The following is a 115343-nucleotide window of genomic DNA, read 5'->3' as shown; positions in this document are numbered from 1 at the left end:
TGCCCTGTCGGTGATTCATTATGCTGATGTTGAGTTTGGTCTGCCTTCACGACTGACTGCTTCGGTGTATCAAGGTGGCGGTGATATTTTGGATATTGAGCGCAGTGTAGAACTTGGTGGCTCTTTGCATGCCAAGGGTGTGTTGCTGATGTCATCTTTCCTGAAAGCACATTTCGGCCGTGAACAGACCCTGCACTTCTCTGCTGCGCTGGCCTTTGAACAAAGTTATGGTCAGGTCGATGGTGACAGTGCCACGGTAGCGGAACTTTCTGCCTTACTTTCTGCCATCAGCCAGTTACCGATTGATCAATCCTGGGCCATTACCGGTTCCATGAACCAGCTGGGACAAGTACAGCCGGTAGGTGGTGTGAATGCCAAAATTGAAGGTTTCTTTGATGCTTGCAAGTTACAAGGTCTGACCGGAAAACAAGGTGTGATTATTCCGCGTCAAAATATGCAACATCTGATGCTGCGTAAAGATGTCACCCTTGCCGTGGAAGAGGGTCAGTTCCATATTCACGCGATTGATACTATTGATCAGGCACTGGAAATCCTGATGGCGCGTCCTGTCGGTACCTTGGATAAAAAAGGTCGCTATAGCAAAAATTCAATCTATGCCGCAGTGATGGCACAGCTGGATTATTGGCAAGCGATTGAAGATGGTGCCGAACTGGTCGAAGTACCGAAGAAAAAGAAAAAAAAGAAGAAGAAAGACAAGAAGCAAATCGTCGAGCCACAAACTGAAGTTGAAACTGATGTTTCGACAGTTGAACAGCCGGATGCAGCGACAGAGGATTAACTCTGACCTTGACCTAAGCAAAAATAGAGACAAAAAAAGCGCTTCTCAATGAAGCGCTTTTTCACATCTGGACTTAATTTAATACAAAATTAAGCATCAACTGCCGGGCTGTACTGTTCAACTAAAGGCTTTAATTCACCTTTTTGGAACATGTCGAGCATGATATCACTACCGCCGATCAACTCACCATTGATCCAAAGCTGTGGAAATGTCGGCCAGTTGGCGATTTGTGGTAACATCGCGCGAATGTCCTGGTTTTCCAGAATGTTTACATAAGCAAACGGACGACCAATTTGACTGAGTGCTTCTACTGCACGTGCAGAAAAACCACATTGTGGAAATTGCGGTGTGCCTTTCATGTAAAGAAGTACTGCGTGTTTTGCAATTTGGTCACGAATTAACGCTTCGGTATCGCGTGCTTGTTCAGTCATTGATAAATCCTCAACTCATCTGTCTCGCATTATACCCAAATCCAGGCAAAACAGTATGTCTAAAGCAATAATTCCAATTTTATTTACAATTACCCTTTAAATCTGAGCGGGTTTTTGCTTATATAAGTTTTTCTTTCCACCTAACAGTTAAGAGTTAGTCATGAATAATATTACCCTCGCACCGGTACAAACTGATCAACCGTCTCATTTGATGCCTGTTTTTGGCCGTCAACCGATCAGCTTTGTCCGAGGACGAGGTGCATATCTTTATACCGAAGATGGTACAGAGTATTTAGATGCATTAACCGGCATTGCCGTATGTGGTTTGGGACACGCGCATCCAGTTATTGCCGAAGCGATTGCTGAACAGGCAGCGACCCTGATTCATACCAGCAACCTGTTTGAAGTGCCTTGGCAAACCGCTGCCGCACAGAAACTGGCTGAAGTTGCAGGCATGGAAGAAGTATTCTTCTCAAACAGTGGTGCAGAATCCAATGAAGGTGCAATCAAAATTGCACGTAAATTCGGTCATATGCAAGGCATTGCTTCACCAAAAATTATTGTTGCTGACCAGTCTTTCCATGGTCGTACCATGGCCACCCTGTCTGCTACAGGCAATAAAAAAGTGCAAGAAGGTTTTGGCCCGCTGGTTGAAGGTTTTATTCGTGTACCTTTTGGTGATATCGAAGCAATTGAAGAAGCTGCAATCAATCATCCGGATATCGTAGCGATTTTGATTGAGCCTATTCAGGGTGAAGGCGGTGTGAATACCGCACCTCAAGGTTTCAGCTATTTAGAAGAAATCCGTCAAATCTGTAACCAGCACAACTGGCTGATGATGCTGGACGAAGTACAAACTGGTAATGGCCGTACCGGTAAATATTTTGCTTACCAGCACACCAATATTATTCCGGATGTACTGACCACAGCCAAAGGCTTAGGAAACGGTTTCCCGATTGGTGCAGTGATGACTCAAGGTCGTGGTGTCGGCGTATTAACTGCTGGAAATCACGGTTCTACCTATAGCGGTACAGCACTGGGTTCGCGTGTGGTCTATACTATTCTCGATATTATGCAAAAAGAAAATATCGTCGCGAATGCTGCTGAAAAAGGTGCTTATATCGTTGACCAGCTACGCAACAAACTGGCAGATCAAAATGTCATCGTACGTGGTTTTGGTCTGATGATCGGGATTGAATTACCAAAAGAATGCGGTGATCTGGTTGCGATTGCACGCGATGAATACAAGATGATTATCAATGTCACCGCAGGCAATGTCGTTCGTCTGTTGCCTACCCTGAATATTACCCAGGAGCAGGCAGACCAGTTGATCGAACGTCTGGTGAAAATGATCAAAGCTTATTTGGCCTAAAGCCCTAGCCTAAAAATTAAAAAAGCCGCTCTAAAGCGGCTTTTTTATTATTCTGCATTCTATGATGCGTTTTGTAACATACGTCCGCCAGAGATCTGGCTAAAATATTGTTTCAAGGTATCAAGACAACGAAGAATTTTTGTCGGTTGTTGTTCACGTTTCGGAATAACCGCATACAGTGTAATCGGTGGTAGTCTCCATTCAGGCAGAACTTCAACTAAGGTACCGTTAAGCAAATCTTTTTTAGCATCAAGATATAAAACCTTGGCAATCCCATTACCCTGCAAGCACATCGATTTTGCAACCAAACCGTTATTGGTACTGAAACGGGATTTCAGTTCAAACTCGGCTTTTTCTGCAGTATTCACATGTTGAAAATGATAATACTGATGGTTTTTAAGATGCGTTAAAGGCAAGACCTCATGATTTTTAAGATCATCAGGTCTCGAAATAATGGGGCTTTGATTAATATAACTCGGTGTCGCCACCAGAATTTGCTCAATCTGCATCAATGGCACAACCTGAAGATTATGCTCATCATTTTTCTGTTCAAATCTTAGGGCGATATCAACCCGCCCATCCAACAAATCAACCTCATGATTGTTTGTTTCTAAATGTACTGCCAAGCCGCGATGTGCAGCCATCCAATGAGAAAGTGCAGGAATCACATGATTCGCGCATAATTCTGGCAAAGAAACGATACGCAGCTCGCCCACGAGATCATCACGTAATTCATTGATCCGGACTTTACCGCGTTCAGCAGCAGATAACATTTCTTGGCAGCTATGGAAAAAAGCTTGTCCCGCTTCGGTCAGACTTAATTTTCTCGTCGAACGATTTAGAAGTACGACTTCCATATCGTGTTCTAACGAGCGAATTTGTTGACTGACGGCGCTGGTCGTAATCCCTAATTCACGGGCAGCACCGCTAAACGAGTTTTTCTCCACAACGCAAGCAAAGACACCCATTGCTCGAAGTTGATCTAACATAAATTTCCCTCTAAACTTATGAGGTGCTTCATCATTTGATAAAAGCAACTTATTGTATTATACGGCGAAATTTACACTTTGCATTATTTATTTAATTGTTTGGTAAAACTGCAGTAGGATTAATAGGTTTGCCGTCTAAGCGCACCTGAAACTCCAGCATGGTACGGTTTGTACCAGTCGATCCCATTTCTGCAATTTTTTGACCAGCCGTTACATTTTGGCCACTTTTCACATTCAATTTACTGTTATGTGCATAAGCGGTGATATAGCCATTGATATGCTTCACCAACACCAGATTGCCATATTCTTTCAGGCCATCAGCGGCATACACCACCTGCCCGTCTGCTGCTGCAAATACCGGATCACCGACATTGCCACTATAGCGGGTGCCCTTGATATTAGAAGCTAAATTGTATTGCTGAAGAATCGCACCATTCGATGGTTTTACCCAACGTAAACCTGCAGCCGTAGATACTGGCGTAACCGGTGCAGATGTATTGACGCGTGGTGTGGTTTGTACTGTGGTTGCTGGCGTAACCGGTGCCGGTGTAGGCACTGCAATTGTTTGACGCTGGATTGGCGCTGCCTGAGTCATAGCCTGAGTACTGGTGCTACGGCGCGCAGTATTGCTTTTCAGGCGGATTGATTGTCCGACATAAATCCGGTAAGGCGCACTGATATCATTCATCTCGGCAACACTGATATAGTTCAGTCCATAACGTGCTGCAATCCCACTCAATGTATCTCCTGAACGCACCGTATAGAAATCAGGAGCTGTTGCATAACGCGTTGCATTATTCACCTGGGGTTTGGTGGCACAACCGGTAATTACTCCTGTAGAAATAACAACGGTCGATAAAACGAGGGTTTTAATCAGGGTTGCAGGCGAAGCTACGACACATTTCGGTAACACCAAGAACATTATCTTCCTCTCTAATGCTATACGGTTGCAAAATTCCGTTAAGATTAGCAAAGTTTTACGGCAATATACTTGCAATCGCGAGTTTTTCACAAAGTTATAACACTAAGGACGCATTTTCTGCCAATTGTGTTTGTAAATTCCGCAGACTCTCATAATTGGTAGCATCCATCTGAATCGGGGTAATACTGACATAGCCATTGGCGACCGCAGAGAAGTCCGAATCAATTTCGTTAAATCCTGGCTTAGGGTCTGCGACTGCTTCTCCTGAGAGTCCAATCCAGAATACCTGACGACCACGCGGATCTATATGACTCGTCACCGGTTTAGACTGACGGCGGCGACTTTGATATGTCACTTTTTCACCCTGCAATTCAGTTACATCTGGAATATTGATATTAAAAATATGTCGCTCAGGCAGAACAGGCAAACCACGAGCAATAAAATCATGCACCCATTCGGCGGCCAACTGATAATCCTGAGGCTGCTGATAGCCACGTACATTCGGCCCACTCAGTGATACGGCAATCGCAGGATGTTTAGTTAAACGACCTTCAAAGGCCGCCCCGACTGTACCGGAATACAAGATATCATCTCCCAGATTTGCGCCGCTATTTATCCCGCTAACCACCAGGTCAAATTCAAAATCAAATAGCCCGTTCATAGCCAAGTAAACGCAATCTGCCGGCATCCCATTAACCGCCCAGACATCAGGAGAAATCTGGATTGGGCGTAAAGGGCGGTCCAAAGTTAAGGCACTAGAAAAGCCACTGCGTTCACTTTCCGGTGCCACAATCACCACTCGCCCCAAAGGCTTTAGCGCTTGCGCCAAAGCCTGAATACCGGGTGCAAACACCCCATCATCATTTGAAACTAAAATATTCACTGAAAAAATCTCGTTACGCTAAAAAATGACTGACTAGGACATTTCATTGTATTAGTGCAGGAATTATATATATTTATTGCTCGACATCCATCTTTATAATATGTGGCTCAAGATGATTAAAAAATTCTCTTTATTTAGCGCTCTCACTTTAAGCTTGGCAGCATTTATTTCCCCTTCAGTCATGGCAAACGATCTGACTGTTGAAGAAAACAATACCATTGTAAAAGAAGATATTGCATCAGCACAGGTTATGGCTGAAGTTTGCCCGGCAATCATTGGTCAAAATCCAAAATTTAACAGCACCGTTGAACAATTGATCCAGTCTTATCTTGCAGACTACTCAGATAAAGGCATGAGCTATCAAAAGCTACAGGCAGACAGTGAATATAAATCTTTACTTGAAGAAGCACGTCAGGGTGCAAAGCAAACCAGCTCAGACGAGCAGAAAACTGTCTGTGAAGAAATGCTGAACTACCAAGGCTAAGCCAGCTAAATTTTCAAATAAGACGGTGTAAACATCGTCTTATTTTCTCTTACAGATTTATTCATAATTCTACAGCTTCGCTACATTTTCCCACTTTTCAATTTCAAAAATAAGTTTAAGCTAGGCAAATTATTGTTCTAAATCCATTTTTTGAGTTTTCAATGAAAAATCCAATATTCCAAGCTTTAACATTCTGCGCAATTTCTGCCGCCACTCTTTTGGGAACTTCTGCATTTGCAGCCGATGAAAACATTAATGTTACCCCAACTCAGCAAGTGACCAAACAGGAACTGGCAGCCATTTATGTTCTTTCAGAAATCTGTCCAAGCATGGTCAAAGACAAGTCACAGTTTAATCAGGGTTATACCAAGCTGGTGACTGAGTATATGCCGGGCCAGCGTAATCCGGTTGAAAGCTTAAACCAGATGGCTAAACAGAACGATTTCCGCAATATTCTGGCCGAAGCACAATCGGATGCCAAGAAAGCCGGCAAGAAAAAAAATCAGGTGATTTGTAATGAATTAACCACCTATAACAATTAAGCTGCTTTTCTGCCGATAACTTACAATACTTTTGAAATAAGACCGGGTTTCCCATAGAAGTCAGCCTAGCTTTGTCCTAAAATGCTAGGCTCTTCGTGCTTACATCAAGATATAGGAACCCACTAGAAATGACCCAAAAAACTGCCCTTGCTGCATTATTATTAGTTCCTAGTTTTAGCTTTGCAGCAACTGTCCTATCTGCACCACCAGAATTGAATAATAAATCCTACGTGCTAATGGACTACGAGACAGGGCAACTTCTCGCTTCAAAAAATGAAAATGAAAAATTAGCCCCTGCTTCAATGACCAAGATGATGACCAGCTACATCATCGAACAAAAACTATTGAGCGGTGAACTCACTGAAGATGAACAAGTGCGCATGAACGAGTCAGCATGGTGTCGCGGCAGTAGCGCGGAATCATGTATGTATGTACCTTTAAATGGTACGGCAACTGCACTTGAAATGCTTCGCGGGATTATTATTCAATCAGGGAATGATGCATCTAAAGCCATGGCTGAACATATTGCAGGGAACGAGGGTACCTTTGCACATATGATGAACCAGGAAGCTAAACGTATTGGCATGACCAATACCAGCTTCGTGAACTCAACCGGCATGCCGGCTGAAGGTCATTATTCAACTGCCAAAGATATGGCAACGCTGGCACAGCACATCATTAAAGATAGTTCTAAATACTATCCGATTTATGCGGAAAAAGAATTTACCTTTAATGGCATCAAGCAAGGTAACCGTAATGCCCTGCTGTATACCGACCCGAGCGTAGATGGCTTAAAAACTGGCCACACCGATGAAGCCGGTTATTGTTTGACTACCTCTTCAAAACGTGGACCTACACGTCTGATTTCAGTGATTTTTGGTGCACCTACCATGCAGGAACGTGCGACACAAACACGTGAATTGTTGGCTTGGGGTTATGCAAACTTCGAAACCAAAAATGTTCAACCGGCTAAACAGGTACTTGCTAAAGCCAAAGTCTGGTTTGGTAAGGAAGATGAAGTTCAGATCGGTCTTGCTGAAAACTTTAATGTGACTATGCCGAAAGGTCAGGCCAACGCGATTAAAACCCAGCTGGTGGTTCAGCCTAAACTGACTGCACCTTTACAGCCTGGTCAGGTCGTAGGTAAATACGTAGCGACTCTGGATGGTAAAGTAATTTCAGAAAAACCGTTGGTGGCTTTAAACGCGGTTGAAGAAGCTGGTTTCTTCGCACGTATGCTCGACCACATTAAACAATTCTTCTCAAACTTGTTCTAAGTTTAAATAGACTGTTTTAGTCTAGCACTAAGACCAAAGCACTCATTCAGATGGGTGCTTTTTATTTTATACTATGCACATGATCCTTAAACTTTTAATGAGCAGATCACCATGAGCCAAAACATTCGTTCTTATTTAGACACAACTCCACAAATTGATGAATCGTGTTATATCGATCCGATGGGAATCGTGGTCGGCGATGTGGTCTTGGCTGAAAATGTCTCTGTCTGGCCTTTTGCCGTGATTCGTGGTGATGTTAATTCAATCCGGATTGGTAAAAATTCGAATGTTCAGGATCATGCCATGTTGCATGTCAGTCATAAAAAAGCCGATAAACCCAATGGTTCGCCTTTGATCATTGGTGAAGATGTCACGATTGGCCATCATGTGACATTGCATGGTTGTACGATTGGTAATCGTGTATTAATCGGGATTAACAGTATTATTCTGGATGATGTCATCATTCCGGATGATGTGATGATTGGTGCAGGTACGCTAGTTCCACGAGGCAAAGTCTTAGAGAGTGGTTGGCTCTATGTGGGCAGCCCTGCCAAAAAAGCACGTCCGCTCACTGAAAAAGAAATGGCATTCTTGTCTTATTCTGCGCAGAATTATGTGAAAGTTTCTGGGAATTATAAATAACTGTTTTAATTGCCAAATTTTTTGATTGTTAGATACAATAAATTAAATCTATCTCTATATGAATATTTATGTTTAAAGAAATTGAAAAATATGTAGGATTTTATCTACTCACCTACATAATAATTTTATTCATATGTGGATTTTTTCAATACATAGCAGTGTGTCAAGGACAATCTTTATCTTGTAGCTTCAGTATGACTGGAATTAACACAATTATTACAACCACTGCTTATGTAATAACACCTATAGTTGCCATCATTGGTTTTATTTCTTGGAAGGTACAATATAACATTCAACTCGAAAAAAATGATCTCAGAAATGCTTTAGAGGCTGCCGTCATACTCAAGGAAAATATAAATTATTTTGAAGTACATTTAAATAACTTATATGTACAAATACAAGAAGTACCCGTAAAAAACTTCGAAACACTTATTTCACATTATGATGAAAATAAAGTTGAAATTAGACAAAAAAGACGTGAACTTTCCCTGAATACAATCAAATATTACTCATGTCTAGAAATATGCCAACATCCAATTCCTGAAAGTCAAATTGACTTTCTATATAATCATAACAATGAATATGCCTATTCTTTAGATATTTCATGTGGAGATTTTGAGGAAAATGATATAAATATGTTTGTTAAAAATTGTCCAAATTTTCTTAAAAAAACAAACATTATCAGCAAAACCTTACAAGCCCAAATTAAAATTTTGGGTGGTGTATCAAAAAGTATGCTAAAAAAAAGCAGGTTGAATTTTGATAAAATAGAGAAATGCAAATAACTCTAGAAATCAAATGTCCAACCTGCCTCAGTGACAGTATAAAGAAAAATGGCATCAAAGTAGATGGGAAACAAAACTACCAATGCAAAGACTGCAAACGTCAGTTTATTGGTGACCATGCTCTGAGCTATCTAGGATGTAATTCTGGCATTACTCGTAAAATATTACAGTTAATGGTCAGAGGCAGCGGTATACGAGATATCGCTGAAGTTGAGCGCATTAGTATCGGTAAAGTCTTACGGACTTTAACTGAATCGGCCTATCAAATTCAGCCTAAACAAAGTCATTATGAATCTCTCGAAGTAGATGAATTCTGGACTTTTGTTGGAAATAAAAATAATAAACAATGGCTTATTTACGCCTACCATCGAGAAACAGGTGAGATTGTTGCTTATGTTTGGGGTAAGAGAGATTTAGCTACAGTCCAAAGGTTGAAGACAAAGCTTAAACAATTAGGTATTCACTACACCCGAATTGCAAGTGATCATTGGGATAGTTTCATCACTGCTTTTAAAAACTGCAAGCAAAGTATTGGTAAGTTTTTTACTGTAGGAATTGAAGGTAATAATTGCAAAATAAGGCATCGAATAAGGCGTGGTTTTAGAAGAAGTTGTAATTTCTCCAAAAAGCTTGAAAACCATTTTAAAGCCTTCGACTTAACCTTCTTTTACATCAATAATGGCTTCATTTAATGTCAGCATACTTTTTAAAACACCACCAAATTTTGAAGGAAAGTTTAAAACTATAGTTTTCGGAAAATTTCATCATAGCCACACACCCTAAAATTTTATACAATAGTGCATCCTTTTCCATGGTGCTGCTTTATGACCGCTTGGACTGCTCATGTCACTGTCGCAACTGTCGTTGAAAAAGACGGAAAATTCCTGTTTGTAGAAGAACATACAGAAGGTGTGACACACACGGTATTTAATCAGCCAGCAGGTCATGTTGAATGCGGTGAAACCATTATTGAAGCCGCAATTCGTGAAACTATGGAAGAGACCGGACATAGGGTTGAAGTGACTCATCTGTTAGGGATGTATACCTATACCCCACCCATGTTTCCGGATCGTACTTATTTTCGTTTTTGTTTTTTAGCCAAATCCATTGACTATGACCCAAATGCCACTTTAGATACAGATATTGTCGGCGCAGTCTGGATGATGCTCGATGAACTGATTGAATCTGCTCGTGCGCGTAGTCCATTGGTGATTAAAGCCGTGCAAGATGCACTTTCAGGTCAAAAATACCCTTTATCGCTCATTTACGAGCACCAAAATTCTCCCTTAATTTCAAATTTGGATGCCTAATCCTATGCAACAACGTGTCATCGTCGGTATGTCAGGTGGTGTAGATTCATCTGTTTCTGCTGCCCTTTTACTTCAACAAGGTTATCAGGTTGAAGGTCTTTTCATGAAAAACTGGGAAGAAGATGACGGCACAGAATATTGCACGGCGATGGATGACCTTGCCGATGCTCAGGCCGTTTGCGACAAAATCGGCATTAAGCTACATACTGCAAACTTTGCAATGGAATATTGGGATCGTGTATTCGAGCATTTCCTGGCGGAATATGCAGCTGGCCGTACGCCAAACCCAGACATTTTATGTAATAAAGAAATTAAATTCCGTGCCTTCTTAGATCACGCGATTAACTTGGGTGCAGACTTTATTGCCACAGGTCACTATTGTCGTCGTGGTGAAACCATGACCAACTCACGTGGTGAAGAATATGCACCTTTATTACGTGGTGTGGACAATAACAAAGACCAGACTTACTTCCTGCATGCTGTCCATGGTCGTGAAATTAATAAGACCCTGTTCCCTGTTGGTGAAATTGAAAAGCCACAAGTCCGTAAAATTGCAGAAGAATTAGATCTGGTCACGGCCAAGAAAAAAGATTCGACTGGCATCTGTTTTATTGGTGAGCGCCGATTTAATGACTTTTTAAAGCAATATTTACCTGCTCAACCGGGAAAAATCGTGCTGGAAGATGGTAAAGAGGTTGGTGATCATCACGGCTTAATGTACTATACGCTCGGTCAACGCGGTGGCATTGGTATTGGTGGTATGAAAGGCGTCGCTGAAGGTGCCTGGTTCGTATTACATAAAGATATCGAAGGTAATCGCCTGGTGGTCGGCCAAGGCCATGAACACCCACTCATGCAAAGTACTACACTTTGGAGTGAGGCGATTGACTGGGTCGCAGGTGAGCAGGATATTCCTGAAACAGGTTTCCGTTGCACAGCAAAAACCCGTTACCGTCAGACTGATCAAGCATGTACTGTGTATCAAGATTCAGAATCACTGAATGGTGTTCGTGTTGAGTTTGATGAACCTCAACGTGCAGTGACCCCGGGTCAAAGCGTGGTGTTCTATTCAGGTGAAGTTTGTTTAGGGGGTGGTGTGATTCATCATACCAATGCACCTAAACCTGATTTTATAAAAGGATGAATTCGGCATGACGGAGTTACCATTTCAACCGGCCACAACGTTGAATACTCGTCAAAATCGTGCTTTGGCATTAGCGGGTGTGTTTCAGGCCACCCAGCTGACCCATATGACCGCATTGACGGGTCAGCAAAGCATTGGTGAAAGTGGTAACTTTTATTTTGAACAGTTGATTAGAGCCAGTCTTAATATCCGTCCCGGCAGCAATCAGAATGCCCAGACGCTCGACTTTTTTAATCAACTGGCCGATATTTCCTTAGGTTTAAAAACATTAGAAAGCAGCATTATTCAACCCTTCAATACTTCTCCAAAATCCAGAATTCCAAAACTTTCCAGCACTAAACTTCCCATGAGCTATGCGATGGCACTTCTTCAGTTAGAAAAGAAGGTCTATAGCAATCCCAAATTTGTTGAAATTATTGAACAGTCCCAACAGAAAATTCTCAGACAGCTCTCCTTCTTCGATAATAATTACCTGCACCCCAGCATCATTGCCAATTTCGCTCAAACCTATGTCGATACTGCCGGACAGATTAATCCGCGCATTATGGTGCGTGGTAATGCCGAAGCCTTTAAAGATGCCGGACACACCAACCGGATCCGCGCTTCTTTATTTACCGGTTTGCAAATGGCGCATCTGTGGCGTCAGCTCGGTGGCAGCTCTTGGGGCATGGTATTTGGCAAACGCAAGTTGCTACAAGATATTCAGAATCTAGCGCGTTTACAGTTTCAGGTGGTTTAACTGATGCTGCACGTGTTTCGTTTTACGTTTAATTCCAAAATCTAAGGAATCGATATGAACGCTTTAACTGCACTTTCTCCATTAGATGGACGTTACGCGAGCAAATGTGATGCTCTACGTCCCTTTCTTTCTGAGTTTGGTTTAATCCATGCTCGTGTGACTGTTGAAGTGCGTTGGTTACAAGCGCTTGCAAACCACCCGGAAATTACTGAAGTACCGGCGTTTTCAGGCGAAACTAATGCAGCGCTTGATGCGATTGTGAGCGATTTTTCTGAAAATGATGCTAATCGCATCAAAGAGATCGAACGCACCACCAACCACGACGTTAAAGCGGTTGAATATTTCCTGAAAGAAAAAATCGCCAATATCGATGAACTTAAAAATGCCGGTGAATTTATTCACTTTGCATGTACATCTGAAGATATTAACAACCTGTCGCATGCCTTGATGCTGAAAAGCGGTCGTGATGTACTGGTTGCATCTATGCAGCAAATCATTGATTCAATCGTTGCGCTTTCTGAGAAGCATGCAGACCAGCCAATGTTGTCTCGTACTCATGGCCAAACTGCAAGCCCGACGACTTTGGGTAAAGAAATGGCGAACGTGGCTTACCGCCTTGCACGTCAAATCAAACAGTTCAAAAATGTTGAGCTACTGGGCAAAATCAATGGTGCAGTAGGTAATTACAATGCGCACTACTCTGCTTACCCAGACATCAACTGGCCTGCGCATTCACAAGCATTTGTAGAGTCTTTGGGTCTAGACTTCAATCCGTACACCACTCAAATCGAGCCACACGATTACATGGCTGAACTGTTTGATGCGTTGCGTCGTTTCAACACTATTCTGATCGATTTTAACCGTGACGTTTGGGGCTATATCTCTCTTGGCTTCTTCAAGCAAAAACTGAAAGAAGGTGAAGTCGGCTCTTCAACCATGCCGCACAAAGTTAACCCGATCGACTTTGAAAACTCTGAAGGTAACTTGGGTATTGCAAATGCTGTACTTGCACACCTTGGCGAAAAACTGCCAATTTCTCGCTGGCAGCGTGACCTGACTGACTCTACTGTGCTTCGCAACATGGGTGTTGGTTTTGCGCAAAGCTTAATTGCTTTTGAAGCTTGCTCTAAAGGTATTGGCAAACTGGAGTTGAACGCTGCACGTATCAATGAAGACTTGGACAATGCTCAAGAAGTATTGGCTGAGCCTATTCAAACTGTAATGCGTCGTTACAACGTTGAAAAACCGTACGAAAAACTAAAAGCGCTTACTCGTGGTCAAGCCATGACTCGCGACATGATGGTAGATTTCGTAAACGGTAACGAGTTAGAAGCTGTTCCTGCTGCTGACCGTGCGCGTTTAGCGGAAATGACACCTTCATCATATACAGGTAATGCTGCTGATCAGGCCAAACAAGTGGCTGAGCTGATTGCTAAAATCTAATTTGCAATAAGACGAAAAGGCGAAGCTCAGGCTTCGCCTTTTTATTTATAATGTGTTTTATTTTAAAAAAGATATTTCATAATAACGACATGATTGAGCATCAACTTTCCGCCAAACATTACGCGAGCCTGGGTATTTTAATTCTGGCGATTTTGCTTGCCAGTATTCGTCCTTTAGAACTGGAAGCTTATCTCTTGCATCAGGCAGGTACAGTTTTCATGATCATCATGCTGCTCATCTGCTTGTATAAAATTGGCCTGAATTTTTTAAGTTTTAATTTATATATTCTTTTTCTGATTGTTCATGTGATTGCTGCGCACTATCTGTATTCTTATGTGCCTTATAACCAATGGATCGAACAGATTTTTGGTTTTAATCTGAATGAAGTGATGCACTGGTCACGCAATATGTTCGACCGTTTTGTCCATCTGGCCTACGGATTATTACTTTATCCAATTTTCCATCGCCTGTTTCAGGTCTGGTTACCGCAGCAAAAACCTGTGGTCATTTTCCTGCTGGTGATTCAGTTTGTGGTGGCCAGCAGCATGCTCTATGAATGGCTGGAATGGCTGATTGCCATTGGTTTATCTCCTGAGGAAGCTGAAAACTATAATGGACAACAAGGTGATATGTGGGATGCGCACAAAGACATCTTGCTTGCTACGATTGGCGCGGCGATAACAGGCGGGCTGCAATTGATACCGAAAAATCAAAAAAGCTCATCGAAGTGAGCTTTTAAAATCACAATCTAATAGCTGAATTAAAGTTTTGGATCACGCATTTAATTACATTCATATCTTCAATTATGAATGTGGACAATATCGCATCCAATCATCCTTCATTTTTTGCAGTTCATTCCCCGTCAACATCTCACTGTAATAAATGAAATAGGTTGCATCAGGATATTGAATCTCATGACGGAATATCATGCCACGCAGTGACACAGATAACTCCTCAGGAAAATCATCCTCTAAATAAAGTTCTTCAAATTCATAATTAAAATAACAATTTTGCGTCGCAAGAAATGCTTCAGCTATAGCCATGTTTCTGCTCTAACAATAAAATATGCTTTATTTTATCTGATTAGTTTCAATGATGGTTTACATTTCATTCGATTCAAGCCATTGAACAAACTTAGATTCTGACAAATGTGGATATTTGAACTTATCTAGATATTCAAAGCAGGCCTTTTGGCCTTGAGGAATTTTATCCAGATGCTTATCGAAGAATAAATGCCGACTATATTGAGCGCCATCAAAGCGAATACTCACACGTTCAAATTCATTACCACCTCGAACTTTATGCATCTGATAAAACTGCACAACACCACATTCCTGCGATGGAATAACAGGTGGATCATTGGGCTTTAGAAAGCTATACAGCAGAAAGATACAAACGCCGGGTAGAAAACTCAGCCAAAACAAAACCTTCTTAGAATTATCCTGAGTTAATTTTGCTTCAGAATAAAGCATACATAACATCGGAATAAATACGATACTAAAAAAACCAAGCAACAAAATAAACGTGAGCATATGAGCCTAGACTCAATCAGAGTACTCCACTTATATCATAACAATATGATTTCAAAAAATAAAAAAGCTCACCGAAGTGAGCTTTAAAATTCATTCAAGATCAACTGAATTAAAGTTTTGGATCACGCATTTGTACCAAGTTTGCATTGGCTTTACTTAAGCTTTCCATGACTTTATTCATGACAGTGGGTACCAGTGAATCAGCAATTTGCGCTGCTTGCAGGCCCAGCTTTTCACCCAAAGTTGGTTTTTTTCGGGTCTGGATGGAATAGATATCATGTTGGGTTAACAAGTTGAGCAGGTATTCATCTGAGGTTTGCAGTTTATCCACCAGATTTAGATCTAGCGCATCCCGACCATACCAATGCTCACCAGTGGCCACTTTTTCAACATTTAGCTGCGGACGATACTTCTCAACGAAATGTTTGAATAAAGCATGTGTTTGCTGTAATTCTTCTTCAAACTTGGCCTTACCTTCTTCGGTATTTTCACCAAACATGGTCACGGTACGTTTGTACTGTCCAGCGGTATAGAGTTCAAAGTCGATTTTATTGTCTTTCAGCAGACGGTTAAAATTGGGTACTTGAGCAACTACACCAATTGAACCAACAATCGCGAATGGTGCAGAAATAATCTCATTGGCAATACACGCCATCATATAACCACCACTAGCGGCTACTTTATCGACACAGATAGTCAGATGAAAACCTGCCTCACGTAACCGCACCAGTTGAGCTGCTGCAAGTCCATAACCATGGACCATGCCACCCGGACTTTCCAGACGTACTACAACGCGGTCACGGCCGGCTTTGGCGGTGGCCAGAATCAAGGTTATTTCTTCACGTAAGCCTTCTACTGCAGAAGCCGCCATATCACCTTTAAAATCGAGCACATAGATTTTTTGATTGGTTTTCTTACGCGCACGCGCTTCTTTTGACAGTTGTTGTGATAACTGTAAAAGTTCCAGTTTAGAGCCAGTAGTTTGCGCTATTTTTTTTCGTTGTTCATTGATACGCGCATTGAGATGACTAATACGGATTTCAGCGGACAGTTTCGGAGTATGAAATAACATAAAAAATCTATTCTCTATTTAATTCGGATTTATTCCTTTAGATTAGGTCAATTTCGGTTTTTTTCAACTTTATTTCGAGAATTATTACGATTATCACCATCTATTTCACCTATAAAAAAAGAGCCTTGCGGCTCTTATTCTAGATATCGGATTAACCGAAACGCCCGGTAATATAGGCTTCAGTCAACTGATGATCTGGCTGGGTAAAGACTTTTTCGGTCGAGTTGACTTCAATCAGATCCCCCAAATGGAAATACGCAGTACGATCCGATACACGTGCTGCCTGTTGCATGGAGTGAGTTACGATCGCGATGGTATATTGCGTAGATAGCTCAGAAATCAGCTCTTCCACTTTGGCGGTTGCAATGGGATCAAGTGCCGAACACGGTTCATCCATCAAAATTACTTCTGGACTGACTGCAATCGTACGCGCGATACACAGACGTTGCTGCTGACCACCTGACAAACCTGTTCCCGGCTGGTTCAAACGATCTTTCACTTCTTCCCACAGACCGGCTTTGCGCAAGCTGCCTTCGACAATTTCTTCAAGATCGTACTTGTCACGCGCCAAACCATGCAGTTTTGGGCCATAGGAGACATTATCGAAGATTGATTTTGGAAATGGGTTCGGCTTCTGGAACACCATACCAACCTGTGCACGTAGCAAGACCACATCAAGATTTGGATCATAAATATCTTGGTTATCCAACATCACTTTACCGGTTACACGGCAGCTATCAATGGTATCGTTCATGCGGTTTAAGGTACGCAGAAAGGTCGATTTACCACAGCCTGATGGCCCAATAAAAGCAATCACTTCATTTTCATAAATGTTCAGGTCAATGCCTTTAATCGCTTCCGCTTCACCATAGTACACATGCACATCAGAAGTACTAAGTTTCACATTCGTCGACTTCGCATCTTTTTTGCTGCTTTGCGTATCGAACTGGGAAACAAACGGAGTTGCTGGCTTTTGAGTTGCCTCATCCGAGGTGAATTGTGTCTGTTGTGGATTCACGATTTGATCCTTTTTTAAGGAATTTTGAATAACAGTTGTGTTCATGATTCTGCCCCTATTACCAACGGACTTCAAATTTCTTACGTAACCAGATGGCCAGACTGTTTAAGCTGATCATCATGGCCAGAAGTACAATAATTGCTGCTGCAGTACGCCCTTCAAAGAAGTTACGCAATTCATTGCCTTGCCATAAGAAAATCTGCACCGGTAAAGCCGTTGACTGATCAAATGGAGTGGCTGGAACGCTGGCAACAAAAGCACTCATCCCGATTAATAACAATGGTGCGGTTTCACCTAAAGCTTGTGCAACCCCGATAATTGCGCCTGTCAAAATACCCGGTAAAGCCAAAGGCAAGACGTGATGAAATACTGTCTGGATGCGGGAAGCACCGAGTCCTAAAGCTGCCTGACGAATCGAAGGTGGAACCGCTTTAAGTGATGCGCGTGTGGTGATGATCACAGTCGGTAAGGTCATTAGACTCAGTACCAGACCACCCACCAATGGGGCTGACAGTGGCAAATGCATCCAGCCAATGAAGATCGCTGCACCCAATAGACCGAAGACAATCGATGGTACGGCTGCCAGGTTGTTGATATTGACTTCGACCACATCGGTAATCCAGTTTTTCGGTGCAAACTCTTCCAGATAAATCGCAGAGGCCACCCCGATTGGAATCGAGATAAAGATCACGATCATCATCATGAACAGTGAGCCCATGAAGGCGCCTGCCAAGCCTGAAGTTGCCGGTGAGCTGCGTGAGTCAGGACTGGTGAAAATATTGGTATTGAAACTATTTTCAATCACACCAGAGGCTTTCATCTCATCCGCCACCTGGCGCACTTCAGGACTGAGCTGCTGCTGTTCATCGGGAAGATCACGGTCAATATTTCCCGCTAGCCAGACATCGACATTGGCATCCGCCAGAATTTTCACTTCCTTGCTTTGACCGACCAGACTTGGATCATTCATGACCATGTCACGCAAACGATACGCCTCAGAACTAGTATATAAAGAACCCAGTTCATCACGCTGGCTTTCCAGCTTGCTGTCTTTGGCGATCATGCCATTGATAATCAGGGCATCCCAATCCACCATTCCGACTTCGGTCTGCCACGCGATAAAGCGATCTTCAAACTGTGCTGGAGATTCTCCTGCTGCTGGCTTCGGTTTTGGACCAATATCCACAATGGCTGGATCGAAATGAATCGGCAAACTCATGCTGCTTTGCCAGAATGCAGGCAAACCTTTGGATAAAATACTCCCGAACAGCAATACCACAAAGAACAGACCTGCCAGTACCGCAGAGAAACCAAATAAACGGAAGGTTTTTTCTTTACGATGACGTCGTGCCAAAGAGCTTTGAATGGTCTTCTTACGCTTTTTACGCAGCTCGGCGGCGATGGATGGATCAATACGCTGATCCACAGGCGTTGTATTTGAAGTACTCATTAGTCGTATTGCTCACGATATTTACGCACGATGATCAGTGCAACAATGTTCAAACCTAAGGTAATGACGAATAGCGTCAATCCTAGTGCAAAAGCCACCAATGCTTGCGGACTAGCAAAATCAGTATCGCCAGTTAACTGATTCACGATGGTAATCGTGACCGTAGATACGGCTTCAAGCGGATTGGCATGCAACTGCGGGCTGTTCCCGGCTGCAAGAACCACGATCATGGTTTCACCAATTGCACGCGACGCAGCCAAGAGGAATGCACCGATAATACCCGGCAAGGCTGCCGGTAAAACCACCTGACGGATCGTTTCAGATTTAGTCGCACCCAATCCCAAAGAACCATCACGTAAGGCACGCGGCACCTGAGTAATGATGTCATCTGACAGAGAAGATACGAACGGAATAATCATGATGCCCATGACCAGACCGGCGGTCAGCGCGCTGGTGGCATTAATTTCGAGTCCAACCAGAGCACCCATACTTTTAAGGAATGGACCGATGATCATCAAGGCAAAGACACCATAGACAATCGTAGGAATACCCGCCAACACTTCAATTGTAGGTTTTGCCCAAGAGCGGAATCGCGGTGAAGCGTATTCTGCCAGATAGATCGCAATCATCAGGCCAACCGGAACTGCAACTAAAAGTGCGATCCCGCTGACCATGAGCGTGCCCCATAACAGTGGCAATAAACCATAACTGCCTTCAGCACTGCCAGAGGTGCTAAACCCCGGGTTCCATTGGGTACCAAAGAAGAAATCCAGTGGGCTGACGAAGCTGAAGAAGCGCATCGCCTCGCCAAACATCGACATCACAATCCCGAGGGTGGTCAGAATCGCCACACCAGAACACAATGCCAGGCCGATATTAATCATTTTTTCGACTTGGTTACGCGCACGGAATTCCTGGCTAATATGTTCCTTGGCCCAGACCAGACCGGCCAGTGCAGCCGAAATCACGACTGCCAATTTGGCAAACGTACCAATGGTCGAGAATTTAGCCAACTGCTCCGCGGCTGCAACTTCATAGGCTGCCGGTGTATCACTAACCCCGAAACCTGAGGCAAGTGCCTGAACGCGATCAATCACAACGCTCAAACTTGCCGGATCCAGACTAGCCGAAACATTTTCTGGCAAATGGTTGAGTACCACCTGTTCCAGAAAAGTGGGTTCCACCATATTCCAAACAATCAAAATTAAAAACGCAGGGATACCACACCATAGTGCAACCAGGGCACCATAATATCCGGGACGCGAGTGTAAGTTTGCAGAATTGCTTCCCTTACCTGCTAAGCTACGGCTTTTACTTAATCCGATTTGATAGGCTATGGCCATGATGGCCAATAACACACCTATAAGTAGCAGATTCATGTATTCTCCACTGTTTTTTCAATTTTCATGGTTTGAAAAAACTTGTTTATCGCAAAAAGCCGATGGTAGGTTGACCCTACCACCAGCGTTTTCAAAATCATTTATTACTTCACTACAACCGCTTTACCAGCCTTAAAATTTGCCAGGACTGCTGCACGTTCTTTATCAGACATTGAAATCAGACCTGCTTTTTCCAGCTTAGAGCCTTTGCCAGATACTTTTTTGTTCAGGAAGTATTCTGTGAACTGCGGTAAGCCTTTGATCGATTTCAAGTGCTCGCCTTTCACATAGAAGAACAATGGACGTGATACCGGATAAGCACCATTCAAGATGGTCTTTTCAGAAGGCGCTACATTGTTCACCGTAGCAACACGTAGACGGTCACGGTTCTGGTCATAGAAACCTAGGCCAAACACACCTACCGCACTTGGAGAAGTTTTTAAACGTGCCAATGTTTCGGTATAGTCACCGGCAATCTCAACCACACGGCCATCTTTACGGAATGTTGTACAAGCTTTTTTCTTAGCATCTTTGTCTAGAGACTTAATTGCAGCATACGTTTCACAACCTGCATCCACCATTTTCTCCTGGAAGACTTCGCGCGTACCATGATTCGACGCAGGAATTACCAGGGTGATAGGTTCATTCGGAAGTGCTTTGTCAATTTGGTTCCAACGCGTGTAGGGGTTAGCGACCATTTTTCCATTTGATGGAAGTTGTGCAGCAAGTGCAGCGAAGACATGTTGTGGACGCAGTTTATAAGCCGCTTTGTTTGCATTCGATGCAAATACAATACCGTCATAACCAATTTTGATTTCTAGGACTTGGTTAACGCCATTCTTTTTACATTCTGCCAACTCTGTAGATTTAATTTGACGCGAAGAGTTTGCGATATCAATCGTATTATCACCCACGCCATTACAGAACTGTTTTAAACCACCTGAAGAACCGCCAGAACCGACAACTGGTGTTTTAAACTGTGGAAAAGTATTACCGAATTCTTCTGCCACGATACTGGCATATGGAAGTACAGTTGAAGAACCTGCAATTTGGATGGTGTCACGTGCTGCGTGTGCAGTCGTTACAGCAGTTGCCCCGGTTACTGCTAATGCTAAAGCTATATTTGTAAAGCGCATTCTAGTATCTCTCTCATTTATGCAAATTTGGAGTACACCACTTTTTATTCAGTTTTGTACTTCTTTCGATACCTGCATTTTGATTTTAGAATATGACAGATAAGTTACAGCTTTATTACGATTTAGTGATTTTTAATCTAGCGGCTTTTTCTTGATTAAATTTTTATGGATTTCAATGATTAAGTTCTTTATGTCATTCACTTCAATAAAAAATTTTAGACCAATGACATGTAACAATTTTTATAAACCTGAACTCAGGATAAATCCTGCTCCCCAGTTTTACATAAGCCTATGACAAATAAATAACAGGCCAAACGGGATTCAGACCTTCCGTGTTTTTGTGAGGAATTTCGATCTGGGAAAGGACCTTTTTTTATTTTTAAACGCACAAAAAAGGAGATCATTTCGATCTCCTTTTTTTCACACCACCATCACTTATGCAATGGGTGGCGTATAAGTACCGTCAGCGATTGAATCTTTGATACGATCCGCTTCTGCAAGCACTAATGCCAGCAAGTTCTTCACGTTATCAAGCGTTGCAACCGGGCTTAAAGTAGTCATTTTCAGAGACTGAACCTGACCGACTTTCGTCACACCAATGTTCGCTTCACCACGCGCAAACAGTTCGTCTGCTACGTTTTGATTGAGCGTATCGAGTAATTCAACCGGATATCCCGCTGGAACCACACGGAACAAGACAGACGCGAATTGAGGCTCAAGCAGAAGCTCCAGACCATCAGTCGCTTTAATGTAGTCTGCCACATCACGGGTTAATTTCACGCCATGATCGATCATCGAACCATAAAGCTCTTCGCCCAGTGCTTCAACTGTCATCCACAATTTCAATGCATCAAAACGACGCGTCGTTTGTAGTGACTTCGATACCAGGTTAGGAACGCCATGCTCTTCATCATAAGCGGAGTTCAGATACTCTGCTTCATAATGCATGAAACGGTAATTCGCTTCATCTTTCAGCAGGAACGCGCCACAAGAAATGGTTTGGAAATAATGCTTATGGAAATCAAGCGTGATCGAATCCGACAGCTCAATCCCGTCCAGCATAGAACGATAGTCATTGGATAGAATCAGTGCACCACCCCATGCCGCATCGATGTGCATCCACGCGCCATATTTATTGGTGATTTCACGAATTGCTTTCAATGGATCAATCGCACCAGCATCCGTTGTACCCGCTGTTGCCACCACACATGCCACGATCTTGCCTTCAGACTGAAGATGCGCCATGGTTTTTTCCAGTGCATCTACGTCCATCTGTGCATTTTCATTCACAGGAACAGTGACCACTGACTGGAAGCCCATGCCCATCATCGCCATGTTCTTTTGCACAGAGAAATGTGCATTTTCAGAACAGATGACTTTGACATTACGCATCGCATCCGCAGGAATACCATCGCGCTGAACCGACCACGGATTACCATTTTCGTCTTTCCAGTTTTTCGCGATGCAAGCATCACGCGCAAGCAATACGCCCATCAAGTTAGACTGCGTACCACCAGAAGTGAACACACCGGCCTGACCCGCACCATAGCCGACTTTTTGACGTAACCAGTCAATCAGCTGAACTTCCATCAACGAACCGGCCGGGCTTTGATCCCATGAGTCCATTGACTGGTTGGTTGCATTAATCAGCACTTCCGCGATCTGGCTAGTCACCATCGTTGGACAGTGAAGATGCGCAAGTGAATGCGGATGATGCACTTTTAAGCTCTTGTTAAGGAATAGCTCAACCATACGCTCAAGAGATTTTTCTACACCCAAACCTTCTTTTGAAGGATGAAATGCAATTGCACTGCGCAGCTCTTTAATACTGCCACCCGTGTACATTTTGTCGTTTTGCAACCATGCCGCAACCGCTTTGGTCGCTTGGTCCATGCCAGCCTGATAGTCAGCAATGGATGCAGCATCATTGCAGAGTAACGCTTTACGATGTTCTGCGAAATCTACCATGAATTATGCGCCTCGAACTGCAACTAGTGCTTCAGCAACCGATTTTTTGAAACGAGCAATCACTTCAACACATTCGTCTTGAGTAATGATCAACGGGCAAAGTAAACGAATCACTGTACCGTTACGACCACCTTTCTCAAGCAATAATTTATTGTTGAAACAAGCGGTTTGGATCGCTGCAGCCAACTGACCATCAGCAGGTAAAGAACCCATATGATCCGCATCTTTGCGCTCATCTACGATTTCAACGCCGATTATCAGACCACGGCCACGCACGTTACCGATACATGGGAATTCAGCAGCTAGTTTTTTCAGTTCAGCTTGCAGGAAATCACCACGCTCTTGCGCATTTTGCGCCAGGTTCTGTTCTTTAATGGTATTGATCGTTGCAAGACCTGTACCCATCGCCAATTGGTTACCACGGAAAGTACCGGTGTGACCTGCTGGCTGCCAAGCATCAAACTTACGTTTAATACCAAGTACGGCAAGTGGCAAGCTACCACCTACGGCTTTAGACATTACCACGACATCAGGTTCGATACCTGCGTGTTCGAATGCAAACATTTTGCCTGAACGCGCAAAGCCTGCCTGAACTTCATCAAGAATCAACACGATGTTGTGTTTTTCAGTCACTTCACGGATTTTTTGCAACCATTTTACTGGCGCAGTTACCACACCGCCTTCACCTTGAATTGCTTCAAGAATTACAGCTGCAGGTTTGGTCACACCGCTTTCTACATCTTCAATGAAGTTTTCAAAGTAGTAAGTCAGGGCATCAACACCGGCTTCACCACCAAGCCCCAATGGGCAACGATATTCATGCGGGTATGGCATGAACTGTACACCCGGCATCAAGCCGTTCACTGCATTTTTCGCAGACAGGTTACCTGTCATTGCCAATGCACCGTGAGTCATACCGTGATAACCGCCAGAGAAGCTAATCACTGAGCTACGACCAGTAAAGGTTTTTGCTAGTTTAATCGCGGCTTCAGTTGCATCTGCACCAGATGGACCACAGAACTGCAAGCAGTATTCTTCCTGGCCACCTGGAAGATAAGAAAGAAGTGCTTCAGTAAAAGCATCTTTTAAAGGAGTAGTAAGATCCAGGGTATGCAATGGTAAACCACTTGCAATCGTATCCTGGATACTTTGAATGACTGCAGGATGATTATGGCCTAAAGCCAACGTCCCTGCCCCAGCTAAACAATCAAGGTACTCAGTACCTTCAACATCGGTAACCCAGCAACCTTGTGCTTTCGCTATCGCTAACGGTAATTTACGTGGATAACTACGCACATTCGATTCCATCTGACTTTGGCGAGTCAAGTAGTATTCGTTTGTGGAATTGGTGGCAGGGTTTACAGAAGTAACGCTCATATCGAATTACCATCTCTGATATGGGTGAAAGAAATAAGTCTGGTGACGTTTGGTCCTTTGACTCGGCGCTTTATAAGGTTCTAGCTAGCAGTTTTGTATTCGAATAACTAGGAGGCGGATGATACCGAATTTTTCAGGAAAATAAACAACTTTCAGTCACATTTTGTCCTAATCTTTATCGAAAAAAAACATCATGCTAATCCATCCCCTAAATCATCATCTTACAGTGTGACAGCAGAAAGAAAAGCGTGTTCTTTTATGCTTTTTTGTAGCGCAGGCGACATTCCGGTAATCAATCTTAAAATTATCTACTAAGTGTTTAATTATTAATAATAAATATAAATCAAATAATAAGATAAAATTAAAGAAAATTTAACACTCTTACGACAAATATTTCGTAAAAAGATCACAATTGAGATTTAATATTTTAACAACGGCTTAGATGGCCAATTTTAAGAAAAACAGGACAATTTCATGCGTCTCTTAGCACTTACCAGTTTGATCCTTGCCAGCACCCTCGCCACAGGCGCATTTGCAGCTCCTGCTGAATCTCTGAATTATAATGTTGTTAATCTTTCAGCAGAGGCTAGCCGTGAAATCTCAAATGATGAAATGTATGCTGTGCTTTATATTGAAAAATCCAACAAACAGCCGGCTGAACTGGCCACTCAAATTAACCAGCTGATGAATCAGGCGATCGCCACAGCACGCAAATATCCTACTGTGAAAATCGAGACAGGTGCACAAAGCACTTATCCTATTTATGACAATGACAACCGTAAATTGAAAGAATGGCGTGGTCGTGCCCAAATTCGTCTGGAATCGAAAGATTTTAAAGCGACATCTCAACTGATTGCCGAATTACAACAGCACTTCCAGACCCAGTCGATTAACTTTAAAGTATCAGACGAAAAGCGTAAAAAAGTTGAAAGCGAGCTGATGATTGAAGCTACCAAAAACTTCCAGCAACGCGCACAGGCACTCACCCAGACCTGGAACAAACCGAGTTATCAACTGGTGAACTTAAACCTGAATACTAACAATTATTCACCACAGCCAGTACCGCGTATGGCCATGATGAAATCTGCATCGGCTGATATGGCGGTTCCTGAGCAGGAAGTTGCGGCGGGTGAATCGCAAATGACGGTCAGTGCCAATGGCTCGATTCAGTTTAAGTAAATTGTCCATAAAACTTAAAGCGACCTGATTTAGGTCGCTTTTTTTATTTTAGAATTTTATAAAATAATGTTGTGGCCTCTAAACTCCCTGTATGGCTTAAAGCAAATTTTGGGATCAGACCCGCATATTCAAAACCAAATTTACGATAAAGCTGCTCGGAGACATCGCCTGTGCGCGTATCCAGTACTAATAAACTTAATCCAATCTGTTTGGCATATTGTTCCACCAACTCTAAAAGAGTAAAAGCAATGCCCTGCTGCCGTGCTTTAGGATGCACCATCAATTTTTCAATTTCTGCCCGATGTAAAGCATTAGCTTTTGTTGCACGCACTAACTGTACTGTACTGTACCCACTAAATTTTCATTTAAAAAAGTCGCCCAAAGATAAGTTTTTTCCTTTTGAATATCCTGAGCAACACCTGCCCAATAATGCTGAAAATATTCTGCTGGCTCATGCGGCAAAAACCCAAGTGATGCGCCATCTTTTACACAACGCTGAAATAAGTCTGCCAATGCACATTGATATCCTTCAATGCTGTTTAATAATCGATATGTAACGACTGTCATATTCGTCCCCCCCTTTTCTTCTTATCACTATCAAAATATATGCCATTTTTGTTTTTCTCATAAAAAATCCCGCTCGAAGGCGGGATTTTTTGTATCTCTTAACTTAAATCCGAATGGCTTAGTAGATCGCCATATGATTGCGATGAATCATCTCTAAAGAACGTGCTTCACCCAAAACCTGATGAACTTTATCCGATGCCAGACCACGAACGATATCTGCTGAACGAGAACTAAAGTTGACACGACCAACTGCAATACGGTGACCTTGTGTATCGACACATTCCACCACATCACCGCGTTCGAAATGACCCTCAACCGCTTTCACCCCTACAGGCAATAAACTGCGATGATTGTCTTTAATGGCTTTTACTGCACCATCATCAATCACTAAACGACCTGCGGTTTGCAAGTGAGCAGCCAACCATTGCTGATGCGCTGTCATCCGGTCTTTGTCAGTGACAAACAAGGTACCTAACAATTCGCCAGACATTAGACGTGATAGAACACCATCACTATCACCACTTGCAATTAAGGTCGGACAGCCAGATTTTGCCGCCAGACGGGCTGCACGAACTTTGGTCAGCATACCACCACGACCAAATTTACCGCCTCCACCGGCCATATCAAACAGACTTTCATCCATCGCACGTACCGTATGGAACAATTTGGCATCTGGATTAGACCGCGGGTCTGAGTCAAACATACCTTCCTGATCCGTTAAGATAATCAGAAGGTCTGCATGCACCTGACCCGCAACCATCGCAGCAAGTGTGTCGTTGTCACCAAAGCGAATTTCGTCAGTCGAAACAGTATCATTTTCATTGATCACCGGAATCACACGCCAGTCAATCAGGTTCTGCAAAGCATCACATGAATTGAGATAACGACGACGATCTGCCAGATCATCATGGGTTAACAATACTTGCGCAGTTCGAATCTGGTGTTTCTCTAGTACGCTTGACCAAGTATGGATCAGACCCATCTGACCGATGGCAGCACAAGCCTGAAGACTGGGTAGATCGGTGGGTCGATTCTCAAGTTTCATTCGCACCATACCTTCAGCCACAGCACCGGAAGACACCAGAATAATCTCGTGTCCTGCATTGTGTAGATCTGCGATTTGTCCCGCCCAATGCGAGATGGCATCTAAATCTAAACCTTGTCCATTTGCTGTGAGTAAAGATGATCCGATTTTAACAACGATTCGTTTACAACCCTTGAGCTGACGCTGCCCATCTACCACTTCTATCATCTTGTCCTCAGACTCTTCTCTCAGAGATTAGCGTACGTAGTACACTTCCACATCACTATCATCATCGCCATCTTCATCATCTTCATCATCGCCCAGAATACCGGCAAGACGTTGCTGACGACGCATCTCACGATACGCTTCTTTTGCAGCGATGGTTTGTTCACGTGTTTCAGCTTCAAGCTGATCACGGAATGCTTTCATTTCTGCTGCATATTCTTGATCTTCAGCTTCGCGTTCACGTTGCTCTTCGATCTGATCCATCAGGTAGTAAACCACGTCTTTGGTGCCTTCAGCAGTTAAGCCAGAAGTTTCAAAAACCGGGCCTTCCCACTGCAATTCTTCAAGAATATGGGTACACCATTCTTCACGTGTTTCTTCAGCCAACTGATCGACTTTGTTCAGTACCAATACGATCGGCAGTTTTGAAAGCGTTGGGGAGAAGTTTTCTAACTCTTTCATAATTGCTTTGGCATTATGTGCCGGATCTGAGCCATCAATCGGTTGTACGTCAACGATATGCAACAAGATACGGGTACGCGCCAAGTGCTTCAGGAAGCGAATCCCAAGACCTGCACCTTCAGATGCACCTTCGATCAGGCCGGGAATATCCGCCATCACGAATGAACGGTGACTGTCAGCATCGACCACACCCAGGTTTGGCACCATGGTAGTAAATGGATAATCTGCAACTTTTGGTTTTGCAGCCGATACTGCACGAATGAAGGTTGATTTACCCGCATTTGGCATACCCAGCAAGCCGACATCTGCCAGAACTTTAAGTTCTAGACGGATTTCACGGAATTCGCCTTTTTGACCATGCGTACACTTACGTGGTGAACGGTTGGTCGATGATTTAAAGTGGGTATTACCTAAACCACCATCACCGCCTGCTGCCACTTTCACGCGTTGACCGTCTTCGATCAAGTCGCCAATAATGTCACCAGACTCAACATCTACAATTGTTGTTCCTACCGGAACTTTTAGTACGGTATCTTCACCGCCACGACCAGCACAGTTCGCCCCACGGCCATTTTTTGCTCGTTCTGCACGATATTTACGTGTATAACGATAATCAACTAGCGTACTGGTGTCGTCGTCAGCCTGAATATAAATGCTGCCGCCACGACCACCATCACCACCATCTGGACCACCAAATGGCACGAATTTTTCACGGCGAAAACTGGCTACGCCATTGCCACCGTCGCCAGCCTCTACGGTAATGACTGCTTCATCAACAAAGCGCATATTGCCAATCCTCTAAAAACTTTAAAACCCCATATTCTGCCATATTTTAAAGAATTTCTCGAATAGAATTATGCAGCAATCCCATAAATCTTAGTTAGTCGTTTTCTCACCAAGCCTATTTGACCTATCTAAGGCATAGATTTAGAAACAGAATGCTTAAAAGATGGAAAAGAAGTGGTAGGAAATCAAGCGCTTTTGCCCTAATACTATCCCCTATTTTGGAAATTTTTTTGTGAATTTCTTAATGATTTTTAAAATAATTTATAGAGGAGTAAATTTTTCAAAAGCCGTGTTCACAAGAAGATTTTCTGATGCAGACACCTTTTAAAATCAGTATTTTATATAAACCAAGATAAGTCCAAATTTTGTATTTTCACAAACACTGCATTCCTGCCATTTAATGAAAACTATTTAATAACATTTTGTTTATGTTCTAAAATATCTGGCAGACTTTTTTCAATCCAGCCAATTAAATACATGATTTTTTCAGCCGCTTGTGAACCGGTAATCGTCAATTGATATTCCACTTTTGGCGGCACCACCGGATAAACTGTTCTCAAAATAAAACCATCCTGTTCAAGCATTTTTAAAGTCTGGGAGAGCATTTTTTCACTTACCCCCTCAATGCGTTGTTTCAGTTCACTGAAACGATGCACACCTTCACTTAAGCAACGCAAAACCAAGACCGACCATTTATTGGCAAGGTGTTCCAATATTTCACGTGATGGACATTCAGTTGATAAAACCTGCCCCAATAACGGGCTAATTGCATAATTTGTCATACTATTCTCACCATATTTTTATTACTTACTCATTTTAATATACTTACTCTTTGTAAGTTATCAGATTCATATTTCGCCAGCAAGCAGATTTATTAATTCTTATTAGATTAAAAAGTCTGCTTTAAATAAAAAAATCATAAAAAAAGAGCCTCAAATGAGGCTCTTTTTTTAGCTAAATACTAATTATGCATTAGTTTCAGCAGGAACTTTTGGATAGCTTACGCCACCCATTTGTTCAGCAATACGCAATACCTGGCAGCTATAACCCACTTCGTTATCGTACCAAACATAAGCAGTTAAACGGTTGCCTGAAGTGATCGTTGCTTGCGCGTCAAATACACCTGCAGTGCGTGAACCAATAAAGTCAGAAGATACCACTTCAGTCGAGTTGGTATAACCGATTTGACCTTGCAGGCTAGAACCGATTGAAATCTGACGAATGTATTCGTTCACTTCATCACGATCAACGTCTTGACCTAAAGTCAGGTTAAGAATCGCAAGAGATACGTTTGGTGTAGGTACACGTACAGAGTTACCTGTCAATTTACCTTGAAGAGCTGGAAGCGCTTTCGCTACTGCTTTCGCTGCACCAGTTTCAGTAATAACCATGTTCAATGTTGCAGCACGACCACGACGGTCAGCTTTATGGTAGTTGTCGATCAGGTTCTGGTCGTTCGTGAACGAGTGAACTGTTTCAACATGACCATTCAACACCGTGTATTTGTCATGTAATACTTTCAGTGTAGGTGTAATAGCGTTAGTCGTACAGCTTGCAGCAGAGATGATGGTATCTTCATCAAGGATATCCGCTTGGTTTACACCGTAAACTACGTTCTTCATGTCACCTTTACCAGGTGCAGTCAGAATCACACGAGCAGCGCCCGGGCATTTAAGGTGTTGAGCAAGACCTTCAGCATCACGCCATTTACCTGTGTTGTCGATCACAAGTGCATTGTTGATACCGTATGCAGTGTAATCTACTTCAGAAGGATTAGAAGCATAAATCACTTTGATGAAGTTACCGTTGGCAATGATTGCTTCGTTTTCTTCATCTACAGAAATTGTGCCTGCAAATGGACCGTGAATAGAGTCACGACGAAGTAAAGAAGCACGTTTTTCCAAATCACCATCAGATGATTTACGAACAACGATTGCTTTCAGGCTAAGACCACGACCCAGACCTGATTGACCAATCATCAAACGTGCCAGGATACGACCGATACGACCGAAACCATAAAGAACCACATCTTTATGTTCTACAGCAGCAGCATTGCCTTCGATCGATTTAACAGCGTCTGCAACAAATGCATCGATGTCGCCGCCTTTTTCTTTAAATTCAACAGCAAGTTTACCCAGATCAACTTCAGCAGAACCGATGTTTTCTACTTTCACCAATGCTTCAAGAATTGGGAAAGTATCAACTACAGAAAGTTCAACGTCCAGTACGCGAGTACGGCGGTGTGCTTTCAAAATCTGAATCACAGAGCGGTTAATTAAAGAGCGACCATAAACTGTAGCTACAATATTTTTTTCACGATATAACTGGCCAACAAGGGCAATCATACGTTCCGCAAGTTCTTCACGGTTTTTCCAGCGACCTTGGTGTTCTGCATGGAGGGCAACAATAGTGTCTTTGCTCACAGATACGTCCTCTAATTAATTGTAAATCTAAGCATAAATTTCTAAACCCGACAATTGTAATGGAATTGGCCGCAAGTTTGAATCAAAAGCTCGTTGAGACGGGTGGTTTTTAACGTATATTCACTATAAATTTCAAAAATAGTTGTAATTAGCTGAATGATTTTGCATCCGAAAATGCTAAAGACCACTATTTTCAGTACCTGACACAAATTTGTTAAATGTTGTTTATTCAAACAAATCTAAATTTCAAAATTTAGCGTCCCGCCCTGTTCAGGCTGGATTCTACTCCCTGCTGAAAAATTCATGTCCAGACTCATGGAGGCATTGAAGTTTTCTACATCGAAATCATCATAGGTTTCGGGCAAGTGAATAAGCAAAGGTAAACGGGTCAGGCCATTATCCCCAGAGGGAAAAGCATAGTGGCGATCAACCTGCTGCAAATGCTGCAAACTTTCAAATTCCAGAAATACACTACAGTTTTCATGTGTTCTTGGCACCTGAATAATTTCCAGAAACATACTGCGCTTTAACTGCTGTAATTGGTTGAGCGCGGTGTCAATTGCCTCATCGAAATTATTTTTACGCCATAACTTTTTAAATACGGATTTTTTCTCTTCATCCGCTTTTTGCCGCTGCAGTGTATTAATATATTTTTTCAGATCCCGGTATTGCTGTACATTTTCAGAAATCGTATTTTGAATATCCAAAACAGCCTGCTGTGAACGCTGATGCATGACTTGCCATTCATTGCGATATGTAGGAATAAAGGTTTCCGCTTTACGCTTTTCCAGTAAACGGATAAAAGCCAGCAGCTTATATTCAAAATTCTGGATGTACTGATTAAACATGAAACCCGGCTGGGACTTGAAATCGCGGTAATAGGCCAGAATTTCTGTAAATACTTTATGGACATGCAGATACAGATAATCAAACTCTTCAATATGCGATAAATGATCACGAATGGCATCCCGCATCGGCAAAAGCAATTCACGCGTCATAATTTCTTCAAACTGTTTCAAGTGACGTTGTGCCACCACATCGGCATTTTTCTCTACGACTTGAATGGGCTCAACCAGTAAAGGCAATAACTTCTGTTCAGACACCTGTTCCAGCGTATGCACGATATCGATTACATCCAAATGAATCTGACTCTGTAAAGTTACCATCCGCTGCATCTGCGATTTCAGGGTTTCTACCACCGCTTCATCCATATCATCCTGGAGGTCCAAAATCAGGATATTCAGGTAGACCTGATCTTCAAGTGCACCTTTTTCTTCAATCAGGAAACGACGAATAGAATACGGGTTTTGCTGCACATCCATCACCGGCGCAACAATAAATAGAAATTGCGAGGTACGGACAATATCAAAATGACGAATCTGCTGCTCTTTAATCAGGAAATAACGGAAAAGTGGATGCGTCATTTCTGCCGTCTGTTTTTTAATAGCGGCTTATACCAATAACCCAACAATTGCTGCTTGATAAAAACTTCAATAATGAAGCATTTGATTTGCTGTTCAGTGAGCTGACGCACCCCCTCAACCGGTTGTAAGCGAAGACCACGAATAACTTCAGCAGCATTTAATAAAAATGTACGACGCAGTTCCAGCTTTTCACGCTGCATCTGAAAATTTTCATTGACGTCAATTTTATCGATTTGTTCCAGGACGTTTTCTAAGTAGTCCGCAATTTGCAAGCTATCATTCAAACCCTGCAAACTTTTCAGTGACAAGCCAAAGGTACTAGCATAGTAACGCATCCGGTCATTGAGAAATTTTTGGCTAAGACGTTCTACCGAATGTTGAGCCTGATAGCGGTATTGATCCATTTCCTGATCCCAAAGAATTTTCTTGGGCTTTAAAATTTGAAAATCAATACTTTCTTTTAATTCGGGTGAAACTTCTGCCAGAATAGTACGAAGCTCTCGCTCCCAATTTAAATCCAGACTTGGTTCCAGTTGTGATAAACGTGCACGTAACTGATATGGAATCGCAATCTGTGACATGTTTATCCCCTTAATATATCGAAAACATTATTTTAAACAAAATGGTAGATGATTTTTAAAATAATCAGGTCAATATTGTCTGACGAATATAATGCTTATGCAAACCACATTATTCATTATTTTTTCTGATTTTTTCTAGCTGTGCAGCTTTATTTGCCAGCTCATTTTTTTTCAGCTGCTGCTGTTTTAAATGCAATATTCCTTCCACAATCAACAGTAAAACAGCCAACCAGATTGGAATATAGGTCAGCCATTCACCTGATTCCACACGCTCACCCAGTGCCATCGAGGCAAAAGCAAGCAGTACCGGCTCCAGATAACTCAACAGCCCAAAGATGACAAAGGGTAAATATCGGCTAGCCAAAATATAGCTACCTAAACCGAGCGCACTTAAAAAGCCCAATCCAAGAACTGCCAGGATCAAATGAGAATGACTCAACATAAGCGACATAGAATCGCTATAGATAAAGCCCAAATAAAATGCCACAGGCAAAATCAGAAATAGATCCCACCAGAATCCACCAAGATGATCGGTCGCGAATTTACGCCGCATAAAGAAATAAAGTGGATAAGCTAAAGCGACATAGACCGTTTCCCATGCGATTGAACCGATCCGCCAGATTTCATGCCCTACCCCCAACATTGCCAGAGCAACGGCGACCATCTGGAAAGATGACAATTTTTCTTTATAAAGCACACAGCCGACCAGCACCATCACCAGAGGTAGCAGAAAATAACCGAGCGAGACTTCGAGGCCACGGCCATTGATAGGTCCCCATAGAAATAACCACAATTGCGTGGTACACAACAGTGAACTGATCAGCAACCAGATCAAGAATGAAGGCTGTTGCAACACCCGCTTAAAGATATTGCTAATATGTTTCAGATCACCCGACCACCACATAAAGGCTGTGAGGAATGGTAAAGTCGCCAGCATACGCCAAGCAAAAGTCTGTTCACTATCTAAAGGCTGTAAAAAAGGCGTAAATACATACAGCACTCCAAAAACCACAGAGGCCAAGACAGATAACGCGATGCCTTTATACATAGTTAAACTCTACTTTCATTCGCCGGCATTATAACGATTAGTACAATAGAAAGCTTGATGCTTCATCTATTTAAAATGTAGTTATCTCTCGATTTTAGATTGTCTTTCGACTCATAAAATAAAAAACCATGCCATAGCATGGTTCCCATTAAGACGATCTTTTTATCTTTGAGTTTGTTTAGTATGAATTACATCACTCAGGTCATAACCGACAGACTGTGCATATTGTAAATATTCATTTACCACATTTTTATCCAATTGAGGATCACGTGAGAGTATCCACATATATTTACGTTTTGGCTCACCGACCAGAACAGTTTGATAATTTTCATCCAGTTTTAAGACCCAATAATCGCCACGAGCGACCGGAATCCAACGAATAAAGTCTGGTAAGAAACTGACTTTTAACTTGGTATTCTGCGGTGGATTTTGCACAAATGCCTCGCCCAATGACTGGGTTTGTCCACCATCTTTTTTAATGCAGCGGTTATCCACCACGATATTGCCATTTTCATTTAAAGTATAGGTCGCTGTGACATCGCGATCACACTTGTTTTGAAAATACAAAGGTTTGCGTGCTACTTCGTACCATGTTCCCAGATAACGGTCCAGTTCAACTTTCTCAATGGTCGGTAATGGCTCGTCTTTCGCATAAGCCATGGTAGCGGCGCCCAAACCAAGAAGAACCGCACTACCCACCGCAATTTTTGCCAGCTTTAATCCAGTACGTGAAAATTTTTGAGTTGTCATAAAGATACCTATTGCATGTTCACAAAATATTTATTTAAAAATTTCTGTTCATACAATAGCTTTATCCAATTCCTAAATTTGTTACATTATGTTTTCTTTGTGATTGATTTTACGTCATTTAAATAAGATTTAATGCAACAACAATCAATCAAACATCTGGGCTTTTAAACGCACAATTTCATCACGCATACGCGCAGCCTGCTCAAACTGAAGCTCTTTGGAAGCTTTCAGCATTTCCTTTTCAAGCTTGTTAATGTGTTTCGCAAACATTTTTGGATCTGCCATGATATGCCGCTCATCTGCACTGATCGCACGTGCCTGATCCGAGGCTTTCAATTCAATTGAATCATCATCCAATACTTCACCGGTATCAATTTCCTTGATCACCTGACGCACTGCACTGCGCGGGGTAATGCCATGTTCTTCATTAAACTGAATCTGCTTGGCACGACGACGGTCTGTCTCATCAATGGCTTTCTGCATCGAATCAGTGATTCGGTCTGCATACAGAATCGCCTTACCTTTCAGGTTACGTGCAGCGCGGCCAATGGTCTGAATGAGAGAGCGCTCGGAACGCAGGAAACCTTCTTTATCCGCATCCAGAATGGCGACCAGTGACACTTCCGGCATATCCAGCCCTTCACGCAGCAGGTTAATCCCGACCAGTACATCATGCACCCCAGTACGCAGTTCATGAATGATTTTGACACGTTCAACAGTATCGATATCCGAGTGTAAATAAGCGACCTTAATCCCGTATTCTTTCAAATAAGAGGTTAAATCTTCAGCCATACGCTTGGTCAAGGTTGTAACCAGCACCCGCTCATTAATATCTTTACGCAAATTAATTTCTGAAAGCACATCATCGACCTGCGTCAGAACTGGACGAATTTCAATTTCCGGATCGATCAGACCAGTCGGACGTACCACCTGTTCGACAATCTGCTGGGATTTTTCCAGCTCATAACGTGCGGGCGTTGCGCTGACATAAACGGTCGTCGGCACAATCCGTTCCCATTCCTCAAATTTCATTGGACGGTTATCCAGCGCGCTTGGCAAACGGAACCCGTAATTGACCAGATTTTCTTTACGCGAACGGTCGCCCTTGTACATGGCACCAATCTGCGGCACTGTCACATGCGATTCATCAATAATCAGCAAGGCATCATCAGGAATATAATCGAACAAGGTCGGTGGCGCTTCACCCGCAGGACGGCCAGATAAATGACGCGAATAGTTTTCAATGCCGTTGGTATAACCCAGTTGTTGCATCATTTCCAGATCATAGCGTGTCCGCTGTTCAATCCGCTGTGCTTCCAGCAGTTTGTCATTTTCACGGAAGAACACCAGGCGCTCTTTGAGTTCGTCCCGGATGGTTTCAATCGCGCGGGATAAATTGTCTTTCGGCGTAACATAATGGCTTTTAGGATAAATAGTGACGCGAGGCACTTTACGAACCATTTTCCCGGTCAGCGGATCAAACCAGCGAATGGAGTCAACTTCATCATCAAACAGTTCAATCCGGATCGCATCCTGATCCGATTCTGCCGGGAAAATATCAATAATTTCGCCGCGAATACGATAAGTACCACGCAGAAATTCCAGTTCGTTACGCGAATACTGCATCTCGACCAGACGGCGAATAATATCATCACGGCCAATGCGGTCACCCTCCACCACATGCAGCAACATGCTCATATAGGCATTTGGATCACCCAAACCATAAATCGCAGATACCGATGCGACAATAATCGCATCACGTCGCTCTAGGAGTGAACGGGTTGCAGAAAGGCGCATCTGGTCAATATGGTCATTAATTGCAGCATCTTTCTCGATAAAAGTATCTGAAGATGGCACATAGGCTTCCGGCTGATAATAATCATAATAACTGACAAAATATTCGACGGCATTATTGGGGAAAAATGCTTTAAATTCGCCGTAGAGCTGCGCAGCCAAAGTTTTGTTATGTGCCATGACAATGGTCGGACGCTGTGTCTGTGCAATGACATTGGCCATAGTATAGGTTTTACCAGACCCAGTAACCCCCAGTAAAAGCTGATCATGAAAACCCTGTTCAATGCCTTTGACAAGTTTTTCAATGGCCTGTGGCTGATCGCCTGCTGGTTGATAACTGGTCACTAATTCAAAGGGTTTTTTATCACTCATAGCTTTCGCTGACTTCGCTGCGGATATAGATTTGATTTATTATGAGGGTAAATTGGAATTACTCAATCCCTGCTTAGGTTTCTGTTTGGTAAAATAAAACAATATTAGTATTCATTATTTGTTAGCGCTTGACTCATTCTCTAGTTTGAAAAATCATCAATAAAATATACAGTTACAAAGCGAATAAATACAGAAAAAACCAAGCATTTTCAGCCAGCAGCTTTATTTGTGCATACTCGGCATCATGTTTTGCCTTATGGGTGAAATATTACTCTCTCTGTTTGGATATCGCTGCAGAATAATGCCTTGACCCCTATGCATTTCACGGGCAACATGAAGATCAGGATGGCCTAGAATAGACAATTATGACTTACCACTATCACGATGAAAGTATTGTTAAATCCCTTCCGGAAAATACGGTTTTTGTTTTTGGCAGCAACTTGGCTGGACAGCATGGTGGTGGAGCAGCCAGAACGGCACTTGAGCATTTTGGTGCAGTCATGGGCGTGGGTCGTGGCTGGGCGGGTCAGAGCTATGCTATTCCAACAATGAACGAGCATTTGCAACAAATGCCACTCTCACAAATCCAGCACTATATTGATGACTTTAAGATTTACACCAAAAACCATCCTAAAAATAAATATTTTATTACTTCCTTGGGTTGTGGGATCGCAGGTTATAAGGTAGAGGAAATTGCACCGATGTTTAAAGGCATCTCACGTAATGTGATTTTCCCGCAATCTTTCCGTCCTTTTGTCGAAAAGCCGCTGCCAAAATTAAGCGCAAATTTTTACATACCATATTCCGCGATTCGGTCATTTTAACTCCAGCCAGCGATGAATTGATTGAAGAACTGCCTTTGACCGAAAATGAAAAAAGCTTGGCGAGAATTATTTTAAATACCCAGATCTATCCGACCGACAGCAATGGGCGGGAACGTGTCTTTGAAATTGAAGATATCCTGCACAACCTGAATACCAAGCTGGTCGATTTTCAGAGCCATTCAGAAGGTGCCATGTTGTTTGGAGGCGTGATTTTAGCACTCCTAGAACTTTATAATATTAACGAGAAAGATTTTATCGATGTCTGGCAAGGCGAGCGAGAAATTGCGCCACCGAAACCGGAAAATAAAGCGCGTAAAAGCATTCGTTAGTGCTATCAAAATATCTTTCAAAAAAGCCAATGTTTGAATTGGCTTTTTTTATGGGCGGCTAAAATGTCGAATATGAAATCAATCAGGTCTGGATTTTATTTTGATGGGTATTTACAGAGCTTACATATTTCGTTTGCTTTATTAAGAATAAAATTGAAAGAGATTTGGATAAATTAGAGCACCACTTTCTATTTGCTCGAAAAATAAATCAAATATTACTCACCAACTCCCTAAAAACTTCCATAAAAAAAGCCATGATTGATCATAGCTTTTTGAGTCTGATCAATTAGCGCTTGCCCATTGAACGGCGCGTACCACGTGGTGGCATCCAAGTACGGTCAGCATAACGCTGTGGTCTTGGTCTTAAATCTTCCAGAACTTCTTCTGCAGCATTTTGCTCTGCTTGCTTGATCGGGAAAGGTAAATTAACCAGGGGCTTTTTTTTGGGAGGAGTTTGGGTGCTCATGTGATTCACTCAATAATATATGCAGCTATTGTACAAAAAAACTCAGTCGACTGGGTAGCAGGATCTTGGATAAATTCATATGCTCTTGTTTTGGAAAAATAAGAAATCATCCCATGATGATAAATGCTTGAATCAATGCAGCCTAAAATTTACCTAAACTCTCCTCTATATCTTCTACGATAAAAATTCATAGGATTGAAATTTTAATGCTTTCAAGAGCAAATTTCCTTCACTTTTATACTTAAGCTATTAAGGTAAAAGTAATTATATTTACACGCTATACATTTCTTAAAATTCAAGAGATATAAACAAAAAATATACAGTAGTTACCATTATCAACCATCGATTAACTTTTGATCTGTTGTTCTATAACTGAATTTTTAATGTAATTCACATAATTAATGAACTAGAAAAACGAATAAACACACTGGACATGGAGTTCCAAATCAATGAAAACATTGCTGGCATGTATGGCAGGCCTAGCCACTTTACCTATGGTCGCGCATGCAGATTCCCCTTATTTTAGCTTGCAAGATGGAGATGGCTTTAAGCGCTTTTCGGTATCAGTCGGTGCATTGCATGTGATGCCGCAAGGCAAGGCCCAACCATTTAAAGTGAATACTGCTGTCAAAGAAGGTGAAACATCACAAGTAGGTGATATCTCAATTGACTCTGTGAAAAATAATCTTGATCCAGACATGGACCCAAACCTTTCCTCTGTTTTTGTTAATATTCTCGATCGACTTGGTACAGAAACACTGCCCGCAACGCTCAGTGGACGAGCTGAAATTTATGGACTGGAAAGCTGGAATAATCCTGGTACTGGCCTGGAAGCAGATGATGTCACCACTTTAGGCATTATGACCAATTACTATTTTACCGATAATATTTCTTTTGAAATGAAAGCCGGCATTCCCCCCAAAGTAGACTTGCAAGGCAGTGGTAAAATTTATGCCCCTTTTTCTGCGCTTGCGACTCCAAGTCTTGATTTAATTCCACAAATTCCAGGTGGAATTGATTTACCTGGTATTGAATTGAAGAATGATATTCTCATTACTGATCTGGAAGCTTATGGGCCGGCCGCCTCTGCCCGCGCCTGGACACCTGCCTTTGAATTCCAGTATCACTTTGGTAAAACCGGAGTGAATAAATTCCGGCCTTATGTCGGCTTAGGTGTGATGTATGCCTATTTCAATGAACTGGAAATTAACTCACGTACCGAGCAAGACCTAATTGCTGCAGGACATATGATTGCCAATATTAAACAAGGCAATGCTGGTGCTTCCCTTGAAGGTATAAGCTAAGTGAAGCCGATCCAAAAGTAAAGCTTGAGGCATCCGATGCTTTCGCACCTGTGGCCACGGTCGGCTTTAGCTATGACTTTAATGACACCTGGTTTGCAGTCGGTTCAGTATCTTATGCACATCTAAAAAATGACACGACAATTACAGTGACAGATGCAAATTTAGGTGAGCTGATTCGCTCTAAAGCCGATATTGAAGTCAATCCGATTCTGGCCTATGCCGGGATCGGGATGCGTTTCTAAGTTTGAAACCCGATATTTGATTAAACGGCTTCGGCCGTTTTTTTAGGCTTAAAATATTGATAAAAAAATTTATCTTTTGATCAATATTTATTTAATCGCCTCTATTGCTTGAATCGAATACTATACATATCAACTTTATAGGCATGAATGACGTATGGCTGACAGTCAATTTTCCAAAGCTCTTATTTTTATGCTGATTGGCTCCGCCATAATTTTGGCACTGTCACTGGGTGTACGTCATGCCTTTGGTCTGTATCTGGTACCGATGAGCGAAGAGTTTGGCTGGGGTCATAATGTTTTTAGTCTGGCCATTGCCATGCAAAACCTGATCTGGGGTGCAGTGCAGCCGATCACCGGGGCATTTGCCGATAAATATGGCAGCAAGATTGTGGTGGCTGTAGGCGGCGCCTTATATGCAATCGGTCTACTCTTGATGGCAGTCAGCTCGACCGGATTATTGCTTAATCTGAGTGTGGGTCTGATTCTGGGTCTCGCCCTGTCTGCCACCTCATTTCCGGTCTTATTGTCTGCGGTCGGGCGTGCTGCCCCACCAGAAAAGCGCAGTTTGGCGATGGGTATTGCCAGTGCGGCCGGGTCTTTTGGTCAGTTTATCATGCTGCCTTCAACCCTGCTGCTATTACAGAATGTTGGCTGGTCAGCGGCGCTGGTGGTCAGTGCCATTTTAATTGCACTGATTGTGCCATTGGCCTGGATGCTGAAAGCACCGATGTATGTTCATCCCAACGCGGCCGCTACCCCCAATAAAGTCTCACTCAGTTTTAAACAGATTCTGGTGGTGGTGAAAAATCATAAACCCTTCTGGTTTCTGGCTATGGGCTTTTTTGTTTGTGGTTTTCAGGTCGTTTTTATTGGCATTCACCTGCCTGGATATCTGATTGATCATGGGTTTAATGCCACAACCGGTACGATCTTCTTAGCCTTAGTGGGTTTGTTTAATGTGGTAGGCACCTATACGGCCGGCTGGCTGGGTGGCAAATATTCCAAACCGCATCTGCTAATGGGATTATATGCCTTGCGTGGAATTGCGATTATTGCCTTTCTCATGCTGCCTCTCAGCACATGGACAGTCTATAGCTTTGGTGTCATTATGGGACTACTCTGGTTATCAACCGTTCCGCTGACCAATGGTATTGTGGCGAATATGTTCGGGGTGAAATATCTGACCATGCTCAGTGGCATTGTGTTCTTTACCCATCAGGTTGGCTCGTTTTTCGGTGGCTGGCTCGGTGGAGTCAACCATGATTTGAGCGGCAATTATAATGCGGTGTGGATGCTATCAATTGTCCTCAGCATTTTTGGCGTACTGGTGCATTTTTGGGTCAATGAGGAGCAAATCGTCCATGACTGATTCTCTGCTGAAACTCAAACTCTCGATTGTGGTGGCAATCCTGCTTTTACTGGCTTTGTCGATTGGACTGTGGTTTCAAACCCCTCAGCTGTTTGAATATTTTAATCAGGCTTTTTGCGCACACTAAACTGCTGAAATATCCTCAGCAGAAAATGCACAATCCATCGCACAATAAGTTAAATGTTTTAAAATCAAATGAATAGTAAAAATATTAGATTATTCATAAACTTATCATTTATTTTGATTTTATTTCAGTCCGGAATTTTCTTAGATTCTTATCAATAAGAAAATTCTGAGACTTGATAATGACTAGCTTAACCCAACTTTCACAAGCGATTCATGATGCTCCACGCTGGCATCAGCACGATCAATTTCAACATCCGGCTGAAATCAAGATTGTACCGCAAACCGGTCAGGCCTTAGGCGCAGTGGTCTATGGTCTGGATGCCCGTAAGGCCCAGTCATCCAAAACCATTTTAAAGTTAAAACAGGCTCTGGCCGAGCATCTGATTTTGATCTTTAAGCAGCAAAGTCTAGATGATTTACAGTATCTGGCGTTTTCAACTTATTTCGGTTCCATTTTCCGTCCCGGTGCAGATACACCAGTACTGGCTGCGCAGTCCGATAGCGGTGTTCCACCCGATGTCGTGCCGGTTTCCAATGCTGTTGGTCAGGGAGATTACACCGGGCATGGTGAACTGACTCCACATGCCGATCATCAATGGACGCCCCTACCTTCTTTTGGTTCCCTTCTGTATGCCATTGAACTGCCTCAGGACGGCGGACAGACCAGCTGGATCAATACCATTAAAGCTTATGATGCACTCGATGAAGCAACCAAGGTAGAGATCGATCAGCTGCAACTGATTACTTATAACCCTTTTGTGCGCCATCAAAAAACTAAAGATCAGACTGATGATCAAGGTTATGGTTCAAGCCCATTGTATCGTTTTAAAGATCAACCGATTTTAAGCCATGCTTATCCACATCCACTGGTGCGCACTCATCCTGAATCCGGCCGTAAAGCGCTTTGGCTAAACACCCATACCGAAGTCGAGCTGGTCAATTATGATGATCAGGCTGGCAGTCAACTGATCGCCAAATTACGTGAGCATATTTCGAAACCTGAATTCGCTTATGAACATCACTGGGAAATTGGCGATATCGTGTTCTGGGATAATCAGGTGACCTTACACTCACGCCGTCCATTCCCGGCAGATCAGCGCCGTTTATTGAAACGCATCAGTCTGGCGGGTAGCCGTCCGTTTTAATAATAAAAACGAGAATAACCAGAAAGGTAGAGCTAGTTTAACCCTTCAAAAATTACGATTCATCATGTCGATCTTCCACCATTGAGACTTTGACCGCCTCAATGGTTTTTTATTTTCAAATAAAAAAAATTAATTCCAACTATCGCTCATGATCCAGTAGATCTCTAACAAAACAAAGTAGCTGTTTACTTTTCCTCACCTAATCTACCTAGTGTATTTTCCTTTTTCTGCTTAGCTTATTAGAAAATCAGCAACAAACCTATGGAAAGAGGAAACGACAATGAATCAGCTTCAATTTTCAGATTGTGTTCAAACCTGTATGAACTGTTCCCTGGCCTGTGCCAACTGTGCCAGTGCCTGTCTTAAAGAAGAAGATCTGGAGATGATGCGGGAGTGTATCCAGCGCTGTCTGGACTGTGCAGATATCTGTCAGTTGTGTGCCCGTATGGAACAAAAGCAATCTCCATTCATGCATGAAATATGTGAACTTTGTGCGAAAGCCTGTGACTACTGTGTAGAAGAATGTGGTCATCATGAAGATGAACATTGTCAGCAATGTGCCGAAGCATGCCGCCGCTGTGCTGAAGAATGCCGAAAAATGGCGGCTTAAAAATTCGATTTGATCAACTTGACTGACTTAATCACTTCCAATAAAAAAACCGCAAGTGAAGACTTGCGGTTTTTCTGTCTAAGTCAAATATCTCACTTAGAATAAACGGTTCATACCATTCAGTGTGGCTACACGATACGCTTCAGCCATAGTCGGATAGTTAAACGTGGTTTCTACGAAGTACTTGATGGTATTGTTCGGGCTGTTCATGACTGCCTGACCAATATGGATAATTTCAGAGGCATTATTACCGAAGCAATGTACACCCAAAACTTCCAATGTTTCGCGATGGAACAGAATCTTTAATTCACCCATAGTATCACCGGTAATCTGTGCACGTGCCAAATGACGGAATGATGCCTGACCGACTTCATACGGAATTTTTTCTTCAGTCAGCTGCTGTTCAGTCTTACCAATCGAAGAAATTTCAGGAATGGTATAAATCCCGGTTGGAATATCAGTCACCGGCGCAACGTCTTTCTCGCCGCTCATATTGGCACCTGCGCAACGACCTTGGTCATAGGCAGCAGAGGCTAGCGAAGGCCAACCGATTACATCACCGGCAGCGTAGATATTTTCTACTTCAGTCTGATATTGATCATTCACAGTCAATTGACCACGGCTGTTCGGTTTCAGGCCGACATTTTCAAGGCCTAGACCATCGGTATTGCCTGAACGGCCATTACACCACAAAATCGCGTCGGCTTTAATTTTCTTGCCGCTTTGCGTGTGCATCACCACATGGTCGTCAAATGTTTCTAAAAAGTCGATCTGTTCATTATGACGAATCAGCACACCCTGTTCACGCAAGTGATAAGACAGCGCATCAGAGATTTCATCATCCAGATAGCTTAAAAGTTTGTGTTGGGTGTTGATCAGGTCAACTTTATGTCCCAAACCAATAAAGATCGAGGCATATTCACAACCGATTACACCTGCGCCATAAATGATGATTTTCTGGATGGAATAGTCCAGATCCAGAATTTTGTCTGAATCAAATACACGTGGATGATTAAAATCAAGAATGTCTGGACGATATGGACGCGAGCCGCTGGCAATGACCAGTTGCTTAAACATCAGCGTTTCTTTAATGCCATCTGGGTTAAATACAAAAATGGTATTTTGATCCTGAATGTAGGCACGACCATGATAAATATCAATTTTATTGCGGTCGTAGAAACGTGAATGTGTATCTACTTGTTGTTGAATAACTTTATGTGCATGACGCAACACTTGCTTCATAGTGAACTGCTTCCAGTCCCCAACTTTTTGAAACAGTGGATCACGTTGATAACGGATAATACTGGATACTGTTTGACGCAATGCTTTACTTGGAATCGTACCGACATGGGTACAGTTACCACCCAGCTGTTCACGCATCTCAACGATTGCAACACGCTTACCAGATTTGGCAAGTTTCATTGCCGCGCCTTCGCCCGCAGGGCCCGAACCTAGAACTACCGCATCATATTTAACGAAAGTCCCACTAACGACCTCTTTTTTACGTGGCATTCAACGCTCCTCAAAATTAAAAAATTCACTTTAATCTACACTCTTATTATGACGTAAATCCTGTTGATTTGGTGTATTTAACTCACATATATTGCTTGATAAGAACATTTTTTAAATGAATACCCCTTTTTGCCCTATTTAGAACGAAGTCCGTTATAATAACTGCGCTATCTTTGAGTATCTCCCCCTTCAAAAACAGTGGAAAAGTTGAATATGTCTGAAAACCGTAAACCTGAACAGGGCGTCAAACTTCGCGGTGCGGAAAAAGTTGCCCGCATTCCTGTAAAAGTTGTTCCTACGGTTGAAACGCCACGCAAGCCGGACTGGATCCGGGTAAAAATGGCGGCACCTGAAGAAGTTCAACGCATTAAAACCACACTACGTCAGCAAAAATTACATACGGTGTGCGAAGAAGCCGCCTGTCCAAACCTGCCTGAATGTTTTGGTGGCGGTACTGCGACTTTCATGATTATGGGCGATATCTGTACCCGTCGCTGTCCATTCTGTGATGTGGCACACGGCCGTCCAAATGCACTCGATGCAGATGAACCGCGTCATATGGCAGAAACCATTGCCAACCTGGGTTTGAAATATGCGGTAATCACTTCGGTAGACCGTGATGATTTACTGGATGGTGGTGCACAGCATTTTGTCGATTGCATTAAAGAAGCACGTGCCTTAAGTCCGAATACCTTACTCGAAATTCTGGTACCAGATTTCCGTGGCCGTATGGATATCGCGCTGCGCATCATGACTGAATGTCCGCCAGATGTATTTAACCACAATATCGAAACTGTACCGCGTTTATATAAAGCCATGCGTCCAGGTTCTGACTATCAGCACTCTTTAAACCTGCTGAAAATGTTTAAAGAATACTGCCCGGACGTACCAACCAAATGTGGTCTGATGGTCGGTATTGGTGAAACTGAAGAAGAAGTGCTGGCCCTGCTTGATGATCTGCATGCGCATGGCGTAGATTATGTGACGATTGGTCAGTATTTGCAGCCTTCAAAAGAACATGCAGCGATTGACCGCTTTGTAACACCTGAAGAATTCGAGCGTTATACCGAACATGGCCAAAAACTGGGCTTCCGCAATATCTGGGCAGCACCAATGGTTCGTTCAAGCTACTTTGCCGACCGCCAATACTACGGCGAACCAGTTCCAGCAGTGCGCCGTAAAGTTGACCCTGCCAAAAAAATTGCAGTTCAGGCCATTGAAGCTTAATCCTGTTTAAATAAATGAAATAAAAGCCCTCTCAAGTAGAGGGCTTTTTAATATCCATAATTGAAATTCTACTCAGCGTTAAACGCCATTTTTTATTTTAGATAAGATTAAGTCATTACTTATCTTCACATTTCTTTGCGCGTTCTCACTTGAAGACTGAGCATTTTTCAAACAATCTCAAAAATAGATGCAAGACTTAAACATATCGTTGCCATATTTAAAAAGATCATTCTCACAAATCCAATGCTAAACCTGTCTGATCCTCAAGCGACAAAAAAATGAATGAACTGTGACAAAAATTCTATGAGATCCCAGCACAGGCAACGTTGTATAAATCTGGAGAACTATAACAATGCTATTTATATTTGCTGTACTACTGCTATTACTGAGTTTATGGGCAGTTTTCTATTTTCAGCTCTCGCGTAGTGCGGGTGCAATCGTGCTGATGGTCGTGTCAGTGGTCTGTGCCTTTCTTAGTCCGTGGTCACTGATTCTTGGTATCCCGCTCATCCTGATCAGCCTCGTGGTGATAATCGAGCCTCTGCGCATGTCGTTTATTTCCAGACCGGCCTATAAAGCGCTGGCTGATGCCATGCCGAGCATCAGTCCGACAGAGCGTGAAGCACTGGACTCCGGAACCAGCTGGTGGGAAAAAGAACTGTTTATGGGTGCACCGAACTGGGAAACCTTTAATAGCTATCCTTATCCAAAACTCTCGCTAGAAGAACAGGCTTTTCTGGACAATGAGGTTGAGACCTTGTGCAGCATGCTGGATGAATGGGAAATCCATGAGCAGAAAGCGCTGCCTGATCATGTCTGGCAATATATTAAGGAACATGGTTTCTTGGGCCTGATTATTCCCAAAGAATACGGCGGTCGTGCCTTTAGCTCCTTTGCCCAAAGTCGGGTGATGAGCAAGATTGCTTCGCGTTCTCTGACCACAGCTGTGAGTTGTATGGTGCCGAATTCGCTCGGACCGGGTGAGCTGTTGCTGCATTACGGTACCGAAGAACAGAAAAACCGTTATCTGCCGGGTCTGGCGCGTGGTGAAGAAATTCCCTGTTTCGGTTTGACCAGTCCAGAGGCCGGTTCGGATGCCGGTGCGATTCCTGATACGGGCGTGGTCTGCTATGGCCAGTTTGAAGGTCAGGAAGTCTTAGGCCTGAGAATGAATTTTTCCAAACGCTGGATTACGTTAGCTCCAATTGCGACAGTAGTAGGCCTGGCCTTTAAAATGTATGACCCCGATCATCTCTTGGGTGAACAGACTGAATACGGTATTACCTGTGCCCTGCTTCCTGCCAGTCATGAAGGCGTAATAGTGGGACCACGGCATAACCCGGGACCGCCATTTATGAATGGTACGGTTGAAGGTAAAGATGTGTTTATTCCTCTGGACTGGATTATTGGTGGCGTCAAAAATGCCGGTAAAGGATGGCGCATGCTAATGGAATGTCTGGCGGTTGGTCGTGGTATTTCCCTACCAGCGCTGTCTACTTCTACTTCAGAAATGACTTATTTAAATGTCGGCGCTTTCTCTCGCATCCGTCAGCAGTTCAAAATTTCAGTTGGTAAGTTTGAGGGTGTTCAGGAAGCCACCAGTGAAATCGCCAGTGATACCTATATGCTGGAGGCTTTCCGTTATCTGGTCACCTGTGGTCTGAATCAGGGCGGCAAGCCTGCCGTAATGACAGCGATTGCCAAATATTATGCGACAGAAGGCATGCGTAAAGTGGTCAATCACGGTATGGATGTGGTCGGTGGCCGCGCCATTCAGATGGGTCCGCGTAACTTTCTGGCGCCTTATTATCAGGCAATTCCAGTCTCCATTACGGTTGAAGGCGCCAATATTCTTAGTCGTTCCCTGATGATTTTCGGTCAGGGTTCAATGCGTTGCCATCCTTATCTTTATGAAGAATTACAGCTCTTACAAGCAGAAGATCCGGCAGCGGCTCTAAATCCTTTTGATAACTTGCTGTTTAAGCATTTGGGTTACACCTTTAACCGGACTGCTCGCTCCTTTGCCTATGCCTTTACAGGTGGCTCCAATGCTGCGCCGCAAAGTGCTGTTGACTTTACCCGTCCTTATTACAAGATCATTAACCGGCTGAGTGCCAACTTTGCTTTAACTGCGGATATGTGTCTAGGATTACTCGCAGGGGATATCAAACGTAAGGAAATGCTTTCGGGTCGTCTGGCCGATATTCATGCACATCTGTTTATTGCTTCCTCAATTCTCAAATTTTTTGAGCATAGCAAAAAGACTGAAGATGAGCGTTTACATGCACAGCTTGCATTAGAAAAATCTCTATATACAGCGCAAGAAGCTTTTTTTGACCTGTTTGCCAACTTTCCATCAGGTGCAGCAGCAGGCATGGTCAAACTGTTATGCTTCCCATTTGGCCGTCCGGTACAGAAACCATCAGACCAGCTGAAACAGCAGGTAGCGAACAGTATGATGGAAGACAATGCTTTCCGCCAGGTCTTGAAAAAACATGTCTATTACAATACTCATGAACATGATGTCACCGGCCGTATGGAATCTACTTTCACCATGTTGCTGGACATTGAACAGCTGTGGGATCGCTTTAAAAAAGCAGAAAATAAAGACCAGTTCAAGGGTTTAAGCTTTGCAGAGCATGTGGCAGATGCACAGCTACAAGGCTTTATTAATGATCAGGAAGCAGAAAAACTGCTGCACTATAATGCGCGCCGTTATGACAGCATGTTGACCGATGTATTTGATCTGCATTTGCAGGAAGTATTGGAGCTTGAGAATCCGTATCTCATCAAGGAAGATGCCAAAGGAACGGATACTTCAGTGCAAACTGATCCTTCACACTCAGTATCTCCTTAAATAAAACTTGAAGTTAAGGTGTCATAAATTCCAGAGTGAAGTCATTTTATTACTTTACTCTGGAAGCTTCACAAGTGGCTTTTCAGCCACTTTTTTACGACTATTGCACGATGGTATTTTGGATGGAAAGTACTAAGCTAGCCCTATAAGAAAATTGAGGGTAGACAATGTCACAACAAGATTATGAAAATGGCTTGAAAGTCCGTACTGAAGTGATGGGTGAAAGCTTTGTGAAGCGTGCTCAGGAAAATACCGTTCCATTTACCCAGCCATTACAGGACTGGATTAATGAACATGCCTGGGGTTCGACCTGGCAACGTGAAGGTGTGTTACCGCGTAAATACCGCTCTTTAATTACCATTGCCTTCCTTACAGCTCAAAAAAGTCCTACTGAACTAAAAGGCCATGTGCGAGGTGCCTTAAATAACGGCGCAACGGTTGAGGAAATTCAGGAAGTGCTGCTGCATAGCCTGCCTTACTGCGGCGCACCAGCAACCCAGGAAGCCTTTCGTGCTGCACTTGAAGTGATTCAGGAATATGAAACGAATCAGTAGAATTAAGAGATGAATGCAGATTGGTAATTAAAGTGATAGATAGTTTTAAAATTGCTTAGGCTATTTAAAGCAATTGAAATAAAAATCCGGGAATTTTAAATCCCCGGATTTTTATATTTTAGATAAAGAAATCTATTGCGATGAACTTAATTGAAAATTAATTATTTCTCTTAATAACAGGTTTTAATAAAAACTTTATCCCCTTAATTCAATTTGCGTACGTTGTTCCAATCCTTGTACCGCAGCGGAAAAATCCAGCTGGCTGGCCTGAGGTCTGGCAATCTGCTGAAACTGTTGTTGCACCAAAGACATCACTGATAAATCCAGTTGCTGCTGTTGCGCCAGTTCTAAAGCAATACCAATATCTTTCTGCAATAAATCCAGCGCAAAGGTTTTATGAAACTCACGGCTCAGTACACGCTGCGCCATGATATTTTCCGACATGCTACTTTTACCACTGGAATGATTAATACAGTTCAACGCACTGCTTAAGTCAACTCCCTGCCCTTTCAGTACAGTTAAGCCTTCAGCCAGCGCCCATAAATGGGTCGCCATCAAAGTATTGTTAATGGCTTTCACTGCAAAACCGGAACCACTTTCTCCCACATATTCAATCAACCCAGCAAAAGCAGCAATGACCGGTTTGGCTTGCGTAAAGGCAGATTCACTTCCTCCCACCATCACGGTTAAAGTGCCTTTTTCTGCCCCAACAGTCTGACCAGATACCGGAGCATCCAGGTAATAGCTTCCCTGTTGCTCCAATCGATTTGCCAGTTTTTGGGCCGATTCTGGTACACCGCTGGTACAATCAATCCAGATTGCACCCGGTTTAGGTGGATGTGCAGCAATTAGCTTCTCTACATCCTGACTGGTCGGCAAGCAAGAAAAAATAAAATCTGCCTGAACCGCCTGTTCAATACCCACTGCCTGAGTCCTGAAAGATTGAGCATGATCTAGCGCTTTCTGTTCAGTCCGGTTCCAGACCCAAACCGGATGTCCGAGTTTTGGCAAATGGGAGGCCATATGCCAGCCCATTGCCCCAAGTCCTAAAAATGCAACTGTATGACTCAAAAAATACTCCTTATATTAAGCGACTGGCTTAACCTCAACTTCTGTTGCGGTCGATGCAGGTTCAGGCAATTCTTTATCTTCACCACGATTTAGGAACAGGTTCAACAAAATCGCAGCCAAAGTCGCAGTACCGATACCACCCAAATCGAAACCACCAATCTGCAAGCTATAATTACCTGTCCCCATAATCAGACACACCGCACCAATAATCAGGGTACTGTTCTTGGTAAAATCAACATGGTTATCCACCCAGATTTTGGCACCCGCCACAGTAATCAACCCGAAGACCACAATTGATGCGCCACCCAATAAAGCTACTGGAATGGTACTGATCACCGCACCAAATTTAGGTGAAAGTCCCAGCAAAATAGCGAAGATCCCGGCAAAAATAAATACGGTGGTGGCGTACACTTTGGTCACTGCCATCACACCGATATTTTCAGCATAAGTGGTCATCCCGGTACCGCCGACAGAAGCGGATAATGAAGTACAAACCCCATCTGCAAAGAAACCGCGTCCCATATACGGCGACAGATTTTTACCAGTCATTGCGGATACCGCTTTAAAGTGCCCAAGATTTTCTGCAACCAGAATAATGGCCACTGGTGCAATCATCAGCATGGCATTCATTTCAAAGACCGGACTCTGGAAATTCGGCAAACCAAACCATGCTGCTTCACTGACTTTGGTAAAATCAATCGCAGATCCGAAACCCATGACGTTTGTGAAAAGGAAGTAAATCAGATAGGAAGATAACAAGCCCAATAACAGCAACAGACGGCGTACCATTCCTCGGGTAAACACAGCAATCACACTGATACAGATAATGGTGATTAATGCCATCCACGAATCAAACTGGTTCGCTGAAACACTCTTAATTGCGACTGGCGCCAGGTTCAAACCAATGATCATCACAATCACGCCTGTCACTACTGGCGGCATCAGTTTTTCAATCCAGTTGGTACCGGTTTTCATGACCAGCAGACCAATCAAGGCATAGACAATACCGCAAGCAATGGTACCGCCAAGCGCCAGTCCGATATTAGGATTCGCACCAACTCCGGAATAACCTGTAACTGCGACGACCGCACCAATAAAGGCAAAGCTGGATCCCAGATAACTAGGCAATCGACCGCCCGTGATCAGGAAAAATAAAATGGTCCCAATCCCGGTAATGAAAATCGTGAGATTGGGATCAAACCCCATTAATAAGGGTGCCAGCACGGTTGCGCCAAACATGGCAAACACATGCTGCAACCCGAGAATAATACTTTTTCCAGCAGGCAGATATTCATCTGTTTGCACGGGTGTGGTATCGAGATTGCCTTGGTAAGGCTTAAATTTTGGAAACCACGTTTCTTTTTCTTGCATCGGCTTCCCCTCCTTGATTAGGATTGAATTGAATTAGCACATTTTGTGTGGCTCACAGTAAGAACGGTTGAAGTACATCAGCGCATTGCCTTGACTCTGGCACATGGCTTTCACCTCACAGAACAGCACGTCATGACTGCCTACGGATAAACATTGGACCACCTCGCAGTCAAAACTGACTAAGGCATCTTCAAGTACAGGCGACTGGGTCACCAAAGTTTTCCAGTTCCCCTGACTGAAACGCTCTGCCATTGGTGTTTTTCCACCAAACAGATTGGAAAGATTTTGTTGATGTGATGCCAGGGTATTCACACACAACACCTGATTCTTTTTAAAGGTTTCATAGACTGACGCAGAACGGTTCAGGCACACCAGTAACGTTGGTGGTGTATCCGTCACGCTACATACGGCCGAAGCGGTAAATCCAGCCATTCCTGCATCGCCTTGCGTGGTAATGACATTCACTGCAGCACCTAGATTAGACATGCCCTGACGGAAAATCTGCTGATCGACCTGGGTAAAGATGTCACCCGATGCGTTAGTCACCAAAACCTTATTTAATGCTTTATTTTCTGCAACTGTCTCTGTGATGATTTTAGATAGTTTGGCATTCATGCTGTTCTCCCTACCCCAAGTCGATGTTCAGTTTCAGACCTGGGGCATCTAGTAATGAGATTGAATCAGGTGGATCGGCTTATACATGGGCAATCGAAGCAATTTCGACTAGCGCATCAGGTTTGACCAAACCTGTCTGTACGCAATACCGTGCCGGCTTATCTCCCGGGAAATACTCAGCATAAACTGTATTAATCGCAGCATAATCTGCCCAGTCTTTGACAAAGACATGGTTAAACGTTACGTCATCCATGCTGCCATCGGCTTCTTCAATCACACGCTTGATAGTTTCCAGAATATGACGGGTCTGTGCTGCGGCATCACCGACATGCACCACATTATTATTTTCATCAAAAGCTAATGTACCGGATACATACACAATATTGTCTGCCTTGGTTGCCGGTACATAAGGTGCTAATGGTTTCGATGTTCCTGCTGGAATAATGATTTCTTTAGGCATACTATTTTTTCCTTAATTCTGATCTTTAATTCTTTATGCGCTTACAGCTGATTTAGTTTCTTTTAGTAACTCACTTTCTTTTTGAAAGGTATCTACAAAATTTGCAGTATCTGACACCCAACCAAAGAAGGTCTTGATGTTATACAGGCTGGCTTCGTGGGCTTCGACTGGCCCGGCCTGATGGCAGGCATCCGCCAGCGCCACGCCGAAATATTCCAGAAAGAAACCATCACGCAGGGTCGATTCCACACAAACATTAGTGGCAATTCCCACAAACACCAGATTGCGAATACCACGCACACGCAACATGCTGTCCAGTGCAGTATTAAAGAAACCGCTATAGCGAGGTTTTTCAATGACCAGATCTTGTGGCAGTGGCTGTAATTCATCAATCAGTTCAAAATCCCAACTACCTTTGGCCAATAACTGTCCCTGTAATTCAGGATGTTTACGCATGGTCTTTAAGGCATTGGATTTATGGAAATTTGGAGAGTCCTTACCACCCGCTTCCTTATATTCTGCATCCCAGCCATTTTTAAAATAGATGACCTGAATACTGGCCGCATGCGCAGCATCGACTGCTTTTTTTATATTTTCGACCACGGGTTTGGTTTTTGAGATATCAAAACCAGCCAGATCCAGATAGCCACCCTGCGAGGTATAGGCATTCTGCATGTCGATCACAATCAGGGCAGTCTGTTCAGGTGCAAGGCAGATTGCTTCAGGCTCAGCTTTAAGCGATTTTCCGGTACCGAGTTTTTCAGTAAAACCGGCCCTTACCCCTAATTCACTCATGCGCTTTTCTCCAGTACAGGTGCTTCACCCTCAATCACAATATGGTCACGGCATTTCATCAATGGCTGGATTTTCTGACCGAAATCTTCTACACCCTGAACGAAATCATCAAAGGTCAGCAACACACCTTCAGTGCCCTTGATCTCGCCAATTTCATCCAACATTCGTGCCACATTTTCATAAGAACCTACCAAGGTTCCCATATTGATATTCACTGGAGATACGCTAGACGCCATTTGACGGATATTGGTATCTGCACCGGAAGTCGTGTCTTTCCCGCCCTGATTCATCAACCAGTTAATCGCTTCCATATCTGCGCCATCGTTATAGTGTTGCCATTTCACTTGAGCTTCTTCATCAGTTTCTGCCGCGATGACCATAAACAGCACATAAGTCTGTACATCACGACCCGTCACATCTGTTTTTTCTTTTAGGCGATCATTAATTTCTGCATAAGCGGTCGGTGTATTCAGCCCTTTACCAAACACGAAGTTGTAGTCAGCATATTGCGCAGAAAACTCCAGACCGGCATCAGACTGACCAGCACAGATGATTTTCATGTCTGCTTGCGGGCGAGGGCTGACACGACAGTCTTCCATCTGGAAATGTTCGCCTTTAAAGTCTGATTTTCCAGTTGCCCAGAGCTCACGCAGGATCTGTACATATTCAGACAGATATTCATAGCGCTTGCCAAAATACTCATTGCCTGGCCACATGCCCATCTGGGTGTATTCAGGTGGCTGCCAGCCGGTCACCACATTCAGACCGAAACGGCCATTAGAAATAGAATCAATGGTAGATGCCATACGTGCCACAATTGCCGGTGGCATGACCAAAGTGGCTGCCGTTGCATAAATTTGAATTTTGCTGGTCACCGCTGCGAGACCCGCCATCAGGGTAAAAGTTTCCAGGTTATGTTCCCAGAATTCGGTCTTGCCACCAAAGCCACGCAGCTTGATCATGGAAAGTGCGAAATCGAAACCATAGTGTTCAGCACGCTGCACGATTTGTTTGTTTAACTCAAAAGTCGGCATGTACTGTGGTGCATTTTCAGAGAGTAACCAGCCGTTATTTCCAATTGGACAGAAGACACCTATTTTCATTTTCACACCTCATTATTTTTAACCAATATTCAAAATCCTGTTGCCAATTCAGGTTTTTTATTTATGCTCAAAATATTGCAAAGCGCGTGCCAATTTATTTTATTTATTTATTTTTAAATACTTAATATTTATATTTTTGAATTTTTAGTAAAATAATGACTTTCACCCCTGAATCAATTTTGCTCATCGTGTTTCATTCAGGTGCATTAAAATTGATCATCATCGCTTTTAGGAAGAATCAGATTTTGAGTAAAAACCATAAAAATAATTCATTAGAAAAAATAAAAAGCCAGAAACAGGTTCTGGCTTGAGCAAACAAAGTTACTTGCTGAAAATATCAGGCTGATTTTAAAAATTGCAGTATGCTTTGGTTGATCTGGGCGGTTTCAGTCACTGTAGAAGCATGCGCTCCTGTTGCAAACAGACTGAGCTGACTATGCGGCAATAATTGCTGAAGTTGTTGCGAGCGTTGATAAGGCACCAAAAAATCATCTTGATTGGCAATCAGATGTACAAGAACATCTTTGAGCGCCTGCTGATGTGCCTCCTCTAGCTTAAAAGCCTGCACTGCCTGTATACGAGCTAAGACATTTTGAATTGGCGGAAAGTCCAGTAGCTGTTTATTTTCTGCTTCTGTTAACGGGTCAAGATGTGTCGAGATCCAGTGTGGAGGATACAGAAATAAAGCTTGTGCCCGCACATAAGCCTCGGCTCCGCTATTCAACAATAATGATGTGCGTGCCTGAAAACATTTTTGGGTATGTGAATCCAGTTCTCCCCAGGCATTCAACATAGTCAGGCTGAATAACTTAAACGCTTTATCAACCTGATAAGTCGCAAGCTGCATGCCGATATGCCCACCCAATGCATGACCAATAAAATGAAATTCACGGATATCCTGATTGATCAATAAATCCAGAATCTGTCGGGCCATATGATCTACGCAATAAGGTATTGACAACAGTTCAGAATCCGAATGACAACCTTCCTGATCATAGGTCACCACATGAAAATCTTGCTGCAAAACCTCAATTTGTGGATTCCAGAAACTTGCATGTCCACCTAAACCAGAAGAAAGCACTATATAAGGCGCATCGGCCCGTGCTGCAGGATAAATAAATAAAGACATAAAATTCTCATAGTTTCGCTATGAGATGAGTGCAGCAAAATACATGCCTGAACAGAACTGCTTTTGAACAATTGTTAAAATTATAGCCAGTACACATTAAAGCTGTAATAAAATTCCTGTACTTCAAAGCGCACGTTATAACCCAGATCTGTTAACTCGGCAGACAAGGCACGGATATCTTCCAAAGGCAGATGTTTGGGAAAAACTGTCAGTACCGCTGTATTGCCTTGCCGGGCATTATCTTCAATCAGTTGCGCCAGACGTGGCTTATACATTTCAATATTCAGGTTAGCAACATTAGATAAAATTTTGGCCTGATCTGCCGTCATAAAATTCATTTTTATTTTCTCTTTTAATGTTATTTCACTAAGCTAAATGATTTATAAAACGCTTAATATTTCACTTTTGTATCAGAACATGCTGAAAGAAAGTATAAAAAAAATCCCTCATCATGAGGGATTTTTTTAATCAAACTTATTGGCCTGGCAGAGGAATATATTGTGAAGCACTGTCTTGTGCCTTACGTTCAGTCACCACAACCTCTAGGATCATGGTTTTTCCTGCCCGCTCAATTTCAATCTGAATGGTACTGTTTGGCTTTTGCAAGGCCACAAAATTAATCAGATGTGAGGCAGAACTAATCTCTTCCTCATTTACTTTCATAATCTTATCGCCACGCTGGATTCCAGCCTTGGCAGCAGGTCCATCCGGTAGCACTTCTGCGACCGTCACACCTTTTTCTTTGGGTTGCAGGACATCATCACGCTCTGCAGGTAATAAGCTGATCCCTAACCAGCCACGAACCACACGGCCATCTTTCAAAATGGCATTCATCACCTGCTGACAAATTTTGGCCGGAATGGCAAAACCAATCCCCAGCGAACCACCAGACTGCGAGAAAATTGCGGTATTGACGCCAATTAAATTACCGGCGACATCAATCAGTGCACCGCCCGAGTTACCTGGATTAATCGCAGCATCGGTCTGCACAAAGTCTTCATAGGTATTAATGCCCAAGTCTGAACGGCCCGTTGCCGAGATAATCCCCTGCGTCACGGTTTGCCCGACACCAAAAGGATTACCAATGGCCAAAACCACATCACCGACTTCATTGCCACTGAGTTTAAATGGCAAAACTGGCAATTGCGTCAGTTCAATCTTGATCACGGCCAGATCGGTATCCGGATCAGTTCCGACCACCTTAGCTTCGGCACGACGGCCATCCTGCAAAGCCACCACAATCTGATCGGCCTGTGCAATCACGTGGTTATTGGTCAGGATATAACCGTCTGGACGTACAATTACACCCGAACCTAAACTATTTTCATTCGGGCTTTGTCCATACTGGTCAGGCAACTGATCGCCAAAGAATTCACGAAATACCGGATCGGTCAGTAAAGGATGCGCCTGTTGCTTGACTTTTTGGGTAGTAAAAATATTCACGACAGCGGGTGCTGCCACTTTTACAGCAGCACTATAGGAGACCACGCCTCCTGAGCGCGACGTATCAATCAACGGCTCTACTTTTTCAGCAGGCATTTTGACACCATCTGGCGCAACTGGTGCCTTTGGTTTTTGTAGTTGTTGCCACCCCAAAAAACCGATAATGACTAAAATCAGTAACACCCAGGGTAACCATGTAAAGGTGCGGCGCACGTTGCTATCCTCTAAAATATTTTAATTCGTTGATGACTAAGTAATTTGTGTCCTATTGTAATGCGAAATACATAACTAAACACAAAAAATTCCACAGAGATTTGTGCAGCTTTAGTTACAATTAGACCTATAGATAAATATGGGCAAGTTTTTAAACTTACAGGAATTTTATGGCGAATTTGAACGATATTATTCAATGGTGTGACCAAACTTTGGCAGCACGTGAATTTAAGGACTATGCACCGAATGGCTTGCAGATTGAAGGCAAATCCGAAGTGAATAAAATCCTCTGTGCCGTGACCGCCTCCCAGAGTGCAATTGAAGCTGCAATTGAGCAAGGCGCTGATCTATTGCTGGTTCATCATGGCTATTTCTGGAAAGGAGAAGCCTATCCGATTACGGGAATGCGTGGTAAACGCATTAAAACCCTGATTCAAAATGATATTTCACTGGTTGGCTATCACCTACCTTTAGACAGTCATCCAACTCTGGGAAATAATGCTGCCATTGCGGATTTATTAGAACTCGAAAATATCGAACAGCTGGATCCGAGTGAAAAACGTCCGATTGGCAATATTGGCTATTTAAAACAGCCAATGAGTCCGGAAGATTTTAAAAATTATGTTTCAGAAAAGCTGGGCTTTGATGCGATTCATCTGCCTGCAGACAAAACTCAAATCCATAAAGTCGGTTTCTGTACCGGCGGTGCGCAGGATTATATTCAAAAAGCGGCACTACAAGATTGTGATGCCTATATTTCAGGTGAAGTGAGCGAACGCACCTTTTATGAAGCTCAGGAACTGAATGTCCATTATTATGCCTGTGGCCATCATGCGACTGAAAAATACGGTGTGCAACGCTTGGCCAAGGCTATTTCAGAACAGTTTAATATTGAGTATGATTATTTCGAATTAAACAATCCGATTTAATTCGACTGACGGTTATGATCAGTGGCTTTATTCATATATTTTCAGGCTTTATTCTGTATTGTTATTTATACACGATGCCCATTTCTGCCCGATTATCTATTACAATAAAGCCACTTATTGTTAAAACCCAGCAAAATGCAAGGAATTGAAAACATGACAACCATTACTTTACCAGCATTACCTTACGGCTACGAAGATCTTGCTCCACACATCAGCAAGGAAACTTTAGAATACCATCACGACAAACACCACAATACGTATGTGGTTAACCTGAATAACCTGATCGCTGGTACTGAGCTTGAAGGCAAAACTCTAGAAGAAATTATTACAGCAACTGCTGGTGATGCTTCTAAAGCAGGTGTTTTCAATAACGCGGCTCAAGTTTGGAACCACACGTTCTACTGGAACTGTATGGCTAAAAACGGTGGCGGTAAAGCAACTGGTACTTTGGCTGCAAAAATTGACGAAGCTTTCGGTTCTTATGAAAAATTTGCTGAAGAATTTGCTGCTGCTGCAACTACTCAGTTTGGTTCAGGTTGGGCTTGGTTAGTGGCTGACGAAGTAAACGGTCAGCTTTCTATCATGAAAACTTCAAATGCTGATACGCCAATGGCGCACGGTAAAATTGCAGTGTTGACGATTGACGTTTGGGAACACGCTTACTACATCGATTTCCGTAATGCTCGTCCTAAGTACATCTCTACTTTCCTAGAAAGCCTAGTAAACTGGGATTATGCAAATGCGAAATATGCAGGTCAGCCTGCAGGTGTTGAGAAATAATTTTTTATTTCTTTGCTAAAAAAATCACCCATTTCGGGTGATTTTTTTATTTTTAGGCTCTAAATGAATATTTATGAAGCAAACAATTCATTTCTTTACATTAATTGATTGACGACCTGGTTATTCATCCCTAAAATGCCGATCAGATTCTCCAATAGCTCAGTCGGTAGAGCGACGGACTGTTAATCCGCAGGTCCCTGGTTCGAGCCCAGGTTGGAGAGCCATCTATTCTTCCATAGCTCAGTCGGTAGAGCGACGGACTGTTAATCCGCAGGTCCCTGGTTCGAGCCCAGGTGGAAGAGCCAAGATTCTAAAAAACCCACTCATTGCGAAGTGGGTTTTTTTATACCTGTGTTTTTAAAATTGAGATCATATTGATTTATATGCACGATCCACCGCTCATTTCTTATGATCCAGATCACTTATCAAAATTCAGGATGATCGCGATTTTGTTATTAGAACCGGTTTACATAAACATAACAGTTTGAACTACAAACCTTTTCGACTATTTTTAAAACACTTGATTCAATTTCTGCAGCTTTTTTCTAAAAGTGCCTTGACCCCTTTTCAAATCTCTCTATAATCGCTGTCAGATTCTCCAATAGCTCAGTCGGTAGAGCGACGGACTGTTAATCCGCAGGTCCCTGGTTCGAGCCCAGGTTGGAGAGCCAATCTATTCTCCCATAGCTCAGTCGGTAGAGCGACGGACTGTTAATCCGCAGGTCCCTGGTTCGAGCCCAGGTGGGAGAGCCAAGATTCTGAAGAAACCCACTCATTGCGAAGTGGGTTTTTTTATTCTCCCCTTTTGTGATCTGTGTTTAATTTGAGTCAGTTTATATTTTTTGTGATTGGCTGCCTGGCAACTTTTGCATTAGTTTGCCTGCTCTTGCCGCATCTCTTCACCCGTCAAAAGAAATTCTATCCAAAGCGCGTCATTACTGCTTTTGAAAGCAGGATGTTTACACGTCTGAAAGATGCCTTTCCCCATCATCACATTCTTGCACAAGTCGCATTTAGCGCTTTGATCACGCACGATCAGATGAAAATGCGTAATCAATTTAATCGTAAAGTTACAGACTTCGTAGTACTTGATCGTGAATATAATGTAGTGGCGATTGTCGAACTGGATGATCCGAGCCATATTGGCAAAGAGCAGGAAGATGCTGAACGTGATGCGATGCTGATTGCAGCAGGCTATACCGTGATTCGATACACTCAGATTCCAACTATCAGACAACTGCAAAGGGATTTAAAATAAATTAAGCTGCAATTTCGATATTTCTCGCTGCAGCTTGAATTGGATTAATCAAAGCCTCCTGCTCCGCTTTTAATTTCTCGGCAGCTTTTCATGCTTCAAAACCAACCTATCCTCGTCCAATTTAGCGTCTCATCACAAGCATTCTCAGTTAAACCTGCCTTTCTGCAGGACTAGGGTGATAAAGTTTAAATTATCGCTCTATAATCCTTTCGAAAACAAAATATAAGTCAGATGACCTGATTGGCCTGTTCCATTTCTGGCCATCATCACCTTGCTTATTTTTGGCGTTGTTTTTTTATTCAGTGATCGTTTATTTATGCAAAATTCTATTCGTATTGGTATCGCGGGTTACGGTAATCTTGGCCGCGGTGTTGAAACTGCCATCCAGAAAAATCCTGATATGCAGCTTGTCGGTATTTTTACTCGCCGCTCACCAAGCAGCGTCTCTCCTTGCTTTGCAGAAACTCAAGTGTATAGCATGGATGCACTATTAAATGAGTTTAGCGATAAAATTGATGTGCTGATTCTTTGTGGCGGCTCTAAAGATGACTTGCCACAACAGGCGCCTATCTTTGCAAGTAAATTCAATACTGTAGATAGTTTTGATACGCATGCACGTATTCCGGAATACTATGCTGCAGTCGATGCACCCGCCCTTGCTAACAAAAAAACAGCCATGATTTCTATTGGCTGGGATCCTGGCATGTTCTCGATTAACCGTTTATTTGGTGAAGCGCTATTACCAGATGGCGAAACTTATACCTTTTGGGGTAAAGGCTTAAGTCAAGGCCATTCAGATGCGATCCGCCGTGTACCGGGTGTAAAAGCCGGTGTGCAATATACTATTCCATCCACTGATGCTATTGAACAAGTCCGCAGTGGCGCACGACCTGAGTTAAGCACCAAAGATAAACATCATCGTGACTGTTATGTGGTCTTGGAACAAGGAGCTGATGCAGCAACAGTTGAACAAACCATCGTCAGCATGCCTGATTATTTTGCAGATTATAATACGACTGTGAATTTTATCAGTGAGGAAACTTTACTGAAAGATCACCAAGATATGCCACATGGCGGTTTTGTCATTCGTAGTGGTAATACCAGTGATGCACAAAAACAGGTGATTGAGTTTTCTTTAAAGCTGAATAGCAATCCAGAGTTTACTGCAAGTGTTCTAGTGGCTTATGCCCGTGCCTGCTACCGTCTGAATCAAACTCAGCAATATGGTGCCAAAACAGCCCTAGATGTAGCACCTGCCCTACTTTCAATTAAATCTTCAGAACAATTGCGCAAAGAATTGCTTTAAGATGATTTAAATATAGCCACCGATCGGATGATGGGTGGCTATATTTTTCCATTCTAGAATACGGCTTGCCTAATTACTAAGTATCGAATATCTACAGTCAAATCATCGTTTGCAGAAACCCATGCAACTATCTACTACACAGACATTTGCAGTATTAGACAAGTGCAAAGGGATTTTAGATAGATTAAGGTGCTGTAGCACTACTTTCAGACGCAGCTTGTGTTGAATTTGCCTTAGCATCCTGCTCTGCTTTAAGCTTTTCCGCAGCTTCTCGTGCTTCAATACGTGCAATCATATCTGCCTGCTGCTGCTTGTATTTTTCCTGATTTTTAGCATCACTATTCACTGCAAGAAATGCCATACTAATTAAAAATACCGGAATACAAAGTGCAAGCGTACCGAAGATCAATAGCTTTTTGATACTGCGGGGCTTTGGCTGCTCAGACATAACAAACCTGCTTTAATTTCGTCATTTAATTACACTGCCCAATATAACAAAATAAAGTCATAGCTCAAGCCTTATAGATTAGGCAATAACAAAAGCATCCTTATAGGACGCTTTTGTTATTAGCCGATAGACGGTTAGTACCAAAGAGCCAGAAAGATTCCAGCAAAGATTATCAATCCAGTCCAGCGGTTATGACGGAATGCCCAAAAACAAAGCTGTGGATCTTTATCCCGTGTTTTTAACCATTGGTAAATAAAATCAAGAGCGACAACAATTAATGCAGCTAGGCCAAATGGAAGCAATAAATTTTCTAGCCAAAGTGCTACAGCAATCAAAAGAATACTAATGGCCTGCAATGCACTAATGATCTGAATATCGTGTTGACCAAATAAGATCGCGGTTGATTTCACCCCAATCTTTAAATCGTATTCACGATCTGCAATTGCATATTGGGTATCATAGGCTACGGTCCAGGCCAGATTACCAAAATATAAAAGCCAGCAGGTTAAATCCGGCGTTTGCCCAACTGCGGTATAGGCCATCGGGATCGACCAGGAAAATGCCGCCCCCAGAAAGACTTGAGGCAAATGGGTATAGCGCTTCATAAAAGGATAAATAAACGCTAGAAATAAAGCCCCAAATGACCAGTAAAAAGTTTCGATTGGCAGAAAAAATAGCAGGCAGGCACTGGCAGCCACCAAAACCAGAAATACCATCACAGCTTCTTTGGCACTGATAATCCCAGTCGCTAGCGGACGGTTTTTAGTACGCTCCACATGTGCATCGACTTTACGGTCAGCAAAATCATTAATGGCACAACCTGCTGCCCGCATAAAAATCACACCCAAGATCATGGGAATCAATATTTCAATGCGTGGCATCCCCTGAGCTGCAATCCACAGCGCCCACATGGTAGGCCAAAAGACCAGTTCAGTGCCAATCGGTTTATCAAAACGACAAAGATAATAATAGGCGCTAAGACGCTCACGCCAGGTGATTGCTTGTGCGGTTGCCATAAAAATCAAGCCCGTGAATTTTGTATAAAGTGTTCAAATGCCGGTAAAAATGTTTCTTGTACGATAAATTTACAGCCGTGCCAAGTATAGCAGCTCTGACGGGTCCAACCCTCATCTAAAAGTACCACCCGACGCTGGCACACTGGATTGGTGCGCTGAAACAAAAACCAGCCAATCGGTTTGGTGCCAATATGCTGAAAAATTCTGGCTTTTTTTTGCAGGCTTAAAATCGGAAAGATGCTTTTGGCTTTCACCCAAGGAGATTGTTCCGAACCGTAGAGATAACTTTCACGCACCCAGGAAGTATGCTGAGGTGACATCTGCATCCATTTGGCATTGGCAAAGCTTAAACGCTGAAAATGCTCTTGAATTGGCTCAACATGAAATTGTCCTTGCGCCAAATCGGTCAGTTGTTGCGTAAGCGAGCCCGATGCATACAGCCAAGGTTTTAATTCAGCAGGCAGAGTTGGCAGCAACATACGCTGATTTTGATTTCTAGAACGACTATTCATTGTTAACAGTTATCTGTTTTTGCAATGATTTCATATTTGCCTTGCGGAGTTTTAATTAAAATAAAACCTTCAGCACTCAAATAAAATGATTCAGGATAAGCATAATCCAACGCCATTTCCGGATTTTTTAGCGCCACAAATTGAGCCTGCTTATAACCCTCAGGAGTTCGCCCCACCTCAAGATAAGTCACTTCAGAGAAATTCAGTTTAAAACCTTTGTCATGATCTTTTGGATCGATCCATGGATAAAAGCTGGTGTGCTTTTTACGTTGTGCCATTTAAGCCCATCAATCATTTAAAATTATAAATAGATGATACAAAAAAACCCGCGACATGCGCGGGTTTTCTTTGCTTTAATTCGTGATGAATTACAAGCTGTAGTACATATCAAATTCAACTGGGTGAGTAGTCGTGTTCAGACGACGAACTTCTTCAGTTTTAAGCTCGATGTAAGCATCAAGCATTTCTTTCGTGAACACGCCACCTTTTAATAGGTAATCATGATCCGCTTGAAGTGCTTCAAGCGCCATATCCAGGCTATGCGCCACTGTAGGGATTTTCGCTTCTTCTTCCGGTGGAAGATCGTACAAGTTCTTGTCAGCAGCTTCACCTGGATGGATCTTGTTTTGAATACCGTCAAGACCAGCCATCAACAATGCTGCGAAACCTAGGTACGGGTTCATCATTGGATCTGGGAAACGCGCTTCAATACGCTTGCCTTTCGGGCTAGACACGTAAGGAATACGAATAGATGCAGAACGGTTACGCGCTGAGTAAGCCAACATAATCGGTGCTTCGAAATGTGGAACCAAACGCTTATACGAGTTTGTAGAAGGGTTGGTGATCGCATTCAAAGAGCGGGCATGTTTAATTACACCACCGATGAAGTACAACGCCATTTCTGAAAGGCCTGCATATTCATCACCCGCAAACAGGTTTTTGCCGTCTTTAGAGATCGACATATGCACGTGCATACCAGAACCGTTATCGCCAACCATTGGTTTAGGCATAAAGGTTGCTGTTTTTGCATATTGATGTGCAACGTTCCAAACTGCATATTTGAACTGTTGTACTTCGTCCGCTTTACGCACCATAGTGTTGAAGCTCACACCAATTTCTAACTGGCAAGAAGCAACTTCGTGGTGATGTACTTCTACACGACCTGGACCCATGATGTCTTCGATACGCGCACACATGTCTGCACGCATGTCATGTGAAGAATCTACAGGAGGAACTGGGAAGTAACCGCCTTTTACGCGTGGACGGTGACCAGAGTTACCGCCTTCGTAGTCTTTGTTAGTTGACCAAGCAGCTTCTTCAGCGATCAATGTATGGCGCGCGCCAGACATGTCGATTTCCCATTTTACTTCGTCAAATACGAAGAATTCTGGTTCTGGACCAAAGAATGCAGTGTCACCGATACCGGTAGATTTCAAATATTCTTCTGCACGGCGCGCAATCGAACGTGGGTCACGATCATAACCTTGACCAGTTGATGGCTCGATTACGTCACAAGTTACAACAACTGTTGGCTCTGCAAAGAACGGGTCGATAAAACCTGTTGCCGCATCCGGACGTAAAATCATGTCCGATGCTTCGATGCCTTTCCAACCTGCAATTGAAGAACCGTCAAACATTTTGCCGTCTTCAAATGTATCTTCATCAATACTGTCTGCTGGGTAAGTGACGTGTTGCTCTTTACCCTTGGTATCAGTAAAGCGAAAATCGACCCATTTTGCGCCACTTTCTTGTATGAGTTGAAGGACCTTGTTCGCCATGCTCATTTTGCTCCGATGTTTTTGTTGCACCCGTGAAGTGCGTGTTAGCAGTTGATAGTTATTAAGCAATTACCGTACCAACTTTTAAAAGTATAGATAAAATCTTGAAATCTTTATAAGAAATCATGAAGTCACAAAAATACTTTGCGGCTATTATACTAGCTGCAAAACTAAATGCACTATATTCAAGCATTCTTCATTTATTTTATTTCAGCTTTATTTTTTAGCGCACCTAAATAGTGCATGTATCTATAAAAATGTATGCGAAACATATTTTTTTATAGCAAATATGCTGCTTTTTCTTACTTTTGTTAAGTTTTTACTTGTTTTTAGCTAAAAATTGAGCGTTTTTTAGTAGATGTCAGTAAAGAAAATTTTGCGATTGATTTGGGATTGTATGCCTATTATGAGGCATTTTCTTTAAATCTACTTTCAATAGAAAAGTTTATACAAAGCTTAATTATTCAAGTGATGTTTTTTTCATCAAACTTTTAGCCTCTCTTTGATCTCATTTTTTCACTTTTAAGTTTTACTCTAAAAAATAGTCATTTAAAACTTTCCATGAGTAAGCCTATTACTTTAAATCACGAAAAAAATTTTATTCAAATTTATAGAGGTTTTTTAAGCCAATAAATTGAGCGAAATTGTTGCGCCGAATGCGGCTATTTTTTGCTATGATGAAGCGTGCTTTATTTTCACACAATGAAATCAATGATTTAGTTGTGTTACACAAATGCTTGCAATAAGCGCGAATAAAGTACGATCTGGACAACTTTAGCACAGTCAAGTGCATTAATTTCAATAGGTTAAGCTCATGCTTTTAATGGTCGAGAATTATCATAATAATTAAATACTGTAAAATGCCATTAAATTAAAATCCCTATGTCTTTATTATCAATCGTTTCGGCTTAAATACCATAAAATAGAATTAAATTGTATTAATCGCTTTTGTGAGTAATATAGTGAGTAACAATATTTAATCTCTTGCGTTACTCACATGCTTAACGATACCAAGCTAAAAAAACTAAAACCAATAGAAAAGGCATACCGTATTGCTGATCAGGGTGGACTATGTATTGAGGTTCGCTCTACCGGTACAAAACTGTGGCGTGTGCGTTATCGGTATGCAGGAAAAGCCTCAATGATCAGTCTGGGTGAATACCCTATTGTAAGCTTGGCCGAGGCGCGTCAAAAGCAAGATGAAATCAAATCACTGCTTGCAAACAATATCGATCCAGCTGTGCATCGTCAGCAAGAAAAAGCCGCTATGCTCTGTGATGAAAATAGTTTTGAGGCGATTGCAAAAGAATATGCTGCGGATCGACTGAAGGACAAATCTCAAACCTATGTTGATGCTTTTCATCGGGCGATGGAAAAGGATATCTATAAAGTTATTGGCCACAAAAATATTAAAGATGTGACCTCTGCTGACGTTCTGAAGATTATGCAAAATACAGTAAAGCGTGTTAAGAGTCAGGATAATCGCGGCACTGGTGAAGTTACTGCAATTGAAAATAGGAAGAAAATTGGCTCTGTGATGAGATATGCCATTGCGACATTAAGAGCTGAGAATGATCCAACTTATGCGGTGCGTGAAGTCATTGCACGGCCTGATGTTGAACATGCAAGACCATTAAGTTTGGCTGAACGAAAGGTGTTTAGAGCGCGGATCGATAGTTATGGTGGTGCTGAGTCAACGGTCAATTCTATTTTATTTTTGTTCTATACCATGCTTCGCACAATTGAGGTGCGTCGACTGCAGTGGTCATTTATTGACTTCGAAGAAAGAACTATTACTTTTGAAAAACAAACCCGGGAGCAGCTTAAAAAAGGCATGCGACTAACTAAGAAGAATAGGACGCATGTAGTGCCAATGTCTGAACAGGTTTATCAACTTTTACTTAAGCAGAAGAAGCTCACTGGCCGCAAGAAGTATGTTTTTGAAGGTGTCTATAAGGGCGGGATGATGCCAGCCACTACAATCAATCGTGCACTGCAATACATCATGCAGAACGTCACGGCACATGATTTCCGCGCTACGGCATCCACCCTATTGAATGAGCTTGGTTATGATGAAAAGTGGATCGAGACTCAACTGGCTCACGCTGATGAGAATAAAACACGTGCATCGTATAACCATGCCAAGTATTTAGCAGATCGTAGAAAAATGATGCAGGACTGGGCTGATATTGTGGATGGATGGAGGGGGTAAATTGAAGTTAAGGTTTTTATATCAAAATTCCGACTAAGTTAAAGTCGATACCCTTAACTGTGAGCTTTATATTTATAGAAGAATTTAGAAATTTTTTAATAATGAGGAAATATAATGGAAAAGCCGCACATTTACTGCGATAGAAAAATTATTAAGTGTTCTGTTTGTGGAGCATGGGATGACTATAGTTTTAACGATACTCAGCACTTTTATCTTATTGCTGCTGCCGAAGGTAAGCAAACTCGTGGACTCTATTCTATAGAGAGTATTAGGTGTAAAGAGTGCAATAAAGTGGCTAGAAATAATCAAGACCCTTATTTTTATTATTGAGGAATTATTTATTAAAGTAAAAAACAAAGCCCTCATTTGAGGGCATTTATCTATTTTATTAGAATATTGTTCTCTAGTGAGTTATTCAGTCTTATTTAAGAACTTTCACAATAGCAGCATGACGCGCTTTGCAGTCGCTATATTTAGCTACTGTATCAATAGACCAGACCAAAACAACCTTACCCTGCCCTGATTCCAGTTTTTGCAAATCAGGGCAAGACTCAAGGAGGTTTACTGGCACCACTGGTGATAAGTGAGTTGAGTTGCTTCAGGCCATCATCATCAAAGCAATGGTTGAGATACACAGGACGATCAATGATCTTTTGCACTTCACGCGTAACTGTTTCGACTTGCACGTGCTGCTCTGATTTTGCTGCTTCATAATCCGCACTCATCTGGTTAATTTGATTTTGTTTATGGGTTAGAGCTTTGAGATGGTTTTGCTCTATTTTCTGAATTTTTATCGTGCACTGCTCACCAGCCTTGCGCAGCTTTCCGCTTAAGTGATTGGTGTAAGCAACTTGCCCTAGCCATAAAAAGAAAAAGACCGCAATTGCGATCCAGTGTTTATATTTCCATAATAGATTTAGAGTCATTTTAAAAATAACTCCATTTCAATTTTCCTGCGATTCACCAGACCTTGCAGGCGTTTGCCACGAGCATTTACCCATAAGCCAAATTGATCAGCTGCCGCCTTATAATTTTTCTCATTCAGCCTTTTGACCAAAGTGGATTCTTCAAATGCGGTAGGTCCAATGTTATAGGCCAATGAAACCAAGGCATCAAACTGATTCTGATTGATCGGAACATTGACTGCGCTATTGACGGTTTGCTCGAATTTTTTCAAGTCATGTTGCATGTAGCTTTTGGCTTGTTCCAGTGTGCAGGTATCCCCTTTTTTGACACGAATAGCATTTAGGTATTTTGTGGTGCCATAACCAATGGTCCATACCCCCACGCCATCATCGTAGGCATTGAGCCGTAGGCTTTCAAAATTACGGATCAGATCAATACCACTTGGGCTGATGCTCATTTCATCCGTAGCGATACCCAGCATACTGGTGACATCATCGTAAGCAGTTGCAATCAGTTTGTCAGCAGCATCAACCTGTTTCTGGGTGAGTTTGCCGCCGCTAATCTTTCGCAAGAAATCAAAAATATGTTTCATGGGTTGTCACCATCTTTATCCGTATTAAAAAATTTAGGACGTGCACCACCCTTACCCCAAATATAGAGTTGTCGGGTAAATAGTGCGAATAAAATACTTACTGTAGTGTAAAAAAGGGTTCCGGCCGGACTTGGCGAATACTCATCTTTAACAAAAAGTGCTGCCCCAAAAAGGATCGACAACACCAATAGAAAATCGATGTGTTTTGGGAGTTGAATTTTTGGATGAAATGCCATGATTGCAAATGAAACTATAAATAATACCAACGCTGTTTTACTTATGATTAGCAGCATCTTCATTCTCCTTTTTGACTAAACCAAGAACTCTTGATCGAGCCAAACTCAGCAATGCTTCAGCTGTACTCTTACCAGCAGCGCCCAGAATGAAACCAAATAGCTCTGGATAGTTACCACTAGCAAGAAATAAACTTGCCGGTTTAGCAAAGACCACACATAAAATGAAGCCAGCAAAGAATCCTATCCAGCGATCCCGAGTCGGCTCCTTGCTTAATAGAAAGCCAAAAGTCGCACCCAGCACACCCGTAAAAAGGATGTGTGAATGGTTCTTTATGCTTTCCAATACTTGACTAAGAAAGTCCATATACATCCCCTTTAGCCATACATCCCCCTAAATTATTGACATTAAAAAAGCACCCGAAGGTGCTGTTATTTTGTTGATCGTTAAACTTCTACTTGTGAATGCTGCCCTGTTGGTGCTGGCCGCAGGATCACTTGATTGGAAACAAATACTCTGGCACCCAGGTTATAAGCTGTGCCTGATGTACAAAGGACTGGACCAGATCCTCCATCGATCTGTACCCGATACTCTGGATGCCTCACTGATGTAATGGTGCCGATGTATTCGGCATGTATTGGATTAAGCAACTTCCGCAGTTCAAATAAGGGATTATTCACGGCTGATACGCTCCACTGTAATGGTTTCATTGACCTTTTCATGCGAAAAGCTACCTGATACCGAATCAATCACACCCCACCACTGGCCATTAAACGCAATCGTTTTTCCGGGTAGCATCTCACCAATATCGAAGCTTACCGGGATATCAGCGAAAGTATGTAATTCCTGAATGTTGGCTTTGACCAGTTCATTTTTACCGTAACTGGCACCTGACACGACGTTAAATAGTGGACCAGTGACTGCTTCTAACGGTATATCACCTGAAGTACCGCGTTGCTGTACTTTCAGACTTTCACCACTTCGACTATTCACTACCGTGATGGCATTGAAGTCAGCAATGTATTCATCATTCTGTTTAATGTTCTGCTGCATCACCAGGCTTTCAGATAACAAAATGTCGTAATCATCCACGGTCATCGCGTCCCAGTAGCCTTTCTGATACCGGGGTAAGATGCTTAGTGTATTACCTGCTTTCTGGCTATAGATAAAGCCACCGCCTGATTCAGCGACCTGCTTTATTGCATCGATTGGTGCAAGTTCGACATAGCTCAGGCTCTCCACCGGTATAATCCAGCCCAGTTCATCAATCAACTTCCAGTCCAGGTTGGTACCGCTATTCGCTCGATCCAGTTCAGCCTGAACTAGTTGTACAGAGGTTCGCTCGTTATCCTGGATAAATGAACGTGTTGGTCCATATTTATCCGAGTTTAGAGCTGTGATACTTCTCCCTGGGTAAGTGTAGAGAACACTGGCAAAACGCCGGGTCTCCTCTGGATCTTCAAGCAAAATATGATGCTCAAATCCATTGATCGTAACTTTAAGGATAACAGGCTGACCATTGATTGGTTGTAGCTTGTCTTTTTCCGTATGAGCCACGGTAATGGAATAGGTCCAGCACCATTGCGACCGACTGGTGCTATAGGTGCCATCCATGACTTTGATTTTCTCGCCGGTATCCAATCGCTCGGCTGTTAATGTATTCACGATATACCACCAGTTCCTTTTTGGCAGTGCTGGAATACAGTCATCTGCACCAAAATTTAAAACAACGTTGTGCGAATCAACGTCATGACATAAGCAGATAAAATTTAAATCACCAGTGCCCTCATATTTAGGCGTTTCAGGCTTTGGCCAAGGCTGAACCGGATGCTTGCGATAATGAATCGCTTTGGCTTTATCCCAGGGCAAATCTGACTTGGTGATAATCTCAAGGCTCTTATCCCATTCAAATGAAAAGCGATGCTCAAACACCTGGGCTACTTCATGTGAATAAGTAAAAGTCTTACGCCGACGGATCATTTCCTGCCAGACTGTTTCACGGTTGTGGCGCAGCTTGATCGTTTCATCATGCAGGTAGCGCTGATGGATAAAACGCTTATCGCCTTCCTCCCAAATCACATACGCATCCGAACTTAAACCGGTCGCTTGCTCATGAATGGATCTAATCGCCCGAGTTAATGATCCTGCCTGCTCATGCCAAATATCCACTTGATTAGAAACCACCAAACCCTGGTCATAAAAAAGAGCCTCATTCGAGACCCTTAATACTGGTTTGGCCCATGGTATTTCTGTACTACTTAAGGCTGCAATCGCTTTCTGGTAGCGCATAGCCGATGTGGCTGCAGCAGCCGAACCAGTAGCCAACTGAGTTTTTGCAGTAGCTACTGTTCTTGTTGCTGCTGCATTCGCAATTTGCGCCTGTGTATTAGCTACAACTGCTGTGGTTTCTTGTGCAATCGCTGTAGAGGCAGCTCTGATTCCAGCCGCCTTGTCTAAGAACATCATGCCGATATTAAGGGCCTTATAAGCCACAAAGGCTTGACCAGCAAGCATCAAAGTTGAGACAATTGTATCTAGGTTTTCAGCGACAAATTTAATAGCCTCCGCAACTTTAGCACTTGCTCCGGTTGCAGCATCCGCCTCACCAATATAGACCGTCCATGCTGTTTTTAAGTTTTCAATTGATGCGCCGATGGTTGTTGGGAATTTAGCGAATTCTGCACTAATTACTTCCGATTGGCTTAATAAAGCCTTGGTGACTACATCCGTGGTAAGCTGACCTTCCCCGGCCATCTCACGAAGTTTACCGGTAGTAACTCCTAAACCATCTGCTAAAGCTTGGGTTAAACGTGGCGACTGCTCCATCATGGAGTTGAATTCATCACCACGGAGGACACCCGAACCGAGTGCTTGGTTTAACTGGGTGATAGCGGCTTCATTTGCTGCGGCTGATCCGCCGCCAACTTGAGTTGCTTTGTTAATGGTTTCAGTTAATGCGAGCGCCTGTTCTTGAGGCCATTTCATTTCTTGACCAATCTTGGTCAGTCGAGCATAAAGATCACCGGTTGCGGTTAAGTTGGAGTTGGTATTAATGGCAACATTTTTAACATCATCCATGGCTTTTTGTAGGTTGCCATGCTCACCGATTGCAATAGATAAGCGACCAGATAGGTTTTTATATTCATCAGCAGTCTGTGCAATCTCCATTGCTGTGGTGCCAATACCAAGTGCTGCTAAAGCGCCAGTTAAAGCATTAAAGCCAGTTTTTAAACCCTGTAACTCTCCTGATACACCTTTTGAAGATTGTTCAGTTTGCTGTAGTTCCTGTGAAGTTGCCTCTAATTCTTTATCAAGTTGCTTTACTTGTTGGGCGGTTTCTTGTGACTGAGTACCGAGCTGATCTACTTCTTTGGTTGCACTGTTTGTATCACCTACAACACTGGCTGATCCATTCTTAAGTGCTGCAAATACATCCTTTGCTGCTTTTTCTGACTGATGCATATTGGAGACAAATGCCTTGGTGTCAGCATCCATCACCAGTTTAAAAGTTAAATTCTTACCAGACATACGGGCCTCTAAATTTTAGGCATTAAAAAAGCGCCTTGAGGCGCAGCAGATATAAAAAACCGACCTCTTATTGGGTCGGCTTACTTAAGAACTTCTATTAATTTTGCTATGGCTTGTAGTATGGGTGCTAATTGCCATGTCCCTACACCTACAATCACCAAGAAGCAGACAATGTAGGTCCAGCGCCTTAATGCTTTACTTTCTGATAATTGATTCATTGCTTTATCAACCTTTAAATCTAGGTTAAAATTCATCTATGGTTTGCTTCCTTCTGCCATAAGGTTGTGAACACAAAAAAGCCCGTGACTCGTAATCATGGGCTTTTTGCTTTTTTTGGGTATAAAAAAAGCCCACCGAAGTGAGCTTATGCAATAATTAAAAGAGTCTATTGGCTAGATTGCAGCATTCCGAGATTAAATGCATCTACCGAGTCTATGTTGACTATTATACTTGTTTGGCTTGAAGGAACTTTAACCCCATTCACCCAATACGCAGCATTTTTTAGATGAAGATATTGAAGTTCATCCATTGGCGTTTCTGGAATTTCGCCTTTTTCTTCGACTATCTGTGCATCAATAATATCTACATGATGTTTTAAGATTACATTCTGTTCGAGAGTGAAAAACTCACTTCTTGATATTAATTCACCACTAATCAACTGGCCATTTACACTTAAAGTAATAGGTAGTGTTTGCTTCTTTTCTACAACGATAGAATCATTTGCATTAACAACAAGCACTCTTAATAAACCGTTTTTCATATTTATCCCTATAATTTTTTAAACCTTGCTGCAATTTCTCTTCATGTGATAGAGAAATCTTTTCGCCTTTTGTACTATATAATCAATTTTCAGGTTAGTTCTAATCCTTAACCATAATTACACGCAAGTTGTTATGAAGGGCTTGAGAATCTAAAAGCGATTCTCAAATATGAGAAGCATCAAAAAAGCACCCTAGGGTGCTTTTGCTTCATACGCTGCTCATATTCTGAGTAGGCTTGCACCTAATATATTCTTTTTTGGCCTGCTCAACCTGTTTCTCATAATCAATAAATTTTATTTGAGCTGCTGCCTCTCCCTCTTTCCCTCTCATGAAATCTAAATAGGCCTCAATCTGAGAGTTCATAGCAGCAACATATAAAATCCTAGTTGTTTCCATACATCCAGCATATGATTCGGCTGCAAGCCTTCTTTTGATTTCTTGTAGTTTGGCAACTGGTTGGGCTAGTGCTATCCGACCAGTTGAGGCTGCTACTTTTTCTGCATCCTCCCATTCAGAAAAAATTTCGTTAAAAACCTTTATATGTTGGGGATTGGTAATGGTTACATTATCAACTTTAACTTCAGCGACTTTTTGTGCATCGTCTGGATCTATACCAGCATTTAGCAACTCAGCTTTAGCTTCACTGATTTTTTTATCCCTCTCTGCTTGAGCAGCAACTAGTTTTTCAGCTTCATTCTGTTGGTATTTCCCCCAAGCAAAATATCCAGCACCGAAAACAATAAGTGCTATGACGATCAAAATTACTGGGCTGTTTTTGTATTCCTTGCCGCATGTTTTGCAATGAGTATCAGTAGGCCTCATTGGCTTTTTACACGATTTACAAAATTTTATAGCCACTATAATCCCCTAAATTATTATTTCCACATCATAACTTTAGGGTGCTACTTGATCAATCAGAAACCATTTCTTTCTTGAATGATTCAAAGCCCTTTTTGTCAGACTGTGCCACACGACCAGCAACGGCGTTATTGAAGATTCCCTGCTTATACAGCTTGTTTGCTGCTTTGACATAACCTTGGAATGCGCCGTAGGTCATTTCCATGATTTCACTGTGCCGATGGCCCATTGATACCAGAAACTGGAATGAATCAAACCAGGTGGAGTCATCTTTCTTTTTAATGCCACGTTTAGGCTTTTCGTATTTGAAGTAAGCTTGGTTGATCAGAAGTACCGCCTTAAGTAGCTCTTTAAATCCCTGCTCATCAGCAGCAAGTTCTACCAGTGATTCATTGTTCAGATCAGTGACACATGCCATGGTCGAAATGACCTGTACACCATGAGCCTTGAATAGCCCTGTCAAAATCTCATCTGAATGATTCTGGTCTTTGATGAAGTTCTTAATCAACTCAGCATGCATTGCCCAGGTATCAAAGTCTTTCATCTGGATCTGGCGGACTTCAATGTCATTGATTTTGATGCTTCGATTTGTTGCTAGGAAAAAGTCATTCATGATGGAATCTCGAGATAAATTTTATGCATTAAAAAAGCACCCGGAGGTGCTTTTCTTTTAACTTTAATAAAGGCTGAATTCTATAAAGTCCAACTACCACCTTGTCCCATCTCATAAACGATGAAAATTAAGGCTAGTACCATTAGTATGACAACAACGATTTCTGTTTTCGTTAGCATTTTCGGTGCTCCACTTTTCATCATTCATATGATAAGCAAAGCAAACAATTAATAACATAAATATTACAAAAAAATTATTGGATGTTACAAAGATTTAGAAGTTAGGGAAGTTTCTTTAGAGTGTAGCTACCTACTGAAGCATTCAAACATTTCGTTAAGCAACTCAACAAAAAGTTTCAACCGAAAAGCATTCTTACGCAAAACTAGATCCTTCTAACTCTAGCCTTGAATATCTTACATATCCCGACATAGCTGATACATCCGTGATTTAAATCATTCTCTACACTGAATTTAAGCTTTAGAGACGTAGAGGAAATTCAAATGAAAAAGTATTCGAAAATTCTAATATTGGCTTTATTCGGATTCACTGGCACCGCAGCTATTGCATCAGAACCACCAATTGAAGCTACTGCTGCAGCTGAAGCACAACAGGTTGCTTTAGAGCATGCAAGGAAGCAAGCAAACACACCCGAATCATCTGATGAATAAAGTAAAGCCCTCAAATGAGGGCCTTATAATTATTTATTCCAACTTGGTGTGCAGGAGCTTTTCCATGAAAGCTCAAATTGCTTTGGATCCATCTGATTTTCTACAAGCACTATATTCTTTTCAAGCACAATGAAACGCTGGAAATCAATATCTGTGCCCCCTACTTCCTTATAGCTAACTTCCCCACAATCCCCGACTTGATTCCGGAACTTAGCTGAATCAGGATTGGGAATGAATTCTTTAGTGGCTTCTTTTGCAAATTCAAGCTGTTCTTTCTTGATTGTTTCTAGATCAGGTTGCTGACCGTTAGATTCTCTGTGTCCGCAACCCGCTAAAATCATAATAAAAATAATAGGCCTAAATTTTTCATAATATCCCCTTGCGTTAAGGGCGTCACTTTACATCACTTTTCAAATTTATCTAACGCCCAGGAAGGTAACTTTGTAAAGTTGTGTTTAGCTATTTTGACTCTCATTCAATATTAATTTTAGATAACAAGTTTAAAAATCCCATCTATCAAAAACCTCCCGAAGGAGGTTCTTAGCTTACTAACTTACTGACATACAAGATAAATAATAGTAGAAATAATTATTACGGCTAGGATGGAGACAAATATTTCTATTTTAGTCATAGCAGTTTTATTCTTAACGTGAAGTGAATATCTTTTATATCCCCATCAGATGAAAATTAGAATAACAAAAGATTACATAATCTTTATTTTTTACTATTTATAGGACTTACGCACTGTTATTTATAGACTCTCTGTGGTAGCAGATGATTTTTATCGAGAATAAAGTCATCAATGAAGTTTTTGATCATTGGTCTAAATAATTTCTTCTGCCAACGATATACATTTTCAAAGATCCCCTCAAACTGGTTCTTTTGTATCTCAACGTAGGCCATTAAGGCTGAAAAAATATGATTCAAAATCAGTTTAGACCGTCTTACTTGAAACTTTTCAATATGACAAACCTGTTTAATCACTCGGTGATATTGTTCTATTTTCCAATGACTTGAATGTAATTCATGAAAACCCTCAAAGGACAATAAATCATCTTCATCTTGATACACAATATAAAACCTCTGCTGTTCTTTTAACTGAGTCTTAAATAATTGTACAAAGCCAAAATCTTTGAGCCAGACCACTTGACCCTGATGGAAATTCGGCAATAAACGCAGTTGAAACCATTGTCCTTTTTCAGGGGAAACCTTACGGTTACAGTCGATACCAAACATAAATCGAATACCATGTTTTCTTATGGTTTTTAGATTTGCAGTCGATGAATACCAACTATCACCTGTAATAAATTGAATCTTTGCACCCCAACTAAGTACTTCACTTAACATATCCATAAAGTAATCATTCTTGGTTTTACCCTCAGATTTGTCATAAATTCGGAAATTAATTGGAATATTTTGACCATTCTGATCTGTCGCATACAAGGTAATGAGATTAATCCCCTTGACGGATCGGTGGTGTTTGCCTGACCAAAAATAGCTAACCAAGTCCATATGTTGACTATATGGTTTATCTAAAACAGTATCATCAATACTGACTATAAGTTTATTATTATCAATATGTTGAATTGCTTCTTGATATAGGTCGTGAGGTGTGTAGTCTTCACGCTCTAGAAAGCGATTTACACTATCATGCGAGATATTATAAGTCTCGGCAAGTTGTGTGCAGCTAATAGAGTTCGGTTCTGTCATGAGAAAGCCCATATAAATGGGTAATGTACAAGTTGCTGTAGAAGCATGTTTAGTTCGTCTGATCACAGATACTTTATAAACTATTTTAATACTTTTTTGAATCCGTCAATGCGTAAGTCCTAATTTATTAAGTTTCATCTTAAATGTTTTAAGACTTATTACTATAAGGCAGGCACAAAAAAAGACGCTAATGCGCCGTGGATTTCTTTGTGCCTGTATGGTTTATGGGTTTATGCAGCTACGCTAAAACGCTCAATATGACCAAATACACTTAGCTCTTCATCATTAGCTTTAGAGATATCTGCCAGTGCTTCACCTTCAATTGAATAAGATCCGAAGTCCTCATGAATTAGATCAAACTCGGTATCTGGCGAAAATTCGACGCGCCATAAAGTTAAGATCACCTTATCGCCTGTAACAGTATCAATGCCTTTAAACAGCAAGCGATATTCATTACCTAGGTTAGTTGCAATTGTAGTACGTGTCTTAGCACCGGCTTTGGCAGAAAACTTAACTGAACCAACAATAGCTTCATTAAAAATGACTGTGCCGTAAACAGCATCCAGTACATATTTATCTGAAGTGATGGCAACATCCGAGCTGTCTTTAAAATCCACTTCACTTAAATTACGATGTCCTAAGTCAATCATGGCGCCAGCTTCTACAGCACCCAGAGTAATATCAGTCAGCTGAGTTTCAGGGATTTCGATTGATTTGCCACTTAGGACCATTGCTAAGTTTTGCTTTGTTACTTCTTCAAGCGTACCAGAGATAGCCACTGCAGTTTGTTTGCGTAGTACCGCATCCTTAGCACGGAGGCCGGTTTTACTTTCATAGTGATCAGTGGATTCACTAGAGATTGCGATCTGCAATTCCGGTGTATTACCAACGGGCAATAAGGCAGATGGCACACTATTAACCATCTTCGCCAAATGAAGCTCGCCTTGAAGCGAGATTAAATCTGATTTAGCCATTACTTTTCATCCCCTGTGGTTTTCTTGGCTGGAGCAGCGGCTTTAGCTTCAGGTACTTCCTGAATCACGCCATCTGCCACTAATTTTTTGATCTGAGCATCACCCAATCCGCCAACGACATCGCCCTTTTTAAAGCGACCGACAGGCTGAGTTGCCTTGTATTGTTTCACCATGACTGGCTCCTAAATGAATTTTTGTGATTCAAAAATAATCGTGATGTATGCAAAGCCCGGACTATAACCATCCCGAACCGATATGAAATCCAGTGCCGTGCGTGATGCTTGAGGCTGCCAACCGGAAAGTAGTTGAATTACTTTCTCGGTCAAAAGCCCCGCTTCATCACTTACAGCACGTCCATCGGTCATTTGAGATTGAGCATTGCGACATGCCACCGTAACCGCCCATTGCTGACCGATCTGATTGATACTTCCACGACCTGCACTGGCTTTCTTGTCGATACGGACAAAATTGACATGCGCAGATGGCGTGACTTGTGACATCTCTGTTACGCTGACTGAGTTTAACGGCGTATAGATCTTTAGAAGTTCTGGAATTTCTTTCAGCTTTTCTGCAATCTCATCACGTACCGCGAAGAAGGTGCTCATCTATAAAACTCCCGACAATATCTAAAACCATGGCTTCATCTTCTGCATTGATCCCTAACTGTGTTCGAGGCGGTAAAATCGACTGCTTAACTTTCCGATATTGACCACCCACTGCAAAAGTAATGTATTGGCCATTCTTAGGTAGGATTGTTGCGCCGTAATGTAGATGGGGTGCAACCAATGATTGGGAGAATGACAAATACAGAAACCGGGAACGGGCATTTAAGGCTAAGCCGCGTGGAATTAGGTTGGTGGTCAGTTCAGTTTTTCCGGCCCCTGGTGGAACATTGATAACTACGTTCGCAATCTCACCAGCTATCACCTGATCAATGATCCAAGAGATATAAACATGGTGCCAGTTCACCGTAAATTTGAAGCCCATTCGGGGCTTAAAGAAACGCCGGGTGAAATATAAATGCTCATCTTCACACAGCTTCTTTTCAACCTGTGTTTGCAGATCCATTTAGTATTCCTCTTGGGCCTTCTTTACAGCAGCTTCAACTTGGTCTTGGGTAGCGTGCACAACTGTTGTTTGTAATGCTTCGCCGTCCTTACCGGTAATTTCTTGTCGGTTAGTGAATTGACCACCTACATCTTTAGCAGCCTGTTCAAGAATCTTGAGTGCTAATTTTGCATTCTTGGTTTTTTCAAGTTGCTTCTGATATTGCTTAAGCCGGTAATACTTACTAGCAATTGGAATATCTATCAAACCTTCATCAAATTTCTTACGAGTCTGGTTGAATAGATCTGCAAGTTTTTTCCCGAGATTGCGACCTGCATATTTAGTCGGGTCATAGTTTTCACACTGACGGCGATCAATTTCAATATTGAACTCTTGCTTGACCAACTCCGCAACTTCTTGAGGGGTATCACGGCATGCAAGAGCTTGAACGATAAATATTTTTACAGGCTCTTTAAGTGCTGCCATAAATCCCCCTTTTGTCATGCTACGTCATGCAAAGTAGGCAAAAAAAATCCCCTTTAATCGGGGAGCTTTTTTAAATCATTTCAAAATGCCTCAATGCTTCTTCAACCTTACCCTTATGTTCTTCAGGACAAGGATGAACACGGTTATCTGGATCATACCTATTAGGTGCTTGCCTTTTAGTTAAACCATGCTGATTTTTAATATCTGCTATCCAGCAACTTTTAAAAGTACGCCCATGTTTTTCAGTAAGGAATTCTTGAATTTGTTTATATGTAGCCATACGTGCCCTCCTTTAGATCAAATCTACAAAAAAATGAAATAAAGTAAAGCTAAAATCTGATCCCATTTTAATTAATCACACAGTTCCCACAACATGCTGCAATATTCGTTTCAGATACAAACGGCGCATTCTTGGCAATTTCCAAAAGCCGTTTTACAGACTCATCTGCGCCCCATCGTTTGGTCTCACCAAAGAAAACTTCAACGTCATGGCCAGCCAGGTAATGCTTAGGTAAACCAGTCATATCGCTATAAATGATTTCACCATCTTCATCACGCTCTACACCGATGTGATACAGCTCATGCTCAATCAAACGGCAGAACTCACGATCTGAGGCTTGCTCACAGAAAGCAGCATCCACAGTAATCAGGTATTGAGGCACAAAGCCGAACCAGTCCCGCATCTGCTGTTCCTGGCGTGCTTTCTTCCAGCCGCCCACGTTAAACATCACCTTTTCACATTGACCCAGTACCATACGCTTTTTCGCTACGGCGGCAGATGAAGCCCATGCGAATGCAAGGAACTCTTCATTGTTATGCAGTAATTCAGCAATATGATCATGATCCGGGTTATGTAGTTCACCACCGAGAGTAAGCCAGTTATTCACGACCCATTCTTTAAGCTCTGGTGCTGGTGCCAAACGAATAGCCTCCTCTTCCTCAGCCTGATCAATCAGCTCCGTCGGCGGGAATGGTCTGAACTGTTCCATAAGATGCCTTTAAATTTCTCAGCCATGCCGTTGCACGGCCCATGTTGATATCATTGACTTCAAAACGCTGATAGCGGTAACCCATTTCTTCAGCATGGTCATAGCGATCCATACTCCAAGCTTTTGTGGCCAACTTACCTTTTCGACCACCAGACCAAGGCCCACCAGCAATTTCAATTAATGTGAGATAGCCAACCAGGTGCAAATCGAAACGCCAGTGCTTAGTACTTTTAAAATGAAAATATTCTTCGTATTTGATTTCCATCCGATCCAAGATTTCTTTTAATCGATCGAATGCTTCTAAGTATTTTTCACCAGCTTTGGGTAGGGGTCTGACACGCGATTTCTTTTTTGGCGGGATTTTTTGGGTGAAAAGTTTATAAGCCTTTTCATCCATACAAAGTGAACCGTAAATTATTAATGCGTTCTTTCAGCTTAATTATAATTTCATCGATTACCATCATTTGATGACGCGTCAATCCAGATCTGCTGAGATTCTGATACTTAGACAGCTCAGTACTGCAAAATTCTAAGTCTTGTTTAGCTTGTACTTTGTCTGTCATAGGTACCACCAATAAGAAAAGAAAAACCCCGACAAATTAATGACGGGGTTTGAGTCGTAATACGTTCGACAAAAGGAAAATAGCAATATATTTCAATAAAAAACCCGTTTAACTCTCTCCAATTAAACGGGCTTGACTTGCGTCACAACGTCTTTCTTCTTTTGCAGAGCAACTATATTGCTTAAATATTACAGCTTTATGAAACAGCTCTTTGCTTGAGTGGTTGTTATTCAACTTCTTTCAAACAATCCCGACACACTTTGATTTCTTCATCATCAATCGTGTAATCGATCTCAGTCGCACCGTGTAGGCCGAATAAACACATCAGTAATCTAAGCATGATTTTACTCCTGGACAATCAAGCAATCATGTCGCAAGAAATGTCAGTTATTTTCACTTATAAAACATAAATTTATGATATTTATTTCCAAAATAATGTCAGTAATTTTGTCGAACTAAGCAAGATTCCTTCCTGGTTAATCAAGCAATGATCAAGCAATGATCAAGCAATGATCAAGCATTTTAACTTGGTGTGATTACACTAATATTTCTCAGGGCATTAAATAAGCCCTTTTCGCAGGGCCAAACGCTACTCATTAATCCATCATCTCGAAATGGGCTATCAATCTGACTTCTTAACTTTCGTCCTGTATGGGTCGGGTTGTCATCCCAGATCTAGTATTTCTCTTAGGCCCACTCAGTACGTGACGAAATCGCACTGGATTCAAACCAATTTATACGGCTGGTTTCAGCATCCCACCGTTTGTGCTTTTAGCTGAACAAATGAATGTACAGCGTCACAAATCCGAATTGCCTAATGGCTGACGTTATTTCATAAGATCACCAATGAGTCAGGTTTATGGAATTTCAGGCATTAAAAAAGCCCGATCAAATTAATGAGCAGGCTTATATTTTTGATTTTGTATTATTCCACTTCTTTCAAACAATCCCGACACACTTTCTGGTCATCACAATTAATTTCAGTCACACCATGCAGGCCAAATAAGCAGAATATAAATTGGAGCATACTTTTCTCTATAAATTAAAAAAGCCTGATCAAATTCATGAACAGGCTTACCTCTTTTAAATTTACTTTATTTAATTTGTGTAATCATCTCTATGCTTACCACACTTGCAACATTCTACCTGAATAAAAATATCCGACTCATAAGTGTAGTGATGAAAGCATAATAGCTGCTTTAAGAGTTGCCGCATATTTTTCTCCCAAATGTTGGAGACCCCACTGAAAAGTGGAGTGATCATAGATGGTAAATAACAAGTTAGTACTTGCTCATCGCCTGCATAACAATTAGCTGTGAAGAACTTCTAATTCAAAACCGTTATCAATCATTTCATTAATACTGGGTATCAGTGCCTCCACCCACTCTCCCTTGCTCCAAACCTTTAAAATTCCATTCTCTTCCTTATAGTAAGCATGATCGAAAAGTGAGATATGATGAATAACCTGTGTTCCGTTTGGTATACGTGTCATACAAACCTCCAGACTTTTTGTTGTAATTTTAATCTATCAGAATATTATGTTTTTTAATTATAGATGCTTGTATCAATTCACTATTAAATGTGACCTATCAAACAATACAGCAACACATGACATAAGAAAAATAGGCAAAAAAAACCTCCTTTGGGAAAAGGAGGCTGAAATTGGAAAGAAACTACAGCGATAGAATCTAGGCCACGATTCTATCTAAATTTATTTTTTAATCAACAGTAAAAATCATTTTATTTAGGCAATAAAAAGCCCACTTACTCGTCAAAATAAGCGGGCCCGTGCTGCAGTCATTTTCTTCGTATTACGTCTTCTTCTTATCGCAAAAACAATATAGCACTAAGGCTTTGATCAGAAAGTATAGAGAATATTAAGAAACTGTTTTCAAATGTTGAACTTAAGTTAATTTTCTTTTCAGGTAATAAATTCTAAGCATTAAAAAAGCCCACCATTTGGAGAGCTTTCCTTGATGCTTAAACCTATTCTTTTGAACACTTCACTTCAAACTGGTATTCGTCTTGGGTAACCTTAATTTTAATATTTTTATATTTTCGTTTGTTTGGATCCATTGCCGAGCCAGCCACTTCCTCAAAAAAGCTACGATCATTCATTAGCTCGCCATACACTTTATAGCCTAATAAAATCTTTTCAGGCTTTTTGCCTTCAGCCACTAATTTACCGAGAGTATCTTCTAGTTTTTTAACAGTTAAAATCGCCATTTCAATTAGAGCTCAAAAACAAAAAGGCATTATCACTTAATTTTATGAATAAATAATGTCAAAAAAGCCCACCTTTCGATGAGCTTTAATGACTTGGTCTCGGTTGAACCGTAATACGACCAGTATAGAAAAAGAATACCTTACATCCATATAGGATGTCAAACACTCAATTTTCTTAAATTTTTCCGGTACTGGCCTGCATAATGCTCTACCTCATCGTTCAACTCTTTGAGCAAAAGTTCAACTGCATTACCTAGCCATGCATAGCGTTTTGAATAAGTATTTGGTTCAATATAATCAATTCCTGAAAATACTAAGCGGCCTTTCAATGTATGGTATTCACGCAACTTTGGACGCAATGAATAAAACAGTTCCATGCGTGCAATGTGTTTGCAGAATTGCGGCATATCAAAACTTTCACGCTGCTTATCCATTTCCTCTTGCACCATACGCCATAAGTAATCTGAGATGTATTTTGTGACCACGGAATAATTATCCGTATTGTCTCGATAATCACCCCATACCAAAATTGACGCATAAGCCTTGGTTTCATCATTTGGCATTAAAGCAATTGCGCCACAACGATCTTCCCAATTGACAGGGATTTCATTTGTTGGTGGTGTATCTGCTTCATAATTTGCTGTTTTGGCTCTTAACTGCTGCCCCAACCATTCAATATTTGTCATCTTTTCAGCTACCGTCGCATTCATCCCAAATCCCCTACCATCTTCTCAATTTGCTGGATCGCGTGACCTGACTTCACTTGATCTGTACTAAACCTTAATACTTGAAAACCCATCATGGTTGCGGCGTTATATTTTTCCATGTCCCCGATATACCCCTTGCCTCTGGTATGTCTTCCTCCACTCCAGATCGCACCTTCAACTTCTACCAGTATCTTTTTTCCTACCAGGTGGAAATCAGCTCTCCATTTCCGCTTTGGGTGAAACTCAAATTCCTGCTCAAACTCAATTTTTAAAGTCTTTAATTCTCTGGCCAGCTTTGCTTCAAACTCATTCGGTATCTTTTCACTTTTAACCTTAGGGCGCTTGGAACGCCCTTTCGCTCTGGTGGCTTTCACCATTTTCTTGTATTCAGCGATTGAGTAGCTGGTCATTCACCCCAAACCCTCAATACAACGGCGCCAATAGCCATGAAAATAAACATCAGCGCTTTGTTTAGATCCTTCATACGGCAATTTCACCCTTTACATTCATAATGTCTTTGGCATATGCAGTTGCACGGTAATGACTCTCTGATACACGCTCCAAATAACCACCTTTGACATGCTCCTGAAGCAGGCTGTAAATAGTGGTTCTATGGAAATCAAAAACAGCTTCTTGCACGTCCTTCACTGAAAATGGCGTAGTGGCATAACAAGCAAAAAGCATCAAACTTATCTGATCTTCAAAGCTAACTTTCCTATGGATTTTTGACTGATCATCAGAATCAATTTGCTTAATCTCGCCACCATTTTTCAAAAATTCTTCAATTGTTGTATTCACACCCCACCCCCTACACGCTGATCTGTCCAATTGCATTCAACTACGGTTAATCCACCCTGTTGAAAACGAGACCAAAGACGATCACCCAAGTCTTTCTGCAGCTCAGCTAATGTCAGATTAGAAATCAGCATGGTCGGCTTCATCCGGTCATAGCGTGCATATAAAACTTTGTGAACTAGCTCACGGCGTTTATCACGGTCATGCAATCCATATTCATCCAGGATCAACAGGTCATACTGGCTGAAATCATAAATCACAGATTTTTCTGTAGCGTCCGGCTGCTCCCATGCGTTCATGATTCGCTGTGCCAGATCTTCGCTGGTGATGTAGCGTGCATACTTGCCCTTGTTGAGCAATGTTCGAGCTGTTGCGCAGCTGAGATGAGTTTTTCCTGTACCAGTAGGTCCCACCATCACAAAGTTGTTTTTATGGCCATTGATCATGTTCTTGGCAAAGGAAACAACCTGATTCAGTGCGTTCTGGTGTCCAGCGTGTTGAACGTTGTAATTCTTAAAACCTGATGTTGCATGGCGCTCTGGAAGCATTGCCCCAGCAAAGTGTTTTTCACGTACAGTGCGATCAATTTCAGCTTGTGCATTGCGCTTTTGCTCTTCCAGAAATTCTACGGCGCATTGTGGACATTTGTGGTATGGACCGGCTTGAACCATTGCTATTTTGTGCTCTGAGCAGATCGCGTGTGTTTGTTTTAATCCCTGAGTCAGCATCGACATTGCGTTCATACAAAGTCCTCCGGGATATGTACTGGTGAATTCACTGCTGCGTGATGTTGCGATGCTTGGTCTGCCCAAGCTGTATTCACATCCAGATTAGAATTTTGTTTTTCAGAAGACTGATACGTTTTTTGAGTGTATTTACGCTTGATCCACTTCACGAAGTTTGAATACATCTGGGTGTCTGTGATCAAGCCTGCGTTCAAACGTGGTTCGTAATGGGCATTCACTTCAAGTAAAATCTGATTCACCAGTTCTTGGGTCATCGGAGTTTCACCTGATCTCTGTAACCAGGAATTCAGAGAATGCAAATCTGGTGTCCAGAGATTCAGCACTTGGTCAACAGAATTTTCCTGCGCGTTTTCCTCTTTAAAGTTTTCTTTAAATGTTTCTTTAAGTGTTTCTTTAATAGTGCCCCGTTCAACGGGACTAGTCCCGTCACCTTTCGCGGTACTAGTCCCGTCCCGTTTGGTGGTACTAGTCCCATCACCTTTAAGGGTACTACCCTCATTTGGTACTAGTCCCTTTTCGCGGTACTGGTCAGGAGTGAATAAATATTCATTCAAACAGCCTGTTGTTCTTTCAACTTTGATTAAGCCAAGCTCTTCCAGATCACGAATACATGACATAACCGTATCGCGTTTTTTGATACCGCAATATTTTTGAAATTGAGTGATAGCAATTGGGTGAGATGCGCGGTCAAATCCAATGGTTTGACGCATGACAAACATTAAACACTTAAATGCCTTATCGTTCAGTTGAGCCATGATCTGACCGTCAATTAAACCATTTGGCATCTTGGTGTAGCGCTCTTCTTTATTCGACATAGCTTTGCGCTCATTTTTTGGAAAATGAACTACTTGCCCTTGAGGTATTGGTGGTTCATGTGCTAAATTTGATTTCATATTCAATTCTTTTCTCCGATCGAATTCGAATTAAAAAGCCTGACCTTCCACCTCAGGCTTTTTCATTTTGTGTGAATTTATGCATTTGCTTGCTTAAAGCCATATCCGCTGCTTTAGCGTTTTCAATAATGCGATTAAGAATTTCACTCGCTTCCGCATATTCTTGTGGCGTCACCATCCCATCCTCTAAAACCTCATAAACCTTTTGATTGGCTTTTCCAGTTTCAGAATTCATTTGAAGCAATGCTTCTACGATAGTCATCTGACGATGTGTGCCTTCTCCACCTGCCGGCATAAGAACAAAACCAAGCATATGAGCCCAAACTTTCAGAACTACCGGGTTTTGGGTCAAAAGCATAATTGCTTCAAACTTCTTAAGACTTGGATCATGGTTTTCCATATTTGGGTTCAAGAGTGGGAAGGCACAGCCGAAGACCACCAAGAACAAATGTTTTACACAGAAGATTGGTTTAAAGAGCCGATGTACCAGTGCTTTGACCTACCAACAGCATGCAAAGTTTTTAAATATGGTGAGATTGTTGAATGCTACAAAAAAGGCTCATCACCACTTACTACATCAAATTTTGAAGAAGCCAAGCGCTTCTATGAGGTGGCGTGATGGATAGTACTGATCAAATAGTTGAGCCAACCCCATTTGATGATGTGCAGTGGCTCTGGTGCGCTGACTGGTGCAAGAAAAAAGGTTTAAGCCCATATGATGCAAAGAACTGGGCAGATGCAAAATTTGAATACTTGAAGGCTCATGAAGCCAAGGAGAGAACCAATGGCTGAGAGTCAAGAATCATCTGAACACAATGAAAATAGCGATATCGATAAGCAAGTAAACCTCATGGATCAATTCATTGAAAGTGGTGGTTTTGACCAGGCTTTTAAAGATGTCTTTGGATTGCCGGAAACAGTAGTAAAAAGCTTAAAGGAGGTGTCATGAGTGAATCTGAACGTGATTTACTCGAAGCTATCTTTGATGAGATGCAGGAGCTTAAAAGAGCAATGGCAAATCAAGATGAGCGCCGAGTGAGTATCAAGGAATTTGCGAAGCGGATGAATATGAGTGAGCCGACTTTATATGACAGGATCAAAAAAGGAGAAATTGACCAGCCAAGCAAAGATGGTCCACGAAGTTACTACCTAAATAGTTATGTGAACGAAGTTGTCACAAGGCATTCAAAAACTGGTAAAGTAGCCGCTTGATTGAGCGGCTTTTTAATGCCTGCAAAATCAGTCACTTTTCTAATAGTGAGTAACGATTAGAAATAAAGATGCTCATTTTCACAATTTTCAAGAGGTTACGTGCGATATGCTTCTCATGGTCGACAACTATGACTCCTTTACTTATAACATCGTCCAATATTTTGGCGAACTGAATCAAGAAGTAAAAGTAGTCCGTAATGATGCCGTGACATTGGAAGATATAGAGCGATGGCAACCTAAGTATTTAGTGATTGGCCCCGGCCCGTGCTCGCCAAGTGAGGCAGGAATTTCTATTCCTGCCATTCAGCATTTTGCTGGCAAAATTCCTTTACTGGGCGTTTGTCTTGGTCATCAAAGTATGGGGCAGGCATTTGGCGGTGATATCGTGCGTGCCAAACGTGTCATGCATGGCCGTCTGTCTGATATGTACCACAGTGATACCGGGATTTTCAGCAATCTTCCTTCTCCATTTCCTGCAACGCGCTATCATTCACTGGTGATTGATCAAGCTACCTTGCCCGAATGTCTGGAAGTCACCTGCTGGACCAATGAAGCGGATGGCTCTATGGAAGAAATTATGGGTGTGAAACATAAGACATTGCCGGTCGAAGGCGTGCAGTTCCATCCTGAATCGATTCTGAGCCAGCATGGTCATCAAATCTTTAAAAACTTTCTCGAAATTTATGCCTAAGAACATCTTATGAATATTCAACAAGCTTTAAGCAATATTACTAAAAACATTCACCTGACTCAGGATCAAATGCAAGACGTGATGCGTGCCATCATGTCAGGTGAAGCGACCGATGCCCAGATTGGTGCCCTGCTGATGGGCTTACGCCTAAAAGGCGAAAGCATTGATGAGATTACTGCAGCTGCACGTGTTATGCGTGAACTGGCTACCAAAATTGATGTCAGTGATATTCCATATTTAGTGGACATCGTGGGTACAGGTGGTGATGGCCAGAACCTGTTTAATGTTTCTACTGCTTCTGCATTTGTAATTGCAGCAGCGGGCGCAACCATTGCCAAACATGGTAACCGCGGCGTTTCGACCAAATCAGGTTCGTCGGATTTACTGGAACAGGCCGGGATTAACCTGGACCTGAATATGCAGCAGACTGAACGCTGTATCCGTGATGTCGGTGTCGGCTTCCTGTTTGCACCGAATCATCATCAAGCCATGAAATATGCAATCGGCCCACGTAAAGAATTGGGGATTCGCAGTATTTTCAACCTACTCGGTCCTTTAACCAATCCGGCTGGCGTACAACGTCTGGTCATTGGCGTATTTTCCAATGAACTCTGCCGTCCGATTGCGGAAGTTATGAAACAGCTCGGTGCTGAACATGTGATGGTAGTACATTCACGTGATGGTCTGGATGAAATCAGTATAGCCTCTTCAACTCATGTTGCTGAACTGAAAAATGGCGAAGTCACCGAATGGGAAATTATTCCTGAATCGGTCGATATTGAATCGCAAACTCTGACCGGACTGATTGTGGAAGATTCTGCGCAAAGTCTGGCTTTAATCAAAGATGCACTGGGCAAGAAAAAATCAGACATCGGCGATAAAGCCGCCAATATGATCGCGCTGAATGCCGGCGCAGGTATTTATGTCTCCGGTTTGACCAGCAGCTATAAGCAAGGTGTTGCGCTGGCACATGACATTATCTATGGCGGTCAGGCACTTGAGAAAATGAGTGTACTGTCTGAATTTACCAAAACTATTAAACATTACGAAGCTTAATTCGGTCAGGGATTTTGATCATGGTGGATATCGCAAATACAATTTTAGGCAAAATTGTTGACCGTAAAAAAGAAGAATTTGCCCTACGTTTAAAGCAGAAAAGCTATAAAGATCTGGAAGAACTGGCACAAGGTGCATCACCTGTGCGTGGTTTTGCCCAGTCTTTAGTGTCGAAACGTCCGGGTGTCATTGCTGAAATTAAGAAAGCTTCGCCATCCAAGGGCATTATTCGCGAGAACTTTAACCCTGCGGAAATTGCAGCACAGTATCAGGAGGCAGGTGCAGCCTGTTTATCGGTGCTGACCGATGTAGACTTTTTCCAGGGTCACGATGACAACATTCAGATTGCCCGTTCACATTGCGACCTGCCTGCACTGCGCAAAGACTTTCTGATCGATCCTTATGGAGTTATCGAAGCACGTGCCCTGCATGCAGACTGTATCTTGCTAATTGTGGCTTGCCTGTCTGACCAGCAGTTAGAAGAAATGTCTAAAACTGCATTTGAACATCATCTGGATGTACTGGTTGAAGTTCACGATGAAGAAGAACTATCCCGTGCTTTAAAACTTTCTGATCGTTGTCTGCTCGGTGTAAATAACCGTAATTTAAAAACCTTTGATGTGGATTTAAACACATCATTACGTTTGAAAAAATTACTGGACCCTTCACGCCTGCTGGTGACTGAAAGTGGTATTGCCACACCTGCGGATGTTGCGATGATGCAGAAAAATGATATTCACGCCTTTCTGGTCGGCGAAAGCTTCATGAAACAACCACGTCCGGATCATGCTTTCCGCGATCTGTTTGGTGAGCCTGAAGCGGTTTAAAATGTAAATGCTCACCTAAGCATTAAAAAAGCCCAATCTCAGGATTGGGCTTTTTTATTTTCAATATTGAAAAGTAGATCATAGATTCTCGAGCGTATTTAAAATCCTCAGCAATGTCATGAACGCAATTCAGTTCTCCTTTGTCTATTTTCAGACTATAATTCTTGTAAATTCCGCATCTCCCTTGTTTTTACATTATGAGTAAACACGATTCTTCATTATCTAAAGATCAGTACAACCTGCTGAAATCTTTTAAGAAGCAAATTACACAGCCGCAAACACCTGCGGTCGTTGCTGCACCTGTTGAAAAGACTGTCGAGCAAGAAGCGTTAGAAGAACTGGAATTATTCCGCAAGCAAATGCAGGGCGTACAAAAAATTGAATCGGGAAATACGGTTCAACTGGACAAACCACGCAAGAAAAAGCCGGATGCACAAATCTTGGCAAAGCGTGCAGCGGCTACTGGCCCGCTGGAAACAGAGGCAATGGCTTTATCAGATACTCAGGCCATGCTCAATCCTGTCGGCAGTCAGGCCAACTTGAGCTATCGCATCGCCACCTTGCAGCATAAAGTGTTTGAAGACTTGAAAGCCGGTAACTTGCGCTGGTTTGAAGCTGTGGATCTGCATGGCTGTACCGTGGAAGAAGCGCGTCAAGCCGTGCTGCAGATTATCCAGATCGCCAAAGATGAAAACCAGAACGTGATTAAAATCATACATGGCAAAGGTCCGGAAGCGATTTTAAAAACCTATGTCAACGGCTGGCTGCGTCAGCATCGCGATGTTTTGGCTTTTGTCAGTGCACCTGAAAAGCAAGGTGGTACCGGTGCGGTATTGGTTCTGCTCAAACGTGCAGAAAAGAATCCAAAGTTCAAACAGTAAACGGTTTTAGCCTCAAAACAAGGCATTGTAAAAGTTTTCTGCTACAATGCCGTCCTTGTTCATTCTCAGTTTAAGTGAATACGTCATATGACTATGCAGCAATCCTACGCAAACATTCTTACTGCCGTTGGCGAAGATCTAAATCGCCCTGGTCTCAAAGATACGCCTGTGCGCGCTGCGAAAGCATTTTCATATTTAACCTCGGGTTATAGCCAGACACTTGAAGAAGTGACCAACAAGGCGGTCTTCCCTTCCGATAACCGTGAAATGGTACTGGTTAAAAACATCGAATTTTATTCGCTATGTGAGCATCACTTATTGCCATTTTATGGCCGCGTACATATCGCCTATTTGCCAGAAGGTCATGTTTTAGGCCTGTCTAAATTTGCCCGTATTACTGAAATGTTTGCACGCCGTTTGCAGATTCAGGAAAATCTGACTCAGCAAATTGCAGAAGCAGTGGCTGAAGTCACCAAAGCACGCGGTGTTGCAGTAATGATTGATTCTGCGCACATGTGCATGATGATGCGCGGTGTAGGCAAGCAGGAATCAACCACACGTACGGTATCATTTATTGGTGATTTTAAAACCGACAAAGAAACACGTCGTGAATTTTTAAGTGCGGTTCCAGAAAGCTATTAATTATTAAAGCTTAAAAATAAGTTACTCAAAGCCTCGATCATTCGGGGTTTTTTGCTTTTAAAGGAAGAGGATATCAATACTTAATTCAAAAGCTCACTTGCTATAAATAACACCTGGTAACAGGGTTTAAAGACCTGTCCCAAAACTTGCTATGTTTCAGTCTAGAACTCAAACAATTCCTGCTTGTGTTTGCAACAAGCCTACACTTGGATACACGATAAAGTTTTAATCCTGCCGCTCTCCCATTAAAGTAATTTGAAGTTGATATACAGCAAAGCGCTTTATATCTTTCTGATTGATTTTTAATGATAAGGAAAGTAACCATGGCGAATAGTAAAAATAACCAGGCGAAAGACAGCAAAAAATCAGCAAAAACTGCTAAAAAGACCCAAGATGAGAAACTGAAAAAGTCGAATAAGAGTAGTGACAAAGACAGTGATCGCAAAGTCACTAAAAAAGCGGCGAGCAGTAAATCTAAAGCGGCATCTTCTAAGAAAGACAATGCCAGCAAAGATGAAAAAGTGAAGGCGAAGAAAAATTCGAGCTCAAAAGCCAGTGATAAAGCGAAAGACCAAAAGACCTCTTCCGCGAAAAAACCGGCTAAAGCGAAAAGCAGCAACAAGAGTAAAGACGACACTAAAGTGAAAAAGTCTTCTTCAAAAAAATCGGCGCCTGCTAAAAAGCAGTCGAGTAGCTCCTCTAAGAGCAAGTCAACCAAGGCTAAAACCTCGAAGACCAGTTCAAAAAAATCGAAGTAAAATGAAAGCCCCTAGCTCTAAATGACAGGGGCTTTTCTGTATCTTGTCCTTTCGTTTTTATAATTTGTATTAGCTGAAATATTGAGTCATTTTAAATTTCAGAAAAGGCCGAATATGAAGTCATCTGCCAAAGTAACCCCACCAAAACGTCCGTCACGTGTAGTTTCGAATAGTTTTGATTATTTTCTGGACTTTGCAAAGATTAATTTTCGTAAACGACCCCAGCTCTACCGGATTGGCCGTGGTGAACAAGGTGTATTACTGGTTGAGCCTTATAAATCGGAAATCCTGCCACACTGGCGCTTTGCAGATGAAGCAAAAGCCCAAGCGAGTAGCGAGTAGCGAGTAGCGAGTAGCGAGTAGCGAGTAGCGAGTAGCGAGAAAATCTATCAGCTTTTCTTGGACTATTTAAAGCAAGAAGATTTTATCGGTGCGGACATGGCACGCAAGTTTTTACAGATGGGTTTCACCCGTGCCCGATGTTATGCCAATCATAAAGGTGGCAAAAAATACGATGGCCCGGTTCCGGAGGATAAAAAAGGCTTGAGTGGTGCGCATGGCCGTTCCGAGCTGCCACGTAATCATGAAGATCCGGTTAAAGCCGCTGCTGCCAAAATCTTTAAACAGAAATGGGATGAAGCTAAAAATCATCCCGAATATCTCCAGCAAAAACAGAAATTTCAGGAATTTATAGAGCAGCAGTCTGCAACTGGCTAAAAACCTTTCATTTAAACTGAGAGTGGCTGTGCGACAGGGTTCAAGGACTGATGAGCCATATAAACTCTGTTACGCCCGTTGTTCTTCGCCATATACAAGGCAGAATCTGCCGCATTCAGGAAGCGCTGATAATCCGGATGTCCATCATAAAGCACACAACCAATACTGACCGTAAATTTAAACTGCTGGCCTTGTGCCGAATTAATCATGCCATTTTCAATATATTTACGAATACTTTCGGCAATATTCAGGGCACGTTTCTCATCAGTATCCACCAGTAATAGCAAAAACTCTTCACCGCCGACCCGGAAAGCATAATCACTGCCCTGACTGTATTTTTGCAATGCTTCGGCCAGAAATTTCAAGGCCAGATCACCTGCTGCATGTCCAAATTTGTCATTAATACTTTTGAAATAATCAGCATCAATGGCAAGTAAAGACAAAGGCGTATGATTCTTACGGGAAAAAGTGATTTCACGTGAAATAATGGTATTCAAATAACGACGATTCAATAACTGGGTCAATGAATCATTACCTGATTCAATATATTCGGCCACCTGAAATAACTGATCTACTAACAACTGAATCTCACGGTTCAAGTCACGGATTCGTTGGATCAGTCCCAGCATATTGTTTTTGTCCGTACAGTCCATAATATCTTGATTAAGTTCATCGACTTGATAAATTCGTTCAATGATTAAATCGACCTGGTCAGAGCCGGTAAAAGCATAAGAGGCTTTATGAATAAACCATAAACCAAATTCCGACTTGGACAACATCGGATGATTCAATTTTTCATGCTCAGAAAAGACCTTGAACATGAGCTCATTTTCCCAGTCTAGCAATGAACTGCGCTGTTTATCTTTTTGTACGGCCACATCCTGCATCGCTGAAAAAACACGATAACTGTGTTTAATTTCCTGATTCATGGCTGTTTTGGCTTCATAAGATCGGCACATGACTTCTGTGGCAAACCCCATGATCTGGACAATATAACTGCAGGTAGTCAACATACTGTGATGAGGATTCTCATCCAGCAGTTCAAACATTTTACGCTCAATTTCACGTACACCGCGCATGATCAGCCAGGATGGAATTCCGACACGCGCATGCACATGCCCCACCATCGCCTGTTTCTGCACGGCATCGGCATAGCGTTTATTAATCCCTACACCAAAGCTTTCAAGTAGCCAGGCATTTAAAGTGTCGCGCAAGCGCTGTTGAATCAAGTCATCGGAAAAGAATTCTGCAGATTCCTTTTCAATGAGCATGTTTTTATAGAATTCTTCCACCAGAATCAGGGAATGATCTTGAATAAAATGAAAGGCATGCAATAAGTCATCAGATGAATAATTTTGACAGATCTGTTCCCATTGCTCGGCCAGTCTTGCCATGCATTCATTATTCATACTGTCTGTTCCCCAAAACCTTGCAATTTGTACTCACATTATGTGATAAATATAACAAATATCAGGTATTTTTCCTAAAATATCGACCAGATTATTTGTACCAAATCAAGCCAATCTTTTTATACAAGGGAAAACTAAACAGTAGCCTCATGGATACACAGCACTTTATCAATAGTTTTAAATAAATCTTAAAAATACCGAATCAAACCAAGACTCCATTGATCCCAGTCTTTGGACTGCTGTTGCTGATATTCCCAAGACAGCCGAAGTGCATGTTGTGGATTGAATGCATATTGGATTTCAGTATTCAGTTTCAGCTGCCAGCGATGCGAATCTTCCCAATAAGGCAGTTCCACCTGCACCAGACTGTTGATCTGATCGCTCCAGATATTCTGGCACCCCACAGTAGGGCCTGCACCTACGCGCCAGCCCTGATCCAGTGCCTTGCCTGCCTGTAGCTGAGTTTGCATTTGTGCATAACATAGATGTTCACGGCTGGCATTTGCCCAGCTATAACCACCCTGAGTTTTTAAGCTGGCGACGCCATGCTGTTCATCGTCACTAAACTGGCCATGCGCATCCAGTGCCTCCTGTTTCCAGCCCAAATTAAAACCCCAAGATAATGGCGTATTAAACGGATTGACCGGGTTATAGGAATTGACAGTAAATAGATCCAGATGTTCCAGCTTGAGCTCACTGTCACGATATTGCAAAGCCCCATCCAGAAACAGCAATTGTGTGCCGGTTCGAAAACCGCCTTGCGGGTCGATGAGATCATGATAAGCCTGCCGATGCCCTAGCTGGACAAAGGATTCACCCTGAACCTGTCCGGCCTGAAGACTGATATTCCGTGCATGATGGCTTTGTACCGGGTCTATTTTTGGACGTTCAGGCGCTTTACGCTGCTTCTCGATATTCAGCTGACTTCTTAAGCCTAATAACTTGCGAAAACGTGGCTGGGAAAATGATTTATCGACTGTTTGTCGGAGAAAGTCCAGATATAAATGATCATAGGCCATTTCCAGAATTTTGGCCTGATCTTCTGCCGGATAGGGCTGCAAGATTGAAGGCATTGCACCTGTTTCTGCATAAGCCAGCTGATGCGCAGTTTTTGCCAGCGCTTTGCCATGCTGTCTGGACTGTGCCAGCAATTGAGTTTCAAGCGCCGGACGGTAAACTTTCTGTTTGATCAAGCCCTGCTGTTCTACTACTTTTAGTGTTTCAATCGGAATCGCAGTCGAATTAAACTGTTTCTGTAGATTTAGCTCGGGACGTACCAGATCAAACAGTCCCAGTAGGCGATAAGCGCAATTATCACTGATAAAATAATAAGGGAAACTTACATTTTGCATTTCCCAGAGATGCTGTACCAAAAACCTGGTTTCTTGCGGACTTAAGTTTAATTCATATTCCCACAAATCCCGGCTTTCAAAGTCACCATACTCTTTGACCTTGCGGTAATACGGCATCAGTGAATATTCACCCGGATATTGTCCAGTCAGCCCTTTCCAGGCAAAGGACCAGTTGTCATTGCCATCGACCGTCGCAGCATAGTTGACCGCATAAGAAATCAGATTGAGTTGTTGCTGGTCTTTAGGGTCCAGACGCAACAAGGTATGACCAAACATCGAGCTGGGATTACCCATAAAATCCGTGGCATAGATCAGGGTTGCCTCATAAGGCTTGACCTCGCCAATCCATTTATCCAAATCCGGGCAACTGACCGCAGGCAATTGTTGCTCGGAAATATTCAATTGCTGCATTAACCAGCTGCTGCGTGCAGGAAACTTACAGCGGACGGACTGATTCGGCTCTGCGCTCAGGAATAAAGCCTGAATGTTATGCTGCATTTCTTTTTTTAGATCAGTTTTTCCCTGCTCTGCCAGGAAATAGCCCGAATAGTTAACCTCGCTATGACCTTGGGGATTGGCATACATGAGACGTTGCCAGGTAGTGCTCTGATCCAGACGCTGAGTTTCGGCCTGAGCGATATAATACTGGATGTCTGGATTAATTTCGCTAGAAAAACTTAAAGGGCTGAATGTCAGGCCCAACATGAAGAACGCATATTTCATTCAGTTAACTTATTCTCATCAATTTCTTTTAGTCATAAGAAAACCCTGCCAGAACAGCAGGGTTTTTAGGGTGCGGATCAGATGTAGGATTTCAATACTTCATCTTTGGCCATCACAGTTTGTAAGGTGCTTAAAACTTGTAATGTATTCTGGTTTTCTTCGGAATAAATTTCAGAGAAATTCTGCTTGGAAACGCTAAAGAAACGAGCTTTATCTTCAGATTTAATATTCAAAAGTTCAGCCAGAACATTCAGGCTTTCACCCTCTCCAACTGCCATATCACGCGCCAATGCTTCAGCGTTTTCATTGGTAAAGGTCACCACTTGAGCGGTTACGGTACCGCCCTGGCTACAACCTAAAGTACCAAAAGTGATCCCGAGCCACTGATTCGTGAACAGAACGTTGGTCGTACCTGCAAAGAGTTTAGGAATAATACCAGACTGACCCGCCCATACCTGGCTTCCGATACCACAACCGACATCTCGGTCAGCCATCGCCATGCTTGAACCAGTCGCCAATACCGCCGCCAGCATAATTTTTTTCAACATAGTTATTCTCCAATTATTCTCATGCAATCTTTGTTATTACTCTAATAATGTAATTTAAATTACATACTCAGCAGAGTAGCGACAAGTCAAGTTTGGCGCAATTGAAAAAATGTATGCTTTACATAAACATAACCTGATTGATTTTACTGTTCCTTGAGCGCCCAATCGCCTTGTGAATTACGCTGTCCCAAAATTTTCAGCACCAACACCAGACTCAGCAGTAACAACAAATACCAGGAGCCCAGTTTGCCCCATCCCACCATATGCCATTGCTCAATCTGGCTTGGATAGAGCCAGATCTGGTAAAAGGTACTGATATTCTCGGCAATCCAGATAATAAACGCCAGAATCAGCAGTACGGGTAACATCGGCAACTGAAAAGTATGCCGATTCAGCTGAAAGCGAATTCTGGTTTTCCAGAACATGATCACGCTCCAGACAAATAAAATCACCCGATAATCGGGAATAAAAAACTTGCTCATAAAGTTGATATAAGACAAGACAGCCAATGTCAGCATATGGCTAAAACGCGGCAATTTTTCAAATGAAACCTGATATAGACGTAAAGAGCGCGCAAAAAAACTGCCGACCGCAGAATACATAAAACCGGCAAATAAAGGCACGGTCAGGATTTTAAATATTGCGGGTTGAGGGTAATGCCAGGAAGCAATTGCCGGATGGGTCAGGAAGATTTCCATCACCATGGCCATGAGATGAAATAACGCAATCACTTTGGCTTCAGCCCAGGATTCCAGTTTGGTATAGAGCAATATCACCTGAATCAGCAAAGCAAAAAAAAGCAGATAGTCATACCGGTAAAAACCAATGAAGAGATCGCTGCCCATAGAAGCAGTCAGCGCAAAAGCGAGCAGGAGTAAAATCCCAAATAAGGCAGCCGAAGCTGCCTTATAAGTAAATTCAAACCCTGATTTGAATAGATCGATCAAGGTTTACATCCTAAAGATATTTGGCACTATACTCATGTACGGTATCAATAAATGCTTTTGGATTCGCCGGATCAACCCACTGGGTAATACCATGACCTAAATTGGCAATATAACCGGTTTTCTCGCCATTGGCATAGGCATCATCCAGCATGGCTTTTGTCGCTTTAATGATGGTGTCTGATGAACCATATAAAGTTGCAGGATCCAGGTTACCCTGAAGTGCTGCACGACCAGCAACCGTTTGACGAGCGACATTCAATGGCGTGGTCCAGTCCAGACCAAATGCATCTGCGCCTGTCGTAATCATCGGTTCCAACCATTGACCGCCACCTTTGGTAAACAGAATTACCGGAATCTTGCGGCCGTCTTTCTCACGTTGCAAACCAGCGACAATCTTCTGCATATAGTTCAGCGAGAACTCGATATATTCACGATGTGCTAATGCCCCACCCCAACTATCAAAGATCTGTACCGCTTGTGCACCCGCATCGATCTGCGCATTCAAATATTCAGTCACTGCATCAGCCAGACGATCCAGTAAAGCATGCAAAACTTCAGGCTGCGCATACATCATCTGTTTGGTAAAACGGAAATCCTTGCTTGAACCACCTTCGACCATATACGTTGCCAGAGTCCATGGACTGCCCGAGAAACCAATCAGAGGAACCTGACCGCTCAGGGCTGAACGAATGGTCGAAACGGCATTCATCACATAATCCAGATCCGACTTGGCATTAAATGCAGGCAGATTGGCTACATCCTGTTCGGTACGGATGGTCTTGTGAAATTTCGGGCCTTCACCAGCTTCAAAATACAGCCCCAGTCCCAAAGCATCCGGAACCGTCAAGATATCTGAGAATAAAATCGCGGCATCAAGATCATAACGGCGCAAAGGCTGCAAAGTCACTTCACAGGCCAGTTCAGTATTCTTGCAAAGCGAAAGGAAATCTCCTGCCTTGGCACGCGTTTCGCGGTACTCAGGCAAATAACGGCCAGCCTGACGCATCATCCATACTGGCGTAGCATCTACAGGCTCACGCAACAATGCGCGCAGAAAACGATCATTTTTTAAGGTCGTCATTCACATTCCCATCTTTCTTTGACATTGCCAACATCATAGCAAAAAGGCCGCAGTTTTAATAACTTCTGGCAACTTTAAAAACCGATCGGATTGAACGGCAACCTAGTGATTTACACAAAACAACTACTGCATCTCCACATTTTTTCTGTAATACTTATAGTGTTTTTTCACATAGTTAAAGAAATAATTCTTAAGGTTGAGTTACATGTTCGTTCGCACAATGCTCGCTGTGAGTCTAGGTTGCATTTTCGCAGGTCAAGTTTTTGCCGCGTCTACTGCTGAACAACCATTAAAACCCCAAGTGGTGACTGATGTTGCAGTGCAAGATCCGATTGATCCATTAGCAACTGAAGCTTCAGCGGCCCAAGCAGCACCTGCAGAAGCGCAAATTACCGCACAAGAACAACAAGACTTAAAACAGGCATCTGAAGCGCTGAATAAGCTACAGGATACCGAAGAGCAGACTGCTTCTATTGGCGCAGCACCAAATACCAAAGCACCGACTAACTCTGCAGCGACCAAAGCTTCGTGGACTTTAGACGGTTTAAACAATGCCCAATGGTATGAAAATATCGGTGCAGGTCAATTCCCAGTTTACGCACGTGCGCATGTCATGCTGAATAATGCTCATGCATCACCGGGTGCGATTGACGGAACCAGCGGTAAAAACACACTAAAAGCGATTGCATCTTTCCAGCAAATGAATGGCATTAAACCGACAGGTGTTTTGACTCAGGAAACCTGGGATAAACTAGTTGCACGTCAGGGTTCTAAGCCAACCTTTGTTGAATACACCATTACTGAAAAAGATCTGGCAGGCCCATTTGCCAAGTCTATTCCTTCAGATTATGCGTTACAGGCAAAAATGAAAGGCTTGTACTACACGCGTGTCAGTGAAATGTTGAGTGAAAAATTCCATATGGATGAGAATTTTTTAAAGAAACTCAATCCAAATGCCAACTTTAATAAAGTTGGTGAAAAATTACTGGTCAGTAATGTACGTAATGACTTGCCTGAAGGTATTCACTTGATTGTTGCACATAAAGGCGCGAAACAACTGTACTTATTTAATAGTAAAAATCAAATGATCGCGTCATTCCCTGCCACCATTGGTAGTGCGGATACACCATCTCCAACCGGAACCTATAAAGTAACAGGTGTTGCACCAAACCCTTGGTACAGCTACTCACCTTCTAACTTTGTACAAGGTAAAAATTTAAAACCACTATCTTTACCACCGGGTCCTAACGGTCCTGTCGGGAATATCTGGATTGGTTTAAGCAAGAAATCATTTGGTATTCACGGAACACCAAACCCGTCTAGCATTTCGAAAACAGCATCACATGGTTGTATTCGTTTGACTAACTGGGATGCCAATGATCTTGGCCGTAAAGTCAAATCTGGCGTAACGGTTCGTTTCTTAGAATGATGATCGGTCTGCCGATTTGAATAAAAATAGCCTGCTTTTGAGCGGGCTTTTTTATTCCTTATGTTTACTTTCAGCTCTTTCGTTGCAAAAATGCAATGATCTGTCGCCTATTTGAGATTTTTTCAGTTATAAAACGACAGTATGATGATCTCAAGTTAAAAATAATGTCGAGATAAAATCATGAATGCTTTTCTACATCCTAGCGAAAATCGTGGTCATGTAAAAATGGGCTGGCTGGAGTCTAAACACAGTTTCTCATTTGGTAACTGGTATAACCCAAAGTATATGGGTGTCAGCGCTTTACGTGTCATTAATGATGACCTGATTGATGGACATCAGGGTTTTGGAACGCATCCACATGACAATATGGAAATCCTGACCTGTGTGCTGAAAGGAACCATTACCCATCAGGACAGCATGGGCAATCATGGCGGAATCGCTGCGGGTGAATGGCAACTGATGAGTGCAGGAACAGGTGTGCGGCACAGTGAAATGAACCAAGGCGACGAACAGGTCCATTTACTGCAAATCTGGATTATTCCAAATGAACGTGATGCCAAGCCGAACTATCAGCAAATCCGTCTTGACCCGCATGAGCAACCGAACCAGTGGCATTTGATTTGTGGTCCGAATGAAAATGCACCGATGCATATTCGTCAGAATGCCGAAGTCAAAACTGCGGTGATTCAGCAAGGCCAAAGTCTGGAAGTGAAAGCGACCCAGCATATTAATTATGTACATGTTGTTTCTGGCACTGTCCAGATCGCTGAACATACAGTTGAAGCTGGCGGCGCAATTGCTTTTCTAGATGATACAGAAATTAAAGCAAGCGAAGATGCGCAAGTGATCTGGTTTGATTTGCCGGAAGTACCCAACTAAGCTTTTAAAGCTCTCAGCTCTAATGGCTATTGATCCCAGTGATTAATAGCCATTTTTTATACATATAATCGTAAATAAGAAATAATAGGTGGCAATATCATAATAAGGTTTCCTAACCAAGAAAATTATGCCTGCTACCTATACAAATCCAACCAATTCTCATCACATTTTTACCTAAGCAATGCATTATTTAGGTGAATATAAACTGATCCATTTCTATGGAATCCAGTGCTGTATAGCTTTGATCATTCGCGACTGGTTTTGATATTGTCTTTTGCAGCCATAAAGTGAATTAATCTTTTCATGTAGGTTAAATAAATAGAAGAGCATATTCGTATGAACCAGATTTTAGAGATGCAAAGCATCCAGCAACAAGCTTTGTTTTATTTATTAGCCTTTTTAAAACAACAAGATTATCAGTTCACGACCATTACACCACTTTCCCACCAGCGAATTCTGAATCGGAAAAAGAATGAAATTTATAAGCACAGAACCCTTCAGGATATCTTTGGCTGGAATCTAAACTTTAAAAAAACTGATCTTGATCCCGTTCTGTTTGAATTATTGCAAGAACATCAACTTCTACAGGTTCAGGAAGATCAATACTTGAGTCAGATTCGAGTTTCTTCACTCGATGGCGAACTCTTTATTCATTCAGCTTTTCCGACTACTCAGCAAGATGCGGTATTTTTTGGCCCGGATACGTATCGCTTTATCTATCATCTCAAGCAATATCTAGCCACCGAACCTCGCCCTTTCAAACGGGCTGCTGAAATATGCTGTGGCACCTCTGCTGCTGCCATCAGTATCGCCAAATACTTTCCAGATCATGAGGAAATCTTTGTAGCAGATCTAAACCCCAAAGCCTTGCTCTATAGTCAGCTCAATATTGATTTTTCGGGTTTTACTTCAATCTCTCCGGTGCAAAGCAATTTATTTTCCAATCTTGAAGGTCAGTTTGACCTGATTTTTGCCAATCCACCTTATTTAATTGATCCTGAGCAACGGCAATATCGTCACGGAGGTAATGAGCTCGATGGCAATGAATTATCTTTTAAAATTATAAAACAAGGCCTGCAAAGGCTAAATTCAGGCGGCCGTTTATTTTTATATACCGGCGCCACCATCACACGAAATGGCAATCGATTTTTACAGTATCTGCAAGACCTGATGCAGCAGCATCAAAATATTCACTGGTCTTATGAGGAAATTGATCCGGATATTTTTGGTGAAGAATTAGAGCAACCTGCTTATCAGCATGTGGAAAGAATTGCTCTGGCTCTGATTAAGATTGAAGTATGCGATTAAAGAATATCTGTTTATAAATTATCGACTTTTTAAATATCGAACCTCTTCAAGATCCGTTTTTTTTAAATCATTCTGTAAAATTCATCAGCAATAAAAAACCCCAATCTTTCGATTGGGGTTTTTAAAATTTGGCGGAAGCGGTGTCCGTCTAACAGTAGCCCTACACAGTCTAATCAAATATTATAAAAACATATATTTCAATTATTTAATATTTTTATCATCCAAAGTCATCTTGCCCAATCCTACCATTTCCAGTATTTTATGAGGGGTAGGTTGTGGGGTAAATAAAGACATGCCAAAGAAATCTAAAGAGCTATCTGCACTCAGTGTAGCAAAAATTAAGAAGACTGGGCGACATACTGTAGGGGGCGTTGATGGCCTTTGCCTGAATGTTGAAGGTAACTCCCGTGTCTGGATTTTGCGTGCAGTAGTAGGAAAACGTCTGGATAAAGATGGGAAGTTAAAACCACATCGTCGTGATATTGGTATCGGCTCCTACCCTGAAGTTTCTTTAGCTGAAGCCCGTGCCAAAGCCACTGAATTGCGATTACAAATACGAAGCGGTATTGATCCAATTGCTCATAAGCAGCAACAGCTTAAAAAGCTTCATGAGCAGCAGCTACGAAATAAAACATTTATTGAATGTGCGAAAATCGTTATTACCAATAAAACTCGTGAGCTCAAGAATCAAAAACATATTGGGCAATGGTCATCTACATTGGAAACTTATATCTATCCAACGCTGGGTAACCTTATCATCGGTACCATTACCAAAATCGACATTGCAGAAGCTCTTAAACCCATTTGGATTGAAAAAAATGAAACAGCTAGACGTATTCGTGGTCGTATAGAAACCATCTTCGATTATGCTAAAGCGATGGGATATTTTGTGGGTGATAACCCAGCCGCTTGGAAAGGTAATCTTGAGCCTATCTTAGGTAACTTAAAGCAAGAATCCCGCCCACACCCATCCCTACCTTATGAACAGGTTGCTGAGTTTATCCAGCATCTGAGACAGAAAAAAGGAATTTCACCAAAGGCACTAGAATTTACAATTTTAACTGCATGTCGTTCTGGGGAAGTTTTTGGGGCCAAATGGCAGGAAATTGATTTTAAGAATAAAGTTTGGATCATTCCTAAAGAGCGTATGAAAGCAGACAAAGAACACCGTGTGCCCCTATCTCAAGAAGCGATTAACTTACTTGAATCCATCCAAGAATATACTCAGCCGCAAGATTTTATTTTTCCAGCACCACGCAATGGCGGAATGCTATCTGACATGTCATTGACTACTCTGATCAAGCGTATGCATGAACAAAAGCTTAAAGAAAATGGCTTAGGCTATATTGATCCTAAGCAGAATCGTGTGATTACTACACATGGTTTTAGATCAACCTTCCGAGATTGGTCAGCAGACAAAACCGATTACCCTCGTGAAGTTTGTGAACATGTACTTGCACATAAATTGCCAGATGAAGTTGAAGCTGCTTATTTACGCGGAGCTTATCTTGAAAAACGTAAGAGTTTGATGGCAGATTGGGCTAATTTTTGCACTTAAACCAACTTAATGTATTTAAAGTATTAAAATTAAAGCAAGTCAGGCACTCTAATCAAACTAAATCGAGTGATTTCCTCAATTGATCAATACAATTAACTTTCAATACGATATTGGAAAGTATTTTTAACATTCAACACGCTAGTCGGTTTGCCATCGACGAGACGAGGCTGATATTTAAAAGTGAGAGCAGCCTGAATCGAAGGTCGTACAAACAGAGATGGATCCGGAAATTTGAACAACTCCTATAAGTGATATTCTGCTCCTCAAATGATGTTATAAACATCAATATATGGAGTATTTTATGGCACGTAGACCAAGAAGAAATCATTCAAATGACTTTAAGGCCAAGGTAGCACTTGCTGCGATCAAAGCAGAAAAAACACTTGCTGAATTGAGTTCTGAGTTTGATGTTCATCAAAACCAAATTATTGACTGGAAAAATCAATTGATCTCAGCTTCCTCGCAAGCTTTCGATCAATCAAAAGCTCCATCAGAACCACCCATCGATCTAAAAAAACTACATGCAAAAATCGGTGAGCAGGCATTAGAAATTGATTTTTTAGAAGGTGTGTTGAAGAAACTGGGCCGCTTCAACCACAAAAGTTAATCGATCACTCACTTCAGATTTCAGTATCTAAACAAGCTAAGTTACTGAAAGTCTCTCGTGGTTGTTATTATTATCGCCCAAAACCTGTTACCTCATCAGATCTGAAGCTGATGCGATGTATTGATGAATTACATATGCAATATCCTTTTGCAGGCAGTCGTATGATGCGTGATTTGTTGAATCGTCAAGGGCATCATATAGGACGACGTCATACACGTACTTTAATGAAGAAAAATGGGTATTCAGGCGTTATATTGCAAACCAAATTTAAGCCAGGCTAATCAAGCTCACCGTAAATATCCATATCTGCTCAAAGGATTGGCTATTCAGCGCAGTAATCAAGTGTGGTCTACGGATATAACGTATATCCCTATGGCAAAAGGCTTTGTTTATTTATGTGCTGTGATTGATTGGCATAGCCGCAAGGTACTTGCGCATAGGGTATCGATTAGTATGGAGGTGGATTTTTGTATTTCGGCATTAAATGAAGCGATTGAAAAATATGGATCACCTGAAATATTGAATACAGACCAAGGCAGTCAGTTCACCAGTGATGCATTTATTGATGTATTAAAATCAAATGGCATTCAAATCAGTATGGATGGTAAAGGTCGATGGGTAGATAATGTGATGGTTGAACGATTATGGCGGAGCGTTAAATATGAAGAGGTGTATCTCAAAGCTTATAGCAGTGTCACAGAAGCGAAAAAGCAATTGAGTGCATATTTTGAGTTTTATAATCTGAAACGACCTCATTCGAGTCTGGACATGAGAAGCACTGCTTCGCAAGGCTAAATGAGTTTTACTATGACCAGCTACCACAACAAAATAAGGTAGCTTAACTAGAGCGGAATATCACTTATAAATACGCTTTTAGTTGTTCAAACAAGTGGAACCACCTCTGTTTTTACATCAACATAAACTTGACTGATCTGTTGAATGACAGCCATCGCCTTAGTATCAGCTTGACCAACCAATGCACCTTCCGTCACTAAAATCTGACCAATACGACCAGAAATCGGTGCTGTAACCGTAGAATATTTTAAGTTCAATTTTTGTCTGGTTAATGCTGCTTTTAGTTGAGCAACATCGGCTATCGCTTGACGATACGCTGTCTCAGTATTGTTATATTCTTGCTGGCTAATTGCATGGCTTGACAATAATTGTTCCTAACGACCAAGAAGCGATTTTAAACGCATCACTTCTGCCTGAGCACGTTGTAATGTGGCTTGATTACTCTCCACATCTGCTTGCAAGATATCGGAGTTAATTTTGAATAAAGGCTGCCCTGCTTTGACATCAGAACCTTGTGTAAATAAAACCTTTTCCACAATCCCTCCGACTTGTGGACGAATTTCTGCAATTCGGTAGGCTGCTACGCGTGCAGGAAGATTTTCAATAAGATGAATTGGTTAATGCTGTGCAGTAAACACGCTCACAACCGCGGGTGGCTGTTCAGTTTGAATTTCTTCAGCATTTTGTTTACAGCCCATAATCATGGCTGCACTCATCCCTAATGCACAAAGCTTAAGATGAAAGTGATTGTTCATTCTAACTACAATAAAATTAATGATGGTTGCTATTGTTAAAACTGAGTGTCAAATTTCAGCCAATATTGTGTTGAGATTGTGTGGAGAGTATCTTTAATTATATTTGCAATTAGTAATTTTAAAATTTTGGCTAACAATCATTTTCAGATATCACATTGTTAAACAATATCTTTTCCATGCATAATCAAGTTGTTATCTACAGTTTTGCATCGTTTTGATTACAAAGAGCTTTATTGCACAAATCTACTGATAAAGCCTTATTCCGCAATATAATTCGTAAATGAATAAGCCTACACATAGAATCTATCATACAAAGAATTGACCTTACCACAACTCTACATTTATTAACTTATTCAATAAACTCAAATAACTATATAAAAACCCAAATTATCTTAAATATTAATGGTTTAGATCAGTCTCAAATTTTGAGTATTTTTTCACCAAAGTGGAACGCTAATAAAAATATTCTAAATAACATTTCACATAAAATTCACTATCAGATACATACTCTTTAATTGGAAGTAAAACGCTGAAATTTATAACTGAAAAAAATTTAGGCGATGCTTTTAAGATAGATTAAGTAAGTTGTATCAAATATAAATTTATATAGGTGTATTCTTCAGTGGCTATAGAATTTGTTTCCAAATCAAAGTTACCTACAGCGTTTGGTGATTTTGAAATTATAGCATTTCAAGACCAAAGTACTGGTGAAGAACATATCGCTCTTGCCAAAGGCATGGATACTATTTCTAATCAACCTGTACTCGTCAGAATTCATTCGGAATGCTTAACAGGTGATGCTTTTGCTTCACTGAAATGTGACTGTGGCCCCCAATTACATTCAACCATGAAAATGATTAATGACGCTGGTCAAGGTGTGATTTTATACCTTCGCCAAGAAGGTCGTGGCATAGGATTAACCAATAAAATTCGAGCCTATGCACTCCAAGATCAAGGACATGACACTCTCGATGCCAACTTATTATTAAATTTACCAGCAGATGCTCGTAAATATGACATGTGTACTATTATGTTAGATTATTTAAAAATAAAGAATGTAAAACTCATTACAAATAATCCGTTTAAAATTAAATCTTTAACTGATTTAGGAATTAACGTTGTTGAACGTATTCCTTTAAAAGTAGGTTTAAATATCTTTAACAAAGCTTATCTAGAGACGAAGCAAAAACGTATGTCACATCTGTATGATAATAGTGATTTCTAAAAAGTGATCACTTTCAGAAAAAACTCCACATCCAAAGTTCCATCTCCCTTAGGCTTTGTTGCACAAAGATTTCATAACTATATGATTTTAGAAGTTTTGATTACTTTTTGATCCAAAATTAAATTTATTTAAATCAGATGCTTACATATTTATGCAACAAAGCCGAACTCCGATTAACACTCTTGGTTACAGGGTGTGCTGCAATGGTCTTGTGCGCTGTAGCATTTATGACCTATCTGGGTATCAACCAGATTTTAATTGCTCAACAAGATCGGGCTTTGGTTGAACGAATTGAGCGACTGGAAATTTTGCTACAAGACAGTAGCAATATTGAACAGATTATCGCTCGTCCGAAGCTGTATCAAAATATGTTGGGAAATCAGGATAATTTGTTTTTATTGATTCAAGGCAATCAGATTCTCATCAACATCAATCCTCTTGGCATTCCGCTGCCTGAATTTACCCATCAGCCCCAAATTCAATTCCAAGATTTATCGGTTCATACTTACCCCACCCGTATTGCTTGGAAAACCATTCAAATCAATCAGCAGCCCTATGTGTTAATTGCAGGCAAACAGTGGTCTGAACGTTTAGCCATCATCTCGCCTTTTCAAAAACGTCTTTTTATTTATGTGTTTACGGGCATCTTGGGCATTTTCATACTCTGTGCCATTGCTAGCCATCTGGGATTGAACGCATTAAGAACTCTGCGAGAACAGACTCATGCCATTAATATTCACAAACTTGAGCAGCGACTCAATCTGATTCATCCCCCTCAAGAGATTGAACAACTAGCATCCGATATCAACGCCATGCTTGACCGTATTGAAATGGGATATAGCCAACTGAATCGCTTCTCTGAAGACATTGCGCATGAATTTAGGACCCCATTGAATAATTTAATCGGGTGGTGTTTCAAAAAGTATGCTGAAAAAAACAATATGGCTTTTGATAAAATAGAGGTATGAAAATAACGCTACAAATCAAATGTCCTACCTGTCTAAGTAACAATATAAAGAGAAATGGCATCAAAGTAGATGGGGAACAAAACCATCAGTGCAAAGATTGCAAACGTCAATTTATTGGTGATCATGCATTAAGCTATCAAGGGTGTAACTCAGGTATTACCGGCAAGATATTACATTTAATGGTCAGAGGAAGCGGTGTAAGAGATATTGCTGAAGTCGAGCGTATCAGCATTGGCAAGGTATTACGAACCTTAAGTGAATCGATCTATCAGATTCAGCCTAAACAAAGCCACTACGAATGTCTTGAAGTCGATGAACTTTGGACTTTTGTAGGGAATAAGAAAAATAAACAATGGCTTATTTATGCCTACCATCGAGAATCTGGAGAAGTTGTTGCTTATGTTTGGGGTAAGCGGGATTTAGCAACGGTTCAACGTCTTAAAGCTAGACTTAAAAAGCTTGGGGTTCAATATGCTGGAATTGCGAGTGATCATTGGGATAGTTTTATCACAGCATTTCAATGTTGCAAGCAAGTGATCGGTAAGTTTTTTACCGTCGGTATTGAAGGTAACAATTGTAGAATTCGTCATCGAATCAGGCGTGGATTTAGGAGAAGTTGCAACTTTTCTAAAAAGCTCGAAAATCATTTTAAAGCCTTTGATTTGACTTTCTTTTACCTTAATAACGGATTTGTTTAACGCCAGCATACTTTTTGAAACACCACCAGTTTTTTAAACTACATTCCTTAGTCTTCTAAATACAGCTAAAAGTAGCCAATCCAATCCAAAATTTGATGAGGGGTAGGTTGTGGGGTAAAACTACAGACAAAAAATAAGCCCTTATAAAAACAAGGGCTTATTTAGATATTTGGCGGAAGCGGTGAGATTCGAACTCACGGAGGACTCACACCCTCGTCGGTTTTCAAGACCGGTGCATTAAACCGCTCTGCCACGCTTCCATGGGCGCAATAATACGGAGCTTTTGTCCGGCTGACAAGTGAAAATTACAGTGAATGCAATCAACTGCATATAGTTTCATCAAATCCTTACAGTTTAGCTGCTAATTCCGCTCCCTCACGAATGGCGCGCTTGGCATCGAGTTCAGCAGCCAGTTTTGCACCGCCAATAATATGATACTGCGCCAAGGTATTTTCCCCAGCACTCGGCATCAGGTCTTTTACCGATTCCTGACCTGCACATACCACAATGGTATCCACACGCAATAATTGAGCATGGCCATCTACCTCAATCCATAAGCCTTCATCCGTGACAGATTTATATTGCACACCGCGCAACATCCGCACGGCATGTTTTTTTAACTGGGCACGATGTACCCAGCCTGAAGTCTTGCCTAGTCCTGCGCCAAGCGGTGTCTTTTTACGTTGTAATAGATAAATTTCCCGTACTGGAGGTTCTACTTCAGCACGCTGTAACCCGCCTTCAGTCACATAATCTGGATGAGAATCTACACCCCATTCACGCTTCCACTCATCCACAGGTTGCGGCTGTATTTGATGCGGTGGCTTTAATAAAAACTCGGACACATCAAAACCGATCCCGCCTGCGCCAATGACCGCAACACGATCACCGACAGGTGCGCCACGTAGCACTTCTGCATAAGATAATACTTGTGGTGCCTGACTGCCTTCGATATTCAAGGCACGCGGCACAACCCCTGTAGCCACAATCACCTCATCAAAACCCTCACGCTCCAACTGCTCGCGGTTGACTCGGGTATTGAGACGCAGATCAACTCCAGTTTTTTCTAGCTGCACTTTAAAATAACGAATCGTTTCGTGAAACTCCTCTTTCCCCGGAATGACTTTAGCCAGGTTGAACTGTCCGCCTACTTCATGACTGGCCTCAAACAGCGTCACATCATGCCCGCGACTGGCTGCGACAGTAGCCGCTGACAGACCTGCAACACCACCACCAATCACTGCAATACTTTTCGGTTTTTTGGTTTTGACATAGACCAGTTCGGTCTCATAAGCGGCACGCGGATTGACCAGACAGGTTGCGCGCTGGTTTTTAAAGGTATGATCCAAGCAAGCCTGATTACAGGCGATACAGGTATTGATTTCATCAACACGATTGGTTGCGGTTTTGTTGACCCAGAAAGCATCGGCCAAAAGTGGACGTGCCATCTGTACCATATCTGCCTGACCAGAGGCCAGAATCGCCTCGGCAGTGTCTGGCATATTGATCCGGTTAGAGGCAATCACCGGCACCGAAACATGTTTCTTAACTTCAGAAGTGTAATCGACAAAAGCAGCTCGAGGCACGGAAGTCACAATAGTTGGAATACGTGCTTCATGCCAGCCAATCCCGGTATTAAGCAAAGTAATCCCCGCCTTTTCCAAAGCTTTAGCTACGGTAATCACTTCCTGCATGGTATTGCCATCATGTACCAAATCGAGAAGCGACAAACGGAAACAGATGATAAATTTCTCGCCAATTTCCTCGCGAATGGCTTTGACAATTTCTACGGCAAAACGCATCCGGTTTTCAATCGGGCCACCCCAACGGTCGCTACGCTGGTTGACATGACGACTTAAAAACTGATTCAGTAAATAGCCTTCCGAACCCATAATTTCTACGCCATCATAGCCAGCCTTTTTGGCAATACTGGCCGTGTTGACATAGTCCTGAATGGTATTCAGGATCTGTTTATCTGACATTTCACGCGGTTTAAAAGGAGAAATTGGCGATTTGATTGGACTTGCCGACACCACAAAAGGCTGATAGCCATAACGTCCGGCATGCAGAATTTGCAAAAGAATTTTGGCGCCATGTTTATGCACTGCATGCGTCACCAGACGATGTGGCGCAATATCTCCCAAGGTATTCATGGTGCCGCCCGCCGGCAACAACCAGCCTTGACGGTTTGGCGATATTCCACCCGTAATCAGCAAACCTACGCCACCCTTGGCACGTTCGCCAAAATACGCTGCAAGTTTAGGATAATTATAGAAGCGGTCTTCCAGACCAGTATGCATCGACCCCATTACGACCCGGTTTTTAATGGTGGTAAAACCTAAATGCAGTGGTTTTAAAATGTTGGCATAGCGCGTCGTGGTCATAACAAATCCCTGATTATATTTGGCTGAGCAAGTCATTCCCTTACTTTAACTGATTTTTAGGGGCTTTTTATGACCCGGAGTTCAGCATTTTCAGGCACAAATATCAATCTTCGAAACAGTTCTTTCTATACATGACGAATTAGTTCTGCCATTGTCGTGCGCTGGATTTCCATAATGCAATCACGCCCAATACTGTACCAATTGGAAAACTCAGCAACATCAGAATAGCCATTATTCTGGATAAAGTACGTCCTGAACCATTGCCCTGCTTCACCTTTATACTGGCCTGGATATTAAAAAACATCAACAAGCCTAAAAGCAGCAGCACCACACCTAAACTCAGCATGGAAATACTGGATTGCTGATATTCAAGATATAAAAACAGCACTGTACTAAAACCAATCAGGCCGGCATAAATCCCATGCAACAGTGCCAGTGTTTCATTCTTGGTTTTAGGATTTAAATTAGGTAAAGGTGGGATATGAGTCGCCATGCTTTTATTCCTGTTTTATCTGGTTTTTAAATTATTCGGCTGAATATAACCAATTTTTTACTTTTTCAGCAGGATTCTGGTTAAAATCGTGCGATTTATGATTATTTAAGCCTATTGAATAGAGATTTTAAAACGAGTTTTTCTTTTCTAAAGCAAACCTAAATAAATTAATGATACAATTGATGCAATATGTATTTTTTCAGGCCACCAATTCTGGCGTGCCTATTTCATATCATTAGGATGAACAATGTCTGATAATGCAACTATCTTGCAGAATGTCCCAGTAGGTAAAAAAGTTGGTATTGCCTTCTCTGGTGGTCTAGATACTTCTGCTGCTCTTTTGTGGATGAAACAAAAAGGCGCTGAACCTTATGCTTACACAGCAAACCTGGGTCAGCCAGACGAAGACGATTACGATGCGATTCCAAAAAAAGCTGAAGCTTATGGCGCAGTAAAAGCACGTTTAATCGACTGCCGTTTACAGCTTGCATTAGAAGGTATTGCTGCAATTCAATGTGGCGCGTTCCATATTTCTACAGGTGGTATGCCTTATTTCAACACGACGCCATTGGGTCGTGCAGTAACAGGCACCATGCTGGTTACTGCCATGAAAGAAGATGACGTTAACATCTGGGGTGACGGTTCAACTTATAAAGGCAACGACATTGAGCGTTTCTACCGTTATGGTTTGTTGACCAATCCTGCGCTTAAAATTTACAAGCCTTGGTTAGACCAAACCTTCATTGACGAGCTGGGCGGCCGTGCAGAAATGTCACAGTTCCTAATCGACAATGGTTTTGACTATAAAATGTCAAAAGAAAAAGCCTATTCAACTGACTCAAACATGCTGGGTGCGACGCACGAAGCCAAAGATCTTGAATACCTGAATGCAGGCATTAAAATCGTTGAGCCAATCATGGGCGTTGCGTTCTGGAAAGATGACGTAGAAGTAAAAGCTGAAGAAGTATCGATTACTTTTGAAGAAGGCTTCCCGGTTGCCATCAACGGTCAACGCATTGAAGATCCAGTTGAGTTCATTCTTGAAGCGAACCGCATCGGTGGCCGTCACGGTCTAGGTATGTCGGATCAAATCGAAAACCGGATCATCGAAGCGAAATCTCGCGGTATCTATGAAGCTCCGGGTATGGCGCTGCTTCACATTGCTTATGAGCGTCTGGTAACAGGTATTCATAACGAAGATACGATTGAACAATACCGTATTAACGGTCTACGTTTAGGTCGTCTGCTTTACCAAGGTCGCTGGTTCGATTCTCAAGCACTTATGCTGCGTGAAACTGCTCAGCGTTGGGTTGCTAAAGCAGTTACCGGTACTGTAACGATCGAACTGCGTCGTGGTAATGATTACACGATTATGAACACTGAATCTCCAAACCTCACTTATGAAGCTGAGCGTTTAACTATGGAGAAAGGTGATTCCATGTTCTCGCCGATGGATCGTATCGGTCAGTTGACCATGCGTAACCTGGATATCACGGATACTCGCGCGAAACTGGGCATCTATACAGAGACTGGTTTACTGGCAGTTGGTTCAGCATCTGCAGTGCCACAACTGAAAGACAAAAACTAAGTTTTAGTCATTTATGTTGCATAAAAAACCGCTCCTGATGAGCGGTTTTTTATTGAGGGTTCTTTTATTGATTTTAATAATCTCTAACCATTTGCGATATCTGAATTGACTGAACGAATGGACTGATAATAAATCTGGTTGCGTCCAAGCTGTTTGGCACGGTATAACGCCTGATCCGCGATT

The 115343-nt window shown here is 42.1% G+C and carries 119 protein-coding genes, 5 tRNA genes and 8 pseudogenes (2 of these 132 only partly in view); 54 read left to right on the top strand and 78 right to left on the bottom strand.

Annotated elements, in window-relative coordinates:
- A pseudogene (locus HGD77_RS05770) lies at window positions 1–799 on the top strand (Lon protease family protein); it begins 1825 nt to the left of the window's first position.
- Window positions 800–888: 89 nt separating this feature from the next.
- Here HGD77_RS05770 and grxD read toward each other — a convergent pair.
- Window positions 889–1230 carry a Grx4 family monothiol glutaredoxin gene (grxD, locus tag HGD77_RS05765; RefSeq protein ID WP_005104579.1) on the bottom strand — a complete coding sequence of 114 codons (342 nt, stop codon included), beginning with the start codon at window positions 1228–1230 and terminating at the stop codon, window positions 889–891.
- A gap of 160 nt (window positions 1231–1390) precedes the next feature.
- Here grxD and HGD77_RS05760 point away from each other — a divergent pair, with 160 nt between their 5' ends.
- Complete coding sequence (locus HGD77_RS05760) at window positions 1391–2602, top strand: aspartate aminotransferase family protein (protein WP_005104581.1); 1212 nt, start codon at window positions 1391–1393, stop codon at window positions 2600–2602.
- 59 nt (window positions 2603–2661) lie between these two features.
- Here HGD77_RS05760 and HGD77_RS05755 read toward each other — a convergent pair whose 3' ends face one another.
- From HGD77_RS05755 to surE, 3 genes are all read right to left on the bottom strand, one after another.
- A complete protein-coding gene (locus tag HGD77_RS05755; protein WP_005104582.1) occupies window positions 2662–3591 on the bottom strand; it encodes a LysR family transcriptional regulator in 930 nt (309 codons plus the stop codon).
- A gap of 91 nt (window positions 3592–3682) precedes the next feature.
- Window positions 3683–4513, bottom strand: coding sequence for a peptidoglycan DD-metalloendopeptidase family protein (locus HGD77_RS05750; RefSeq protein WP_005104583.1), 831 nt, complete (start codon window positions 4511–4513; stop codon window positions 3683–3685).
- A gap of 94 nt (window positions 4514–4607) precedes the next feature.
- The gene (gene surE, locus HGD77_RS05745) at window positions 4608–5396 is read right to left on the bottom strand and encodes a 5'/3'-nucleotidase SurE (protein ID WP_005104584.1); all 789 of its coding nucleotides are present in this window, start codon (window positions 5394–5396) and stop codon (window positions 4608–4610) included.
- Between the two features lie 112 nt (window positions 5397–5508).
- Between surE and HGD77_RS05740 the strand changes: the two genes are divergently transcribed.
- The 11 genes from HGD77_RS05740 (at window position 5509) to HGD77_RS05690 (ending at window position 14493) form a co-directional block, all read left to right on the top strand.
- Window positions 5509–5880, top strand: coding sequence for an MCR_0457 family protein (locus tag HGD77_RS05740; RefSeq protein ID WP_004279733.1), 372 nt, complete (start codon window positions 5509–5511; stop codon window positions 5878–5880).
- A gap of 161 nt (window positions 5881–6041) precedes the next feature.
- A complete protein-coding gene (locus HGD77_RS05735; RefSeq protein ID WP_005104587.1) occupies window positions 6042–6422 on the top strand; it encodes an MCR_0457 family protein in 381 nt (126 codons plus the stop codon).
- A gap of 128 nt (window positions 6423–6550) precedes the next feature.
- A complete protein-coding gene (gene dacC / locus HGD77_RS05730) occupies window positions 6551–7699 on the top strand; it encodes a D-alanyl-D-alanine carboxypeptidase PBP5/6 (RefSeq protein WP_004279731.1) in 1149 nt (382 codons plus the stop codon).
- A 111-nt stretch (window positions 7700–7810) separates the two neighbouring features.
- Complete coding sequence (locus HGD77_RS05725) at window positions 7811–8341, top strand: gamma carbonic anhydrase family protein (protein ID WP_085064282.1); 531 nt, start codon at window positions 7811–7813, stop codon at window positions 8339–8341.
- Between the two features lie 68 nt (window positions 8342–8409).
- Window positions 8410–9126, top strand: coding sequence for a hypothetical protein (locus HGD77_RS05720; protein ID WP_228761469.1), 717 nt, complete (start codon window positions 8410–8412; stop codon window positions 9124–9126).
- Window positions 9117–9818 carry an IS1 family transposase gene (locus tag HGD77_RS05715; protein WP_004282344.1) on the top strand — a complete coding sequence of 234 codons (702 nt, stop codon included), beginning with the start codon at window positions 9117–9119 and terminating at the stop codon, window positions 9816–9818. The genes HGD77_RS05720 and HGD77_RS05715 overlap by 10 nt, the downstream gene beginning before the upstream one ends.
- A gap of 132 nt (window positions 9819–9950) precedes the next feature.
- On the top strand, window positions 9951–10436 hold the full coding sequence (locus HGD77_RS05710; protein WP_085064281.1) for an NUDIX hydrolase: 486 nt from the start codon (window positions 9951–9953) through the stop codon (window positions 10434–10436).
- A gap of 4 nt (window positions 10437–10440) precedes the next feature.
- Window positions 10441–11580: a tRNA 2-thiouridine(34) synthase MnmA gene (gene mnmA / locus HGD77_RS05705; protein ID WP_085064280.1), complete on the top strand. Its 1140-nt coding sequence runs from the start codon at window positions 10441–10443 to the stop codon at window positions 11578–11580.
- Between the two features lie 7 nt (window positions 11581–11587).
- On the top strand, window positions 11588–12319 hold the full coding sequence (gene hflD, locus HGD77_RS05700; protein ID WP_168730749.1) for a high frequency lysogenization protein HflD: 732 nt from the start codon (window positions 11588–11590) through the stop codon (window positions 12317–12319).
- Between the two features lie 54 nt (window positions 12320–12373).
- Window positions 12374–13762 (top strand): adenylosuccinate lyase, encoded by a 1389-nt coding sequence (gene purB, locus HGD77_RS05695; protein WP_085064279.1) that lies wholly within the window; start codon window positions 12374–12376, stop codon window positions 13760–13762.
- A gap of 89 nt (window positions 13763–13851) precedes the next feature.
- A complete protein-coding gene (locus HGD77_RS05690; protein WP_085064285.1) occupies window positions 13852–14493 on the top strand; it encodes a DUF2238 domain-containing protein in 642 nt (213 codons plus the stop codon).
- 72 nt (window positions 14494–14565) lie between these two features.
- On the opposite strand, the gene HGD77_RS05685 is transcribed toward HGD77_RS05690, so the two are convergent.
- From HGD77_RS05685 to HGD77_RS05645, 9 genes are all read right to left on the bottom strand, one after another.
- Complete coding sequence (locus tag HGD77_RS05685; RefSeq protein WP_085064278.1) at window positions 14566–14805, bottom strand: hypothetical protein; 240 nt, start codon at window positions 14803–14805, stop codon at window positions 14566–14568.
- 57 nt (window positions 14806–14862) lie between these two features.
- Complete coding sequence (locus HGD77_RS05680) at window positions 14863–15294, bottom strand: hypothetical protein (protein WP_085064277.1); 432 nt, start codon at window positions 15292–15294, stop codon at window positions 14863–14865.
- Between the two features lie 109 nt (window positions 15295–15403).
- Window positions 15404–16366: a protease SohB gene (gene sohB, locus HGD77_RS05675; RefSeq protein ID WP_085064276.1), complete on the bottom strand. Its 963-nt coding sequence runs from the start codon at window positions 16364–16366 to the stop codon at window positions 15404–15406.
- 151 nt (window positions 16367–16517) lie between these two features.
- On the bottom strand, window positions 16518–17429 hold the full coding sequence (pstB, locus tag HGD77_RS05670) for a phosphate ABC transporter ATP-binding protein PstB (RefSeq protein ID WP_005246810.1): 912 nt from the start codon (window positions 17427–17429) through the stop codon (window positions 16518–16520).
- A 13-nt stretch (window positions 17430–17442) separates the two neighbouring features.
- On the bottom strand, window positions 17443–18834 hold the full coding sequence (pstA, locus tag HGD77_RS05665; protein WP_004646526.1) for a phosphate ABC transporter permease PstA: 1392 nt from the start codon (window positions 18832–18834) through the stop codon (window positions 17443–17445).
- Entirely contained in the window at window positions 18834–20213 is a 1380-nt protein-coding gene (pstC, locus tag HGD77_RS05660; RefSeq protein ID WP_168730748.1) for a phosphate ABC transporter permease subunit PstC, read from the bottom strand. The genes pstA and pstC overlap by 1 nt, the downstream gene beginning before the upstream one ends.
- A gap of 104 nt (window positions 20214–20317) precedes the next feature.
- Window positions 20318–21349, bottom strand: a complete 1032-nt coding sequence (locus HGD77_RS05655) for a substrate-binding domain-containing protein (protein WP_004279710.1) — start codon at window positions 21347–21349, stop codon at window positions 20318–20320.
- A gap of 435 nt (window positions 21350–21784) precedes the next feature.
- Window positions 21785–23317, bottom strand: a complete 1533-nt coding sequence (locus HGD77_RS05650; protein WP_005246814.1) for a pyridoxal phosphate-dependent decarboxylase family protein — start codon at window positions 23315–23317, stop codon at window positions 21785–21787.
- Between the two features lie 3 nt (window positions 23318–23320).
- Window positions 23321–24694 carry a diaminobutyrate--2-oxoglutarate transaminase gene (locus tag HGD77_RS05645; RefSeq protein WP_168730747.1) on the bottom strand — a complete coding sequence of 458 codons (1374 nt, stop codon included), beginning with the start codon at window positions 24692–24694 and terminating at the stop codon, window positions 23321–23323.
- A 474-nt stretch (window positions 24695–25168) separates the two neighbouring features.
- Between HGD77_RS05645 and HGD77_RS05640 the strand changes: the two genes are divergently transcribed.
- Window positions 25169–25873: an SIMPL domain-containing protein gene (locus tag HGD77_RS05640; RefSeq protein ID WP_168730746.1), complete on the top strand. Its 705-nt coding sequence runs from the start codon at window positions 25169–25171 to the stop codon at window positions 25871–25873.
- 43 nt (window positions 25874–25916) lie between these two features.
- Here the strand turns inward: HGD77_RS05640 and HGD77_RS05635 are convergent, their stop codons facing one another.
- The 11 genes from HGD77_RS05635 to uvrB all read right to left on the bottom strand — a co-directional run bounded on the left by HGD77_RS05635 (window position 25917) and on the right by uvrB (window position 37329).
- A complete protein-coding gene (locus HGD77_RS05635; protein WP_168730745.1) occupies window positions 25917–26204 on the bottom strand; it encodes a GNAT family N-acetyltransferase in 288 nt (95 codons plus the stop codon).
- A complete protein-coding gene (locus tag HGD77_RS05630) occupies window positions 26204–26440 on the bottom strand; it encodes a hypothetical protein (RefSeq protein ID WP_168730744.1) in 237 nt (78 codons plus the stop codon). The genes HGD77_RS05635 and HGD77_RS05630 overlap by 1 nt, the downstream gene beginning before the upstream one ends.
- Before the next feature lie 118 nt (window positions 26441–26558).
- Window positions 26559–27692 (bottom strand): glutamate 5-kinase, encoded by a 1134-nt coding sequence (proB, locus tag HGD77_RS05625; protein WP_004279682.1) that lies wholly within the window; start codon window positions 27690–27692, stop codon window positions 26559–26561.
- Between the two features lie 27 nt (window positions 27693–27719).
- Window positions 27720–28937, bottom strand: coding sequence for an Obg family GTPase CgtA (cgtA, locus tag HGD77_RS05620; RefSeq protein ID WP_004646519.1), 1218 nt, complete (start codon window positions 28935–28937; stop codon window positions 27720–27722).
- 407 nt (window positions 28938–29344) lie between these two features.
- On the bottom strand, window positions 29345–29719 hold the full coding sequence (locus HGD77_RS05615) for a winged helix-turn-helix transcriptional regulator (RefSeq protein WP_004279680.1): 375 nt from the start codon (window positions 29717–29719) through the stop codon (window positions 29345–29347).
- A gap of 183 nt (window positions 29720–29902) precedes the next feature.
- A complete protein-coding gene (locus HGD77_RS05610; protein ID WP_004279679.1) occupies window positions 29903–31360 on the bottom strand; it encodes a glyceraldehyde-3-phosphate dehydrogenase in 1458 nt (485 codons plus the stop codon).
- 239 nt (window positions 31361–31599) lie between these two features.
- Window positions 31600–32784 carry a hypothetical protein gene (locus HGD77_RS05605; RefSeq protein WP_228761468.1) on the bottom strand — a complete coding sequence of 395 codons (1185 nt, stop codon included), beginning with the start codon at window positions 32782–32784 and terminating at the stop codon, window positions 31600–31602.
- Window positions 32781–33365, bottom strand: a complete 585-nt coding sequence (locus HGD77_RS16985; RefSeq protein ID WP_228761467.1) for a hypothetical protein — start codon at window positions 33363–33365, stop codon at window positions 32781–32783. The genes HGD77_RS05605 and HGD77_RS16985 overlap by 4 nt, the downstream gene beginning before the upstream one ends.
- A 109-nt stretch (window positions 33366–33474) precedes the next feature.
- Window positions 33475–34413: an EamA family transporter RarD gene (gene rarD / locus HGD77_RS05600; RefSeq protein WP_004730115.1), complete on the bottom strand. Its 939-nt coding sequence runs from the start codon at window positions 34411–34413 to the stop codon at window positions 33475–33477.
- 162 nt (window positions 34414–34575) lie between these two features.
- Window positions 34576–35163 (bottom strand): lipocalin family protein, encoded by a 588-nt coding sequence (locus HGD77_RS05595; protein ID WP_004279677.1) that lies wholly within the window; start codon window positions 35161–35163, stop codon window positions 34576–34578.
- Between the two features lie 144 nt (window positions 35164–35307).
- Window positions 35308–37329 (bottom strand): excinuclease ABC subunit UvrB, encoded by a 2022-nt coding sequence (gene uvrB, locus HGD77_RS05590; protein WP_086043985.1) that lies wholly within the window; start codon window positions 37327–37329, stop codon window positions 35308–35310.
- Window positions 37330–37694: 365 nt separating this feature from the next.
- Between uvrB and HGD77_RS17215 the strand changes: the two are divergent.
- Window positions 37695–38482 (top strand): annotated as a pseudogene (locus HGD77_RS17215) (hypothetical protein).
- Window positions 38483–38768: 286 nt separating this feature from the next.
- Here the strand turns inward: HGD77_RS17215 and HGD77_RS05580 are convergent.
- Entirely contained in the window at window positions 38769–38948 is a 180-nt protein-coding gene (locus HGD77_RS05580) for a hypothetical protein (RefSeq protein ID WP_004646507.1), read from the bottom strand.
- Between the two features lie 449 nt (window positions 38949–39397).
- On the opposite strand from HGD77_RS05580, the pseudogene HGD77_RS05575 reads away from it, so the two are divergent.
- From HGD77_RS05575 to HGD77_RS05560, 5 genes and pseudogenes are all read left to right on the top strand, one after another.
- A pseudogene (locus tag HGD77_RS05575) lies at window positions 39398–40494 on the top strand (OmpW/AlkL family protein).
- 154 nt (window positions 40495–40648) lie between these two features.
- Window positions 40649–41863: an MFS transporter gene (locus HGD77_RS05570; protein WP_168730743.1), complete on the top strand. Its 1215-nt coding sequence runs from the start codon at window positions 40649–40651 to the stop codon at window positions 41861–41863.
- Complete coding sequence (locus HGD77_RS17125) at window positions 41856–41990, top strand: hypothetical protein (RefSeq protein WP_262457471.1); 135 nt, start codon at window positions 41856–41858, stop codon at window positions 41988–41990. The genes HGD77_RS05570 and HGD77_RS17125 overlap by 8 nt, the downstream gene beginning before the upstream one ends.
- A 178-nt stretch (window positions 41991–42168) precedes the next feature.
- Window positions 42169–43134, top strand: a complete 966-nt coding sequence (locus HGD77_RS05565) for a TauD/TfdA dioxygenase family protein (RefSeq protein WP_168730742.1) — start codon at window positions 42169–42171, stop codon at window positions 43132–43134.
- Between the two features lie 280 nt (window positions 43135–43414).
- Window positions 43415–43744: a four-helix bundle copper-binding protein gene (locus HGD77_RS05560; RefSeq protein WP_004279668.1), complete on the top strand. Its 330-nt coding sequence runs from the start codon at window positions 43415–43417 to the stop codon at window positions 43742–43744.
- 96 nt (window positions 43745–43840) lie between these two features.
- On the opposite strand, the gene sthA is transcribed toward HGD77_RS05560, so the two are convergent.
- Entirely contained in the window at window positions 43841–45256 is a 1416-nt protein-coding gene (gene sthA, locus HGD77_RS05555) for a Si-specific NAD(P)(+) transhydrogenase (RefSeq protein ID WP_004646501.1), read from the bottom strand.
- Between the two features lie 213 nt (window positions 45257–45469).
- On the opposite strand from sthA, the gene lipA reads away from it, so the two are divergent.
- From lipA to HGD77_RS05540, 3 genes are all read left to right on the top strand, one after another.
- The gene (gene lipA / locus HGD77_RS05550) at window positions 45470–46483 is read left to right on the top strand and encodes a lipoyl synthase (RefSeq protein ID WP_005246834.1); all 1014 of its coding nucleotides are present in this window, start codon (window positions 45470–45472) and stop codon (window positions 46481–46483) included.
- A gap of 352 nt (window positions 46484–46835) precedes the next feature.
- A complete protein-coding gene (locus HGD77_RS05545) occupies window positions 46836–49340 on the top strand; it encodes an acyl-CoA dehydrogenase (RefSeq protein WP_168730741.1) in 2505 nt (834 codons plus the stop codon).
- A 167-nt stretch (window positions 49341–49507) separates the two neighbouring features.
- Entirely contained in the window at window positions 49508–49894 is a 387-nt protein-coding gene (locus HGD77_RS05540; protein ID WP_004646498.1) for a carboxymuconolactone decarboxylase family protein, read from the top strand.
- Between the two features lie 195 nt (window positions 49895–50089).
- Here the strand turns inward: HGD77_RS05540 and HGD77_RS05535 are convergent, their stop codons facing one another.
- The 9 genes from HGD77_RS05535 to HGD77_RS05495 all read right to left on the bottom strand — a co-directional run bounded on the left by HGD77_RS05535 (window position 50090) and on the right by HGD77_RS05495 (window position 58094).
- Entirely contained in the window at window positions 50090–50929 is an 840-nt protein-coding gene (locus HGD77_RS05535; protein ID WP_004646497.1) for an NAD(P)-dependent oxidoreductase, read from the bottom strand.
- A gap of 51 nt (window positions 50930–50980) precedes the next feature.
- A complete protein-coding gene (gene rutG, locus HGD77_RS05530; protein ID WP_168730740.1) occupies window positions 50981–52336 on the bottom strand; it encodes a pyrimidine utilization transport protein G in 1356 nt (451 codons plus the stop codon).
- A 33-nt stretch (window positions 52337–52369) separates the two neighbouring features.
- Window positions 52370–52951 (bottom strand): NADH-dependent FMN reductase RutF, encoded by a 582-nt coding sequence (rutF, locus tag HGD77_RS05525; protein WP_168730739.1) that lies wholly within the window; start codon window positions 52949–52951, stop codon window positions 52370–52372.
- Between the two features lie 79 nt (window positions 52952–53030).
- Window positions 53031–53411: a pyrimidine utilization protein C gene (gene rutC, locus HGD77_RS05520; RefSeq protein WP_168730738.1), complete on the bottom strand. Its 381-nt coding sequence runs from the start codon at window positions 53409–53411 to the stop codon at window positions 53031–53033.
- Between the two features lie 33 nt (window positions 53412–53444).
- The gene (gene rutB / locus HGD77_RS05515; RefSeq protein WP_168730737.1) at window positions 53445–54206 is read right to left on the bottom strand and encodes a pyrimidine utilization protein B; all 762 of its coding nucleotides are present in this window, start codon (window positions 54204–54206) and stop codon (window positions 53445–53447) included.
- Window positions 54203–55309, bottom strand: a complete 1107-nt coding sequence (rutA, locus tag HGD77_RS05510) for a pyrimidine utilization protein A (RefSeq protein WP_005107412.1) — start codon at window positions 55307–55309, stop codon at window positions 54203–54205. Before rutA ends, rutB begins: the two co-directional genes overlap by 4 nt.
- Before the next feature lie 337 nt (window positions 55310–55646).
- Window positions 55647–56438 (bottom strand): pyrimidine utilization protein D, encoded by a 792-nt coding sequence (rutD, locus tag HGD77_RS05505; RefSeq protein ID WP_168730736.1) that lies wholly within the window; start codon window positions 56436–56438, stop codon window positions 55647–55649.
- An 80-nt stretch (window positions 56439–56518) separates the two neighbouring features.
- Window positions 56519–56776, bottom strand: a complete 258-nt coding sequence (locus HGD77_RS05500) for a hypothetical protein (RefSeq protein WP_004730148.1) — start codon at window positions 56774–56776, stop codon at window positions 56519–56521.
- Window positions 56777–56912: 136 nt separating this feature from the next.
- Window positions 56913–58094, bottom strand: coding sequence for a S1C family serine protease (locus HGD77_RS05495; protein WP_004646487.1), 1182 nt, complete (start codon window positions 58092–58094; stop codon window positions 56913–56915).
- A gap of 170 nt (window positions 58095–58264) precedes the next feature.
- Between HGD77_RS05495 and HGD77_RS05490 the strand changes: the two genes are divergently transcribed.
- From HGD77_RS05490 to HGD77_RS05455, 8 genes are all read left to right on the top strand, one after another.
- A complete protein-coding gene (locus tag HGD77_RS05490; protein WP_168730735.1) occupies window positions 58265–59023 on the top strand; it encodes a Nif3-like dinuclear metal center hexameric protein in 759 nt (252 codons plus the stop codon).
- Between the two features lie 153 nt (window positions 59024–59176).
- A complete protein-coding gene (locus HGD77_RS05485; protein ID WP_004646486.1) occupies window positions 59177–59803 on the top strand; it encodes a superoxide dismutase in 627 nt (208 codons plus the stop codon).
- Between the two features lie 148 nt (window positions 59804–59951).
- Window positions 59952–60027: transfer RNA gene (locus HGD77_RS05480), tRNA-Asn, on the top strand.
- Window positions 60028–60032: 5 nt separating this feature from the next.
- A tRNA-Asn gene (locus HGD77_RS05475) sits at window positions 60033–60108 on the top strand.
- Between the two features lie 290 nt (window positions 60109–60398).
- Window positions 60399–60474: transfer RNA gene (locus tag HGD77_RS05470), tRNA-Asn, on the top strand.
- 6 nt (window positions 60475–60480) lie between these two features.
- A tRNA-Asn gene (locus HGD77_RS05465) sits at window positions 60481–60556 on the top strand.
- 61 nt (window positions 60557–60617) lie between these two features.
- A complete protein-coding gene (locus HGD77_RS05460) occupies window positions 60618–61061 on the top strand; it encodes a DUF2726 domain-containing protein (RefSeq protein ID WP_168730734.1) in 444 nt (147 codons plus the stop codon).
- 316 nt (window positions 61062–61377) lie between these two features.
- Window positions 61378–62367 (top strand): diaminopimelate dehydrogenase, encoded by a 990-nt coding sequence (locus HGD77_RS05455; protein ID WP_004279649.1) that lies wholly within the window; start codon window positions 61378–61380, stop codon window positions 62365–62367.
- 184 nt (window positions 62368–62551) lie between these two features.
- On the opposite strand, the gene HGD77_RS05450 is transcribed toward HGD77_RS05455, so the two are convergent.
- The 5 genes from HGD77_RS05450 to glnA form a co-directional block, all read right to left on the bottom strand.
- Window positions 62552–62815: a hypothetical protein gene (locus HGD77_RS05450; RefSeq protein WP_168730733.1), complete on the bottom strand. Its 264-nt coding sequence runs from the start codon at window positions 62813–62815 to the stop codon at window positions 62552–62554.
- A gap of 134 nt (window positions 62816–62949) precedes the next feature.
- Window positions 62950–63831 (bottom strand): 4-hydroxybenzoate octaprenyltransferase, encoded by an 882-nt coding sequence (gene ubiA, locus HGD77_RS05445; protein WP_168730732.1) that lies wholly within the window; start codon window positions 63829–63831, stop codon window positions 62950–62952.
- Window positions 63832–63836: 5 nt separating this feature from the next.
- Window positions 63837–64343, bottom strand: a complete 507-nt coding sequence (locus tag HGD77_RS05440) for a chorismate--pyruvate lyase family protein (RefSeq protein ID WP_168730731.1) — start codon at window positions 64341–64343, stop codon at window positions 63837–63839.
- Window positions 64344–64345: 2 nt separating this feature from the next.
- Window positions 64346–64621, bottom strand: coding sequence for a hypothetical protein (locus tag HGD77_RS05435; RefSeq protein WP_153566626.1), 276 nt, complete (start codon window positions 64619–64621; stop codon window positions 64346–64348).
- 90 nt (window positions 64622–64711) lie between these two features.
- The gene (glnA, locus tag HGD77_RS05430) at window positions 64712–66127 is read right to left on the bottom strand and encodes a type I glutamate--ammonia ligase (RefSeq protein WP_004279641.1); all 1416 of its coding nucleotides are present in this window, start codon (window positions 66125–66127) and stop codon (window positions 64712–64714) included.
- A gap of 991 nt (window positions 66128–67118) precedes the next feature.
- Between glnA and HGD77_RS05425 the strand changes: the two genes are divergently transcribed.
- Window positions 67119–68333 carry a tyrosine-type recombinase/integrase gene (locus HGD77_RS05425; RefSeq protein ID WP_004279640.1) on the top strand — a complete coding sequence of 405 codons (1215 nt, stop codon included), beginning with the start codon at window positions 67119–67121 and terminating at the stop codon, window positions 68331–68333.
- Window positions 68334–68884: 551 nt separating this feature from the next.
- Here HGD77_RS05425 and HGD77_RS05415 read toward each other — a convergent pair.
- From HGD77_RS05415 to HGD77_RS05370, 10 genes are all read right to left on the bottom strand, one after another.
- Window positions 68885–69259 (bottom strand): hypothetical protein, encoded by a 375-nt coding sequence (locus HGD77_RS05415; protein WP_138743276.1) that lies wholly within the window; start codon window positions 69257–69259, stop codon window positions 68885–68887.
- Window positions 69256–69831: a lysozyme gene (locus tag HGD77_RS05410; RefSeq protein ID WP_004279635.1), complete on the bottom strand. Its 576-nt coding sequence runs from the start codon at window positions 69829–69831 to the stop codon at window positions 69256–69258. The genes HGD77_RS05415 and HGD77_RS05410 overlap by 4 nt, the downstream gene beginning before the upstream one ends.
- Complete coding sequence (locus HGD77_RS05405; protein ID WP_004279633.1) at window positions 69828–70124, bottom strand: hypothetical protein; 297 nt, start codon at window positions 70122–70124, stop codon at window positions 69828–69830. Before HGD77_RS05405 ends, HGD77_RS05410 begins: the two co-directional genes overlap by 4 nt.
- Entirely contained in the window at window positions 70105–70431 is a 327-nt protein-coding gene (locus HGD77_RS05400; protein WP_004646469.1) for a hypothetical protein, read from the bottom strand. The genes HGD77_RS05405 and HGD77_RS05400 overlap by 20 nt, the downstream gene beginning before the upstream one ends.
- Window positions 70432–70511: 80 nt before the next feature.
- Window positions 70512–70745, bottom strand: a complete 234-nt coding sequence (locus HGD77_RS16970; protein ID WP_005266965.1) for a hypothetical protein — start codon at window positions 70743–70745, stop codon at window positions 70512–70514.
- The gene (locus HGD77_RS05390; RefSeq protein ID WP_004279630.1) at window positions 70738–73593 is read right to left on the bottom strand and encodes a tape measure protein; all 2856 of its coding nucleotides are present in this window, start codon (window positions 73591–73593) and stop codon (window positions 70738–70740) included. Before HGD77_RS05390 ends, HGD77_RS16970 begins: the two co-directional genes overlap by 8 nt.
- 80 nt (window positions 73594–73673) lie before the next feature.
- Window positions 73674–73847: a hypothetical protein gene (locus HGD77_RS05385; RefSeq protein WP_004279628.1), complete on the bottom strand. Its 174-nt coding sequence runs from the start codon at window positions 73845–73847 to the stop codon at window positions 73674–73676.
- Window positions 73848–73978: 131 nt separating this feature from the next.
- Entirely contained in the window at window positions 73979–74353 is a 375-nt protein-coding gene (locus HGD77_RS05380; RefSeq protein WP_004279626.1) for a hypothetical protein, read from the bottom strand.
- A 208-nt stretch (window positions 74354–74561) separates the two neighbouring features.
- Window positions 74562–75212, bottom strand: a complete 651-nt coding sequence (locus HGD77_RS05375) for a hypothetical protein (protein WP_004279625.1) — start codon at window positions 75210–75212, stop codon at window positions 74562–74564.
- A gap of 52 nt (window positions 75213–75264) precedes the next feature.
- Window positions 75265–75825 carry a hypothetical protein gene (locus HGD77_RS05370; protein ID WP_004279623.1) on the bottom strand — a complete coding sequence of 187 codons (561 nt, stop codon included), beginning with the start codon at window positions 75823–75825 and terminating at the stop codon, window positions 75265–75267.
- A 500-nt stretch (window positions 75826–76325) separates the two neighbouring features.
- On the opposite strand from HGD77_RS05370, the gene HGD77_RS05365 reads away from it, so the two are divergent.
- Window positions 76326–76493 (top strand): hypothetical protein, encoded by a 168-nt coding sequence (locus HGD77_RS05365; protein ID WP_004279621.1) that lies wholly within the window; start codon window positions 76326–76328, stop codon window positions 76491–76493.
- A 29-nt stretch (window positions 76494–76522) separates the two neighbouring features.
- On the opposite strand, the gene HGD77_RS05360 is transcribed toward HGD77_RS05365, so the two are convergent.
- The 10 genes from HGD77_RS05360 to HGD77_RS05315 form a co-directional block, all read right to left on the bottom strand.
- Window positions 76523–76834, bottom strand: a complete 312-nt coding sequence (locus HGD77_RS05360; RefSeq protein WP_168730730.1) for a hypothetical protein — start codon at window positions 76832–76834, stop codon at window positions 76523–76525.
- 406 nt (window positions 76835–77240) lie between these two features.
- Window positions 77241–78269 (bottom strand): transposase, encoded by a 1029-nt coding sequence (locus HGD77_RS05355; protein WP_080591915.1) that lies wholly within the window; start codon window positions 78267–78269, stop codon window positions 77241–77243.
- 164 nt (window positions 78270–78433) lie between these two features.
- Window positions 78434–79177: a hypothetical protein gene (locus HGD77_RS05350; RefSeq protein WP_004279617.1), complete on the bottom strand. Its 744-nt coding sequence runs from the start codon at window positions 79175–79177 to the stop codon at window positions 78434–78436.
- Complete coding sequence (locus tag HGD77_RS05345) at window positions 79177–79350, bottom strand: hypothetical protein (protein WP_004279614.1); 174 nt, start codon at window positions 79348–79350, stop codon at window positions 79177–79179. The genes HGD77_RS05350 and HGD77_RS05345 overlap by 1 nt, the downstream gene beginning before the upstream one ends.
- A gap of 9 nt (window positions 79351–79359) precedes the next feature.
- Window positions 79360–79782, bottom strand: a complete 423-nt coding sequence (locus HGD77_RS05340) for a hypothetical protein (protein WP_004279612.1) — start codon at window positions 79780–79782, stop codon at window positions 79360–79362.
- Entirely contained in the window at window positions 79757–80245 is a 489-nt protein-coding gene (locus tag HGD77_RS16965) for a hypothetical protein (RefSeq protein WP_004279611.1), read from the bottom strand. Before HGD77_RS16965 ends, HGD77_RS05340 begins: the two co-directional genes overlap by 26 nt.
- Entirely contained in the window at window positions 80246–80710 is a 465-nt protein-coding gene (locus HGD77_RS05330; protein ID WP_004279610.1) for a DUF2280 domain-containing protein, read from the bottom strand.
- 70 nt (window positions 80711–80780) lie between these two features.
- Window positions 80781–80990 (bottom strand): hypothetical protein, encoded by a 210-nt coding sequence (locus HGD77_RS05325; RefSeq protein WP_004279609.1) that lies wholly within the window; start codon window positions 80988–80990, stop codon window positions 80781–80783.
- Window positions 80991–81057: 67 nt separating this feature from the next.
- Window positions 81058–81699, bottom strand: coding sequence for a putative metallopeptidase (locus HGD77_RS05320; RefSeq protein ID WP_004279608.1), 642 nt, complete (start codon window positions 81697–81699; stop codon window positions 81058–81060).
- Complete coding sequence (locus HGD77_RS05315; RefSeq protein WP_004279606.1) at window positions 81659–82096, bottom strand: hypothetical protein; 438 nt, start codon at window positions 82094–82096, stop codon at window positions 81659–81661. The genes HGD77_RS05320 and HGD77_RS05315 overlap by 41 nt, the downstream gene beginning before the upstream one ends.
- Window positions 82097–83121: 1025 nt before the next feature.
- On the opposite strand from HGD77_RS05315, the gene HGD77_RS05310 reads away from it, so the two are divergent.
- Window positions 83122–83268: a hypothetical protein gene (locus HGD77_RS05310; protein WP_004730169.1), complete on the top strand. Its 147-nt coding sequence runs from the start codon at window positions 83122–83124 to the stop codon at window positions 83266–83268.
- Window positions 83269–83571: 303 nt separating this feature from the next.
- On the opposite strand, the gene HGD77_RS05305 is transcribed toward HGD77_RS05310, so the two are convergent.
- The 8 genes from HGD77_RS05305 to HGD77_RS05270 all read right to left on the bottom strand — a co-directional run bounded on the left by HGD77_RS05305 (window position 83572) and on the right by HGD77_RS05270 (window position 88029).
- The gene (locus tag HGD77_RS05305; RefSeq protein ID WP_004730170.1) at window positions 83572–83754 is read right to left on the bottom strand and encodes a hypothetical protein; all 183 of its coding nucleotides are present in this window, start codon (window positions 83752–83754) and stop codon (window positions 83572–83574) included.
- A gap of 494 nt (window positions 83755–84248) precedes the next feature.
- Window positions 84249–84488 (bottom strand): hypothetical protein, encoded by a 240-nt coding sequence (locus HGD77_RS05300; RefSeq protein ID WP_004279605.1) that lies wholly within the window; start codon window positions 84486–84488, stop codon window positions 84249–84251.
- A 158-nt stretch (window positions 84489–84646) separates the two neighbouring features.
- Entirely contained in the window at window positions 84647–85198 is a 552-nt protein-coding gene (locus HGD77_RS05295) for a hypothetical protein (protein ID WP_004279603.1), read from the bottom strand.
- Window positions 85195–85605: a DUF559 domain-containing protein gene (locus HGD77_RS05290; RefSeq protein ID WP_004279602.1), complete on the bottom strand. Its 411-nt coding sequence runs from the start codon at window positions 85603–85605 to the stop codon at window positions 85195–85197. Before HGD77_RS05290 ends, HGD77_RS05295 begins: the two co-directional genes overlap by 4 nt.
- A 70-nt stretch (window positions 85606–85675) precedes the next feature.
- Window positions 85676–85993 carry a hypothetical protein gene (locus tag HGD77_RS05285; RefSeq protein WP_004730172.1) on the bottom strand — a complete coding sequence of 106 codons (318 nt, stop codon included), beginning with the start codon at window positions 85991–85993 and terminating at the stop codon, window positions 85676–85678.
- Window positions 85990–86733 (bottom strand): ATP-binding protein, encoded by a 744-nt coding sequence (locus tag HGD77_RS05280; RefSeq protein ID WP_004279597.1) that lies wholly within the window; start codon window positions 86731–86733, stop codon window positions 85990–85992. The genes HGD77_RS05285 and HGD77_RS05280 overlap by 4 nt, the downstream gene beginning before the upstream one ends.
- The gene (locus tag HGD77_RS05275) at window positions 86730–87629 is read right to left on the bottom strand and encodes a replication protein (protein WP_168730729.1); all 900 of its coding nucleotides are present in this window, start codon (window positions 87627–87629) and stop codon (window positions 86730–86732) included. Before HGD77_RS05275 ends, HGD77_RS05280 begins: the two co-directional genes overlap by 4 nt.
- Before the next feature lie 52 nt (window positions 87630–87681).
- Window positions 87682–88029 (bottom strand): phage regulatory CII family protein, encoded by a 348-nt coding sequence (locus HGD77_RS05270; protein WP_228761465.1) that lies wholly within the window; start codon window positions 88027–88029, stop codon window positions 87682–87684.
- Window positions 88030–88035: 6 nt separating this feature from the next.
- Here HGD77_RS05270 and HGD77_RS05265 point away from each other — a divergent pair.
- From HGD77_RS05265 to HGD77_RS05215, 11 genes and pseudogenes are all read left to right on the top strand, one after another.
- A pseudogene (locus HGD77_RS05265) lies at window positions 88036–88248 on the top strand (hypothetical protein); the annotation flags it as partial.
- A complete protein-coding gene (locus HGD77_RS05260) occupies window positions 88248–88421 on the top strand; it encodes a hypothetical protein (protein WP_168730728.1) in 174 nt (57 codons plus the stop codon). The pseudogene HGD77_RS05265 and the gene HGD77_RS05260, both read left to right, overlap by 1 nt.
- The gene (locus tag HGD77_RS05255; protein ID WP_168730727.1) at window positions 88414–88578 is read left to right on the top strand and encodes a hypothetical protein; all 165 of its coding nucleotides are present in this window, start codon (window positions 88414–88416) and stop codon (window positions 88576–88578) included. The genes HGD77_RS05260 and HGD77_RS05255 overlap by 8 nt, the downstream gene beginning before the upstream one ends.
- Window positions 88575–88841 (top strand): helix-turn-helix transcriptional regulator, encoded by a 267-nt coding sequence (locus HGD77_RS05250; protein WP_138743264.1) that lies wholly within the window; start codon window positions 88575–88577, stop codon window positions 88839–88841. Before HGD77_RS05255 ends, HGD77_RS05250 begins: the two co-directional genes overlap by 4 nt.
- 106 nt (window positions 88842–88947) lie before the next feature.
- Window positions 88948–89532, top strand: coding sequence for an anthranilate synthase component II (locus HGD77_RS05245; protein ID WP_004279590.1), 585 nt, complete (start codon window positions 88948–88950; stop codon window positions 89530–89532).
- Window positions 89533–89541: 9 nt separating this feature from the next.
- A complete protein-coding gene (trpD, locus tag HGD77_RS05240) occupies window positions 89542–90588 on the top strand; it encodes an anthranilate phosphoribosyltransferase (protein WP_004279589.1) in 1047 nt (348 codons plus the stop codon).
- A gap of 20 nt (window positions 90589–90608) precedes the next feature.
- On the top strand, window positions 90609–91415 hold the full coding sequence (gene trpC, locus HGD77_RS05235; RefSeq protein ID WP_004279588.1) for an indole-3-glycerol phosphate synthase TrpC: 807 nt from the start codon (window positions 90609–90611) through the stop codon (window positions 91413–91415).
- Window positions 91416–91612: 197 nt separating this feature from the next.
- The gene (locus HGD77_RS05230) at window positions 91613–92296 is read left to right on the top strand and encodes a Smr/MutS family protein (protein WP_004279587.1); all 684 of its coding nucleotides are present in this window, start codon (window positions 91613–91615) and stop codon (window positions 92294–92296) included.
- Window positions 92297–92389: 93 nt separating this feature from the next.
- A complete protein-coding gene (folE, locus tag HGD77_RS05225) occupies window positions 92390–92938 on the top strand; it encodes a GTP cyclohydrolase I FolE (RefSeq protein WP_004730181.1) in 549 nt (182 codons plus the stop codon).
- 323 nt (window positions 92939–93261) lie between these two features.
- On the top strand, window positions 93262–93696 hold the full coding sequence (locus tag HGD77_RS05220; RefSeq protein WP_004646396.1) for a hypothetical protein: 435 nt from the start codon (window positions 93262–93264) through the stop codon (window positions 93694–93696).
- A gap of 114 nt (window positions 93697–93810) precedes the next feature.
- Window positions 93811–94413 (top strand): annotated as a pseudogene (locus tag HGD77_RS05215) (DUF4385 domain-containing protein).
- Between the two features lie 11 nt (window positions 94414–94424).
- On the opposite strand, the gene HGD77_RS05210 reads toward HGD77_RS05215, so the two are convergent.
- The 5 genes from HGD77_RS05210 to hemE form a co-directional block, all read right to left on the bottom strand.
- Window positions 94425–95822, bottom strand: coding sequence for a diguanylate cyclase (locus HGD77_RS05210; RefSeq protein ID WP_004279580.1), 1398 nt, complete (start codon window positions 95820–95822; stop codon window positions 94425–94427).
- A gap of 188 nt (window positions 95823–96010) precedes the next feature.
- Window positions 96011–97897: a DUF4105 domain-containing protein gene (locus HGD77_RS05205; protein ID WP_138743265.1), complete on the bottom strand. Its 1887-nt coding sequence runs from the start codon at window positions 97895–97897 to the stop codon at window positions 96011–96013.
- A gap of 77 nt (window positions 97898–97974) precedes the next feature.
- On the bottom strand, window positions 97975–98445 hold the full coding sequence (locus HGD77_RS05200; RefSeq protein WP_004279577.1) for a DUF3015 family protein: 471 nt from the start codon (window positions 98443–98445) through the stop codon (window positions 97975–97977).
- A gap of 143 nt (window positions 98446–98588) precedes the next feature.
- On the bottom strand, window positions 98589–99392 hold the full coding sequence (locus HGD77_RS05195; protein WP_004279575.1) for a DUF817 family protein: 804 nt from the start codon (window positions 99390–99392) through the stop codon (window positions 98589–98591).
- Between the two features lie 10 nt (window positions 99393–99402).
- Window positions 99403–100473: a uroporphyrinogen decarboxylase gene (gene hemE / locus HGD77_RS05190; protein WP_004279573.1), complete on the bottom strand. Its 1071-nt coding sequence runs from the start codon at window positions 100471–100473 to the stop codon at window positions 99403–99405.
- Between the two features lie 205 nt (window positions 100474–100678).
- Here hemE and HGD77_RS05185 point away from each other — a divergent pair, with 205 nt between their 5' ends.
- From HGD77_RS05185 to HGD77_RS05160, 5 genes and pseudogenes are all read left to right on the top strand, one after another.
- Window positions 100679–101902: a L,D-transpeptidase family protein gene (locus HGD77_RS05185; RefSeq protein ID WP_004730187.1), complete on the top strand. Its 1224-nt coding sequence runs from the start codon at window positions 100679–100681 to the stop codon at window positions 101900–101902.
- A 180-nt stretch (window positions 101903–102082) separates the two neighbouring features.
- Window positions 102083–102781 carry a pirin family protein gene (locus HGD77_RS05180; RefSeq protein ID WP_004279570.1) on the top strand — a complete coding sequence of 233 codons (699 nt, stop codon included), beginning with the start codon at window positions 102083–102085 and terminating at the stop codon, window positions 102779–102781.
- Between the two features lie 336 nt (window positions 102782–103117).
- The gene (locus tag HGD77_RS05175) at window positions 103118–104089 is read left to right on the top strand and encodes a methyltransferase (RefSeq protein ID WP_138743266.1); all 972 of its coding nucleotides are present in this window, start codon (window positions 103118–103120) and stop codon (window positions 104087–104089) included.
- A gap of 292 nt (window positions 104090–104381) precedes the next feature.
- The gene (locus tag HGD77_RS05170) at window positions 104382–105647 is read left to right on the top strand and encodes a tyrosine-type recombinase/integrase (RefSeq protein ID WP_138743267.1); all 1266 of its coding nucleotides are present in this window, start codon (window positions 104382–104384) and stop codon (window positions 105645–105647) included.
- A 301-nt stretch (window positions 105648–105948) separates the two neighbouring features.
- Window positions 105949–107096, top strand: a pseudogene (locus tag HGD77_RS05160) (IS3 family transposase).
- Between the two features lie 54 nt (window positions 107097–107150).
- Here HGD77_RS05160 and HGD77_RS05155 read toward each other — a convergent pair.
- Window positions 107151–107804, bottom strand: a pseudogene (locus HGD77_RS05155) (efflux RND transporter periplasmic adaptor subunit); the annotation flags it as partial.
- A 622-nt stretch (window positions 107805–108426) separates the two neighbouring features.
- Between HGD77_RS05155 and ribA the strand changes: the two are divergent.
- From ribA to HGD77_RS05140, 3 genes and pseudogenes are all read left to right on the top strand, one after another.
- Window positions 108427–109029 (top strand): GTP cyclohydrolase II, encoded by a 603-nt coding sequence (ribA, locus tag HGD77_RS05150; RefSeq protein WP_138743268.1) that lies wholly within the window; start codon window positions 108427–108429, stop codon window positions 109027–109029.
- A 137-nt stretch (window positions 109030–109166) separates the two neighbouring features.
- Window positions 109167–109937 (top strand): annotated as a pseudogene (locus tag HGD77_RS05145) (two-component sensor histidine kinase); the annotation flags it as partial.
- Between the two features lie 56 nt (window positions 109938–109993).
- Window positions 109994–110695, top strand: a complete 702-nt coding sequence (locus tag HGD77_RS05140) for an IS1 family transposase (RefSeq protein WP_168730726.1) — start codon at window positions 109994–109996, stop codon at window positions 110693–110695.
- A gap of 170 nt (window positions 110696–110865) precedes the next feature.
- Here HGD77_RS05140 and HGD77_RS05135 read toward each other — a convergent pair.
- The 3 genes from HGD77_RS05135 to HGD77_RS05125 all read right to left on the bottom strand — a co-directional run bounded on the left by HGD77_RS05135 (window position 110866) and on the right by HGD77_RS05125 (window position 113572).
- Window positions 110866–110955: transfer RNA gene (locus HGD77_RS05135), tRNA-Ser, on the bottom strand.
- Window positions 110956–111042: 87 nt separating this feature from the next.
- The gene (locus HGD77_RS05130; protein WP_138742897.1) at window positions 111043–113079 is read right to left on the bottom strand and encodes an FAD-dependent oxidoreductase; all 2037 of its coding nucleotides are present in this window, start codon (window positions 113077–113079) and stop codon (window positions 111043–111045) included.
- A 139-nt stretch (window positions 113080–113218) separates the two neighbouring features.
- Window positions 113219–113572 carry a hypothetical protein gene (locus HGD77_RS05125; protein WP_004646383.1) on the bottom strand — a complete coding sequence of 118 codons (354 nt, stop codon included), beginning with the start codon at window positions 113570–113572 and terminating at the stop codon, window positions 113219–113221.
- A 247-nt stretch (window positions 113573–113819) separates the two neighbouring features.
- Between HGD77_RS05125 and argG the strand changes: the two genes are divergently transcribed.
- Window positions 113820–115160, top strand: a complete 1341-nt coding sequence (argG, locus tag HGD77_RS05120; protein WP_004279561.1) for an argininosuccinate synthase — start codon at window positions 113820–113822, stop codon at window positions 115158–115160.
- A gap of 83 nt (window positions 115161–115243) precedes the next feature.
- Here the strand turns inward: argG and HGD77_RS05115 are convergent, their stop codons facing one another.
- On the bottom strand, window positions 115244–115343 hold the final stretch of the coding sequence (locus tag HGD77_RS05115) for a GGDEF domain-containing protein (RefSeq protein WP_138742898.1). The gene runs 1172 nt beyond the window's last position; only the last 100 of its 1272 coding nucleotides appear in the window; the start codon falls outside the window, past its right edge; it ends in the stop codon at window positions 115244–115246.

This window comes from Acinetobacter sp. NEB149, from assembly GCF_012516415.1.
In the GTDB taxonomy this organism is placed as follows: Bacteria; Pseudomonadota; Gammaproteobacteria; order Pseudomonadales; family Moraxellaceae; genus Acinetobacter; species Acinetobacter lwoffii_V.
Note: the sequence above shows the minus strand (reverse complement) of the source record. Positions and strands in the feature narration are given on the sequence as shown.

Bases quoted from the DNA above. Each gene is read 5' to 3' on its own strand.
- grxD (WP_005104579.1), bottom strand. From the start codon at position 1,230: ATGACTGAACAAGCACGCGATACCGAAGCGTTAATTCGTGACCAAATT.
- HGD77_RS05760 (WP_005104581.1), top strand. From the start codon at position 1,391: ATGAATAATATTACCCTCGCACCGGTACAAACTGATCAACCGTCTCAT.
- HGD77_RS05755 (WP_005104582.1), bottom strand. From the start codon at position 3,591: ATGTTAGATCAACTTCGAGCAATGGGTGTCTTTGCTTGCGTTGTGGAG.
- HGD77_RS05750 (WP_005104583.1), bottom strand. From the start codon at position 4,513: ATGTTCTTGGTGTTACCGAAATGTGTCGTAGCTTCGCCTGCAACCCTG.
- HGD77_RS05740 (WP_004279733.1), top strand. From the start codon at position 5,509: ATGATTAAAAAATTCTCTTTATTTAGCGCTCTCACTTTAAGCTTGGCA.
- HGD77_RS05735 (WP_005104587.1), top strand. From the start codon at position 6,042: ATGAAAAATCCAATATTCCAAGCTTTAACATTCTGCGCAATTTCTGCC.
- dacC (WP_004279731.1), top strand. From the start codon at position 6,551: ATGACCCAAAAAACTGCCCTTGCTGCATTATTATTAGTTCCTAGTTTT.
- HGD77_RS05725 (WP_085064282.1), top strand. From the start codon at position 7,811: ATGAGCCAAAACATTCGTTCTTATTTAGACACAACTCCACAAATTGAT.
- HGD77_RS05720 (WP_228761469.1), top strand. From the start codon at position 8,410: ATGTTTAAAGAAATTGAAAAATATGTAGGATTTTATCTACTCACCTAC.
- HGD77_RS05715 (WP_004282344.1), top strand. From the start codon at position 9,117: ATGCAAATAACTCTAGAAATCAAATGTCCAACCTGCCTCAGTGACAGT.
- HGD77_RS05710 (WP_085064281.1), top strand. From the start codon at position 9,951: ATGACCGCTTGGACTGCTCATGTCACTGTCGCAACTGTCGTTGAAAAA.
- mnmA (WP_085064280.1), top strand. From the start codon at position 10,441: ATGCAACAACGTGTCATCGTCGGTATGTCAGGTGGTGTAGATTCATCT.
- hflD (WP_168730749.1), top strand. From the start codon at position 11,588: ATGACGGAGTTACCATTTCAACCGGCCACAACGTTGAATACTCGTCAA.
- purB (WP_085064279.1), top strand. From the start codon at position 12,374: ATGAACGCTTTAACTGCACTTTCTCCATTAGATGGACGTTACGCGAGC.
- HGD77_RS05690 (WP_085064285.1), top strand. From the start codon at position 13,852: ATGATTGAGCATCAACTTTCCGCCAAACATTACGCGAGCCTGGGTATT.
- HGD77_RS05685 (WP_085064278.1), bottom strand. From the start codon at position 14,805: ATGGCTATAGCTGAAGCATTTCTTGCGACGCAAAATTGTTATTTTAAT.
- HGD77_RS05680 (WP_085064277.1), bottom strand. From the start codon at position 15,294: ATGCTCACGTTTATTTTGTTGCTTGGTTTTTTTAGTATCGTATTTATT.
- sohB (WP_085064276.1), bottom strand. From the start codon at position 16,366: ATGTTATTTCATACTCCGAAACTGTCCGCTGAAATCCGTATTAGTCAT.
- pstB (WP_005246810.1), bottom strand. From the start codon at position 17,429: ATGAACACAACTGTTATTCAAAATTCCTTAAAAAAGGATCAAATCGTG.
- pstA (WP_004646526.1), bottom strand. From the start codon at position 18,834: ATGAGTACTTCAAATACAACGCCTGTGGATCAGCGTATTGATCCATCC.
- pstC (WP_168730748.1), bottom strand. From the start codon at position 20,213: ATGAATCTGCTACTTATAGGTGTGTTATTGGCCATCATGGCCATAGCC.
- HGD77_RS05655 (WP_004279710.1), bottom strand. From the start codon at position 21,349: ATGCGCTTTACAAATATAGCTTTAGCATTAGCAGTAACCGGGGCAACT.
- HGD77_RS05650 (WP_005246814.1), bottom strand. From the start codon at position 23,317: ATGGTAGATTTCGCAGAACATCGTAAAGCGTTACTCTGCAATGATGCT.
- HGD77_RS05645 (WP_168730747.1), bottom strand. From the start codon at position 24,694: ATGAGCGTTACTTCTGTAAACCCTGCCACCAATTCCACAAACGAATAC.
- HGD77_RS05640 (WP_168730746.1), top strand. From the start codon at position 25,169: ATGCGTCTCTTAGCACTTACCAGTTTGATCCTTGCCAGCACCCTCGCC.
- HGD77_RS05630 (WP_168730744.1), bottom strand. From the start codon at position 26,440: ATGACAGTCGTTACATATCGATTATTAAACAGCATTGAAGGATATCAA.
- proB (WP_004279682.1), bottom strand. From the start codon at position 27,692: ATGATAGAAGTGGTAGATGGGCAGCGTCAGCTCAAGGGTTGTAAACGA.
- cgtA (WP_004646519.1), bottom strand. From the start codon at position 28,937: ATGCGCTTTGTTGATGAAGCAGTCATTACCGTAGAGGCTGGCGACGGT.
- HGD77_RS05615 (WP_004279680.1), bottom strand. From the start codon at position 29,719: ATGACAAATTATGCAATTAGCCCGTTATTGGGGCAGGTTTTATCAACT.
- HGD77_RS05605 (WP_228761468.1), bottom strand. From the start codon at position 32,784: ATGACGCATCCACTTTTCCGTTATTTCCTGATTAAAGAGCAGCAGATT.
- HGD77_RS16985 (WP_228761467.1), bottom strand. From the start codon at position 33,365: ATGTCACAGATTGCGATTCCATATCAGTTACGTGCACGTTTATCACAA.
- rarD (WP_004730115.1), bottom strand. From the start codon at position 34,413: ATGTATAAAGGCATCGCGTTATCTGTCTTGGCCTCTGTGGTTTTTGGA.
- HGD77_RS05595 (WP_004279677.1), bottom strand. From the start codon at position 35,163: ATGACAACTCAAAAATTTTCACGTACTGGATTAAAGCTGGCAAAAATT.
- uvrB (WP_086043985.1), bottom strand. From the start codon at position 37,329: ATGAGTGATAAAAAACCCTTTGAATTAGTGACCAGTTATCAACCAGCA.
- HGD77_RS05580 (WP_004646507.1), bottom strand. From the start codon at position 38,948: ATGAGCACCCAAACTCCTCCCAAAAAAAAGCCCCTGGTTAATTTACCT.
- HGD77_RS05570 (WP_168730743.1), top strand. From the start codon at position 40,649: ATGGCTGACAGTCAATTTTCCAAAGCTCTTATTTTTATGCTGATTGGC.
- HGD77_RS17125 (WP_262457471.1), top strand. From the start codon at position 41,856: ATGACTGATTCTCTGCTGAAACTCAAACTCTCGATTGTGGTGGCAATC.
- HGD77_RS05565 (WP_168730742.1), top strand. From the start codon at position 42,169: ATGACTAGCTTAACCCAACTTTCACAAGCGATTCATGATGCTCCACGC.
- HGD77_RS05560 (WP_004279668.1), top strand. From the start codon at position 43,415: ATGAATCAGCTTCAATTTTCAGATTGTGTTCAAACCTGTATGAACTGT.
- sthA (WP_004646501.1), bottom strand. From the start codon at position 45,256: ATGCCACGTAAAAAAGAGGTCGTTAGTGGGACTTTCGTTAAATATGAT.
- lipA (WP_005246834.1), top strand. From the start codon at position 45,470: ATGTCTGAAAACCGTAAACCTGAACAGGGCGTCAAACTTCGCGGTGCG.
- HGD77_RS05545 (WP_168730741.1), top strand. From the start codon at position 46,836: ATGCTATTTATATTTGCTGTACTACTGCTATTACTGAGTTTATGGGCA.
- HGD77_RS05540 (WP_004646498.1), top strand. From the start codon at position 49,508: ATGTCACAACAAGATTATGAAAATGGCTTGAAAGTCCGTACTGAAGTG.
- HGD77_RS05535 (WP_004646497.1), bottom strand. From the start codon at position 50,929: ATGGGCTGGCATATGGCCTCCCATTTGCCAAAACTCGGACATCCGGTT.
- rutG (WP_168730740.1), bottom strand. From the start codon at position 52,336: ATGCAAGAAAAAGAAACGTGGTTTCCAAAATTTAAGCCTTACCAAGGC.
- rutF (WP_168730739.1), bottom strand. From the start codon at position 52,951: ATGAATGCCAAACTATCTAAAATCATCACAGAGACAGTTGCAGAAAAT.
- rutC (WP_168730738.1), bottom strand. From the start codon at position 53,411: ATGCCTAAAGAAATCATTATTCCAGCAGGAACATCGAAACCATTAGCA.
- rutB (WP_168730737.1), bottom strand. From the start codon at position 54,206: ATGAGTGAATTAGGGGTAAGGGCCGGTTTTACTGAAAAACTCGGTACC.
- rutA (WP_005107412.1), bottom strand. From the start codon at position 55,309: ATGAAAATAGGTGTCTTCTGTCCAATTGGAAATAACGGCTGGTTACTC.
- rutD (WP_168730736.1), bottom strand. From the start codon at position 56,438: ATGTCTTTATTTATTTATCCTGCAGCACGGGCCGATGCGCCTTATATA.
- HGD77_RS05500 (WP_004730148.1), bottom strand. From the start codon at position 56,776: ATGAATTTTATGACGGCAGATCAGGCCAAAATTTTATCTAATGTTGCT.
- HGD77_RS05490 (WP_168730735.1), top strand. From the start codon at position 58,265: ATGGCGAATTTGAACGATATTATTCAATGGTGTGACCAAACTTTGGCA.
- HGD77_RS05485 (WP_004646486.1), top strand. From the start codon at position 59,177: ATGACAACCATTACTTTACCAGCATTACCTTACGGCTACGAAGATCTT.
- HGD77_RS05455 (WP_004279649.1), top strand. From the start codon at position 61,378: ATGCAAAATTCTATTCGTATTGGTATCGCGGGTTACGGTAATCTTGGC.
- HGD77_RS05450 (WP_168730733.1), bottom strand. From the start codon at position 62,815: ATGTCTGAGCAGCCAAAGCCCCGCAGTATCAAAAAGCTATTGATCTTC.
- ubiA (WP_168730732.1), bottom strand. From the start codon at position 63,831: ATGGCAACCGCACAAGCAATCACCTGGCGTGAGCGTCTTAGCGCCTAT.
- HGD77_RS05440 (WP_168730731.1), bottom strand. From the start codon at position 64,343: ATGAATAGTCGTTCTAGAAATCAAAATCAGCGTATGTTGCTGCCAACT.
- HGD77_RS05435 (WP_153566626.1), bottom strand. From the start codon at position 64,621: ATGGCACAACGTAAAAAGCACACCAGCTTTTATCCATGGATCGATCCA.
- glnA (WP_004279641.1), bottom strand. From the start codon at position 66,127: ATGAGCATGGCGAACAAGGTCCTTCAACTCATACAAGAAAGTGGCGCA.
- HGD77_RS05425 (WP_004279640.1), top strand. From the start codon at position 67,119: ATGCTTAACGATACCAAGCTAAAAAAACTAAAACCAATAGAAAAGGCA.
- HGD77_RS05415 (WP_138743276.1), bottom strand. From the start codon at position 69,259: ATGACTCTAAATCTATTATGGAAATATAAACACTGGATCGCAATTGCG.
- HGD77_RS05410 (WP_004279635.1), bottom strand. From the start codon at position 69,831: ATGAAACATATTTTTGATTTCTTGCGAAAGATTAGCGGCGGCAAACTC.
- HGD77_RS05405 (WP_004279633.1), bottom strand. From the start codon at position 70,124: ATGCTGCTAATCATAAGTAAAACAGCGTTGGTATTATTTATAGTTTCA.
- HGD77_RS05400 (WP_004646469.1), bottom strand. From the start codon at position 70,431: ATGGACTTTCTTAGTCAAGTATTGGAAAGCATAAAGAACCATTCACAC.
- HGD77_RS05390 (WP_004279630.1), bottom strand. From the start codon at position 73,593: ATGTCTGGTAAGAATTTAACTTTTAAACTGGTGATGGATGCTGACACC.
- HGD77_RS05385 (WP_004279628.1), bottom strand. From the start codon at position 73,847: ATGAATTTTAACCTAGATTTAAAGGTTGATAAAGCAATGAATCAATTA.
- HGD77_RS05380 (WP_004279626.1), bottom strand. From the start codon at position 74,353: ATGAAAAACGGTTTATTAAGAGTGCTTGTTGTTAATGCAAATGATTCT.
- HGD77_RS05370 (WP_004279623.1), bottom strand. From the start codon at position 75,825: ATGAATGACTTTTTCCTAGCAACAAATCGAAGCATCAAAATCAATGAC.
- HGD77_RS05365 (WP_004279621.1), top strand. From the start codon at position 76,326: ATGAAAAAGTATTCGAAAATTCTAATATTGGCTTTATTCGGATTCACT.
- HGD77_RS05360 (WP_168730730.1), bottom strand. From the start codon at position 76,834: ATGATTTTAGCGGGTTGCGGACACAGAGAATCTAACGGTCAGCAACCT.
- HGD77_RS05350 (WP_004279617.1), bottom strand. From the start codon at position 79,177: ATGGCTAAATCAGATTTAATCTCGCTTCAAGGCGAGCTTCATTTGGCG.
- HGD77_RS05345 (WP_004279614.1), bottom strand. From the start codon at position 79,350: ATGGTGAAACAATACAAGGCAACTCAGCCTGTCGGTCGCTTTAAAAAG.
- HGD77_RS05340 (WP_004279612.1), bottom strand. From the start codon at position 79,782: ATGAGCACCTTCTTCGCGGTACGTGATGAGATTGCAGAAAAGCTGAAA.
- HGD77_RS16965 (WP_004279611.1), bottom strand. From the start codon at position 80,245: ATGGATCTGCAAACACAGGTTGAAAAGAAGCTGTGTGAAGATGAGCAT.
- HGD77_RS05330 (WP_004279610.1), bottom strand. From the start codon at position 80,710: ATGGCAGCACTTAAAGAGCCTGTAAAAATATTTATCGTTCAAGCTCTT.
- HGD77_RS05325 (WP_004279609.1), bottom strand. From the start codon at position 80,990: ATGGCTACATATAAACAAATTCAAGAATTCCTTACTGAAAAACATGGG.
- HGD77_RS05320 (WP_004279608.1), bottom strand. From the start codon at position 81,699: ATGGAACAGTTCAGACCATTCCCGCCGACGGAGCTGATTGATCAGGCT.
- HGD77_RS05315 (WP_004279606.1), bottom strand. From the start codon at position 82,096: ATGGATGAAAAGGCTTATAAACTTTTCACCCAAAAAATCCCGCCAAAA.
- HGD77_RS05310 (WP_004730169.1), top strand. From the start codon at position 83,122: ATGGAATTTCAGGCATTAAAAAAGCCCGATCAAATTAATGAGCAGGCT.
- HGD77_RS05305 (WP_004730170.1), bottom strand. From the start codon at position 83,754: ATGACACGTATACCAAACGGAACACAGGTTATTCATCATATCTCACTT.
- HGD77_RS05300 (WP_004279605.1), bottom strand. From the start codon at position 84,488: ATGGCGATTTTAACTGTTAAAAAACTAGAAGATACTCTCGGTAAATTA.
- HGD77_RS05295 (WP_004279603.1), bottom strand. From the start codon at position 85,198: ATGAATGCGACGGTAGCTGAAAAGATGACAAATATTGAATGGTTGGGG.
- HGD77_RS05290 (WP_004279602.1), bottom strand. From the start codon at position 85,605: ATGACCAGCTACTCAATCGCTGAATACAAGAAAATGGTGAAAGCCACC.
- HGD77_RS05280 (WP_004279597.1), bottom strand. From the start codon at position 86,733: ATGAACGCAATGTCGATGCTGACTCAGGGATTAAAACAAACACACGCG.
- HGD77_RS05275 (WP_168730729.1), bottom strand. From the start codon at position 87,629: ATGAAATCAAATTTAGCACATGAACCACCAATACCTCAAGGGCAAGTA.
- HGD77_RS05270 (WP_228761465.1), bottom strand. From the start codon at position 88,029: ATGGAAAACCATGATCCAAGTCTTAAGAAGTTTGAAGCAATTATGCTT.
- HGD77_RS05260 (WP_168730728.1), top strand. From the start codon at position 88,248: ATGGATAGTACTGATCAAATAGTTGAGCCAACCCCATTTGATGATGTG.
- HGD77_RS05255 (WP_168730727.1), top strand. From the start codon at position 88,414: ATGGCTGAGAGTCAAGAATCATCTGAACACAATGAAAATAGCGATATC.
- HGD77_RS05250 (WP_138743264.1), top strand. From the start codon at position 88,575: ATGAGTGAATCTGAACGTGATTTACTCGAAGCTATCTTTGATGAGATG.
- HGD77_RS05245 (WP_004279590.1), top strand. From the start codon at position 88,948: ATGCTTCTCATGGTCGACAACTATGACTCCTTTACTTATAACATCGTC.
- trpD (WP_004279589.1), top strand. From the start codon at position 89,542: ATGAATATTCAACAAGCTTTAAGCAATATTACTAAAAACATTCACCTG.
- trpC (WP_004279588.1), top strand. From the start codon at position 90,609: ATGGTGGATATCGCAAATACAATTTTAGGCAAAATTGTTGACCGTAAA.
- HGD77_RS05230 (WP_004279587.1), top strand. From the start codon at position 91,613: ATGAGTAAACACGATTCTTCATTATCTAAAGATCAGTACAACCTGCTG.
- folE (WP_004730181.1), top strand. From the start codon at position 92,390: ATGCAGCAATCCTACGCAAACATTCTTACTGCCGTTGGCGAAGATCTA.
- HGD77_RS05220 (WP_004646396.1), top strand. From the start codon at position 93,262: ATGGCGAATAGTAAAAATAACCAGGCGAAAGACAGCAAAAAATCAGCA.
- HGD77_RS05210 (WP_004279580.1), bottom strand. From the start codon at position 95,822: ATGAATAATGAATGCATGGCAAGACTGGCCGAGCAATGGGAACAGATC.
- HGD77_RS05205 (WP_138743265.1), bottom strand. From the start codon at position 97,897: ATGAAATATGCGTTCTTCATGTTGGGCCTGACATTCAGCCCTTTAAGT.
- HGD77_RS05200 (WP_004279577.1), bottom strand. From the start codon at position 98,445: ATGTTGAAAAAAATTATGCTGGCGGCGGTATTGGCGACTGGTTCAAGC.
- hemE (WP_004279573.1), bottom strand. From the start codon at position 100,473: ATGACGACCTTAAAAAATGATCGTTTTCTGCGCGCATTGTTGCGTGAG.
- HGD77_RS05185 (WP_004730187.1), top strand. From the start codon at position 100,679: ATGTTCGTTCGCACAATGCTCGCTGTGAGTCTAGGTTGCATTTTCGCA.
- HGD77_RS05180 (WP_004279570.1), top strand. From the start codon at position 102,083: ATGAATGCTTTTCTACATCCTAGCGAAAATCGTGGTCATGTAAAAATG.
- HGD77_RS05175 (WP_138743266.1), top strand. From the start codon at position 103,118: ATGAACCAGATTTTAGAGATGCAAAGCATCCAGCAACAAGCTTTGTTT.
- HGD77_RS05170 (WP_138743267.1), top strand. From the start codon at position 104,382: ATGCCAAAGAAATCTAAAGAGCTATCTGCACTCAGTGTAGCAAAAATT.
- HGD77_RS05140 (WP_168730726.1), top strand. From the start codon at position 109,994: ATGAAAATAACGCTACAAATCAAATGTCCTACCTGTCTAAGTAACAAT.
- HGD77_RS05130 (WP_138742897.1), bottom strand. From the start codon at position 113,079: ATGACCACGACGCGCTATGCCAACATTTTAAAACCACTGCATTTAGGT.
- HGD77_RS05125 (WP_004646383.1), bottom strand. From the start codon at position 113,572: ATGGCGACTCATATCCCACCTTTACCTAATTTAAATCCTAAAACCAAG.
- argG (WP_004279561.1), top strand. From the start codon at position 113,820: ATGTCTGATAATGCAACTATCTTGCAGAATGTCCCAGTAGGTAAAAAA.